We start from the raw sequence: 115,343 nt of genomic DNA, 5'->3' as shown, positions 1-115,343 counted from the left end.
CTGCGGGCGCCGCGGCTGCCTGGAGGCACTCGCCGGGGACCGGGCCGTCCTGCGCCACCTGCACGACGCCGGCGTCCCCTGCCTCACGATCTCCGAAGCGATCGACCTCGCCCGCTCGACGGGCGGCTCAGCCCAGCTGGTCGCCCGCTCAGCGTTCGCCGAGGCGGGTACCGCCCTGGGGCGGGGACTGGCCGGCATGTGCAACCTGCTGAACCTGCAGAAGATCATCGTCGCCGGTGAAGGAGCAGTGGCCTACGACCTCTTCGGCCCGGCGATGAACCAGGCCCTGCAAGATCACGCCTTCTCCACCGCGGCCCGCGACTGCGACGTCCGCGTCGACCCCGTCCGCCACGACCTGTGGGCCCGCGGCGCAGCGTGCCTCGTTATCCGCGACACCGTGGGCGCTGCCCTCTCCTGAACAACCGTCCCACTCCCCCTTCAAGCCTCGGCCCCGCGGGCCGACGCACGCGGCCCACCTTCACCCCAGTAGCCGAGTACACACGATGAGGTTTGACGTGCCCGAACACGTGTCCAGTCCCGCCGGCCCCGCCGACTCCTGGTGGAGCAACGCGGTGGTCTACCAGATCTACCCGCGCTCCTTCGCCGACTCCAACGCGGACGGCATAGGCGACCTGCAAGGCATCACCGAGCGCCTGGACTATCTCAGCGAACTCGGCGTCGACGTGCTCTGGCTCTCCCCGGTCTACCCTTCCCCGCACGACGACAACGGCTACGACATCAGCGACTACCAGAACATCGACCCGCTCTTTGGCACGCTGGCCGACTTCGACCGGCTTCTGGGCGCCGTGCACGAGCGCGGCATGAAACTGGTGATGGACCTGGTCGTCAATCACACCAGCGACGAGCACGCCTGGTTCGCCGCCTCCCGCGACGGCGGCCCGGACGGGCCGCAGCGGGACTGGTACATCTGGCGCCCGCCGCGTCCGGGCATGGAACCCGGCACCCCGGGTGCGGAGCCCAACAACTGGGAGTCATGGTTCTCCGGCCCCGCCTGGACCTTCGATGAGAGTTCCGGCGAGTACTACCTGCACACGTTCTCGCGCAAGCAGCCGGACCTGAACTGGGACAACCCCGAGGTCCGCCAGGCCATCCACCGCATGATGCGCTGGTGGCTTGCGCGCGGTGTGGACGGCTTCCGCATGGACGTCATCAACCTGATCTCCAAGGACCCGGACCTGCCTGACGGCATCGTCCCCGAGGGCGCCCGTTACGGGCTGGGCCACCCGTACTACGTGTGCGGCCCCCGGGTCCACGACTACATCGCCGAGATGCACCGCGAAGTCTTCGCCGGCCACCCGCGCCGCCTGCTGACCGTGGGGGAAATGCCCGGCGTCACCGTGCAGCAGGCGAAGCTCTTCACCGACCCTGCCCGCGGCGAACTGGACATGGTCTTCCAGTTCGAGCACGTCGGCCTCGACCAAGGCCCCGGCGGCAAGTTCGACGTCCGCCCGCTCAAGCTGACCGATCTCAAGGCCAGCCTGGGCCGCTGGCAGACCGGCCTGGGCGAGACCGGCTGGAACAGCCTGTACTTCAACAACCATGACCAGCCCCGGGCCGTCTCCCGTTTCGGCGACGACAGCCCTGCCCACCGGGACCGCTCGGCCAAGCTACTGGCCACCGTCCTGCACCTGCACCGCGGCACACCCTTCGTCTACCAGGGCGAGGAACTGGGCATGGCCAATGCCCCCTTCACCTCGATCGACGGCTTCCGGGACATCGAGTCCCTCAACCACCACCGCGAACAGACCGCGTTGGGCACCGATCCCACGGTGATCCTGCAAGGGCTTCGGCACCGCAGCCGGGACAACGCCCGCACCCCGATGCAGTGGGACACCACCGAGCACGCAGGCTTCACCACCGGCATCCCGTGGATCCCGGTCAACCCCGACCACCAGGATGTCAACGCCAAGGCACAGCTCGCCGAACCCAACTCGGTCTTCCACTACTACCGGCGCCTGATCGCCCTGCGACACACCGAACCGGCCCTGACCCACGGCGACTTCACCCTGCTCCACCCGGATCACGAACAGCTCTACGCCTTCACCCGCCACGACGCGGCCAGCGGCACCGAACTGCTCGTGCTCGCGAACTTCAGCGCAGGCGACCTCGTCGTCGACCTGCCGGTCGGCTGGGAACACAGCGAGACCCTCATCGCCAACATCCCCGCCACCGCCCCGCTCACGACACCGCACACCCTGCGTCCGTGGGAAGCCCGCGTCCACCGCCGCCGCACCTCCTCATGACACCGCCCGCCCCACTCGCAGCGACGCACCCCAAGGAATCCACCATGAACCACCTGCCATTCTCCTTCGCCCTGCGCGGAAGGCCGCTGCTGCTGGCGGCCGCGGCCCTGGCTCTGCTGGCGCCGCTCACCGCCTGCGGCGGTTCCGGCAGCGCCGAGGGCGACGGCAAGACCCTGCGCCTGTGGCACTACGAGCAAGAAGACGGCGCCCTGAGCAAGGCGTGGGACGCGGCCATCGCCGAGTTCAAGAAGACCCATCCCGACGTGTTGGTCACCTTCGAGCGCAAGACCTTCGAGCAGATCCAGCAGAACGCCGGCATGATCCTCAACTCCGACAAGGCGCCTGACGTCATGGAGTACAACAAGGGCAACGCCACCATTGGCCTGCTCGCCAAGCAAGGTTTGCTCACCGACCTCACCGCGGTCGCCAAAGAACGCGGCTGGGACAAGAAGATCAGCAACGGCGCCTCCGTCACGGCCCGCTACGACGCCCAAGGTGAGATGGACGGCGACAAGTGGTACGGCGTACCCAACTACGGCGAGTTCGTCCTCACCTACTACAACGACGACTTGTTCAAGAAGCACCACGTCGCCAAGCCGAGCGACTTCAAGAGCTTCGAGGCCGCGCTCGCCAAGTTCAAAAAGGCAGGCATCACCCCGCTCGCCAATGCCGGCAACGACCACCCGGCCGGCCACTGGCTCTACCTGCTCGCTCTGTCCAAGGCCAGTGACACCTGGGTGGACGACTACCAGCTGTACAAGGGCAAGGTCGACTTCCACGGCCCGGAGATGACCTACGCCGTCAACAAGTACAAGGAGTGGCTCGACAAGGGCTACTTCGACAAGAAGGACGTCGGGCTCAAGGGCAGCGACATGACCGAGCAGTTCGTCTCACAGAAGCGGCCCATCCTGGTCGGCGGCAACTGGTGGTTCGGGAGCCTGACCAACGACATCACGGACTTCGACTGGTCCACCGCCCCCTACCCGGGCAGCGAGAAGACCCTGGGCTCCGGCGGCAACAACTGGGTCATCCCGACCAAGGCGAAGAACAAGAAGCTCGCCCAGGACTTCATCGACATCACCATGTCCGACAAGATCCAGAAGCTGATCGGGGAGAAGGGCAACATCCCCCTCGCGGCGAAGGCGGACAGCGTCAAGAACCCCAAGTCCCGCGAGCTCATCGCCGCCTTCAACACCCACCAGTCCAGCAAGGGGCTGGCCTTCTACCCGGACTGGCCCGTCACCGGGTACTACGACACCTGGGTCGCCGCAACCCAGAACCTGATGAACGGCGGCAAGCCCGACACCGTCCTCAGCGAACTCGCCGCCCCTTACGAAAAGTACGCCGCGTCCAGGCGCTGACTCGACCACTCGCAACCTCCGGCCGGAGGCCACGTCGTTCCGGGGACGGCGCCCTGCCCCTTAGGGGCCGCCGTCCCGCTCACCTAGGAGCAACCGTGAAAACCACACGTCACCCGCGGGGCAAGGGGTACGCCCTCTTCCTCGCACCGGGCCTGCTGCTGAGCCTGCTCTTCCTCGTCGTCCCGCTGGTGATGACCGCCTACTACAGCCTCACCACCTGGCAGGGCATCGGCGACCCCGTCTTCACCGGCCTGGACAACTACACCCGCCTCTTGCAAGACGCCGACTTCTGGGCGTCCTTCCGCAACATCGCCTTCGTCATCGTCGGCATCGCCGTCGTCCCCACCCTGCTGGGCCTGTTCCTCGCCGCCCTGCTGTTCGACTACATCGGCAAGAAGCACGGCGACGGGATCGTCAGCGTCTTCCGCTCCGGTCTCTACCTGCCGCAGGTGATCCCCGTCGCCGTCACCGGCCTGATGTGGGGGTGGATCCTCGCCCCCGAAGGCGCCGTCAACAGCATCCTCGACACCGTCGGCCTGCCGTCGCTCGCCCAGAACTGGCTCGGCGACCCCGACCTCGCCCTCTGGGTCGTCCTCGGTGTCCTGGTCTGGATGCAGCTCGGCTATCCCCTGGTCCTGTTCATGTCCGGCCTGCAGCGCATCGATCCGGAACTGTACGAAGCCGCCGCCCTCGACGGCGCAACCTGGTGGCAGCGCTTCACCCGGATCACCGTGCCGATCCTGCGGCCCGAGGTCTACGTCGTCCTCGTCACCACCACCATCGCCGGCCTGAAAGTCTTCGCCCAGATCTTCGTCCTCACCGGCGGAGGCCCCGGCAACTCCACCCTCGTCCCCGCCTACTTCGCCTACCAGAACTTCTTCGAACGCGCCGACGTCGGCTACGGATCGGCCATCTCCACCACGATCACCCTGCTCGTGCTGGCCATCGCCGGAACGATGCTCGCCCGCCAGGCCCGCGAGGACGGATGACCATGACCACCGACACCACCCCCGCACCTGCCGTCAGCAAAAGCGCACCACCCGGCCACGCCGCCCCGAAAAGCCGAGGGAAGAGAACACCCGGCGGCCGAGGTCCAGGCTCCTACGCCGTCGTGGCCGCCGTCACCGTCTTCGTCCTGGCCTTCCTTGCTCCCTTCGGGATCATTCTCCTCAACTCCTTCAAGACCAGTGCCGACTACCGGGCCAACGGCTCACTGTCCTGGCCCGAGCACTGGAACTGGGACATCATCAGCGATGTCTGGGAACGCGTCGACTTCACCCAGAAGCTCATCAACAGCGTCCAGATCAGCCTCGGCGTCGTCCTCATCGCCGTCGTCCTGGCACTCTTCAACGCCTACGCCATCGGTATCGGCCGCGTCCGCTGGCGCACCGCATTCCTCGTCTTCTTCCTCGGCGTCAACGTCCTGCCGCAGGAAGGCCTCGTCTACCCCATCTATTACCTGTTCAAGGAGATGGGCCTGTACGACGGGAAGCTCGGCTACACCATCCTGGTCGGCATCACTTACAGCGCCTTCGGCACCTACCTGCTCTCCTCCGTCTTCGCCAGCTTCCCCAAGGAACTCATCGAAGCCGCCTCCCTCGACGGCGCGGGCCGCTGGACCATCCTCTGGCGCATCGTCCTGCCGATGAGCTGGCCCACCCTGTCGGTGATGTGCGTGTTCTTCTTCGTCTGGAGCTGGAACGAGTTCCTCTACCCACTCGTCCTGCTCATCTCCAACGACAACCAGACCGTCCCACTCGGCCTGTCCGTCATGCAGGGCCAGTACACCAGCGACCCCACCGCCCTGAGCGCGGCCGCACTCCTCGGCGTCATCCCCATGATCGTCTTCTTCGTCCTCTTCCAGCGCTCCCTCACCCGCGGCCTGACCGCGGGAGCCGTGAAGTAGCCGCGTACAAAGGACGCAAAAGCCGCCCCGGATCCGGAACATCAGCCGCCCCGCGACCGGATCCGGGGCACACCCTTCAGCGCGAACCGCGGAGAGGCGCTTCCGCTTCAGCGCAACAGACCCTCGCAGTGGCGGAGCGCCCCTCAACGATGGACGGCACTGCGACTCCTTCGTGGATGGGCTGGCCTGACCAGCGGAACGGGTGGTGCGTGGGGGTCAGGATCACCGGGCTTGGGTGTTCCGCCGACCGTAGGAGTACTCAGAAAGACAGCAGCCGTGCAGGACTCGCGCGCTGTCAGTCGGTGGTCAGGCCGGTACGCAGCTTGGCGATGATCCGGGTGATGAGCCGGGAGACGTGCATCTGCGAGCAGCCGAGGATCTCGCCGATCTGCGCCTGCGTCCTCTCCTCGACGAAGCGCATGTGGATGACCTGGCGGTCGCGTTCGTCCAGCTCGGCGATGAGCGGTGCCAGGGTGTGGAAGTTGTCGACCAGCTCGAAGCGCTCTTCCTCCACGCCGACGAAGTCGGCCAGGGCCGTGTCGGACTCGTCGTCCTTGCCGATGGCCGCGTCCAGCGAGACGGACGTGTAGCCGTTGGAGGCCCGCTGCGCCTCGGCGACCTCGGCGCGGGTGAGCTGCATCAGCTCGGCCAGCTCCGCCGTGGAAGGAGTGCGGCCCAGGCGGGTGCGCAGCTCCTCGGTCGCCTTGGACAGCTCGATGCGCGCTTCCTGGAGGCGGCGCGGCACGTGCACGGCCCAGCTCGTGTCGCGGAAGAACCGCTTGATCTCACCGGTGATGTACGGCACGGCGAAGGAGGTGAACTCGACCTCGCGGGTCAGCTCGAACCGGTCGATCGCCTTGATCAGGCCGATGGTGCCGACCTGGACGATGTCCTCCATCTCCTGCGGGCCGCGGTGCTTGAAACGCGAGGCCGCGTACTGCACCAGGGAGAGGTTCATCTCGATCAGGCAGTTGCGCACGTACTGGTACTCGTGCGTGCCCTCCTCCAGCTCACCCAGCCGGTCGAAGAAGCGCCGGGAGATCGCCCGCGCGTCCTTCGGCGCCACCGACGACGGATCCGCGTACGCACGCTCGGCGGCCTTCTCCGCTCGGTGCGCCAGCGTCTGCTCTCCGACCGCCACAGTGACCATGCGTCCCGTCCCCTTTGTGCTGGCTACTACCGTGCTTCCGGGGCATCATCTGCCCGGCATTCCGCGCTTCACACGAAAGATGTACGCAATTTCTTCACTTCTTCTGCATCGGGCTCGAAGCTCTCGTCGGACGACGGCGGACGCACGCTGTCGGGGAACCAGTGGTGGGGCCGCCGGACAGTCGTGGCTGGCAGTGCGAGGTCGAGGAGCTGGCCGCATAGGAGGGCCGAGCAGGGAGGTAAGGGCGCGGTCGCGGATGCCTGCGCTGGTCGGCGCGGGGGGCCAGGCGGGAGAACGCCTCCCCGGATGTCGTCATCGCCAGAGGAGGAAGGCGTGCACGGTCTTGCCCACGTCTTCGGGCAGGGTGATGGTCTGCTCGGCGATGGCGTTGATCAGGTGCCATCCAATGCCGCCCCGACCGGTGAGATCGGACGGCCGGGGCTCGGGCTTTGCGGGGCTGGTATCCGTCAGAGCGACCTCGAGGGTGTCGGCCACTGCGCAAAGACGGAGGCTGAAGGGGCCTGGCGCATACGTGAAGGCATTGGAGGCCAGCTCGGTGACCACCAAAAGTACATCATCGTAGGCCTCCGGTGAGGCCGGTGGCTTCACCAGCACCAGAGCGCGAAGAAAGACCGCTGCCCTCTGGCGTGCCTGGGTCACATCGCTCAGTTCTCCCGCGAAATTCCAGGTCCGTTCGATGGCCAAGGCGTTCAGGTCGGCTTCGTCTTGCAGGTGTTTGCGTTCGGCGTCCATGGCACTCCGTCTCGCTCTCGGGGCTCCGAAGGGCTGTTCCTACGGGTCTCCGATCTTCGGGCGGGCATGTCTGTCTTCTGGATGTTCATGCGCACAGACGGCCTGCCGAGGCCCGCCGGCAAGACCTGAGCAGAGCGAGTTGCAGCGACAGGCACAGGCACGGAAAGGGCTTGACCTGTGCCCGTACGGCAGCCGGCGAAGCCGTCCCGATCAGGGCACCAGGGCTTCTCGTGCTGCGGGGAGCCAGGTCAGGCATGCCCTGGCTGCGCAAGGCTGAAAAGCGCCGGGCTCGCTGTTCGATAGGGTTCCAGGGTTGCTGACCGTCTGGTCGGCGCCTCCCGGGGGATGACGAAACGAGGAACATGCCGGAACAAGCGAGTCCGTCTGCCATAACACCGAACGCTCCTCTGGCCGTGTCGGCCGTGTCGGCCGAGGCGGCGCGGATGGCGGCGGTGCGCCGGTACGACATTCTCGACACTCCTCCAGACGGCGCCTATGACCGGGTCGCGGCGCTGGCCGCGCGGCTGTTCCAGGTGCCGGTGGCGACGGTGACGATCGTGGACGAGGACCGGATCTGGTTCAAAGCCACACACGGCTTGGAAGGCGTCACCGAGATCGGCCGCGATCCGGGCCTGTGTGCATCAGCCGTACTCACCGATGACACCACCGTCATCCCCGACACCCTGCTCGACCCGGTCGCCTGTTCCAACCCGCTGGTGGCCGGCCCCATGGGGGTGCGGTTCTACGCCGCCGCTCCGATCATCACCGCCGACGGGTACCGGCTGGGCACGGTCAACGTCCTGGACACCAGCCCCCGCGAGATCAGCGAGGCGGATTCGGCCACGCTCGCGGACCTGGCGGCGGTGGTGCGTGACCAGCTTGAGCTGCGGCTGTCGGCGCTGCACGTGGTGCGCGCCGAGCAGGAGCGCCGCAAGGTCGAGCAGGACAAACGCCAGGCGGAGGAAGAGGCCCGGCAGCGCGCGGAGCGGGACAAGGCGGCCATCGCCGCGTTCGCCTCCACTTTGCAGCGCACCTTGGTGCCTCCCGCGTTGCCCGCGGTACCGGGACTGGAGCTGGCCTGCCACTACAAGACCGCCTCCCCCCAGGAAGTGGGCGGCGACTTCTACGACGTCTTCCCCGTCGGCGGAGGCCGGTGGGCGTTCTTCCTGGGCGATGTGTGCGGCAAGGGCGCCGAAGCCGCCTCTGTCACCTCATTGACCCGCTACACGCTGCGGGCCGCAGCTCTCGTCGACGCGGACCCCACGGCCGCGCTGAAGGCGTTGAACACCGCGCTGCTGCTGGACGCGGCGGTCGGCACCCGCTTTTGCACCGCCGTCTTCGGCCTGCTTGATCCTGACCAAGACGGCGGTTTCACGGTCACGCTGGCCACCGGTGGCCACCCGCCCGCCTACCATCTCAGCCCCGCCGAGAGCGGCGGCGTACAGGTGAAGGCGGTCCGCGCCAAGGGCGGCATGCTGGTCGGCGCGTTCGCCGAAGCCGCCTTCGCCTCACGCACCCTGCACCTGGTACCCGGCGAGGGACTACTGCTGTACACCGACGGGCTGACCGAGGCCCGCACCGCCGACGGCCACATGCTCGCCGACACGGGCCTGACCGACTTCCTCGCTCAGCGGCCGGCGCCGGTCAGCGCCGGCACCCTGATCGAGGACACCGTCGCTCTCCTGGACACCCTCCCCGACACCGAACGCGACGACATCGCCCTGCTGGCCCTCTCCGTACCCACCGCAGATGCCGCTCCGGCGGGCATCACCACCACCGCTCACAGCGCCGCCGCCCCGATCGCCGACGTCTTTGTCGGACAGGAGAACCGACGCCCATGACCGCTCCCTTCCACATTGATGTTCCGCACTCCGACGGCGCCCTGGCCGTGATCGCGCTGTCAGGCGAATTCGACATCGCCGCCGCACCCGCCGTACGGACCCGCGCCCTAGAACTCATCGCCGACGGACACCCCCACCTGATTGCCGACCTGGCAGGCGTCACCTTCTGCGACTCCTCCGGCCTCGGCGCCCTCATCGGCATCTGGCGCTGCGCCAAAGACGCCGACGGCTCCCTCACCCTGGCAGCCATCCCCGACCGATTGAGCCGCCTGCTCAACGTCACCGGCATGGACACCATCCTGCCGGCCCACCCCAGCACCGAAGCCGCGCTCAGCACACGTCAGGACAACCGCACCACCGCCTGAACCAGCCGCCAACCGCTGCCGGAGACGAGCAGGCCGAAGAACTGTCCCTCACGCCCCACTTCCCCGCCCGACGATGGACGCGGATACGTTCCGGCCGCCAGCCCGTGATGTCGAGCAGCAGGCCGTCCAGCGGGCCGCCGATCAGCGCGGCGTACATCTGGTGCGGCAGCGGGCCGGGGTGGGGGTCGTCGTGGTCGCAGCCGCTCACACCCGGTCGCGCAGCAGCTGCCCGTCATCGGTGCTCATCCGGCCAAGCCTCGCACCCGCCACCGACAGCGCGGGTGGGACGGCGACGGGCTACGGCCGCCAGCTCGCCTCGGTGATGGCGTGACGCTGCCGGCCTGTGGGCACGGATGATTCCTCTCTGTCCGACCACGTCGAAACGTGCGATGCCCGGGTCAACGGTCCCGACGATCCGGAGTTCTGCACCACACCAGCAGAGTTCGAGATCCTCCGGCTTCTCGACACGTGCTGATCTCGTGCCCCGGTCACCTCGGGCTGCTGCTCCTGGGCGCTCACAACGTCCTGTGGCCACCGCAGGTCCAGCTGCTGGATGCCACGCGGCATCCTGAGAAGCAGCAACCGGGGCTTGCGCAGCAGGGCGCGGGCGATCGCGACGCGCTGGCGCTCGCCGCCGGACAGCTTCGAGCCGCGGTGCCCGACCAGGGTGTCCAGGCCGTGCGGGAGACGCTCGACGAGGGTGTCGAGCCTGGTCCGGGCGAGGACGGCACTGATCTCGTCGTCCGGCGCACCGGGCGCGCTGAAGACCAGGTTCTCCCGCAGCGTGCCGGCCAGAACCGGAGCGTCCTGCTCGACGTATCCGATGGCGGACCGCAGTTCGGACAGCGGCCACTGCCCTATGTCCCGGCCGTCGACCAGGATGCGTCCGCCGGTCGTCTCGTAGAACCGCTCGATGAGCGAGAAGACCGTCGACTTGCCCGCGCCCGAAGGGCCGACGAAGGCCGTCACCCCGGCGCCCGGCACCTCGAAGTTCGCCCGCTGGTGGATGTACGGCAGCCCGGGACCGTAGCGGAAGGACACGTCCGGGGATGTCCGCGGACGCCACCCGCGCCCCGCCGACCGCGAGCACCGCGAGGAACGCCAGCTCGACGGCGAGGTTGTCCGCCGTTCCCAGCAGGGCCTCCCACTTCGCGTCGCGCACGCCATGCCGCCACGCCCGTCGGGCCGACGCCTCGACGCGGGCGGTCTCCCGCTCCTCGGCGCCGGACGCCCTCACCGTGCGGAACGCGCCGAAGACCCGTTCCAGGCCGGTGGACATCTCCCCGACCGCGGCCTGGGAGCGCTCGGCGGCCTGCCCGATCTTCGGCAGCACCAGGGCAGCGCCCCCGCCGACGACCGCGACCACACCGAGCGTGACGCCGAGCAGGACGGCGTCCAGGAAGGCCATCACCACGACCGCCGCGACCAGCGTCAGCGCCCCGGTCGCCGCGTTGACCACCGCCTGCGTACTCACGGCCCGCAGCAGCGTGGTGTCGGAAGTGACCCGCGACATCAGGTCGCCCGGCTGCGTCCGGTCCACCGCCGTCAGCCGCAGCCGCAGCAGCCGGCCGATCAGGCTGCGGCGCGCGGCCAGCACGACCGACTCGGCGGTCCGCTCCAGTGCATAGGCGCCGAACGCCTCGGCCACCGTGCTCAGCAGCACCAGCACGGTCAGCGCCAGCAGGACGGTGGCGAGCGTGCCACCGGACGAGAGCCGGTCGACGAGCGCCTTCGTGGCCAGCGGCTGCAGCAGCTCGCCGACCGCCCCCACCAGCGCCAACAGCAGACCGAGTGCGACGGTCCACCGGTGCGGGCGGACGTACCCGTACAGCGCCTTGAGCGTCTCGCTGACGCGCAGGGACTCGGCACCCGTCGTCTCCAGAGCGGATGCGGTATTCACAAAGATTCCTTTCGTACGTGGTCTCCCGCGCAGTGCGTCAGCAGCGGCGGGCATCGGTCGAATCGAACTGTGGCGCTCGACTCGGGGCGCCAGCTCGACGGCCGTCACGGCGATCGTGTGCACAAGGGCAGCGCGCAGGTGTTTCTCGGCATGGCGCTCGCGGCGAGTGGTCTCCGCCTGGCTGCCCTCGGCCCTGGTGCCACCAGCCTGGAAGCCCATGCCTTCCGTCGGCCATCCGACGATCGGCGGATGCACCCCCGCCAAGTGGCTGGAACCCCCAGCGCACGCTGTCATCGCTGGTGTCCCAAGCTCGCAGCGTCCACGGCGTGCGACACCGTGTCCCGGTCCGTTTATGAGCCGGGCGAAATCCTCGCCGCGCGGGGTACTAGGAAAAGCCACCCAGGAAGATTGGAACCGCGTCATCGGCGGCATCCTCGGCCTCGACCCCACCGACCTGATGCGGCGCGCCCTGGCCAACCTGCGCCCCGAGCCCCTGATCGTCGAGGCGGCGAAGCGAGCACGCGCAGCCGGCATCAAGGTGGCCATGCTCAGCAACTCGTTCGGGATCGAGCCCTACAACCCGTACGAGGACAAGGGCATGTGGACGGACTCCTTCGACGCGGTGATCCTGTCCGAGCTGGAGGGCGTACGGAAGCCGTCCTCACTCATTTACCAACGGGCACTCGACGCCCTGGGGCTGACCGGCCCCGAGTGCGTGTTCGTTGACGACCACGCGGAAAACCTGCCCCCCGCCGAAGCCCTCGGCATTCGCACCGTGCACCACACCACGGACCCCGCCGCCACCGCGGCCATCCTGGACTCGCTCCTCCTCGACCCGGCATCAGCCTGACGCGGACAACATCCGAGGGGTGCGCCCCCCGGGACGCTGCTACCTCCGTACTCGTCGGGCGGACCCGGTTGCACGGTCTCTCCGCGCGGGCCTGCGCGACCGCTGCCCGGGCGGGCCCGCCGTGCCGCGAAATACGGACGAACGGGAGCGCCGGCACCCTGACGGGAGTCGTGGATATAAGTCTGCGAAGTCCTCGCAGTGGGCGGGGCACCCGCTACAGTTGGTGGCCTGATCGGGAGGGTCCGTCATGGAGATGCCGCATACCGAGCCCGAGGCCATCAAGCCCCGGCCGGACTATCCCCCCAAGACACCGCCGCCGCCGAAGCGGCCATCGAGCCCTCCGCCGCCGGACGCTCTCCGCAGTGACCTCCTTCGAGGCCTGCCCGTTCCACAGCGCTCCGGCCGTGCGGGTGTCCCGGTCATGAAGAACCGGCGTGGCTCCTCGTGGACTCTGGACGCTGAACCATGGATCCCCGCGAAGGCGGCTGCGCATGTCGCCGAGAAGCTCACAGCGTGGGGTTGCAAAACCCCCGCGCCGCTCGAAGACGTGGTGTCCTTCCTGGTGACCGCCGTCATCACCGACGGCAGTCGCCGCATCAGCGTGCACGTGTCCGAGCAGAACCACCACGTACTCATCCTCGCGCTCAGCCACCAGGCACCGGACGCGGCTGTGGACGAGGACGTGCTGCCCACGCTCCGCGACTTGGGCGCCGTGAGCTGCGGCACCGAGAACTCCAGCGAGGGACGACAGGTCTGGGCACTGCTCGGCCTCACCTCCTAGTTTCCTGCTGATCACCAGCCCGTCCCGCTGACTGCTCAGGTACTCGTACGCGCGGGGCCGACGACAAGCGCAAGGGGGATTGTCGTTCGCTCGTGGCGGCGTGACCGACAGGCGAAAAGTGCCCTTCCTTCCACGCCAGTTGGGCTGCACGAAATCGGGACAGGGCTGGCGCCATCCCAGAGGGGTGCAAATGGGGAGCTGCTCTCTCCCAGCGAACTAGGCTGTTGACGTGCACGAACGCCCCGTCGCCTCTCCGCCCCCGAACTGCCGAACGTGCCGCTGAAACCGCGGGGACGGGTGCGCTGAACTGGGGTCGCGTATCCGGGGCGGGCGAGCGGGAGGCCTCTCGGGAGAGGTCGTGGTCGCTCGCGGCGGCGTACCGGAAGGGCCGGGGCGGAGGCGTCCGTCCTCCAAACCCACGGCAACAGCGAGAACAGCGACACTGCCGACGTCCACGGCGCCCATCGGACGGCGAACGCCACCACCGGCAGCGGTGTCCTGTCCGGCCCGCGCTCATACTTCCCCGTAGCACCATCCGGGCCGCAGTCCGGCAGACGTGCCCGCCGTATCGTTGTCTGTTCGCTGTCATTTCCCCGTCAACGTCCAGCGCCACGATGTGCCGGTGTCACCGTTACCCCCCTGTCCCTCCGGTCGTTTCCTTCTCAAGGGCGGATGCGGGACGCGGAAAGGGGTGCGAGGTGGCGGTCGGTATCTCGCCTGTACGGGCATGGTGTGCGGTGGTGCTTTCAGCGTGGCTGTGCGCTACAGCGGCCGTTCCCGCGGGCGCCACAGAGGGGACGACACGAGGGGAACTCGGCTGCCACGGACCGGTGGTGGGCTGTGTGGCCGAGGCACAGGAGACGCTGCGGCAGGTGCGGGACGAACTGGGGTGCGACCACCGGGCGCCGTTCCCGGCGATCTACGTCCACCTTGAGCAGTCCCTCAAGGACGCGGTACGCAACCCGCACGCGTTCGACGAACCGTCCTGGCTGGCAGGCGACCTCAACACCGGGTTCGTCAACCTCTACCTGTCCGCCCGGCAGGCCGACCAGAACGGCCGCACCGTTCCCGCCGCCTGGCGCATCGCCTTCGCGGCGGCCCGCGCCGACGGCGTCAACGCCGGACAGGACGTACTGCTCGGTGCCAACGCCCACATCCAGCGCGACATGCCCTACGTGCTCGCCCGCCTCGGACTGCGCCGCCCCGACGGCTCCTCACGCAAGGCGGACTACGACCGCTTCCAGACCGTTCTCGACCGCGCCTATGGCCCCGCGGTACGCGACGTCGCCGCCCGCTACGACCAGATCGTGGCACTCGGCGACGACCGGTGGAACCCCATCGCCGGCCTCACCGCCTCCCAGCTCTTCCGCTCCTGGCGCGAGACCGCCTGGACCCACGCCCGGCAACTGCGCGACGCCCCTGACGAGAGTGCCCGCCGCTCCGTGGTGCGCTCCATCGAGGCGAACGCCGAACGCTGGGCCGCCCGGTTGGCCGCACCCCGCATCCCCGACTACCGCCGCATCCGCGACCGTTACTGCGCCGCTCACAATCCCTCGTGATCGCTGGGGCCCGCCACCGGGTCACCCGGCCTCGGCGGGCCGCCGGAGTCGCACCACAAATGTTGGTCTAATGCTGTGAACTGCTGAATGGCAAACGGTATTCGGCGCAAGAAGCCGGAAGGCGTAGACCTGACAGACGCAATTGGGTCACCCGTGTGTGGAAGGCCGCGGCACTCATCAAATGGTCCGCGATGGAGACGACCTCGCGGTTCTCGGGACGGGCGAGGTCGGTGCCCGCGGTCCAGCCGTTGAAAGCACCCATCGCAGGTCCGCACCAGATCTGCCAGTCGCCCCGACGCTCCTCGGCGCCGGAGATCGCCCAGCGACTGGCCATGGCGAGGTACCAACGGAAAACCATGGCCATGCGGAACTTGGGATCCTGCTCCGCCCGGCGGTGCCATTCTGGGTGATGGGCGAGCAGGTAGTCGGCGGTTTCCTGCCAGGCTGCGGTCAGCGTGCGTTTCAAAATCCGTTCCTCTACGTCACGACGTTCTCCGGCTGGGAGTTCCTCCAAGGACGTATGTTCCCGGTAGAGGCGATACAACCGCGCGGCGGCCCCGGCGAACAGCGTTCCCCGGCTGAGGACCTGCACGGTGCCGCCCTGTTCGAACAGGTCGGCGGCTGGAGCCATGGTGTAGTCGGTGAGCCCCGCCTGGGCCAACAGTTGCTTGGCGCCGCTTGAAGTGCCCGCCTCCTTGGCGCTTTGGTTGACCGAACCGGTGACGACGTAGCAGGCGCCCAGGGCGAAGGCGGCGGTGATCGCTTCGGGAGTCGCGATGCCGCCTGCCGCGCCGATCCCGACCCGCCCGGCCGGGGGGTGCTCCTGAGCGATACGGTTACGGAGCCGCAGGATGGCGGGGAGGGTGACGACCAGTGGACGGCGGTCGGTATGGCCGCCGGAGTCGGCCTCGACGGTGATGTCGTCCGCCATCGGGAAACGACGTGCGAGTTCGGCCTGCGCCCGCGTCACCTGCCCCCGGGCCACCAAGTCCGCCACAAGCTCTTCCGGAGCCGGTCGCATGAACATTTCCGCGATCTCCTGACGGGAGATCTTCGCGACGACCCGGTGTGTGGCGCGCACTTCACCGGCGGAGCCGCTCTGCAGACCCGTCACCCGGTAGCGGACCAGGTCGGTGGTGAGCCGGACGAACGCAGAAGCCTCCACACAGGGAACGCGGTGGCGTAGGCACGCGTCGACACAGGCGCGTTCCTGCTCCGGAGCGACGGGGTTGTGGATCAGGTTGCACGCATACGCCGTTCCGCTGGCACCGAGTGAGCGTGCCAGCCGTGTCAGCGCCTGGTCCACGCGTTGCTCCGGCAGACCGGCGGCGCCGAAGGATGCGAGGTAGCCGGCTTTGGCCAGGCTCAGCACCAGTTCCTCGGAGGAGATACCCCCGGCCATCGCGCCGGCCATGTAGGCGTACCGCACTCCGTGCCGACGCCTGAAGTGCGATGAACCCAGACGCTCGGTCGGCTGCGCGGGCACAGCTGTCAGGAGAGTATTCCCGCTGTCCGGTCCTGGTGGGCGGGACATCACACCGACACGGCCTCCACCCCCGACGACGTAGCACGGGTGGTCGAGATCAGCCAGGACGCGGTACACGTCGTCGGGCGCGTAACGGGCTTCGGAGGAGCCGTCTTTCTGCCGCACTGTCTCCGACGCGGTCATCGGGTCTCCTTGGTCGGCTGCGTTGATCCGGCCGACGGGATGTCGACTTCGGTGGGTCCGAGCACGGGTGAGGCAGCGGCCGTCAAGGGCGGCACCACCGCGCCCGCAGCGGCAGGGGGACCACTCGGTGGTGTGCCGGGGCCCTGGCTTCGCCGTGTGCCGCACTTGGGGAGGGGAGTACTGGCTCTTTCGATCAGCCAAGCGTCAATGGCCCGGTGGGCAGTAAGGACTTCCCCGTGCGCGCGCTGCGTCTGATCGGCCAGGCGCATGGCAAGGGCGGCTGTTTCGCAGTAACGGCCGACGGTGGTTCGCAGCGCCCTCGATGCGTCCAACTCGTGGGCGGACGTCCCGGACACGACCGTTGCTCCCGTGCTTGCCGCGGAGGGCCGCGGTGCTCGTCCCGGTTCCGCGGAGGGGGCTGGGATTACGGACAGGGGAGTTCCGTTTCCGGGCCCTTGCGGCGGAACCGGGCGGACGGGCACGGCGACCGGCAGGGGAAGCGGCAGACCTTCGAAGTCCAGCTCTTCCATCATCCCTGCCCGCGTCGTTCATGGATGGGGGACGGGGGATCACGCTTTTCTCCACATTCTTGACAATGGCCTCGGGAGCTGCCCAGAGCAGCTTCACGCGCGTCCAGCGTTGGTGGACGCGGCCGTCGGGAGCTGCCGCGACGAGTGTGCACTCACCGAACAGGGGATGGGTTTGGTCATCGTGTACTTCGACCACGATGGCGAAGGGCTCATCGTCCGGCAGGGGGGTGAAAAGCTCCAGACGCTCGAATGCGACCGGTACCGGAATACGGGCGCTGTCGGGCTGCGGCACAAGGGTCACCAAGGCGGCCTGAAGCAGCAGGTCAACGCGGGACGGTAGAGCTGCCCCGCATAGGCGCCGTTGGCCAGGGCGGGCTCACGCATGCGCGCGGCCAGCACCGCATGTCCGGGTCCCTGCGTCAGCACGTTTCTCAGACCCCTCAACGTCGGGCCGTGGAAGAGTCGGCCGTCATCGTATGCGGGGTGCGGGGTAACGCCGATCTCGTACGGGGGCAGCGGAACGCGGGGTGCGACGGCCGGCTCGGCGGCCTGCCGGAAGACGCCTTCGTACCGAAGTTTTCCGTCCGGCTCAGGGTCGTGCACCGATGCGGCGATGGTGGTGGGGTCCTCCTGGGGCACCAGTGTGACACGGAAGCGCTCCTGGTGGCCCGGAGGGAGGAGGACGCCCTTGGCGATGTTGAAGTTCTCGCAGATGACCACCGGATGCGCGCCGCCCAGCGCCCGCTCGACACTGTGCACGCCCCACCCGACGGCGGCTGTCATGGGCAGGACCGGGACTCGGGCGAAGCGGTGGTCATGAAGGACTGGCTCCCGACCGAGGCCCGCCACCGGACGGTGAGCGGTCCGCCCCGCTGCTGGCAGCCGCTCGAGCCTGCGGTAGAACGGGGCGGTCGGCCCGACGACGGTGACGCCGCTCCACCTGGTACCGGAGGCCAAACGGCCAAGGAAGTGGGTGGTCCCCTGTTCCCGGGTGAGTACCGGAACTCCGGCGTCGGCGAACACCTCGTGGATACGGCCCGCCATCCCGCCTTCCCAGGGCCCCCATGCGATCGGCACCACTCGGCACTGAGGGTGTGCGGCCTGGAAGGCGCAACCGACCCTGTTCACCGCCTCGTTGGCCAGTGCGTAGTCACTCTGTCGCAGGTTGCCCCAGACCCCCACCACAGAGCTGAACAACACCAGGTGTCGCAGACGGTCGGGTTCGAGCGCGTCGAGGATGTGACACAGGCCACTGACCTTGGTCTCCACCACCGAGGCGACGGAGGAGGCGGCGGCGTCCCGCAGGGGCCGGTCGCCGAGCACTCCCGCTCCGTGGACGACGCCGGTGATCCGTGCCGCGTACGGCGCGAGGACCGATGTCACCTGGGCGCTGTCACGGACGTCTGCCGAAACGTAGTGGGCTTCGGCCCCATGGGTCCGCAGGGCCGCGAGTGCGGAGCGGATCTCCCGCTGGGTGAGCAGCAGCCGAGCGTGCCGTGTGATCTCGGCGGCGGTCGCCGGGACGGATGGATCCTCTCCCGCCGCCCGGGCGCGTTCCCCCAGCGCCTCACGGAGGTGTTCCTCGGTGTGCAGCTCAACGGCCCAGCCGGGCTCTTCCTCCAGGGGAGTACGGCCGAGGAGGAGATACCCACAGGCATGCCGGGCGGCGAGTGCCTGCACGCTCCAGGATGTGATTCCTCGTGCGCCGCCGGTGACGAGCAGGAAGTCGTCCGCGGTGAGTTCGACGTCGACGTCGCGGGCCGGCAGGACGGGATCAGGCGACCGGGACAAGCTCGGTGTCCGCCGTCCGCCGTCGGTGTCGAGTCCGACTTCGCACACGTCCGTCGCCAGGTCAGCGATCTCGGCCGCGAATGCCGTGCCGATCTGCTCGGTGGTCGACCCTGGGGCCAAGTCCACAGCCCGGCAGAAGAGGGTGGGTGCCTCGAGGGCGGCGACCTTGACCAGTCCACCGATGCCACCGGCCAGTGCCTGGAGCGCGTCACCGCCCGTGCCGGCGTGACCGAGGGCGCCGTCCAACTGGGTCACGGAGACCAGGGCGGCGCGGGTGCCGCTTTCGGCCGCCGACTGCAGACGGGGCAGCACGTGCTTGGTCATGAGGACGGCGTGACAGAGCCGTTGCGTCATCCGGCACCTGTCGTCGTCCGCGTCGCGGCTGAACGGCAGGACTCACAGATCCACGCGCGGGTCGTCGGCGAGGAGCTCTGTGAGACACGAGACAGTGCTTGCCTCGTCCCAATCGGGGAGCACGGCGTGGTCCGCGGTTGCCGGGCCGTCGTACGTCGTGACACCGGGGAGGTACAGCAGACGTGTACGCCAGCCGAGAGCCGTCAGCGTCTCTGACAACACGGTCGCCAGTTCGCCGCCGTCATCGAGCAGCAGGGCGGACGGCCGGTCCGGGTAGAGACCGACGCAGACGTCCACAGGAGGAAGAGGACGGAGCGTGACGAAAGTGGGGCCGGTGTCAGAGCTCAGTGGCGTGATGACCAGTTCCGACCGGGATTCCGTCCGGGTCAGGACGCTGCGTAGCATGTCCGTCAGTTCCCCGACCGTCCTGGCCTCGGTGAAGCGGTACAGATCATCGCGGCCGATGGCGGGATAGCGGCGCCAGATCTCCGCGCCGATCTCGACCTGCTTCAGCGAGTCGATGCCCAGCTCCTCCTGGATGTGCATCCCGGGCTCGATCATGTCGATGACGTAGCCCGTCTTCTCGGCGACGACGGCGCGGCAGACGTCCTCGAGTTCCGCCAGGTCCACTTCCTCGGTCGCCACCGCGAGCTTCGTGAGCCCGGCCCCGTCCTGGTCGGCCGCCCAGAGTTCAGCGAGAGCCGTTTTCGTGGGCGGTGGTGTCCGGTCTTCGCCGGTCCTGGGGTGTGCGGCAGGTGCGCTCGGCTGCGTGGGCAGCGCCGGCGTTGCGCCTCCCTCGACGGCGAGGGGCGCCAGGCTGTCGCCGTTGGAGCGGGGCGAGACGAGCGCTGGATTCTCACCCCCTGACTGATCCGGGACGTCTCCCGCAGAGGGAATGCGCAGCAGACGTGACACGACCTCGCTCGCCCGCTCGTGCGTGCGACACACCGCCATGCTGTGCTCGGCGACGGTGTGCACGGCTGTGGCCAGCGTCGTGTCGAGCCCTTCGCCCTGGCTGCCCCGCTGGAGCAGGTCCGTCAGCTGCTCCGCCGTCCGCAACTGGGCGTCCAGGTAACGGGTGTGCACCGCCAGATGTTCTGCTGCCGCACGAGCCAGGGGATCGTCCTGAGCCGCTGTGGCGACCACCGCAGGGTTCCCTGACGAGTTCCCTTCGCCCCACTCGGAGGGCGCGGCCACCCGTGCGGTGTCCTCGGCGAGCCGCTGCTCATGGGCCGGCCGCAGATCTTGCATCGCGAACATCGGTCCCTCCAAAGTGCGTGCGACCTTGGAGGGTTGCGCCTTGTCTTTTCGCGCGACCTGAGCACACGGGTCGACCACCGATGCCATGACTCCCAGAACGGCCAGCCTTACCGCTGCTTCCTTCAGCACGGCGGCACCGTTCGTGCCGGGACCGTGGTCGCAGGCGATCGTCTCCACCTCGCGGTCGCCCAACGTCCGCTCCACCAGCTGTGTCAGCATGCGCCGCGGCCCGAACTCGACGAAGACACGCACTCCGTCCGCGTACATTTCCTCCAGACGCGCGGCGAAGTCGACGGGTTCGAGTAGCTGTTCGACCAGCGTGCGACGGTCGGCGTTCTCATCCCCGGTGTACGCGGCGCCCCTGGTGGCGCTGTAGACCTGTAGGGACGGCGCGGTGAAGGCGGTCGCGGAACAGGATGCCGCGAACGCCTCGGCTGCGTGGCCCACGAGCGGCGTATGGAACGCAGCCGCCACATCCAGCCGCTTCGCCCGCACACCGCGGGTGGCACACAGCTCGGCGAACCGGAGGGCGGCCGCGGTCGGGCCCGCGACTGTGTACTGCCCCGGAGCGTTGTACCCGCTGACCGTCAGTCCGGGGATCTCGCCGAGCAGAGTCTCGAGTTCGGCGCAGGACGCCTGGACCGAGATCATCGTTCCCGGGTCGGTGTCCGCACCGGCCGGCAGCTCCATGGCCCGCCCGCGGGCGCGGGCCAGTTCTGTGAAGGCGCCGTCGTCCAGCACCCCGGCTGCCCACAGTGCGGTCAGCTCACCGAAGCTGTACCCGAGTACGCCCTGGGGTGTGAAACCCATCGTCCGCAAGTACCGGTACTGCCCCATGGACAGAGCTCCGATGGCTGACTGGGCATGTCCGGTCCGACGCAGCCTCTCGTGCCCGGTGTCCGGCTCCTCCGCCATTGGAGGGGGGAAGACCGCTTCGGCGAGGCTGTCGTTCGAGGGGAAGTGGACGTTGGCGTCGTCGAAGGCGGCGCGGACGGGGGGGACCGCCAGAGCCGTGCTCAGTCCCATGTTCACGTACTGGCTGCCCTGACCGGCGAACAGAGCGCCGACGCCCGTCTCGGGCGGCAGTGCCGAGGAGCGGTAGTGGATTCCGCGGGAGTGCCGCCATTGGGGCAGGCCGGTGTCGTGTCGCAACCGGTCAGCAGCGAGAGCGAGCAGCTCGTCGTACTCCTCCACGCCAGTCGCCACGAAGCCGATGCGGGCGTGCTGGGGCGGAGGCGGTTCGGTGGCCGGGGGGTTCCCCCGCTCAAGACACCGCAACAGCATCCGGTGCGTGCCACAGGGCCAGGCGAGGGACGTCGTGCAGGGGGTGCTCACGGTGGTCGCCCGAGCCTGGATACTCCTCCAGAACGGCGTGGTAGTTCACCCCGCCGAAACCGAACGACGAGACCCCGGCCCGACGTACTGGTCGGGACGGGTCGAGCACCCACGGGCGGGCATACGTATTCAGGTAAAGGGCGCTGTCCCCGCCCACCGTCTGGGCATGGGGCTGTCGCACGTTGATGGTGGGCGGCAGCAGCCGGTGGTGCAGTGCCAGCGCCGCCTTGATCATTCCTGCGGCACCCGCCGCGGCCTTGGTGTGTCCGATCTGGGACTTCACACTGCCGACCGCCGCGAAGTGATGTTCTTTCGACCCGGACAGCACCTCGCTGAGCGCCTTCAGCTCGACATCGTCACCCGCCCGGGTACCAGTGCCATGGGCCTCGATCAACTGGACCGCCTGGGGAGGGCAGTCCGCGTCGCGGTAAGCCCGTCGCAGCGCCGTGACCTGCCCGTCGATGTGCGGGGCGTAGATGCTGTCCGTTCTGCCGTCGCTGGAACTGCCCAAGCCCCGCAGAACCGCGTAGACGCGATCACCGTCACGCTCAGCATCCGCGAGGCGCTTGAGCACCAGGATGCCGATGCCCTCGCCCACCAGGGTGCCGTCGGACTTGGCATCGAACGGACGGATCTGTTCGCTCGGGGACAAGGCGGGAGTTTTGCTGAAGCACATGAACGACACGATCGCGTTGTCCGCGTCGCAGCCACCGGTGAGCATCAGGTCCGCCCGTCGGCTCTGCAGCTCATCCACGGCTGAACGCAGCGCGGCCAGGGAGCTGGCACAAGCGGCATCCACTGTGTGGTTGGCCGCTCCCAGGCCCAGCCGATTGGCGATTCGTCCAGAGACGACATTGCCGAGGACGCCGGGGAAACTGTCCTCCGTCCACTTCGGAAAGGCCGCCAGTTGGCTGCGCACGACGGCGTCGACCGTGTCCTCCGGCACGCCCTGGGCGCGCATGACCTCGGCCACTTGGGGCACGAACAGCCGGGCGGCCAGCGGCAGGAGAGTGGAGTTGGTGCCGCACACTCCGAGCACCACGCCGGTGCGTGCCGCCTCGTACCAGTCCGCTCTGCCCTGCCCCGCGTCTTCGAGGGCCTCCTTGGCCACGACAAGACTCAGAAGTTGCACCAGCCCTGTCGAGTCAAGGGTGTTCGGCGGCATTCCGAACTCCTTGGGATCGAACACCTCCGGGGTCAGGAAACCGCCGCGTCGGCAGTAGGTCTTGTCCTGGGCGAACGGGTCCGGATCGTAGTACTCGTCCGTGCGCCACCAACTGGACGGCACGACGTCGGAACAGTCGCGCGCGGACACGACATTGTTCCAAAACTCCCGAACGTCGCCTGCTTTGGGGAAGCGTCCCGCGAGCCCGACGATGGCGACGGGGTCTTTGGCAAGCCGTCGGTCAATAGTGGATGGTTCAGGGCAGTGTGTTGCACCAGGACCTCATGGTGTGGGCGTAGGAGTGGGATGACGTCAGCCGCTGCTTACTTGTTCGGAGGTCTGCACATGCAGCAATGGAGGTATTGCAGAGCCGTCGCGCGCCTGTGGAAGGATGCCATCCGCGTTATGTCAAGGGGTTTCCGCGTGGCAGAAAGTCGTGTCGAGGGGTGGACCATTCCGGGTGTCTCCCGCACGCGGGAACGTGATGCGCACAGTCGCGGGAATGCACCCGCGTACGAGGGGGACACGGTGGCCGAGGCGGTGGAACAGCCGAAAAGGACCAGAACTGTGCTGGGCTGGGACATGTGTCACGGATGTTCCTGCGGGCAACTGGGACCGCAAGTGTCCCAGGCTGCGCGGTGACAGGCTGCTGGACATGGCGGGGACACGGAATTCCCCGCACCGCAGCTTCTTGAGCCGGGACAAACCGACGAACCACCAGGGCGCGGTGTCAAAAATGGCGGTGTGGCCGGGATACCTCTGCCCGAGTGCGCGGAGCAGGCCAATGACCTGCCCGGGTTTGAAGTACATGAACAGACCCTGGGCGGTGATCAACAACGGAGCACCGCTCGGCACTTGTTCCGTCCAGTCGAGGGCGAGCACTGAACAGGGAATGTGGGTAACGCGGTCCGATGGCGGCATCAGCTCCTGTCGCAACCGAATGACATCAGGCATGTCGACACCGATCCAGCGCAGTTGACCGTTATCCACTCGCCAGAACTGTGTGTCGAGACCCTCGCCCAGATTCACGACTACGGCGTCGGAATGGCGAGACAGGAACAGCCGGATCTCGGCATCGAAGACCCTGGCACGTTGTGCGAAGTAGTGCGCCATGAGCGAAGTGCGACGTCCCATGACGGGGCCCAGCGTCTGTCGCCTGCGCTGAATCTTGAGGAGAACCTCCTGGGCCACGGTGTCGTGCAGGTGCATGGTGCGGTGATGCAACGCCCACACGGCCGTCAGAGCAACTCCGCTCAAGGGGGCGATGCGAGGTGGCTCCTGACCCATAAAAGTCTCCTTGTGACGCGCTGCGGATCGGGCTACAGCCGATATGCAAACTGTCCTCTCGGTACAGCAACACCAGTCGAGGGAGGGTACCGGTAGGAAAGGACTCGGCCCGGGCCAACTCTTTGCAACCGGCGGGAACCGGCGAGCCGTTACTGGCGTCGCCCAGAGCTTTCGTGCCAGGTGAGAGGCGGTCGTGCGGGAGGCGGTGCGCTCCTGTGAAGCGGCAGTCTTAATACCCGGACGGGTGAGGAACGTGGCATGTGAGCGACGCTGTAAAAGGGATTATGAATACGATCGACAAATTCCGGACGCCCGCTCATGCCCGGCTCCGAGCCAGCTCGCTCGCCATGGCAGGTCCGGCCACGCGGGGCGCGAAGCGCATGACCGGACCCGTGGCGCAGGACGAGGGCGTGAGGGCCGCCGAGTTGCTCTGGCTGCACGTACAAGGCGATTGCCACACGGCAACGCGCGCTCGTCCAGCACGCTCCGGGCCATCGCGCAGTCCTTGGTAGCCGCAGGAAGGCTGAGCGCGGGGACGGCGCGAAGACAGTGTCGACGGCGAAGAGGGCGTCATACGTCCCCTGGGACCGGACCCGCGCCGTCCGGGGCGGCGTCCCCGCAGACGCCGCTGCCCGGGCCGATCGTCACCGCCGTGCCCGCAGCCTCACCGGCCTTCGCCCACAGCCCGTGCGCGACCACCGCGTCCAGCCGCAGGAACGGGACGGGCACGGGCGGCAGTGCCCGGGTGGAGACGGTCAGGGGCAGGACGCCCAGGAGCCTCCCGCGCAAGATCGCCGCACGGAAGAGGACAGTGCCGGTCAGGGAGAACTCCTCGGCGACCAGGCACGAAGCTGCCTCACCGCGCCCGTGACGGATGCGGGCCCTGGACAGGTGGATCGAAGAGGCCCGGCACAGGTCCGCGGCGGGCGGACAGTAGAGGCCCGTGACGGACAGGGTGGCCGCCCGCAGCGTCGTCCCGCCGGACTCTGCGGTCCGTCTGCCCGGTGCGGCTGAGGTCAGGCAGTCGGCCAGTGCTCGCGCCGCCGTCTCACGCTGCCCTCGCCGGGGTTGAGCGGAGGGCAGGGTGCCGGGAGCACAGCCGCGGTCAGGCCCCGCTCCGTCAGGGGAAGCGGCGCCCCTCGGCCCGCCGGAGGGCGCGGCACTCTCCGGGGCGGGAGCGAAGACCTCACCGGAGGGGCCGGCCCGCCCCGCCTCGTCGGCAGTACCTACCCAGGCCGGCGTGAGGGAGGCGGTCAGGCCCGCGCCCACAGCGAGCCACAGCCGCGCACGGCCAGGGCTCACCCGCCGTCCCCCGCGGCCTGGAGGGACGCGGGTCGCCAGGCCACTGCCAGGGCTCCGCCGACCAGCGCGAGCAGCATGCCCAGGAGGAAGCCGCCCAGGTTGGCGAACGGATAGGAAAGGACACCCAGGGCGATGGCGGCAGCTCCGCTGAAGCGGGCGCGTGCCGGCGCGGTCCACAGGTGCACCGCGCAGCCGACCAGCGCGAGCGCGAGCATGACGGTGGCCGCCCCGCTCACTCCCTGCACCGGCAGCAGGCCGACCTGGGCCAGTGGAAAGTAGCCGATCTCCGCCCCGGCGGCGGCGACGCACACGATGGCCCCCCGCGGGCGGTGTCCCCGCCTCACGCGCACGGGTGCTCCCCCGCGCGGACGTCCATGGTGGCGTCGCCCAGCGTGAACAGCCCGGCGGTCAGCGACCAGGCGTCCATCCTCATGTGCCGGATCGTCAGTGAGTCCGCGTACTGACCGTACGTTCCCGGCGCTCCTCGGGCGCCGCGCAGCGTGGCGGCGTCACGCCCCATCTCCACCGCGTGGAACCGCATGTCGCCCCGGATGGACGACAGGTCCAGCGCCAGCGACGAAGCCTTCACCGCCCGGTGGTCACCGGAACGGATCCGCAGCGTCGCCGTGCCCAGCGGGGTCCGTGCCACCGCGGACTGGCACAGCCCGTACAACGCGGCCTCCTCCAGCCCGACCGCGGCGACCGCGTGCCGCCTCCCCGACGTCTGCTGACGGAACGAGGCGAACTGCGTCACCCCTTCGGCCTCCAGCCTGTGCGCCGTGACGGTGAACGGGCTGCCCGCCACGGCGAACGACACCGGGATCGCCGCCGCCGTCGTGGCCGCGACCATCGCACCGGCCAGCACCAGCGCGCCGGTCACGGCGAGCGCGAAACGCCGCCAGTCCGTCCGTCCGCCGGCGCTCCGGTGACGGCTTCCGGTGACACCTGGTACGCGTACGCCACAGCGCCTCATGAGGTTGCCTCCCGGAAGACGGTCTCTCGCCGGTTAACGAGCCGTGTCCGGCGCAGGTGTGCCGCCCATCCGGGTGATCGACGACACGGCCTACGGGCAATACCGGTGATCTGACCGTGCGCCAGGGGCCCTTGGCGCCCATGGCGCGATCCACGTGCAGGGGAACAACCGCGTGGGGGAAACTGCGCACCCGTCCATCACCTGATGCCGGCCTTTTGCTGCCCTCCCCCAGCGAACTAGGCTGTTGACGTGCACGAACGCCCCGTCGGTATGAGATGTCGTGGAACTTCATCGGCCGCAGCCGTGACGACATCGTCGAGGCCGGGCGGGCATGGCAGGACGCCTTCGACCGCTTCGGCACCGTCCCGGGCTGCGCGGGCGGACGACTGCCCGGCCCCGCCCTGATCCGTGTACGCCTCACGCCGCGCGCCGACCCACGTCCCTGAAAGGCCACCCCCATGACACGACCCGTCCCCGCCCCCGTCGTCCGCCGCGTGGACGCCCGGCACCGTTACGAGATCCTCGTCGGCGACACCACCGCCGGATTCACCGCCTACCGCGACCAGGAGGGCCGACGCGTCTTTCACCACACCGAGATCGACGAGGCCTTCGCGGGACAGGGCCTGGCCGCGACCCTCGTACGAGAGGCGCTGACTGACGTGCGCGCCGCGGGCAAGCGGATCGTGCCGGTCTGCCCCTACGTGGCGAAGTACCTCCACAAGCACGGCGACTTCGCCGACATCACCGACCCGGTGACTCCCGAGGTGCTCACCTGGCTGAGGGACAGGGCGTGGCAGCGGACCTCATGAACGACGGCGGCGGTGAGCGGACCGCCGAGGTGCTCGCCGGGCGGGACGCGCACCTCGCCGTCATCGAAGCGGCCCTGGCCGGTATCGCCGACGCGGGGGCGTCCGTACTGCTGCGGGGCGACCCCGGCATGGGCAAGACCGCGCTTCTGGCGGCCGCGGAGGCGATGGCGCGTGACGCCGGATTCCGGGTGCTGCGGATGACCGGCGCCGAGGCGGAGACGGGCCTTCCCTTCGCCGCCCTGCACCAGGTGCTCTGGCCGCTGCTCGACGGCACCCGGGCGCTCCCCGGCGAGCAGCGCGACGCCCTGGAGAGCGCGTTGGGCGTGCGCGAGGGCATGCCGCCCGAAGGGTTCACCGTGGCGGGAGCCGCGCTCGCGCTGCTCGCCCACGCCGCCGCCCGGCGCCCCGTCGTCGTACTCCTGGACGACCTCCAGTGGGCCGACCCCTCCAGTGTCGCCGTCTTCGGGTACCTGCGACGGCACCTGACGCCCCTGCCCCTCGTCCTCGTCGGTGCCACCCGGCGCGAGGGTGACGCGGGCGGCGGGGCCGGGGGTGCGCAGGAGAGCGGGGACACCGAGAGCCTGCCGGGCCGGGTCATGGACCTGGAGCCCTTGGACGCGGAGCAGTCCGAACGGCTGCTGCGCACGCTCCACCCGTGGCTGCCCGCCCCCGCGCACCGCCGCGTGCTGCGGGCGGCCGCGGGCAACCCCCTCGCCCTGCACGAACTCCCCGCGCAGGTGCGGAGGTTGGCGCCCGACCACCCCGCCCTCCTCGCGGACCCCCGCGCCGAGGACGGTGACGAGCCCTTCGACGAACTGCCGCTCGGCGCCCGGCTGGGGCGGCTCTACGAGGACGGGTTGCGCGCCCTGCCGGACGACGCCCGCCAACTGCTGCTGGTCGCGGCCGTCGGCGGCTCCTTCGCCCAACGCGTCGGCGCCCTGCGCGCCATGGCGCGCGAGGTCACGACCACGCCATGGGACCGCACGCAGCGCCACATCGAGGCGTCCGGCCTCGCCCGCGTCGACCTCATGCGCGACCGCGTACTGTTCCACCACCCCCTGGTGCGCGCCTGCCTGGCGCACATCGCCTCCCCGGCGGAGCGCCGCGCCGCACACCGGCTGCTGGCCCGGCACCTGCCCGCGAAGAGCCCGCAACGCGTCACCCACCTCGCGGCCGCCGCCGTCGGCACCGACGACGGCCTCGCGGAGCTGCTGCACGCCGAGGCCGACAACATGGCCGCGCAGGGCGGGGACGCCGAGGCCGCCGGGATGATGGCGCGCGCGGCGGGCCTGACCCCCGACCCCGCGCGGCGGGTGGCGCGCCTGGTCGCCGCCTCGGTCATGGCCGCCCGCGGCGGGCGGCTGCGCCTGGCGGCGGAACTCGTCGCCCAAGCGGAGTCCGAGGCCCGCCCGGAACGTCCCCGGCCCGCCGCCCCGCACGCCTTCGCCGTCGCCTGCACCCGGCTCCAGCTGGCGGGCGACCCCGCACCCGCCGTCGAACTGCTGCCCGGCGCACTGGACCTGCTGGCAGCACCCGAGGGCCGGGACCAACGCGCCGGGCTGCTCGAACCGATGCTGTTCCTGCTCATCGTCGTCGCCGTCCACACGGGGGACGAACGCGCGTGGGTCGCCGCCGAACGCCACGCACCTGGCGCCTCGCGAGCGGCGGCGCTGTGCCGGCGTGCCTGGGCGGGGCCACCCCCGCACACCGCGACCGGCACGCCTCGCGACACCGGACGCGCCGTCGCCGGCACCGACGACCTGGCGGGGCACCTGCGCGAGGCCGTCGCCGCGCTGCCCGAGGACCGGGAGACTCCCGCCGCCTGGCTGCTGCTGTGGGCGGCCGCCGCGCTCGACGCCGTCGGCGAGTACGAGGCGCTGTCCCGCCCCTTCGCGCGCGGCCACGCCGTCGCCATCCAGGCCTTCCTCGACGGCCTGCGCGCCCACGACGACTTCCTGCACGGCCGCTGGGACGCGGCCCTCGCGCTCGCCCGCGACGGCGCGACGACGTCCCGCTCCCACGGACACGTCTTCAACGAGCTGCTGTTCCTGCAACAAGCCGGTCAAGTCCTCGCGGCCCGGGGCGAGTGCGAGGCCCTCGCCGCCCTGGAAGCCCCGCTCGTGGGCGCGGCACGCGGGCAGCACGCGCACCGCGTCGCCGAGCGGCTGCACGGCCTGAAAGCGCTGTGCGCGCTCGGCCACGGCCGGGCCGACGAGGCATGGGACCACGCGCGCTCGCTCACCGCACCCGGCGTGCTCCCGCCGCGCTCCCCGTGGTTCCACCTCGGCCTCCTCGACTGGATCCAGGCCGCGGTCGACAGCGGCCACCGGGCGGACGCCCTGCGTCACCTGCGGGCGATCAGGGATGCCGGCACCGCGCCCACCTGTGCCCACCACGCCTTCCTGGCGGCCATCGCCGAAGCCGTCGCGGCCGACGACGACGCGGCGGACACGCGCTTCGAGGCCGTCTACGCCTTCCCGGGCGCGGCACAGTGGCCCTTCCCGCTCGCCAGGGCCCAACTGGCCCACGGCGCGGGGTTGCTGCGGCGCGGACAACACGTCACGGCGGTCACTCTGTGCCGCGCCGCACGCGACACCTTCACCCGGCTCGGCGCCACGTCCTGGGCGGCACGAGCGACGCGCGAACTCGACACGGCGGCCGCGCGCCCAAGCGGCCATCCCCTGCTCTCCGCACAGGAGTTCCGCATCGCCGAACTCGCCGCCCAAGGACTGACGAACCGGCAGATCGGGGACCGGCTCGGCCTGTCGCCGCGCACCATCGGCGCACACCTCTACAAGGTCTTCCCCAAGCTGGGCATCACGACCCGGGCCGGAGTGGCCCGCGCCCTGGCCCTGACCCCGGCCGAGCGGCCGGGCGGTCCCGCATAGGGGCGCCGGGACGGCTCAACCGCCCGGCAGCGCCCTGGCCAGTGCCGCCCGTGAGGAGATGCCCAGCTTCGGGAAGATCCGGTAGAGATGGGCCCCCACCGTGCGCGGGGACAGCCGCAACGCGGCACCGACCTCCTTGTTCGTCAACCCGGTCGCCACCAGGCGGGCGATGCGCAGCTCCTGCGCCGTGAGCCCACCGCCATCCGCCGAACCACCGCCCAAGGGGGCCTCGACGGCGCGCAGTTCGGACCGGCACCGCGCCACCCACGGCTCGGCCCCCAGGGCGCGGAAAGTACGGCAGGCGGCCCGCAGTACGCCGCTCGCCTCGGCGCCCCGCCCCCGTCGCCGCAGCCAGGAGCCGTGCGCCAGCCGCAGCCGCGCCCTCTCGAACACCCACTGACAAGAACCCCGCACGGCGTACGCGGCCGCATAGGCCGTATCGGCATCGCCGTCGTCGGCCGTCATCGCGGTCGCCGCCGCCAGCAGGAAGGCGTGGTGCGCCGAGATGCCGTCCATCCGCGCCGCCCGGCCCGCCGCCACGTGCGCCAGCGCCTCGGCGCGGCGCCCGGACCCCAGACAGGCGTCCACCAGGTCGAAGAAGGGCAGATGGAACCACGCCAGACCGCACGGCAGCTCACCGGGTGCCATCAGGCGGCGCAGCCGCGCGTACGCCTCCTCGTGCCGGCCGTTTGCCAGCAGGACCAGCGCCTCCAGCCGCTCCAAGTGGTCGGTGACCAGCCGCATCCGCGCCCTGGCGGCGGCCGGCCCGATCCGCTCGCGCACCTCGCGCAGCGCCGGCGCGTCCCCGCGACCGGCAAGGAAATGGGCGTAGTAGAACCGGAACAGCAGCGCGTTGCAGTGATACCCGGCCTCGTCCGCACGCTCGGCCGCGGCCACGGACTCCTCGGCCGCCTCCCACTCGCCCCGCAGGAACGCCTGGTGGTACCGCGCCTTGGCCACCGAGCCCTGCGTGGCGTAGGCGTGCTCCCCGCCGAAGAGCCGCCACAGGTCGGCGTCCGCCGCGTCGACGGCCGCCGCCGCCCACAGCACCAGCCAGGAGTTCCCGGCCTCCCGTCCGGCCGTCATACGTGCCGTCAGCACCCGCAGATCGGCCTGCGCGCCATGCGCCGTGCGCGGCGGGTCCGCCCAGGCGCGGTGGCACAGCCGGGCGGCGGGGGAGACATGCGCCGTGTACCGCTCCAGGGCCCGCCGGCCCCGGGCGTCGCCCGTGTACGACACGGCCAGCAGCAGCTTGAAGAACATCTGCTCCACGAGGTCGCCGCTGTCGGGAGCGCCCGGCGCGGTCAGCGCGGCCAGCGCCCCGGGCAGCAGCTCGATCGACGACGCGAAGTCGACGTGGTGGCTCTGATCGACGTACACGACCGCGTAGGCGAACAGCGGGGCCACGTCCTCGGGCACCGGCCCGCGCCGCACCTCCTCGACCAGGTTCGCCGCGTGCGCGAGCCGCCCGCCCCGCGCCGACATCACGGCCGCCCAGGTCAGCCGGCGCGCCCGGTCGCCGGGGTCGGGGCCGAGCGCCGCCGCGCGTTCGAGGAGCAGGGCGGCCTCCGCGTCGCCGCCGCGCAACGCGATGCGCTCTCCCGCCCGGTGCAGCCGCGCGGCGAGCCGCTCGTCGGGACCGTCGGCGGCCAGCGCCTCGTGCGTCAGCCGGCGCGGATCGTCCTCGCGCAACCGTGCGGCCAGCGTCCGGTGCGCGGCCTGCCGCTCGGCCCATTCCGAGGAGGCGATGACGGCGCTGCGCACCAGCGGGTGCCGGAAGACCAGCCGTCCCGTGGCGTCGAGCCGGGCAAGACCGCTCGCCTCGACGCGCTCGACAAGTTGCTCCGTGCGGCCGAGGCCGGGCTCGCGGAGCGCGCCGCCGCCCGTGGCGTCGATCCCGTCCAGCGCCGTGAGCAGCAGCAGCCTCCTCGCGTCGGCGGGCAGGGCGCGCAGGCGCCGGGCGAAGAGCGACTCGAGGCGCCGCCCCAGCGGCAGCCGGTCCGGCAGCGGCACCACGCCCCTGCGGTGCCCGTACGCCAACTGGCCGGGCAGTTCGGCCAGCGCCAGCGGATTGCCGACGGCCTCGTCCATCACCCGCTGCGCGGTGGAGGGCGCCAGGCCCGGATGCCAGTGCCGCAACAGCGCCCGCGCGTCCTCCCGGGACAGCACCCCCAAGTCCACCGTGTGCTCGTCCCGCCCCGGAGCCGCCCCGTCCTCGGCACGGCTCGCGCCGACCATGACCACGCGCAGCCCGGTGATCCGGCGGTGCAGGAAGACGAAGACGGCGACGCTGGAGGAGTCCACCCAGTGCAGGTCGTCGACGAGGATCAGCACCGGACGCCGGCGCGCCTCCTCGGCGAGCAGCGCCAGGACCGCCGCGCCGACCATGAAGCCGCTCGGCGGCAGGCCCTCCCGTAGCCCGAGGACCCTTTCCAGCGCGGCCAGTTGGGGCCCGGGCAAGGCGCGTGCGTTCGCCCACAGCGGCCGCAGCACCTGGTGCAGCGCCCCGAAGGCGACCCCGGTCTCCGGCTCGTGTCCCGCCGCGCGCAGCACGGTGAAGCCGTCGCCGTCGGCACGCGTGGCGGTCCAGTCCAGCAGCGCGCTCTTGCCGATGCCGGGATCGCCCCGCAGCACGGTCGCCGAGCCGCCCGCGCCGGTTCGCGCGTCGTCCAGCGCCCGGCCCAGCAGCGCGCGTTCGCGCCGTCGGCCGACGAACACCGTCCCGTCGCCCATCGCCGCCCCCTGTCCTCGGTCAGCCCAGGAACACCGTGACACCGCGGCGTTGCCCCAGTGTGCACGGCTCCTGCCCCTGCCCGCAGAGAGCCCCCCACGGCCCCCCACCTGGGACGGAGCGACCACAGGATGGATCCGCGCGGACCCGCGCCGAGCACCGGCGACCGCGCGCAGCACCGGACCGACGCCCAGATCAGGGGGACTGATGAACCCGATGCCCGCGCCCGCAGGCGCCGACGAGCACGCACTCGGCTTCCTGGGGGTGAGCACGCTCCGCGGCACAGCGCCCAGCGTCGTCCGCGTGCCCACCGCGGAACAGGGCGGGCCGTACCTCCTGCTGGGCTTCCACACGAGCGGCGAGGCGACGCTCGTCCGCCGGGGGAGCGCCGTGCCGTGCCGCCCCGGGGACCTCTTCGTCGTCGACGGGACGCAGCCCGCCGTCCTGCGCGAGTCCACGGCGTACGAACTGCACCTGGTCCGGATCGCGCGCCGCGCCCTGACCCTGACCGACCAGCAGGCCACCGACCTGAGCGGCCGGGCCCCGGCCGCCGACGGACCGGTGGCCTCGCTGCTCGGCACGCTCCTGCGGGAACTGGTCGCGGTGCCCGCCCAGGACGCGCCCCGGACCGCCCTGCGGCTGGCGGGCGTCGTCGCGGAGCTGGTGGACCTGCTGGCCGTGCAGGACGCCGACCCCGGGCCACGGGGCCGCGCGGAGCTGGTGGGGCGGCTGCGCGCGTACGTCGACGCCCATCTCTGGGACCGGAACCTGACGCCCGCCACGGTCGCGGCGGCCCAGCACATCTCGATCCGCTACCTCCACAAGCTCTTCGAGGGCCACGGCAGCACGGTCGGCCGGTGGATCCAGCACCGCAGGCTGGAGGAGGCCCGCCGGGAACTGGCCCGCCCCGGGCGCGACGGCATCACCGTGTCGGCGGTCGCCCGACGCTGGGGTTTCGCCAGCGCCACGCACTTCAGCCGCAGCTTCCGCGCGGCGTACGGCATGTCGCCCAGTGACTGGCGCGACGGCCGGACCGGGCCGTCAGCCGATGCCGGGCCCGCCTCCGGCTGACCGGGGCCCCGGGCCCGCTGCCGTCGCGGTCGGCGCCGCGAGGCCCGACGCCGGGGAGGCGAGCACCAGGCGGCGCCACTGCTGCGGCGGGTGACCGTGCACGGCCTTGAAGGCGCGGCTGAAGTGCGCGGCGCTGCGAAAGCCCCAGCGGGAGGCCACGACGGCGAGTGAGGGGCCGACCCGTGCGCGCCGCGCCAGCTCCCGCGCGCACTCCTCCACCCGGCGGCGCTGGACGAGCCTGCTCACCGTGGTGTCCTCACCCTCGAAGAGGCGGTGCAGATAGCGGACGGAGATGAAGTGCGCCGCGGCGATGCGCTCGGCGGACAGCTCGGGGTCGCCGAGGTTCCGGTCGATGAACCGGCGGACGGACAGGACGAGGTGGCGCGGCCCGTTCTCCGCCGCCTGCCCCGCTTCCCCGGCCGGCTCACCGACGAGGGCGGCGACCGCGTCGGTCACCACGCCCCCGAGTCGTTCCGCCACCGCTGCGGGGATCGGGGCCGCGGACTCGTCCAGATGCCTGAGTACGGGGGTCAGCAGCGCGGCCACGGCCGGCGACGGGTCGAGGACACGGGCGGTGGCGCCCCGCAGGACCGCCGCCGGAACGTGCAACGCGTGCACGGGCAATCGGAACAGAAGCGTCCGGGAGCACTCGGCCCGGCCGCCGTACCCCACCGGCCCGGCATCAAGGGCGGGCCCGCCCCCGTCGACCTGCCCACCCGTCAGGGCGACCGAGAAGGGGCGGCTCAGGTCGAGCAGCGCCAGGCGGCCGCTTTCGACGTGGGTGCCCCGGCCGTCCTGGGCTATCAGTGCGGTGCCGGTCCGGGGCACCAGCAGCGCCACCGCCTCCGGGCCCGGGGCCGGGCTCGGGCGCCGGGTGAGAGTGAGCGGCCCGGTGACGCAGGTGATCATGTCCACGTATCCGAAGTGACGCAGTGTCACGGAGCCGGCCGTCGCGGCGCCCCGGGGGACGTCTTCCTCGACGGGCGCCAGCCATCGCGACAGCGCGGCCACGACGTCGGTGGACGCGCCGCCGCCCGGTGAGATCGCCGTACCGGCTCGAGTGCTCACGTGGGTTCCCTTCAGCCGTCCCGGAAGGCCTGTGCCGGTGCGAGGGGAGGGACGGCCGCCCCCTCGCACCGGCACGAGTCTTCCGAAGGTGCCCGGGAGGGGAGTAGGTCATATGACTGCACTTCGACCGACCCGGTCCCGCCACGGGCGTCTCGCGCCGGCGCCCCGCGAACTGTGCACGCAGCGGCACGGACGCGTACCGAGACCCCGCCCGGTTCCCGGCGCCGACCGCCTAGGGTGGGTGCCGCGTGCCGGCAGAGCCGCTGTGCGGCACGGAGCGCCCGCTCGTCCGGCCGTCAGTGCGCGGCGGCGCCTTCGAACGGCCCGTGCCCCGTCCCCGCGCAGGAGTTCCCGTGCAAGAAGACGCCCCAGCCCTGGGGGAGAGACCTGCCCTCGAACGACGGACACGCGCCTTCCTGCGGGAGCACGCCTGGCCCGCCGCCCCGGACACGGACGCGGACGCGGGGGAGTCCAGGGCGCGCATGGCCGCCCTGTGGGACGGGGAGGGCCGCGACGACCCGGACGTCGACGAGGAGTGGCTGGCACTGCCGGGAGACGACGGCCACCGGATCAGGGTGCGCATCCTGCGCCCGGCCGGCAGCGACGACGCCCTGCCGGTGGTGCTGTACCTGCACGGGCTCGGCTGGATGACGACCGACGCCTACGCCCATCGACGGCTGGTGGCCGACCTCGTGCTGGGAGCGGACGCCGCGGTGGTCGTCCCGGAGTACGAGGGCCCGAACGACGCACGGCATCCCGGCGCCGTGGAGCGGGCGCACACCGTCGCCCGCTGGATCGCCCGGCACGGCGGGGAGTGGCGGCTGGACGGGGCCCGGATGGCGGTCGTCGGAGCCAGCGCGGGAGCCCAGCACGCGGCCGCCCTCACGCTCCTCGCGCAGGAGCGCGGTGGGCCGCGCCTGCGCCACCAGGTGCTGATGTGTCCGGTGACCGACGCGGCGATGGACACACCGTCCTACCGTCAGTTCGCGGACGGCTACTTCCTGAGCCGGGCCACGATGCGGCGCTACTGGCAGCAGTACGCCCCGGATCCGGCGAGCCGGACACACGGCACGGTCTCGCCGCTGCGCGCGCCCGTCCACAGCCTGCGCGGCCTGCCGCCGGCGCTCGTCCTCACGGCCGAGGCCGACGTCCTGCGCGACGAGGGGGAGGCGTACGCGGCCCGCCTGAGGGAGGCGGACGTGCCGGTGGTGTCGGTCCGCTACCACGGGACGATCCACGGCTTCGTGCTGTTCGACCCGCTGCGCGGCACGGACGCCTCCCGGGCGGCACGCATCCAGGTGACGGACACCCTGCACGCCGCCCTGCACGCGGCCTGACCGTGCCCTGGGCTCAGGCGCGCCGGCGCCGCCATTCGCCCGGCGTCATGCCGTACTCCGCCCGGAAGCGGCGGCTGAAGTGGCTCGGGCTGCTGAACCCGCATCGGGCGGCGACGGCGGCGACGGTGAGCCGGTCGTAGCGCGCGGCGGCCAGCATCTGGCGTGCCTTCGCGAGGCGTTCGCCGATCAGCCACTGCTCCAGGCTGATGCCCGCCTCGCCCAGCAGGACGTACAGGCCGCGCACCGAGATGGCGTGCTCCGCCGCGATCCGCTCCGGCGTCAGGTCCCGGTCCGCGAGGTGCCGGCGCACATACGCCCTGACCCGGGTCAACAGCGTCTCGTCCAGCACCGACCTGACCGCCGGGGCGTCCTCGGCGTGCGCGGCCGACAGGAGCAGCGCGCGGACCAGCTCCGTGGTGGCGCTCGCCAGCGCCGGCGCGCCCGCGTCGCCCTCCAGGCGCGCCGGATCACGCCACACCTCGCGCAGATGGTTCAGGACCAGGCCGTACAGCGGGCTGGCGGGCAGCCGCAGGGACGCCCTCTCGACGACGTCCGGCGGCACGCCGAGGCGGTTCGCGTCGAACATCATGGCCCGGGAGGCGCCGTCCCCGGACCAGCCGTACACGCGGGACGACAGTTCGTGGAAGACGCAGATGTCGTCCCGGCCCAGCGTCCTGCGCGTACCCCCGACCTCGGCGCGGTGCGTCCCCTCGGTCTGCAGCGAGACGGAGACGACGGGGTTGCTCCGGTGGTGACGCACGTGCCGTTCCGTGCGCCGCACCTCGAACCCGGAATTGCGGGTGGCGAAGAGGTCCAGTCCGCCCACCCGCCACGCCTCCATGCGCGCGTGGATGCCGGCCTCGGGCTCCTCGTGGACGACGTCGTTGGGCACCGACGAGTCGGTCAGGGCGTGATGGAACGCCTCCGCCCGCTCACGCGGCGCGACCTCGTTCAGATCGACGAGAAGCACACATACCCCCACACACAACCGGCCCCCGAGGGGAGCATTCTGCCTCATCAGCGCCGTGTGCCCCGGCCGGTATCGGGCACCTCCCGCGCTGGTACCGGGTCCGGGAGGGCCAGGCACAGGGCCTCCAGAGCGGCGTCGAAGGCGTGGTCGGGCGGGGTGCCGTAGCCGATGACGAGGCCGTCGCGGGGCGGCATGGCGCTGTCGGGGTGGCGGTAGGCGGCCAGGCCTTCGAGGGCGAGGCCCCGGCGGGACGCGGCGCGCACCGCCGCCGCTTCGCTGCCCGGCGGAAGGTCGAGTACGGCGTGCAGTCCCGCGGCGATACCGCCGACCCCGATGTGCGGGGCCCGCGCCCCGAGGGTGGCGAGCAGCCGGTCGCGGCGGCGCCGGTAGTTCAGTCGCATCCGGCGCACGTGCCGGTCGTAGGCACCGCAGACGATGAAGTCGGCCAGCGTGAGCTGCTCCAGGGCACCGGTCCACAGCTCGCGGGCGCCCTTGACGGCGAGGATGTCGTCGACGAGGTGGTCAGGCACCGCCATCCAGCCGATGCGCAGGGCGGGCGAGAGGCTCTTGCTGGTCGAGCCGATGTAGACGACGCGGTCGGGGTCCAGGCCCTGGACGGCGCCGACCGGCTGGCGGTCGTAGCGGAACTCCCCGTCGTAGTCGTCCTCCACCACGAGCCCGCCGCCGGCCCGCGCCCAGTCGATCACGGCGGCCCTGCGCGCGGGATGCAGCGGCCCCCCGGTCGGGAACTGGTGGGCGGGGGTGAGCAGAACCGTGCGGGCCCCCGTCCCCGGCAGCTCGTCGATCACGGCTCCCCGGGCGTCGACGGCCAGCGGGACGGTGCGCCGCCCGGCCGCCGTGAGCAGCGAGCGGTGGAAGTCCAGGCCGTACGACTCGACGGCCACGTCACCCGTCAGGACCCGCCCGAGCATCTCCAGGGCGTGGGCGAATCCGGCGCAGACGATGATCCGGTGGGGCGCGGTACGCACGCCACGGGCCCGGGCGAGGTACTCGGTGAGCGCGGTGCGCAGCTCGACGCGGCCCCGCGGATCGCCCACGCCGAAAGCGTCGTTGGGCGCCGCGTTGAGCGCGCGGCGCGAGGAGGTCAGCCAGGCCGCGCGGGGAAACATGGCGGCGTCCGGCGAGGTCGGCATCAGGTCGTGGGCGGGGCGGCGCACCGGTGGCGCCGAGCGGCGCGAGCGGTCCGGCGGCAGGGGGGTGCTGCGCCGGGCGACCCGGGTCCCCGAGCCCTGCCGCGCCGTGAGCCAGCCCTCGGCGACCAGTTCGCCGTAGGCGTCGCCGACGGTGTTGAGGGCGATCCCGAGATCCCTGGCCAGACTCCGGTACGGGGGCAGCCGGGTGCCCGGGGCCAGCCGGCCGGCGCCGATCGCCTCACGCAGGGCCCGCATCACCTGGTCGCGCAGCGCGCCCGTACCGCTGAGCTCCAGGTGGAAGTCGGTTCCGGCACTCGCGTCCGGCGGCGGGGACCCGCGCCCGCCCGAGGAATTGCCCCATTGATTCGCCACGGTAATGCACCATACCCGGGGGCTAATCGGCTCCTAGAGTTGCGGTCATGACAGCGATTCAGATTCCGCAGCGCATGAACTTCGCCACCGTCGCCCCCAAGGTCTTCAAGGCCGTCCTCGCCCTGGACGCCGCGGCCCGCGAGGGCCTGGACCCGGTGCTCCTCGAACTCGTCCAGATCCGCGCGTCGCAGATCAACCGGTGCGCGTACTGCATCGACTACCACACGGGCGACGCCCGCAGGGCGGGGGAGACCGAGGCCCGCATCCATCAGCTCAGCGGCTGGCACGAGTCCAGCCTCTACACGGCCGAGGAGCGTGCCGCGCTCGCCCTGACCGAGGCGGTCACCCTGCTGCCCGACGGGGTGCCGGACTCCGTGTACGACGAGGCGGCCCGGCACTTCGACGAGGAGCAACTGGCGCACCTCATCGCGCTCATCTTCACCGTGAACACCTGGAACCGGATGAACGTCACCACCCGCAAGACCCCCGGAACCGAGTAACCTCCGCCTCCACCCCGCGGGAGCTCTGGCGACACCTCGGTGGGTGAGAGCCACGTTGGGCTCAGCCCCAGGTCCTGCCGGCCGGTTCCTTGATGGTGCGGTTGATCCGGTTGAAGAAGTTGGTCAGCGCGATCTCCAGGTTGATCGCGCCGATCTGCTTCTCGGTGAAATGGGCGTTGACCTCTTCCCAGATCTCGTCGGTGACGCCCGGCGCACCGTCCTGGAGACGGGTGGCGGCCTCGGCAAGCGCCAGTGCCGCGCGTTCCGCGTCGGTGTAGAAGGGCGCCTCGCGCCACGCCGCGATGTTGTGCAACCGCTCGTCGGTGTCACCGGCCTTCTTCCCGCCGGCGACACCGGCGTAGACGCATGCCGAGCAGCTGTTGATCTGGCTGGCACGCAGGTGGACCAGCGCGAGCAGCTTCGGGTCGACGCCCCCGGCGGCGATCGCCTTCTGGAGGTGCTGGATCGCGGTCCACACATCGGGGTTGTTCGCGTTCTTGTTCTTGAGTCGGTTTTCCATCTGTGAGTGGTCTCCTTCACCGGGTTACGTTGCGGCGCCTGTGCGCGTCATCCCTGTGACGGAGCAGCTTCCACGGAGGTAACAACATGGCCGGCACCCATCCCACGGACCTGATCGCCGACGCCTTCGAGTCCCACCGTGACCGGCTGCGCGCCGTCGCCTACCGCCTGCTCGGATCACATGCCGACGCGGAAGACGTGGTCCAAGAGGCGTGGCTGCGTCTGTCCCGCCAGGACACCGACACCATCGACAACCTCGCCGGCTGGCTGACCACCGTGGTCGGCCGCATCAGCCTCGATGTCCTGAGGTCGGGCCGGACGCGCCCGGAAGTCTCCTTCGACGACCAGCTACCCGAATTCGCCGTGACGCTCGACGACGCTCCCGCTCCGGAAGACCTTGTGGCGCTCGGGGACTCCGTCGGCCTCGCACTGCTCACGGTCCTCGATTCGCTGCGTCCCGACGAACGACTGGCGTTCGTGCTGCACGACGTATTCGCCGTGCCCTTCGCAGTGATCGGCACCATTGTCGGCAGATCCGCTGACGCGACCAAATTGCTCGCCAGCCGCGCCCGCAGGAAAGTACAGGCCGCCCAGCAGCCGGCAAGCGCCGGACGGCGACAACGCGAGGTGGTCCAGGCCTTCCTGGCCGCGGCCCGCGACGGTCAGTTCGAGCAGTTGTTGCAGGTCCTCCACCCCGAAGTGAAGTTCACCGTCCACGCCCCGAACGGCACGTTCGTCACGCTCGGAGCCACCGAAGTCGCCACCCGCGCGCGAGTGGCCGGCAGCGCGGCACGGGGACATGCGGCGACCGTCAACGGCCGCCCCGGTGTCATCTCCTGGAGCATGGACGGAACGCCACTTTCCCTCCTCAGCTTTACCGTCGCCGTCGGCCACATCACCGAGATCACCGCCGTGGTCGACCCGGCCAAGCTTGCGCTCATGAATCTGCCGGACGCGGTGTGACTTCCTACCGGCGACGGCCGCGCGTGCTCGAAGCGGTCCACGCCCGATGTCGCGGAGACGCCGCGGTCGGCCTCTGAGAAGACCTCAGTGGGCGGAAAGATCAGGAATGGAGAAGCGCCGCGCTCGCGTCACCGCTAGCGTGACCGAGCCGCGCAGGCGGCGCGCCGCACGACACAGGGAGACACGACCGATGAGCAAGGCCCCGAGAACGGCCCCGCGGGCGTCCGCGCCGCACGCCGCCGACAGCCACGACCTGATCCGTGTGCACGGCGCGCGCGAGAACAATCTCAAGGACATCAGCATCGAGATCCCCAAGCGCCGGCTGACGGTGTTCACGGGCGTCTCCGGCTCGGGCAAGAGCTCACTGGTGTTCAACACGATCGCCGCCGAGTCGCAGCGGTTGATCAACGAGACGTACAGCGCCTTCGTGCAGGGCTTCATGCCGACCATGGCGCGGCCCGACGTCGACGTCCTCGGCGGGCTCACCACCGTCATCAGCGTCGACCAGAGCCGGATGGGCGCCGACCCGCGCTCCACGGTCGGCACCGCCACCGACGCCCACGCCATGCTGCGCATCCTCTTCAGCCGGCTCGCCGAACCGCACATCGGCCCGCCCAGCGCGTACTCCTTCAACACCGCCTCCGTCCGGGCCAGCGGCGGAATCACCGTCGAACGCGGCGCGGCGAGGACGAAGACCGTCAAGGCCACCTACCAGCGCACCGGCGGCATGTGCACGCGCTGCGAGGGCCGGGGCAAGGTCTCCGACATCGACCTCACACAGCTCTACGACGACTCCAAGTCGCTCGCCGAGGGCGCGTTCACCATCCCCGGCTGGAAGTCGGACAGCCAGTGGACCGTGCAGGTCTACGCCCAGTCCGGCTTCGTCGACCCCGACAAGCCGATCCGCCGCTACACCAAGAAGGAGCTGCAGGCCTTCCTCTACGGCGAACCGGTCAAGGTCAAGGTCAACGGCATCAACCTCACCTACGAGGGCCTGATCCCGAAGATCCAGAAGTCGTTCCTGTCCAAGGACAAGGAAGCGCTCCAGCCGCACATCCGGGCGTTCGTGGAGCGGGCGGTCACCTTCACCACCTGCCCCGAGTGCGAGGGCACCCGGCTCAGCGAAGGAGCCAGATCCTCCAGGATCAAGGGCAGGAGCATCGCCGACCTGTGCGCGATGGAGATCCGGGACCTCGCGGCCTGGGTGCGCGACCTCGACGAGCCGTCGGTGGCCCCGCTGCTCGCCTCGCTGCGCCAGACCCTCGACTCGTTCGTGGAGATCGGCCTCGGCTACCTCGCCCTCGACCGGCCCGCGGGGACCCTCTCCGGCGGCGAGGCCCAGCGCGTCAAGATGATCCGCCACCTCGGCTCCTCGCTCACCGACGTCACCTACGTCTTCGACGAGCCCACCGCGGGCCTGCACCCCCACGACATCCAGCGCATGAACGACCTGCTCCTGCGCCTGCGGGACAAGGGCAACACGGTGCTCGTCGTGGAGCACAAGCCGGAGATGATCGCGATCGCGGACCACGTCGTGGACCTCGGCCCCGGCGCCGGCCAGGCGGGCGGCACCGTCTGCTTCGAAGGCACCCTGGAGGGGCTGCGGGCCTCCGACACGATCACCGGCCGCCACCTGGACGACCGATCGGCGGTCAAGAAGAGCGTGCGCGCGGCCACGGGCGCCCTGGAGATCCGCGACGCGACGGCGAACAACCTGCGGAAGGTCGACGTCGACATCCCGCTCGGCGTCCTCACCGTCGTCACCGGCGTCGCAGGATCGGGGAAGAGCTCCCTCGTGCACGGGTCCCTGCCCGCCGACGCGGGCGTGATCTCGGTCGACCAGAGCCCGATCAAGGGCTCCCGGCGCAGCAACCCCGCCACGTACACGGGGCTGCTCGACCCGATCCGCAAGGCGTTCGCCAAGGCCAACGGCGTGAAACCGGCGCTGTTCAGCGCCAACTCCGAGGGCGCCTGCCCCACCTGCAACGGCGCGGGCGTCGTCTTCACCGACCTCGGCATGATGGCCGGCACCGCCACGACCTGCGAGGACTGCGAGGGCAGGCGGTTCGAGGCGTCGGTCCTGGAGTACCGCCTCGGCGGCCGCGACATCAGCGAGGTGCTCGCGATGTCCGTGAGCGAGGCCGAGGAGTTCTTCGACGCGGACGAGGCGCGCACCCCGGCCGCCCACAAGGTCCTGCGGCGGCTCGCCGACGTCGGGCTCGGCTACCTCACCCTCGGCCAGCCGCTCACCACCCTGTCCGGCGGCGAGCGGCAGCGCCTCAAGCTCGCCACGCACATGGGCGACAAGGGCGGCGTCTACATCCTCGACGAGCCGACCACCGGCCTTCACCTCGCCGACGTCGAACAGCTGCTCGGCCTGCTGGACCGGCTCGTGGACTCCGGCAAGTCCGTCATCGTCGTCGAGCACCACCAGGCGGTCATGGCGCACGCCGACTGGATCATCGACCTCGGCCCCGGCGCCGGCCACGACGGCGGCACCGTCGTCTTCGAGGGCACCCCCGCCGACCTCGTCGCCGCCCGCTCCACCCTCACCGGCGAGCACCTCGCGGCGTACGTCGGCGCGGCGGAGCGGCCACGGCAGTGATCGGCTTCACACGGTGAGGGGGCGGGGGAGCGCCGATTACCGGTGGGGCGCCTCCCTTGGGCAGGATGGGCTCCATGACCGAGATCCGCACCCCCCGCCTCCTCCTGCGCCCCTGGCACGACAGCGACCTCGCGCCGATGGCGGAGATCAACGCGGACCCGCGGGTCATGCGCCTGGTCGACGACGGTCGCGTGCGTGACCTGGAACAGACGGCGCAGGACATCGAGCGCTGGGAGGAGGAGTGGGACGACGAGGGCTTCGGCCTCTTCGCCGTCGAACTCCTCGCCTCGGGCGAGCTGGCCGGCTTCACCGGCCTGTTCGTGCCCGAGTTCCTGCCGGAGGCCGCGGCCGACGCGGCCATCGCCTGGCGGCTCGGCACCCAGTTCTGGGGTCAGGGGTACGCCTCCGAGGCGGCCCAGGCCACCTTGGAGTTCGCCCTCCAGGACCGCGGACTCGAAAGGGTCGTGTGCATCCACCGGGCGCAGGACCAGGCCTCGGAGAACGTGGCCCGCAAGCTCGGCATGGTCCTGGAGCGCGAGACGACGCACCCGCGGTCCGGCCATGCGCTGCGCGTCCACGGCATCGATCTGACCGAGTACCAGGCCTGAGACCGTGGCCGGAGTGCCGGCCGGGGGCGCCGCCTGCCGGGCCACCCGGGCGGCCACGACCGGCCCCGTGGCAGACCTGGTGACCCCGTGACGGCCACCGCCGCCCCTGACGCCCCGAGGCGCCCATGGACCCCCGTACCGCACCGGCACCCTGGCTGGTCCGCCGCCGCGAGCGTCCCGGGGCGCCGCTGAACCTCTACGTGTTCGCGTACGCGGGCGGCTCCAGCGACGAATACCTGCCGTGGGCCGACGAACTGACGGACGTTCAGCTGTGGGGCGTACGCCTCCCCGGGCGCTCCGCGCGCCTCGCGGAACCCGCGCACACCGCGCCGCGCCCCCTCGTCACCGCCCTGGTCCGCGAGGCGGTGTTCACCGCGCCCTACGTCCTGTTCGGCCACAGCTTCGGCGGCCTCCTGGCGTACGAGACGGCGAGGGCGCTGCGCCGCAGCCACGCGGCGTGGGCTGAAGGTTATCGACGCTGCGGCGTGCGGCGCCGTTGAGCTGCCCGCCGACATCTGCTTCTGTTGACTTCGGGCGCGCCGAACTCCCCACGCAGAACGAGTACGTCGCCGCCCTCCGGGCGCAGGCCTAGGGAGTTGGCACCAGCACCGTGTCCAGCAGCCGACTGACCGTCCTCTTCGTCGACCTCGCGCTGATCGTCGCCCTGGCCCGGCTGGCCGGCGCCGTCGCCCGGCGCTTCGGTCAGCCGGCCGTCATCGGTGAGATCGTCGCCGGCATCCTGCTCGGGCCGACCGTGCTGGACGGCGGGCTGTCCCAGTACGTCTTCCCGCTGGAGATCCGCAGCGAGCTGAGCGCCTTCGCCGACCTCGGGCTCGCCCTGTTCATGTTCAAGCTCGGCACCGAGTCCGACTGGGTCGCGGGGCGTCCGACGCGGCGGACCGCCGCGGGCATCGCGACGGCCGCGATGGTGTTCCCCTTCGCGGCGGGCACCGGGCTCGGCCTCTGGTGGAGCCCCGGCGGCCCTCCGGCACAGGGCGTCGCGCACGTGCTGTTCATGGGGGTCGCCCTGTCGGTGACCGCGTTCCCCGTCCTGGCCCGGATCGTCGAGGACCAGGGCCTCGCCCGGATGCCGCTCGGCCGGCTGGCCGTGGCCAGTGCCGCGCTCTGCGACGTCCTCGCCTGGGCCATGCTGGGCGTCGTCATGGTGCTGTGCGGCAGTGACACCCCCTGGCGCCTGCTGTGGTTCGTCCCCTATCTGCTCGTACTGACCGCTGTGGCACGACCGGTGCTGCGCACCCTCGCACGCTCCGGGCGCACATCACTCGACCTCTCCCTCACCTGCGCCGGAGTCCTCGCCTCCGCGGCCGCCACCGAGTGGATGGGGCTGCACTTCATCGTCGGTGCCTTCGTCTTCGGCGTCATCCGCACGCATGCCCTGCGCGGGCTGGACCACGAGCCGGGCGGGCCGGACGGCGAGCGGGAGAGGGCACCGGGAGCGCGGGCCGACGCCGACCTGCGCCGAAGTTTCGGCTCCCTCGACAGCCGGGTCCTGATGCCGGTGTTCTTCGTCGTCGCCGGCTGGCAGGTGGACCTGTCGGAACTGGATCCGGCCCAGCTGGTCGACCTCGTGATCCTGCTGGTCGCGGCCGGCGGCAGCAAGTTCCTCGCCGTCGCGGGCGCCGCCCGTCTGTCGAGGCTGACGCCGCGCGACTCGGCGGCGCTGGGCGCCTTGATGAACACCCGCGGACTCACCGAACTCATCGTGCTCACCACGGGCCGGGAGCTGGGGCTCCTCGACGACGTCGGCTACACGCTCCTGGTGACCATGGCGGTGCTGACCACGCTGTCCACGGGGCCGATCCTGCGGCTCCTCCTCAAGGACGGACCCCCGACCACCCCCGGACCCGCGAACGCCCCCTCTCCCCAGCACCCGTCCGACATCGCCCCTGACCGGACCGGCACCGGAGCCTGAACACCAGCCCCGTGTCCTTGGGGCAAGGGCTCAGTGCTGGACCAGGTCACCGACCGGTACGGGAGGCACATGGCCGGTCGCCGGAAGGCCCTCGGCGAGAGCGAGGCCGGCATCGACCAGCGAGTCCACGCCCAGCAACCGCTCGACCACCCCCACGCAGCCCGCCTCCTCGGCCACCTCGCGGACCACCGCGTTGAAGGGATCCTCCCCGTGCTCGAACCTGCCACCCGGCAGCGTCCAGTTCCCCGACACGTGATGGGCGAGCAACACCCGCCCGTCCTCGATACACACGGCGTACGCCGCCAGCCGAAAACTCGTCCGCGCACCCTATCCACGCGGGCAAGTCCGCCCCGCCCCGCACCGTTTCGAGCAAAAGGTCCAACCATTGCAAAGGGCAAGAAAAATAAGTTCTGGATACACCAAACTGGCCGAAAAGAAGTGCCTCCGGCGGGCCGGCCAGGAGGAGTGTGGCCCTCGTTCGTCGACAGGCGCGCGTCCGGGGTGACTGCTCGGGCGCGCCGATCCCCGAGGGGAGCCCGAGGGCGTGGGACGTGGCAGGGCGAAGGTGGATCAGGTCGCGGCCGACGCGGCCGAGCGGCTCTTCGCGGTGGGACAGATGTTGCGGCGGGCTCCGGCCACGCCCGACGACCGGGCCGTATTCAAATCGGATCAACGGGTCAACGACCAACCGTACAGGGAGCGTTGGGCACACGACAAAGTGGTGCGCTCCACGCACGGGGTGAACTGCACGGGGTCCTGCTCCTGGCAGGTGTACGTCAAGGACGGTCTGATCACCTGGGAGACCCAGGCGACCGACTACCCCTCCGCGGGACCGGACAGGCCGGACTACGAACCGCGGGGCTGTCCGCGGGGCGCGTCGTTCTCCTGGTACACGTACTCGCCGACCCGGGTGAAGTACCCGCACGCCCGAGGCGTCCTCGTGGAGATGTTCAGGGATGCAAAGCACCGCCTCGGCGGTGACCCGGTGGCGGCATGGGCCGAGATCACCGGCGATCCCGATCTGCGCCGCCGCTACCAGTCGGCCCGGGGCAAGGGCGGCCTGGTGCGCATCGGCTGGGACGAGGCACTGGAGATCGCGGCGGCCGCCCATGTGCACACCCTCAAGGAGTTCGGGCCGGACCGGATCGCGGGCTTCTCCCCGATCCCCGCTATGTCGATGGCCTCGCACGCGGCCGGCGCCCGCTTCCACGCGCTGATCGGTGCGCCGATGCTGTCGTTCTACGACTGGTACGCCGACCTGCCGATCGCCTCGCCGCAGGTCTTCGGCGACCAGACGGACGTACCCGAGTCCGGGGACTGGTGGGATGCCGCCTATCTGATGCTCTGGGGCTCCAACGTGCCGGTCACCCGCACCCCGGACGCGCACTGGATGGCCGAGGCCCGCTACCGGGGGCAGAAGGTCGTGGTGGTCTCCCCGGACTACGCCGACGCGACGAAGTTCGCCGACGAGTGGCTGCACCCCCACCCCGGCACCGACGGGGCGCTGGCCATGGCCATGGGGCACGTCATCCTGCGGGAGTGCTTCGTCGAACGGCAGGTGCCGTACTTCACCGACTACGTCAAGCGCTTCACCGACCTGCCGTTCCTCGTCGCCCTCGACGAGCACGGCACGGACGAGCACGGCACGGACGCGCACACGCCCGGCGCGTTCGTCACCGCCCGCGACCTGGATCTGGCACCGGACGCCGAAGCCGGCGCGCGGCGCTGGATGCCCGTCCTGTTCGACGCGGCCACCGGCCGGCCCCACGTCCCGAACGGCACCCTGGGGGACCGCTGGGCCAAGGAGGGCGAGGGCCGCTGGAACCTCGACCTCGGTGACATCGATCCGCTGCTCAGCTTCCACGGCCGCCCCGGCGCGACGCCGGCCACCGTCGCCCTGCCGCGCTTCGACACGCCGGGCGCCACGCTGCGGCGCGCGGTGCCGGCCCTGCGCGTCGGCGGGCGGCTGGTCACCACCGTCTTCGACCTGATGCTGGCCCAGTACGGCGTGGGCCGCGAGGACCTGCCCGGCCAGTGGCCCACCTCGTACGAGGACGCGTCCTGCCCCTGCACACCCGCCTGGCAGGAGGCCATCACCTCCGTGTCCGCAAGCGCCGTGGTGCGGGCGGCGCGCGAGTTCGCCCGCACCGCCGAGCGCACCCGGGGCCGCTGCATGATCGTGATGGGGGCAGGGACCAACCACTGGTTCCACTCCGACACGATCTACCGCTCGTTCCTGTCGCTGCTGCTGCTCACCGGCTGCCAGGGCGTGAACGGCGGCGGCTGGGCGCACTACGTGGGCCAGGAGAAGGTGCGCCCGTACGCGGGCTGGCAGCAGCTGGCCACGGCCGCCGACTGGACCCGCCCCGCACGGCAGATGGCCGGCACGCCGTACTGGTATCTGCACACCGACCAGTGGCGCTACGAGAAGTTCACCGCGGACGCCCTCGCCTCGCCCACCGCCCCCGGCGGCCTCACGGGCCTGCACACCGCGGACCTCGTCGCCCACGCCACCCGCCGCGGCTGGATGCCCTCGTACCCCACCTTCGGCGCCAACCCCCTGGAGCTGGGCGAGCGCGTCCGCGCGGCCGGCGCGGACCCGGCGCGGTGGGTGGCCGCCGAACGCGACGCGGGGCGGCTGTCCTACGCGTGCGAGGACCCCGACGACCCCGCCAACTGGCCCCGCGTGCTCACCGTGTGGCGGGCCAACCTCATCGGCTCGTCGGCCAAGGGCAACGAGTTCTTCCTGCGCCACCTGCTCGGCGCCAGTGACAACGCGAGCGCCGAGCAGGCCCTGCCCGGGTCCCGGCCCCGCGACGTGGCCTGGCGGGACGAGGCACCGCGCGGCAAGCTCGACCTGCTGCTCGCCCTCGACTTCCGGATGACGTCCACCACCCTCTTCGCCGACCTGGTGCTGCCCGCGGCGACCTGGTACGAGAAGCACGACCTGTCGAGCACCGACATGCACCCCTACGTGCACGCGTTCTCACCCGCGATCAGCCCGCCGTGGCAGGCACGCACCGACTTCGAGATCTTCCACGGCCTCGCCGCGGAGGTCTCCCGGCTCGCCCGGGGCCGCCTCGACACCGCCCACGACCTCGTCGCCACCGCCCTCCAGCACGACACCCCCGGCGAGGCCCCGCCGGAAGGGCCGACCGGGCCGCACTTCACCGTCGTGGAACGGGACTACACCACCATCGGCGACCGCATCGCCGCCCTGGGGCCGCTCGCCGAGGAACAGGGCATGACGGTCAAGGGAGTCACCGTGCGCCCCGGCCCCGAGGCCCGGTGGCTGGCCGCCCGGTGCGGGACGGCCGGCCACGGCCCGGCGCGGGGGCGGCCCCTCCTCGACACTGACGTGAAACTGTGCGAGGCCATCCTCGCCTTGTCCGGGACCACCAACGGCCGCCTCGCCGCCGAGGGGTTCGAGCGGCTCGCCGAGCGGTGCGGCGCGGACACCGGCCTGGCGGAACTGGGCGCCTCGGTGGCCGAGCGCCGGGTGGAGTTCTCCGACACCCAGGCGCGCCCCGTACAGGTGGGCGCGAGCTTCGAGTGGTCGGGCAAGGAAGGCCCCGACCGCCGCTACGCGCCGTTCACGATCAACACCGAGCACTGCAAGCCCTGGCACACCCTCACCGGACGCCAGCACTTCTACCTCGACCACGCGTGGATCGCCGAGTACGGCGAACAACTGCCCGTCTACCGGCCCCCGCTGGACCTCGCGGCGCTCGGGGAGCAGCCGGGGCAGGGCGACGGCGGCCGGTCGGTGACGGTGCGCTACCTGACCCCGCACTCGAAGTGGTCGATCCACTCCGAGTACCAGGAGAACCTGCTGATGCAGACCCTGGCCCGCGGCGGCCCCGTGATCTGGATCAGCGTGCCCGACGCCGAGGAGATCGGCGTCGCGGACAACGACTGGATCGAGGCGCACAACGCCAACGGCGTGGTCGTGGCCCGCGCCGTCGTCTCGCACCGGATGCCGCCGGGCACCGTGTTCATGTACCACGTCCAGGAGCGACTGGTGAACGTCCCGAAGTCCGAGGCCACCGGGCGGCGCGGCGGCGTCCACAACGCCCTCACCCGGCTGCTGATCAAGCCGACCCACCTCATCGGCGGCCACGCCCAGCTCTCCTTCGCCCCCAACTACTACGGCCCCACGGGCAACCAGCGCGACGCGCTCACCGTGATCCGGCGCCGTTCGCAGAACGTGGAGTACTGACATGCGCGTGATGGCACAGGTCGCGATGGTGATGAACCTCGACAAGTGCATCGGCTGCCACACCTGTTCGGTCACCTGCAAGCAGACCTGGACCAACCGGTCCGGCACCGAATACGTGTGGTTCAACAACGTCGAGACCCGCCCGGGCCAGGGCTACCCCCGCGCCTACGAGGACCAGGACAAGTGGCGGGGCGGCTGGCGGCTCAAACACGGCCGCCTGGTGCCGCGCAGCGGCGGCCGCGCCCGGCGCCTGGCCCGCCTGTTCGCCAACCCCGAACTGCCGGCCCTCGCGGACTACTACGAGCCGTGGACGTACGACTACGACAACCTCATCTCCGCGCCGCTCGGCGACGACGTGCCCACCGCGCCGCCCCGGTCCCTGATCGACGGCGAACCCACCGCGGTGACCTGGGGTCCCAACTGGGACGACGACCTCGGCGGCGGGCCCGGGCACCTCGCCGGCGACCCGATCCTCCAGCAGATGAACGAGCAGGTGCGGCTCGAGTACGAGCAGGCGTTCATGTTCTACCTGCCGCGGATCTGCGAGCACTGCCTGAACCCGTCCTGCGTCGCCGTGTGCCCCTCCGGCGCCCTGTACAAGCGCGTCGAGGACGGCATCGTCCTCGTCGACCAGGACCGCTGCCGCGGCTGGCGGATGTGCGTGACCGGCTGCCCGTACAAGAAGGTCTACTTCAATCACCAGAGCGGCAAGGCCGAGAAGTGCACGCTGTGCTACCCGCGCATCGAGGCGGGCCAGCCCACCGTCTGCTCCGAGACGTGCGTGGGGCGGCTGCGCTACCTCGGCGTCATCCTCTACGACGCGGACAAAGTGGGCGAGGCGGCGGCCACGCCCGAGGAGAAGGACCTCTACCAGGCCCAGCTCGACTGCTTCCTCGACCCCGAGGACCCCGCCGTGCGCCGCGCGGCCGAACAGGCCGGCATCCCGCACGACTGGGTGAGCGCCGCCCGGCGCTCCCCGGTGCACGCCCTGATCAGCCGCTACAAGGTGGCCCTGCCGCTGCATCCCGAGTACCGCACCATGCCCATGGTCTGGTACGTCCCGCCGCTGTCCCCGGTCGTGGAGTCCCTGACCGCCACCGGGCACGACGGGGAGGACCCGGCGAAACTCTTCGCGGCGATCGACTCCCTGCGCATCCCCGTGGAGTACCTCGCCGGGCTCTTCACCGCGGGCGACCCGGCCCCGGTGGAGGCCGCGCTGTGCCGCCTCGCCGCGATGCGCTCCCACATGCGGCGCGTCAACCTCGGCGAGGCGCAGGACCCGGCCATCGCCCGCGCCGTCGGCATGGACGCCGAGGGCATCCTCGGCATGTACCGGCTCCTCGCCCTCGCCAAGTACGACGAGCGGTACGTCATCCCCACCAGCTACACCGCCCCCCTGCCGGGCGACATCGACGCCGACGCGCCGGACGCGGGATGCGGCCTCGACGGCCCCGGCGGCCCCGGGATGTACGACGCGGACGCCTTCCACGGACCCTTCGCGGGGGACGGCGGGGGAGCGGCCGACGAGGACGGCGACCGGGCACCCGAACACGCCGGCGCCTCACTGCGCGGCCGCGTCAACCTCCTGAACTGGAACGGCAGAGGGCGCCCCGAGGGCCTCTTCCCGCACGACGAGGGCACGGCACGGTGAGCGGCCCCGCCGTCCACCAGGCCGCCGCACTGCTCCTCGGCTACCCCGACACGCGCTGGCCCGAGCGGCTGGACGCCGTGACCGCGGCCCTGGAGCCACTGCCCGGCCCCGACGTCGCCCTCCTGCTGCGGTTCTGCGCCACGGTCCGCGACACGGCGCCGCTCACGCTCGCCGCCCGGTACGTCACGACGTTCGACCGCAGCCGGCGCCGCTGCCTCTACCTGACGTACTACACCGACGGCGACACCCGCAGACGCGGCACGAACCTCGCCCGCCTGAAGAGGCTCTACCGCGACCACGGCTGGCAGCCGCCCGAGGACGAACTGCCCGACTTCCTGCCCCTGATGCTGGAGTTCGCCGCCCGCGCCCCGCAGCCCGGCACCCGCCTGCTCGCCGAACACCGGCCCGGCCTGGAACTGCTGCGCCTCGCCCTGACCGACCACCACAGCCCGTACGCCGACATCGTCGAAGCCGTCTGCCACGCACTGCCCGGCCCCGGCCCGGCCACCCGGGAGGCGGCCCTGCGCCTGGCCCGCGGCGGCCCTCCCACCGAGGCGGTCGGCCTCCTTCCCTTCCCCCAACGACCAACGGACGCCCCGCACGCGGAGGAGACCTCCCGGTGAGCCATCTGCAGACCACCCTGTGGGGCGTCCTGCCCTACCTCGCCCTCGCGGTCCTCGTCACCGGCACCGCCTGGCGCCACCACTACGACCGGTTCGGCTTCACCACCCGCTCCAGCCAGCTGCACGAGAGCCGGCTGCTGCGCGTCGGCGGGCCGCTCTTCCACTACGGAATCCTCTTCGTCGCCGCCGGGCACGCCATCGGTCTGCTCGTCCCCGAATCGCTCACCGAGCGGGTGCGCGTCCACGAGTGGCTCTACCACGCCAACGCCCTCCTCGTCGGCGGCACCGCCGGCCTCGCCACCCTCGCCGGCCTCGCGATCCTCCTCTTCCGGCGGCTGCGGGTACCCGCCGTCCGGGCCGCGACCAGCCGCAGCGACCGGGCCGTCTACCCGATCCTGATCTGTGTCGTCCTGGCCGGCCTGACGGCCACCGCCACCACGCTGCGGCCCCACCCCTACGACTACCGCCTAGGCGTCTCGGTGTGGTTCCGCTCCCTGTTCACCCTCGACCCGGACGTGCCCGCCATGGCACACGCCCCCCTCACCTACCAGGTCCACGCGCTCCTCGGCATGGCCCTGTTCGCCCTGTGGCCCTTCAGTCGCCTGGTCCACGCCTTCACCGTGCCGTTGGGTTACCTGGTGCGCCCCTACGTCGTCTACCGCTCGCGCGGAGCCCGTCACGTGCCGGCCGCCCACGGCCACGAACCCCGACCCCCGCGGCGCCAGACCGGGCGAAAGCCCCTCGTCCGCCGCTGATGCGGGAAGAACTGCTCGACCGGTGCCGGCGCCTGCCGCCCGCGTGCTTCGCCCCGGTGATGGCCACCGGCATCGTCTCCCGGGCCATGGCGCAAGCGGGAGCCCCCACCGTGTCCCGCGCGCTGTTCGGCATCGCGGTGGCGTCGTACCTGGTGCTCCTGACCGGCACCGCGCTCAAGGCCCGGTACCACCGCGCGACTCTGCGGGCCGAACTCCGCGACCCCGCGCGGCTGTTCGGGCACTTCACCCTGGTCGCGGCCAGTGGCGTCCTCGCCACGCGGTTCGACGCCGGCCCGCTCCGGTACGCGGCCCACGTTCTCCTGTTCCTCGCGGCACTGGTGTGGCTGCTGCTGGCCCGGGCCGTCGGGCGGAGCGTCGTCCGGGCCGCCCCCGGAGCCGAGGAGCGCGCCATCGCCGGGAGTGGGAGCGGGGTCGGTCCGGAGACGCCCGGCCCGCGCACGGCGGTGCGGCGGGCCGACGGCAGCTGGTTCCTGGCCACCGTGGGGCTGCAAGCGCTGGGCCTCGCCCTGACCGGCCCGCACCCCGATCGCGCCGTCCTCACCCTCGCGCTCGTGCTCTGGAGCGCCGGCTCACTTCTGTACGCGGCCACCCTCGCGCTGGTCGTCCGGCGCCTGCGCCACCAGCCGCCCCCGGCCGCGGAGTTGACCCCCGCCTACTGGGTCACCATGGGCGCCGCCGCCATCAGCACCCTGGCCGGCGCCCGACTCCTCGCGCACGGCGACCTGTTGCCCGGCGCCGCCCGTGCCTTCCTGGCCGTCGCGGTCCTCGCCCTGTGGGCCTGGGCCACCCTCCTGATCCCCCTGCTCCTGGCCGCGGGCAACTGGCGTCACCTGCGCCACCGCATCCCCCTCACCTACGAGCCCGCGCTGTGGACCATCGTCTTCCCCCTGGGCATGTACGCCACGGCGACCACCGAGATCACCGCCGTCGAAGGCGGCAAGGCCTTCCCTCTCTCACCCCACCCCCTGGCCTGGCTCGCCCTGACGGCCTGGACGGCGGTCACCGCACGCTGCCTGGGGAACCGGCTTCCCGCGCAGGGACGGAGAGTCGACGATCCAGACCCTCGTACGGGAGGAAATCTGTTCTCACGGGAGTAGACATCGTGCTGCACGCAGGTTAGTGTCTTCTTCGTAGCCAGGAAGTCGAAGAGGGCCCGGCAGGGACGAACTGCCGGGCGAGCAGGTCAAGGAAGGTCCGGTGCCTCGCCTACCCCCCAGGCGCAGGGCAGCGGAAAACGAAGGCCGGCTGAGGCAAGCCGGTGGATGATGAGGAAACTCGGGGCCCGGGTGCCAGTACGGCGCCCGGGCCCCTCGGCACGTCCCTGAAACGTCTCCCGAATGTCCTTCGAAACGTCTCCCGAAAGTTGTCCCGAAAGAAGAAGGTTCTATGGACCCAGCCAGTCTCCGTCCCGTCGACCATCTCGATGACGACGACTATCCGGCGTACACCATGGGCCGGGCCGCCGACATGCTCGGCGTCAAGCCCGCCTTCCTCCGCGCCCTCGGCGAGCACCGCCTGATCACCCCGCTGCGCTCCAAAGGCGGCCACCGCCGCTACTCCCGCTACCAGCTGCGCATCGCCGCCCGGGCCCGGGAGTTCGTCGATCAGGGCACCCCCATAGAAGCGGCCTGCCGCATCATCGTCCTCGAGGACCAGCTGGAGGAGGCCCGCCGCATCAACGAACAGCGCCACCAGCGGCACGACAGCACCGCCTGAACATGTCGGCAATCCTGGAGGCCGGTGCGGGCGTACAGGGACGGGGCGAGAATGAGACGTTGAGGAGAGTGCCCAGGAGAGGAACAGCGTGCGGGATCTGCCTGATGCGACGACGGAGCGAGACGGAAGCGCGGTCGTGCGCGTGCTCAGCTACAACGTCCGTTCCATGCGTGACGACGTCACCGCCCTCGCCCGGGTGATCCGGGCCTGCCGGCCCGACGTCGTCTGCGTCCAAGAGGCGCCACGGTTCTTCCGTTGGCGCAAGGCCGCCACCCGTCTCGCGCGAACCAGCGGGCTCGTGTACGTGGCGGGCGGTGCCACCGCCTCCGGGCCGATGATCCTCTCCTCGCTCCGTGCCCACGTGGAGCGCGCCGAAGATGTGCTGCTGCCCCGCACCCCGGGTCTGCACCAGCGTGGCTTCTCGACCGCCGTGCTGCGGTTCGGCCGGGCCCGCCTCGGCGTCCTGAGCTGCCACCTGAGCATCGACGACGACGAGCGCTACGCGCAGGGGCAGATGCTCCTGGAGCAGTTGTCCGCCCTGAAGGAGCCCCACGCCGTCGTCGGCGGCGACTTCAACGACCGGCCCGACGGCCGCACCTTCGGCCTGCTCAGTCACGCCCTCCAGGACGGCTGGGCGACGCAGCCGTGGGGGCGCGAGCACACCACCCGGCTGGGCGACCCGTTGCAGCGCATCGACGCCGTCTTCGCCACACCGGGGGTACGGGTGCTGGGGTGCGGAGTGCCGATGGGCCTTACCGGGGTCCGCGAACAGGACCTGCGCGCGGCCACGGACCACCTGCCCGTGCTGGCGGCTGTGCGCGTCCCGGTCGCATACTGATCGCTGTCCATTCCGATCATGTATTCCGATCATGTTCGGCAGAGCCACCAACCGACCAGAAGGGAAGTCATGAGTACCGAGACGCTGGAGTTTCAGGCCGAGGCGCGGCAGTTGTTGGAACTGATGGTCCACTCGATCTACTCGAACAAGGACATCTTCCTGCGCGAACTCATCTCCAACGCCTCTGACGCCCTGGACAAGCGGCGCCTGGCCGGCCTGAAGGACGACAGCCTCAAGGCGGACGACCCGCACATCGAGATCGAGGCCGACAAGGAGGCCCGCACGCTGACCGTGCGGGACAACGGCATCGGCATGACGCGCGACGAGGTCGTGGGACTGATCGGCACCATCGCCAGGTCCGGCACGGCGGAGACGCTCCGCCGGCTCCGGGAGAACAAGGAGAACAAGCAGTCGGCCGAGCTGATCGGCCAGTTCGGCGTCGGTTTCTACTCCGTGTTCATGGTCGCCGACAAGGTCACCCTGCTCACCCGCAAGGCCGGTGAACAGACGGGCGTGCGCTGGGAGTCGGACGGCGACGGCACGTACACGATCGAGACCGTCGAGGACGCCCCCGAGGGCACCTCGGTCCGCGTGCACCTGCGCCCCGCCGACGAGGAGGACGCGCTCTACGACTACACCGACGAGGCGAAGATCCGGGAGATCGTCAAGCGGTACTCGGACTTCATCTCCTTCCCCGTCCGGATGGGGGAGAGCACCCTCAATTCGATGAAGGCGCTCTGGGCCCGCCCGCGCTCCGAGGTGAGCGAGGACGAGTACCGGGAGTTCTACCGGCACATCAGCCATGACTGGACGGACCCGCTCGACATCATCCAGATGCGGGCCGAGGGCACCTTCGAGTACGAGGCCCTGCTGTTCCTGCCGTCGCGGGCCCCGCACGACCTCTACCAGCGGGACGCCCGCCACGGCCTCCAGCTGTACGTCAAGCGCGTGTTCATCCTGGACGACAGCCGCGAACTCCTGCCCGATCACCTGCGCTTCGTCAAGGGCGTCGTGGACGCCGCCGACCTGTCGCTGAACATCTCCCGCGAGATCCTCCAGCAGGACCGGCACATCCAGCTCATCCGCCGCCGCCTGGCCAAGAAGATCCTGGCGTCCATCAAGGACCTGCTGGGCAAGGACGCCGACAAGTACCGCACCTTCTGGCGCGAGTTCGGGCCCGCCGTCAAGGAGGGACTCCTGGACCGGGCGGAGGACCACAAGGCGATCCTCGACATCGCCTCCTTCGCCTCCACCGCCGGCGAGGAGCCCACCACCCTGGCCGACTACCTCGCCCGGATGCCCGAGGGCCAGGACAAGATCTACTTCATGACCGGCGAGAGCCGCGCCCAGGTCGAGAACTCCCCGCACATGGAGGCGTTCCGGGCCAAGGGGTACGAGGTCCTGCTGCTCACCGACCGGGTGGACGAGATCTGGGTCGAGGCCGTCCACGACTACGAGGGCAAGGAGTTCCAGTCCATCACCCGCGGCGAGGTGGACCTGCCCTCCGAGGAGGAGCCGTCGCCGGAGGAGGCGGGGCAGTACGAGTCCGTGCTGGCCTGGCTCAACGAGACGCTCGACGACGTCAAGCAGGTGCGCCTGACGACCCGGCTCACCAGCTCACCGGCGTGCCTGGTCAGCGACACCGACGGCCTCACGCCGGCCCTGGAGAAGATGTACAAGGCGATGGGGCAGGACCTTCCGTCCGTCAAGCGCATCCTTGAGCTGAACCCGAAGCACCCGCTGGTCAGCGCGGTCAAGGCAGCACATGACAAGCGGCCCGACGACCCGGAGCTGAAGGGGACGGCCGAGCTGCTGTACGGCACCGCGCTGCTCGCCGAGGGCGGTGACTTGGCCGACCCGGCCCGTTTCGCGGCCCTGCTGGCCGACCGCCTCAGCAAGACGGTCTGAGCGGGGTGAGCCGCGACGCCTGAGGCCGGCGGCCCGGCGCGTCAGGACGCCGATCGCCGCGAGCACGGACGTGCCCGCGGCGATCGGCCGGCCTTGCCCCCGGCCGGACCGTGGCCCCGCCTGTCAGGCGGCTCTTCCCGCCGAAACCCGCGCGACATCAGGGACCGGGACGGCGCCCGGGTCCTCGGGGGCCGCGGCCGTCGCCGGTGACCCGATCCCGAGCTTCCCGAGGAGCTTCTTCTCGATCTCGTCGGCGAGGTCGGGGTTGTCCTTCAGGAAGGTGCGGGCGTTCTCCTTGCCCTGGCCGAGCTGGTCGCCCTCGTACGTGTACCAGGCGCCGGCCTTGCGGACGAAGCCGTGCTCCACGCCCATGTCGATCAGACCGCCCTCGCGGCTGATGCCCTGGCCGTAGAGGATGTCGAACTCGGCCTGCTTGAAGGGCGGCGCGACCTTGTTCTTGACGACCTTGACGCGGGTGCGGTTGCCGATCGCGTCCGTGCCGTCCTTCAGCGTCTCGATGCGGCGGATGTCCAGACGCACGGAGGCGTAGAACTTCAGCGCCCGGCCGCCGGTCGTGGTCTCCGGGGAGCCGAACATCACGCCGATCTTCTCGCGGAGCTGGTTGATGAAGATCGCCGTCGTCCTCGTCTGGCTGAGCGCGCCGGCGATCTTCCGGAGCGCCTGGCTCATCAGACGGGCCTGCAGGCCCATGTGGGAATCGCCCATCTCGCCCTCGATCTCCGCGCGCGGCACCAGGGCCGCGACGGAGTCGATCACGATCAGCTCGATCGCGCCGGAACGGATCAGGACGTCGACGATCTCCAGCGCCTGTTCACCGTTGTCCGGCTGGGCCAGGATGAGGTTGTCGGTGTCGACGCCGAGCTTTTTGGCGTACTCCGGGTCCAGAGCGTGCTCGGCGTCGATGAAGGCCACCGTGCCGCCGGCCTTCTGCGCGTTCGCCACCGCGTGCAGTGTGAGGGTCGTCTTGCCGGAGGACTCCGGTCCGTACACCTCCACCACACGGCCCCGGGGCAGACCGCCCACACCGAGCGCCACGTCCAGCGCGGTCGATCCGGTGGGGATGACCTCGATGGCCTCGTGGGGCCGCTCGCCGAGGCGCATCACCGCGCCCCTGCCGAATTTCCGCTCGATCTGCGCGAGCGCGGTGTCCAGCGCCTTTTCGTGATCGGTTCCTGCCATGAGCTGTCACCCGGTCCGATGGTGTGGCGCGCCGCACGTCGGAGGACGTGAGCGTCTGCTGCCGACAACGGACGTCTCGAAGATCCCAGAAAGCGAACATCCGATCGATTTACGTGTCCAGTGAAAGGTACCAAACCCAGGCGGAGCGGGACGGGACGCGGCCGTCGACGGGGCGCCGCCGAGGACGTTTCGGCGGCGCCGGGCTCATGGCTTCTCCAGGGTGGTGGGGGACGAGGTGGGGGCGCTGAGGATGCCATCGAACGCGTCGATGACCGGGGTGCGCTGGTAGACGCTCTGCATCCGGATGTGGTCGGGGCCGGTCAGTTCCGCTGCCCGGGCGGGACGGAGATCGGCGACGGAGAGTCCGAGGCCGGTGTCGGCGAAGGCCGCTTCGATGCTTCCGGGCACGGCCGGCTCCAGCGGGGTGTCGTGGATGCTGAACCCGAAGGAAGCCTCTTCGTCGCGGCGCATCTCGGCCGTTCGCCCCGTGACGCTGGTCAGGCCGAGGGCGAAGTAGCTGTCCCCGAGGGCGTCGTGCAGGTGCTGCCCCATGGGGAAACCCGTGAGGTGGCCGTCGAAGACGATCGGGGTCTTCTGGATGTGGGCGTTGTGGGCCACCAGGACGACGCGGGCCGCGCGGGGGGGCCGGTCCAGGTGCCACAGGAGTGATTCGGCCATGTAAGAGTCACGGGCGGAGGTGTCGGCGGTGAGACCCTCTCCGGCGAAGAGGGCGGCCATGGCACGGAATGTGTAGTCGCCGTGGCAGGCGGCTTCCAGGCATCGCAGGGCGGTGTCGTAGCCGTGCTGGTCTCCACGGGAGAGGTACAGCGGTCTCAGGGCACGGAACCGGACGTGCAGCCGTGCGAGGAGTGCGGTGAGGGTGTCCTGCTCGGCGGTGGTCAGGCGCGCCCACGCGGGTGCTGCCGCGGCTGCGGAGTCACCGGCGAAGGAGGAGGCGATCGTGATCGCGCCCTGCACCGCGGGCAGGCTCTCCGGGTCGATCCGGCGGAGGTAGTCGGCCACGGGGTCCAGGGCGGGGAGCAACGACCCGCCGGCGGCCGGGATGTCGATCCCCGCGAAGCGGACCGGTGTCGCGGCGGAGCGGTTGTGCCGGCGGAGGAAGCGCAGGGGCTCCGGGAGCCCGATGGGGACCGACGATGCCAGCAGCGCGGAGAGGGCGTCGTCGGCTCCGTGACCTTGGACCCAGGCGTCGAGGCGGATGGCTTCGCTGAATCCGTACTCGAAGGCCAGGACGGTGAAGCCGCAGCGTTCGACGAGGAAGCGCAGGATGCGCCCGCGCAGCGCGGCGAACTCGTCGATGAAGTGGGAGTGCTCGCCCAGGGCGACCACGCGGACACCGTCGAGGACTGCCCGCAGCGGTTCCAGGTCGTCCAGGGGTGCGGCCGGGTCGAGGTGGCTGAGCGGGATGGCATGGCGGTGGAGCCAGTCGGTGAAGGGAGTTCGGTCGGTCGCAGTGGGCATGCTGGTGGCTCTTCCCGGAGAGGGGGTGGTCGGGACTGTCGGCGTACGGGTGGGTTGCCGCCGACGATGCCGTGGTCGGGGACCGCCTCGGCGCCGTCGGCCGTACCCCCCCGCATGTCGATACGGCGCGGCACGTGCCGTATCGACAGCATGCCCGAATCGGGGGAACGCCGTGCCCTGGTCGGCGAGGCCCAGACCCCCCCCCGGCGTCGCCGCCGCGCTCAAGGGGCGCTTCAACCCCTCAGCACGGCTTCTCGGCCAAAGTGGCCTCAAGCAGTTCACCGCGCACGGGAGTTGTGCGTATGTTCAGGCGGAGTGTGATCGACAAGCGGGCGAGCGGGAAGAGGCTGCATGGCAACGGCACCGGCGGCGCGTCGGCACAGGCTGGCCGTGCTCGCGGCCCTGATGCTGGCCGCGTTCACCTTCAACACCACGGAGAACCTGCCGATCGGGCTGCTCAAGCTCATCTCGGACGACGTGCAGGTGTCCCTCTCGGCCGTGGGCTACCTGGTCACCGCCTATGGACTGACCGTCGCCCTGGTCTCCCTGCCCCTCGCGCACGTCACCCGCTCCATGCCGCGCCGCCATGTGCTCACCGTGCTGCTGGCCGCGCTCGTCCTGTCCAGCCTGGTCTCGGCCCTGGGCTCCAGCTACTGGCTGCTGATGGCCGCCCGGCTGGTGACCGCGCTCGCCCAGGCGCTGTTCTGGGCGGTGATGGGGCCGGTGGCGGTCGGCCTGTTCGCCCCGGCGGTGCGGGGGCGGGTGATCGGGGTGCTGTCGGTGGCCGGTTCGCTGGCCCTGGTGCTGGGCGTCCCGCTCGGCACCTGGCTGGGCCAGCAGAGCGCCTGGCAGGTCCCGCTGGTCGTGCTGGCCGGGCTGGGGCTCGTCTCGCTCGTCACGATTGCCGTTCTCCTCCCGACGTCCCGTCCGGAGGAGGGCCACGCCGCCTACGGTTCGGCCCCCGACAAGCGGCGGTTCAAACTCGTGCTCGCGACCACCGCCCTCTCCGTCACGGGCGCCTTCGCCGGCTACACGTACCTCGTGAAGTTCCTGGGTGACGTGAGCGACTTCTCCGACACCTCCGTCAGCGCCCTGCTCATGGTCTCCGGTATCTCGGGCGTGGTCGGTGTGACGGTCGCGGGGCCGCTCCTGGACCGGTACCCGCGCGGCACGCTGGCCCTGCCGGTGGTCACCCAGGCGACCGGCATGCTGGGCCTGTACGCGGTCGGCGGCGCCCAGGCCGGAGCCGTCGCGTCCCTGGTGCTGCTGGGCGGCTCACTGGGCCCGGTGTTCATGGCCACGCAGAACCAGATGCTGCGCTTCGCGCCCGGCCGTACCGAGATCGCCCTGGCGGCCAACTCCGGTGCCTACAACCTCGGGATCGCGGGCGGGGCACTGCTCGGCGGGCTCGTCCTGCCCGCCTGGGGCGTGCGGGCCACGTTCCTGGTGGGCGGGCTGCTGACCGTCGCCTCGTTCGCGCTCCTGCTCGCCGAGCGGATGCTGCCGCCCGCGCAGGAGGGCCGTCCGACCGAATCCGGCCGGACGGTGGACAGCAGCCCCGCCGAGCACCGCTGACAGCGCGGGGCGGCGCCCCGCGTCGGGCCCACGCCCCCGCCACGGGCACACTCACCAGGCGTACGCCTCAGGGGCGGGTCCGCCGGGCCCGGGGAAAAGCGCGTCGAGTTCCTTGAGCTGGCTCTTCTCCAGGGAGATCTTCAGTGCCGCGAGGCCCTGGTCGAGCTGCTCGGCCACGCGCGGGCCAAGGATCGGCGCGGTGACGCCCGGCTGGTGCAACAGCCAGGCCAGGGCCACTTGGGCGGGTGGCAGCCCTTGGTCGGCGCACCACTTCTCGTACGCCGAGATCCGCTCGTGGTGCTGCTTGAGCCGCTTGCCCGACGCGGGCTCCGCCGCGCGACCACCGCCGGCGCCGCGGCGGACCGCCCCGCCCAGCAGACCGCCCTGCAGCGGGCTGTACGGGAGCAGGCCGATGCCGTACCCGCGGCAGGCGGGCAGCACTTCCAGCTCGACGGTGCGTTCCAGGAGGTTGTAGACGGACTGCTCGCTGACCGGGCCGGGCGTGTGGTGCTGCCGGGCGTGCTCCTGGGCCCTGGTCAGGTGCCAGCCGGCGAAGTTGGAGGTGCCGATGTAGGTGACCTTGCCCTGGGTCCTCAGCAGGTCCAGTGCCTGCCAGGTCTCCTCCCACGGTGTGGTCCGGTCGACGTGGTGCACCTGGAACAGGTCGATGTGGTCGGTCCGGAGCCGGCGCAGCGAGTCCTCGCACGCCTTCCTGACGTGGAAGGCGGACAGCCGGCCGGAGTTGGGCCTGCGGCCCATCATCCCGTAGACCTTGGTGGCCAGCACGATCCGGTCGCGGCGGGCGGGGTCCTCGGCGAGCCAGTTGCCGATGATCTGCTCCGTGATCCCCTCGCCCAGTCGCGCGCCGTAGGTGTTGGCGGTGTCGAAGAGGTTCACGCCCTTGTCGAGCGCCAGGTTCATGATGGCGTGCGCCTCGGGCTCCGGGGTGTGGGTACCGAAGTTCATGGTGCCGAGGCCCAGGCGCCCGACGACCAGCCCCGAGCGTCCCAAGTTGGCGTGCTTCATGTTGCGGGTGCCTCCACGTCGTGACGGAAGCCCGGGGACCGGGCGGATCGGGTGTGTTCTCGGTGTGTATGCGTGTATGTGCGTCTATGCCTCTGTGCGCAGGCGCGTGGCGAGCGCGGCCACGGTGGACGCTTCGAAGAGCGTCCGGACGCGGATGCCCGCGTCGAGGTCCGCCCGGATGCGCGCGATCAGCCGGGTGGCGAGCAGGGAGTGTCCGCCGAGGTCGAAGAAGCTGTCGTCGATGCTGACCCGGGACACCCCGAGCACCTGCTCGAACAGGTCGCACAGGGCCTTCTCGTCCGGCGTGCGCGGGGCCCGCCCCGCCCCGGTTCCCGCGGTGTCCGGCGCGGGCAGGGCACGGCGGTCGAGTTTGCCGTTCGCGTTCAGGGGGAGCCGGTCCAGCTCCACGAACGCGGCGGGGAGCATGTACGCGGGCAGGGTCCGTTCCAGGTGCGCGCGCAGTTCCGCCGGCGAGGGCGCGTCCCGCGTGCCGCGGCCGGGCACGTAGTACGCGACCAGCGTCTTGTCGCCCGGCCGGTCCTCCCGTACGACCACGGCCGCGTGGCCGACGCCGGGATGGCCGGTCAGCGCCGCCGCCACCTCGTCCGGTTCGACGCGGAAGCCACGGATCTTGACCTGGTCGTCCGTCCGCCCGATGAACTCCAGGCAGCCGTCCCGGTGCCGACGTACCAGATCACCGGTGCGGTACATCCGCTCGCCCGGGCCGCCGAAGGGATCGGCGACGAAGCGCTCCGCGGTCAGCACGGGGCGGCCGAGGTAGCCACGCGCCAGCCCGGCGCCCGCGATGTACAGCTCACCCACCACCCCGGGCGGGACGGGCTTGAGGTGCCCGTTCAGCACATGGAGGCGGGTGTTGTCGAGGGGGCGGCCGATGGGCGGAGCGCGGTGGCCGCAGTCCTCGCCCAGCCAGGCCGTGGCGTAGACGGTCGTCTCCGTCGGCCCGTAGACATTGGCGATCCGGGCCCCGGGAACGGCGGCCCGCACCTCCGCCACGACATGGGCGGGCAGCGCCTCGCCGCCCAGGACGACCGTCTCCGCCCGGAGGTCGACGTCGTGTTGGCCGAGGAGATGGGACACGGCCGAGGGCACACCGCTGAGCAGACTGCCCGTCCAGCGTCCCGCCGGGCGCTCCGCCACCGCGAGCACGTCGCGGACGACCTCGACGGTGCCGCCGCACAGCAGGGGGCACAGGATCTCGAAGACGGAGACGTCGAAGGTCAGCGAAGTGGCGGCCAGGACGTGGGAGAGCCCCTGGCGCCCGAAGGTGCGCCGGGCCCAGAGCGCGAGGTTCACGGCGGCGGAGTGCGGGACCGCCACGCCCTTGGGGCGGCCGGTCGTCCCGGACGTGTAGAGCACGTACGCGGTGTTGCCGGGGAGCGGCGCTCGCAGCGGCCTGTCGTGGGGGAGAGGGCCGTCGGTGAGGGCGTCGTCGGCACGCAGCACCGGAACGCCGCCGGGAAGCAGTGCCGAGGTCTCGTCGGTGGCGACCGCGCAGACGGGGGCCGCGTCGGCCATGACCAGGGCGATGCGCCCGGCCGGGTGGCGCGGGTCCAGGGGAAGGTATCCGGCGCCGGTCTTCAGGACGGCCAGTACGGCCACCACCATGTCCGCCGACCGGGGCAGGGCCAGGGCCACCAGCCGGTCGGGCCCCGCTCCGGCCGCGCTCAGCCGCCTGGCGAGCCGGTCGGCACGGGCGTCGAGCCGGGCGTAGGTGAGACGGTCGCCGCCGCAGATCACGGCCGTCGCCTCCGGGGTGCGGGCCACCTGGTCCCGGAAGAGGGCGGGCAGGGTGGTGGCGGGCCTGGGACGGTCGGTCCGGGCGTGTTCCGCCAGCAGCCTGCGGTGCTCCTCGGGGGTCAGCACGTCCAGGGCCTCGACGGGCGTGTCCGGGGCGCTCACCGCCCGGGTCAGCAGGAGGGTCAGCCGGGTGAGCAGGCCGAGGGCGGTCTCCCGGTCGAACAGGTCGGTGCTGTATTCGAGGAAGCCGGTCAACCCGTCCGGCGCGCCGTCCGCCGTCCGCCGCTCGGTGACGTTGAGCAGCAGGTCGAAGCGGGCCGCCCCCGGGTGCAGGAGTTCGCTGTCGATCTCCAGCCCGGGGGTGGTCCAGCGGGGTTCGGGGGCGTTCTGCAGCGCCAGGGAGACCTGGAAGAGCGGATGGCGGCCGATGGCACGGGCCGGGTTGAGGTCCTCGACGAGGTACTCGAAGGGCACGTCCTGGTGCGCGTAGGCGCCCAGCGCGGTGTCGCGGGTGCGGTGGAGCAGCTCCCGGAAGCTCGGGGAGCCGGAGGTGTCCGTGCGCAGCACGAGGGTGTTGACGAAGAATCCGACGGACCGGTCCAGGGCCTGGTCGGTGCGCCCGGCGACGGGGGAGCCGATGGGGATGTCGTGTCCCGCGCCCAGCCGGGTCAGCAGGGCGGCCAGGGCGGCCTGCAGCGCCATGAAGAGGCTGGTGCCGCTGCGGTGGGCCTGCTCGGCCAGCGCACGGTGCAGTTCCGCGCCCCAGGCGAGGGACACCGTCGCGCCCCGGTACGTGGGGTCCGCGGGGCGCGGGCGGTCCGTGGGGAGGTCCAGCTCCGCGGGCAGCGCGCTCAGCTCCCGCCGCCAGTAGGCGAGTTGGCGCGCCAGCCGGCCGGCCGGGTCACCGGGGTCGCCGAGCAGGTCGCGCTGCCACAGCGTGTAGTCGGCGTACTGCACGGGCGGCCCGGAACAACCGTCGGACCGGATGCCGGCCGCATGGGCGTCCTCGGTCCGCACGCCGGCGGCGCGCGCCTCGTAGGCCGCCATCAGATCCTCGGCCAAGGGCGCGAAGGACCAGCCGTCGCAGGCGATGTGGTGGATCACGAGCAGCAGCGCGTGCCGGCCCCGGCCGAGGGTGAAGAGGTGGGCGCGCAGCGGAATGTCACCCGCGAGGTCGAAGGGCCGCTCGATCGCCTCGTCGAGGGCGGCGGTCAGCGCGTCGTCGGTGACGCGCCGCACGGGCAGGGCCGCGCGGATGTCCGCCGGGTCGAGGATCCGCTGGCAGGGCTCCTCGTCCTGGTCGGGGAAGACCGTGCGCAGGACTTCGTGGCGGGCGAGCAGGTCCTGGAGGGCCGCGTGGAGCGCGCCGGTGTCCAGTTCGCCGGTCAGCCGGACCAGCCAGGGCACGTGGTAGGCGCGGCTGGGTCCTTCCAGGTGGTGCAGGAACCACAGGCGGCGCTGGGCGAAGGACAGCGGCAGCGTGCCGGGCCGGTCGGCCGGCCGCAGCGCGGGACGGGTGTCGGTGTCGAACCCGCGGTCCTGGATCCGGTCGGCCAGCTGGGCGACGGTGGGGCTGTCGAAGAGGGCGCGGACGGGCAGTTCGGTGCCCCGCGCGGCCCGTACCCGGGCCGCGAGGCGGGTGGCCAGCAGGGAGTGGCCGCCGAGCGCGAAGAAGTCGTCGTCGATGCCGATGTCCGCGACGCCGAGGATCTCGCCGAACAGGTCGCACAGCTCGCGTTCCAGCTCCGTGCGCGCGGGACGGCCGGAGCCGGCCTCGACGGCGGGGGCGGGCAGCGCCGCCCGGTCGAGCTTGCCGTTGACCGTCAGGGGCAGCCGCTCCAGGAGCACGATCGCCGCCGGCACCATGTAGTCGGGCAGCTTGTCGCGCAGGTACGCGCGCAGCTCGGCGGTCAGCCGTGTGCCGTGGCGGGCCGCCGCCGGGCGGGTGGCGTAGGCGGCCGGAGCACCCGGCTCCGCGGTGGGCTCGTACGCCTGCAACGTGCTGTCGGCGCGGGAGAAGAGGACGTCGACGGCGTCCACGTCCGTCGGCGACGGCGCGACCGCCACCCGGTAGCCGAGCCGCGCACCGAGTGCGTACAGCTCGTCGGGCTCGATTCCGTGCGGTGCGGCCGACAGGAGGTCCAGCGCCTCGGCCGGGGTCGCTCCCTCGTCCAGGGCCCGGACGGCGGCGGCCTCCCGGGTCGTCCGCCGGTTGGGGATCGCGGACATCCGCAACTGCGCGGGACGGTGCTCGCCCAGGTACGCGGTGAGGGTGGCGAGGGGGTCCTCCACGCCGGTCCAGAGCAACCGGTGGGGCGCCTCGTGCGGGTCGGGTGCGTGCGGTGCCGTCGTCTTGTGCAGCACGGCGTCATAGCGGAAGCGGGTCATCTCGTTGTGGTGGCGGCCGCGGCGCACCTGGATGTCGACCGCGCCGACCGACGGCTGGCGCCGGGCGAAGGCGTGGAAGTAGTCGGGCGCCAGGAGCAGTTCCTCCTCCAGCGCCAGGGCCCGTTCCACGGCCCGGCGCAGCCCGGCCGCGTCGCCGCCCGCGGCAAAGCGGCGCAGTTCCACGGCGGTGGTGAAGCAGCGCAGGGAGCGCGCGTCGCGGACGTCGCCGACGAACAGGGCCCCGCCCGGCGCGAGCAGCGCAAGGGCCCGCGTCAGTACGGCGTGGAGGTAGCCGGGGTCCGGGAAGTACTGCAGGACGGAGTTGAGGACGACGACGTCGAAGTGGCCGGCGGGCAGCTCGCCGATGGTGTCGGCCGCCCGGCAGCTCAGCCGGACCCGCGGGGCCAGCGCGGGCCGGGCCGCCACCTCGCGGCGCAGCAGGTCCACGGCCTGCCGGGAGACGTCCGTGCCCCAGTACTCCTGGCAGTCGGGAGCCAGTCGCGACAGGAGCAGGCCGGTGCCGACGCCTATCTCCAGGACGCGGCCGGGGCGCAGGGCGCGGATGCGGCGGACGGTCTCCTCGCGCCATTCCCGCATGTGCGGGACGGGCAGGGGCGCGCCGTCGAGGTAGCTGTCGTGCCAGCCGGAGAAGTCCTCGCCGAAGGCGGGGGCGGGGGTGTCGGCGCGGGGCGTGCGCGCGTACTGGGAGTCGAACACCTTCGCCCAGTCACCGACCTGCTCGGCGGCGGTGTCGTCGGCCGCCTCGCCGGCCCCGGGGGCGGTGACGGCGTAGGCGGTCAGGCGTGGGTCGCCGGGGCGGTCCTCGCGGACGACGACGGCCGCCTGGCTCACGGCGGGGTGGGTGGTGAGGACCGACTCGATCTCACCCGGCTCGATGCGGAAGCCGCGGATCTTGACCTGCTGGTCCGCGCGGCCGAGGAACTCCAGCGCGCCCTCGGCGTTCCGGCGCGCCAGGTCGCCGCTGCGGTACATGCGGCTGCCCGGCGGCCCGAACGGGTCGGCGACGAAGCGTCCCGCGGTGAGCCCCGGCCGGTTCAGATAGCAGCGGGCGAGGCCCGGCCCGGAGATGTACAGCTCGCCGGTGACCCCGGCCGGCACGGGGCGCAGGGCCTCGTCGAGGACGTGGGCCGACAGGTCCGCGAGCGGAGCGCCGATCCGGCCGGCGGGCCGGCCGAGGGTGTCCTCCCGGGTGAGCGCCGTGTAGGTGACGTGGACGGTCGTCTCGGTGATCCCGTACATGTTGACCAGGACCGGCGCGTCGTCGGTGTGGCGCTCGTACCAGGGGCCCAGCTTCGCGAAGTCGAGCGGCTCGCCGGCGAAGACGACCGCGCGCAGGGCGAGCCGGTCGCCTTGCGCGGGCCGGTCCCGGTCGGCCTGGATCAGGGGGTAGAAGGCAGACGGGGTCTGGCTGAGGATCGTGACGCGTTCCTCGGCGAGCAGGGTGAGGAAGCGCTCGGGCGTGCGGCTGACGTCGTACGGGACGACGACCAGCCGTCCGCCGTGCAGGAGGGCGCCCCACATCTCCCAGACCGACACGTCGAAGGCGTAGGAGTGGAAGAGGCTCCACACGTCCTGTTCGGTGAAGTGGAAGTGGGGCGCGCTGTGGGTGAAGAGGCGGACCACGTTCCGGTGGGTGACCACGACACCCTTGGGCCGGCCGGTGGACCCCGAGGTGTAGATGACGTACGCGGCCGTGTCTGGGTCCAAGGGCGCGGTGCGGTCGGCGTCCGTCGGGGGCCTCGGGTCCTGTTCCGCCAGCTCCGCGGTGGTTTCCGGGGCGGACAGCACCAGCCGGGGCGTCTCGGTGCGCAGGTCTAGGGGGTCCTGGCTGAGCAGGAGCAGCGGGAGGGCGTCCGCCAGGACGCCCTCCAGCCGTTCCGCGGGGTGGTGCAGGTCCAGCGGGAGGTAGGCGGCGCCGGACTTGAGGACCGCGAGAACGGCCACGACGAGGTCGATCGAGCGCGGCAGGGCCAGGGCGACGAGCTGTTCGGGTCCCGCGCCGCGCCGGATCAGGACGCGCGCCAGCCGGTTGGCGCGCGCGTCGAGCGCGGCGTAGTCGAGACGGTCGCCGCCGTGGCTGACGGCCGTGCGCCGGGGATGGCGCAGCGCCCGGGCCTCGAAGAGATCTGTCAGGGCCGTGCCGCCGGCCGCGGGCCGGTGGCACGCCGGTGCGCTTTCCGATCCGGTGAATGCCATTGCTCAGTACCTCACTTGTTCGGCCGGCGGATCCCGCCGCAGGGCTGTTCCGGGTCTTGGGTCCGGGGCTGTGGACCGGGTACGGCGGCCGGTGCGGTCCGGAGCGCGCGGCGGGCGGGGCCGTCGGGTCGTCAGCCGGTGACGCCGCCGGCCCCGTTGCGCGGTGCGGCCGCCGGGTGCCCGGCGGGGCGGCTGCCGGGCGCGAGGACGCGCAGCAGGTTCTCGGACAGGAGGAGTCGTCGGTCGGTGCGGGAGACCCCGGAGAAGACGGTCGGCCCGTGCAGGATCTCGTCGGTCAGGCGCTTCAGCCCGCCGCCCATGCGACCGAGCGGCCAGTCCGTACCGAAGATGATCTTGTGGTTGATGCCCGCCCGGAAGAGCCGGTTGAGATGCTCCGGCCAGTCCGGGAGGTTCGGGGAACTGGCGAACCCGCCGATGTCCAGGTACACGTTGGGCCGGTACGCCGCGAGGTAGCCGCCGGTGTCCACATGGGTCAGCCCCGCGTGCCCCAACACGAAGTCGACCCGGGGGAAGTCGCGGGCCGCCGCGTCGATTCTGATGGGGTCGGCGGGCTCGTAGTCCAGGCTCGCCGCCGTGGGCCCGGTGTGCACGAACACGGGCAGCGACAGGGCCGCGCAGATCTCGTAGTACGGATAGAGACCCGGGTCGGAGGGCGAGTAACCGCAGGGCGGATACAGCTTCACCCCGTCCAGGGCGTACTCGTCCACCATCCGCGCGAAGGCCCGCACCCCCTCGGGGCCGCGCCGCGGATCGACCCCGATGTAGACCCAGAAGCGATCCGGGTGGCGCAGCCGGATCTCGTGGTGGAGCCGGGCCGCCTCGGCGGGCGGCACGGTTCCGGGCATGCGCAGGCTGAAGTCCGGTACGAGCAGCACCGCCCGGTCGATCCCGGCGGCGTCCATCTCGGCGACGAGGCCGTCGGCCAGGTGGTCCTGATGCTGGTCGGCGTAGCCGCGGGCGATGCGGGCGACCGAGGGGGCCGGGCCCCTCGCGGCGAGCTTGCTGCGGACGTTGCCCGCGACGTCCTCGACGAACGCCCGGGGGATGAAGCGCGTGGACGCCACATGGCAGTGGCCGTCGTAGACGGTGGTCATCCGACGCAGTGCCGGACGATGCCCCGGATGGTGACGCCGTCGCTGTGGTCGAAGGTGGCGAAGTCGAAGGTCGTGTCGGTCTGCTCCTCCAGGTGGGCGATCAGACCGACCACCGCCATGGAGTCGAGCAGACCGGTGTGGCTGAGGTTGGTGTCCGCGTCGACGACGGTCTGCGTCTCCCCGGCGTTCCACTCCTCCACCCATGTGATCAGCGACTTCTCCAGTTCCGCGCTGTCTGGCTTCATGTCTGGCCACTCCTGTGCGTCGTCGCGCCGTCGTCGGGTCGTGGTGGTGTGCGGTGCGGCTCTCCGGACGTGCTTCCCGCGGGCTTCCTGCGGCCGGTCAGGCGCAGGCTGTTGCCGCCCATCAGCAGCCGCCGTTCGGCCTCCCGCAGTCCGGCGACGGCGGGGGAGCCCGGGGCGAACGCGCCGACCAGGCCGCTGAGCGACTCGGAAAGGCGGTACGAGGGCCAGCAGGTACCGAAGAGGATCTTGTGGCAGATGCCCGTGCGGAACAGCCGGTTCAGGTGCGCCTGCCAGCCGTCCGCGGCCAGGACCGAGTGGAACTGGCTGATGTCCAGGTGCACGTTGGGCCGGTGGGCGCACAGATAGGTCGCCTCGTCGACGTGGGTGACCCCGCCGTGCCCCAGGATGAAGTCGACCTGGGGGAAGTCGCGGGCCGCCCGGTCCACCAGGAGGGGACTGCCGTACGAGAAGTCCAGGGGCCCCCAGCCCGGACCCGTGTGGGTGAGGACCGGCAGGCCGTGGTGTGCGCAGATCTCGAAGTACGGATCCAGCCGCGGATCACTGGGCGAGTAGCCGCACAGCGGATACAGCTTCAGCCCGGCGAAGCCGTACTCCGTGACGCACCGTTCGAAGAGATCGACGCCGTCCTGCCCCGCTCGCGGGTCCACGCCCCAGAAGACGTGGAAGCGGCCCGGGTGGCGGCGGGCGACCCGGTCGTGCCAGGCCGCCAGTTCGGGGCGGGACAGGCGGCACCGCGCCACCTCGGAGAAGTCCGGGACGACCAGGAACGCCTGGTCGACGTCCGCCTCGTCCATCTCGGCGACCAGCTTGTCGGCCTCGTCGTCCTGGTGGAGGGCGAGTATGTGCTCCAGGGTGCGCGAGGGCCGCGTCCGATGGCCGTACGAGGTGAGCCGGTGGTGGACGTTGGCGGCCTGGTACTCCAAGAAGGCGCGCGGGATGGCCAGTTCGCTGCCGAGCTGCACCTGCGCGTCGACGACGAGGAGTCGGCCCGAGCCGCCGGCCCGCGGACCGGCGCCGACGGCCGCCACGGGCCCGCCCGGCTCGTTCACCGGCCCCCCTCGTCCACTGCCGGGTCCGCCGCCGGCGCGGCGGAGACCGTGGCGGCGAAGTGTTCCGCCGCACGCGCCCTGCTCAGCTTGAGGTTGCCGGTCATGAAGGCGGGGTCGGACCGCAGCGGCCGCTCGGAGAAGATCATCGACATCACGCGCTGGTGGGGCGGGAGCGAGCCGTTGACCTCCTCGACCCGCTTGCGGAGCTGTACGCGCAGGTCGGCGTCCGCGGGGTCGGCCGGGGTGATGATCGCGCCGAGCCTGGCCGACTGCGAGGTCGGCACCACGATGATCTCGCTGAGGCCCTCGACGGCGGCGAACGCGCCCTCGATCTCGGCGGGGTGCACCTTGCGCCCGCTGCCGAGCACGATGACGTCCTTCTTGCGGCCGATCAGGGTGAGGTACCCGTCCTCGTCCAGCCGCCCGTAGTCACCGGTCAGGATGGAGCCGTCGGGGCGGAAGCAGTCCTCGGGCGCGCCGTCCTCGGTCTCGAAGTAGCCCTGGCTCAGCGGCGCCGGACGCTTGATGACCACCTCGCCGTCCTCCAGGAAGATCACCGCTTCCGGGTCGATCAGCTTGCCGACGGAGCCGAGGCGGTAGGCGTCCTGGGTGTTCCAGGCGACCATGCCGGTCTCCGTCAGCCCGTACGCCTCCAGGAGGCACACCCCCTGCTTCCAGTACCCTTCGAGGGTTTCGCGCCGGATCGGCGCCATTCCCGTGATCAGGAAGCGGATGCGCCCGCCGAGGAAGTCGCCCAGGCCGGTGCCCGCGCCGCTCGACGCGCTGAGCTGCAGCGCGGTGTCGTAGAAGACGGGCGGGCCGATCAGGAAGGTCGGCTGCTCCTTGCGCAGGGCCTGGAAGACGCGCTGGTAGGGGGCGAGCACCAGGTCCGCCCCGAGCCACAGGCAGCAGTAGACCGACAACCGCTGCTGGTAGTTGGAGAGCGGCAGGAAGATCAGGTGCCGGTCGGCGGCGGTCATCCGGTAGCTGTCGATGAAGCGGTTGATGACGTACTCGGTGCCGCTCGCCGTGATGCGAAGTCCCTTGAGCCGGCCCGATGTGCCCGAGGAGTAGACCAGGCTGTGCACGTCCGCGTGGTCGTACACCTCGGCGCTCGGCGGCACCACGCTCTCCCCGGGGACGCCGTCCGGCCGGATCACGGTGGGTGCCGTGAGCGGTACGGAGTCGTCCGCGATGAGCAGGGCCAGGCGGTGCCGGGCGGTGAACTCCGCGGGGTCGGTCACCTCCGTGGAGTCCGGGAACGCCTTGAGCAGGGCGCCGGTGGCCAGTGCCGCGAGGTCCCAGGCCAGCCAGTCGATGCTGTTGCCCGCCTTGATCCCGATGAGGTGGCCCCGGCGTACGCCCGCGGCGGTCAACTGCCCGGCGCGCTCGGCCGCCAGGGCGTGCAGATCGCTCTGCGTCATCTCCCGGCGGGTGCCGGAGACGTCGATCTCCACCACGCGGGCGTCCTCGTGGCCTCCGTACCGGTCGGTGAGGCCGTTCAGGGTCATGCTCACTTCGGGTTCGCCTTTCGTTGCCGCTGTTGCCTTCTCGTCGTGCGGGGCGTCGGCGGGGCGGCCCGCACGGGGCCGCGCGCGGGTCACACGGTCTCCCGCACGGGACCGAGCGCGGACCGCAGCGCCGCGACGCACTCGGTCAGCGCCCGGCCGGCCAGGAAGCCGATGCGGCCGCCGAGCAGTTCCTCGTACGAGCCGCTGTCGGTGTCCCAGGTGACGCGCAGGTGCAGGACGCTGCCGCCGTCGGTGGCGGGCGTGACCCTCGCCTCACGGCAGAGGGTGCGCCACAGCCAGCCGGCCTCGGCGCTCAGCCGGACCCCCTGGGCGGTGGTCTCCGCGCGGTCGGCCCAGACCACGGTGTCCGCCCCGAGCCGTCCGGCGAACTCCGCCTCGTGCCCCGTCGACCCCGCGCCGGTGGCGGCGAAGGGATCCAGGATGCGGGGCCGGGCGTGCAGGAGCTCCAGCACCTCGTGGGCCGGGTGCGGCAGCGACACGGTGCGGGTGAGCGGGGACAGTTCGGTGCCGGAGCCGTCGGCACGCCCCTCGTCGACCGCGCGCAGATGCGCGTCGGCCTCCGCGAGCAGGGTGTCGAGGACCGTCAGGCAGTGATCGAGCTCGTCAAGGCCGATGACCATGGGGGGCTGGACCCGCAGCACCTTCGCGTTGTACAGCGAGTACGTGGACGTGATGCCCTCTTCCAGCAGTCGCCCGAGGACGAGACCGGCCAGGGCCTGGTCGTGGAATTCCAGGCCGTGCATCATGCCCACCCCGCGGTGTGCGGCGAGCACGCCGGGATGCCGCTCGGCGGCAGCGGCCAGCCGGTGTCCGATCGTCAGCGCCCTCTCCCGCACCCCGTCGAGGAAGAGGGGGTCCGAGGCGATGGCGACGCTCTCCAGGCCGACCCGGCACGACAGCGGGTTGCCGCCCAGACTCGATCCGAACGTCGAGGGCAGTTCCCGCAGGACCTTCCACACCTCCTCGGTGCCCAGCACCGCCGAGACGGGCAGCACACCGCCACCGAACGCCTTGCCCACGCACACCAGGTCGGGGACGATGCCGGACTGCTCGTAGGCGAAGAAGGTCCCGCACCGTCCGAAGGCCGTCTGCATCTCGTCCAGGACGAGGAGGGCCCCCGCCTCGGTGCACAGCCTGCGCACCTCCTGCAGGTAGCCGGGCGGCGGCACGATCACCCCGGCCTCCGCCTGCACGGGTTCGAGCAGGACCGCGCCGACCGAGTCGTCGAGCGCGGCGGCCAGCTCGGCCGTGTCACCGAAGTCCACCTGCCGGAAGTGCTCCATGAACGGGGCCAGGTGCGCGCGGTGTTCGGGGCGGTTGGAGGCGCTGAGGGTGGCGAAGGTCTTGCCGTGGAAGCAGCCGCGGGCACTGATGACACCGGGGCGGCCGGTCGCGGCCCGGGCCAGTTTCAGCGCGTTGTCGATCGTCTCCCCGCCGCCGTTGGCCAGGTACGAGTACGGCAGCCGCTGCCCGGTGAGCTGCGCGAGCCGCTCGGAGAGCCGTATCTGCACGTCCTCGAACATGATTTTGGTGCTGTTGAGCACCCCGGTGTCGAGCTGCTCCCGCACGGCCGCGACGATCCGCGGATGGGAGTAGCCGAAGGACTGGTTGCCGTACTGGTCGAACATCGCGAGGAACGACCGTCCCTCGTCGTCGCTGACGCGGCTCCCCTCGCCCCGGTCCTGGACCTTGCAGCCCATGACGAACGCCATCTTGGCGTAGGTGGGGTGGTTGTGCGCCGCCTTCAGTTCAGCCAGCCGCTGGCGTCGAGTGCGCATACACGGCCCCCTTCGGATCGGCGGGCGCGTAGCTGTCGTAGTCGCCGAAGAAGTACTGCAGCACGCGGTTGCCGCGCTGTACGTCGTCGCGCGCGGCCTGCGCGGCGGCGGCCACGTCCAGGGCCGCCACCAGGCTGAGCGGCGCGCCCTGGAAGCGTTCGTCCGTGTACGGCTCGCCGAGCGCCACGAAGCCGATGTCCCGGTAGAAGCTGCGCAGGCCGCCCGTGTCGTCGACGAAGAAGTCACCGATGATGTGCGTCGCCTCGTGCGTGCGGACGGCGTGGACCAGCGCCTGGCGCATGAGCGCCATGCCGATCTCCCGGTGCCGGAGCTCCGGCAGGGTCATCAGGTGGCCGAACTCCACCAGCCGGTTTCCCGGCCGCAGCGAGGCCAGGTCGACGGTGTCGTCGCAGGGCAGCCCCGAGGGTGTGTCCGGGACGACCTTGACGGTGCCCACCGGCGCGCCGTCGAGGTAGCCGACGATGTATTCGGCCGTCCCGTCGAAGCGGTCGAAGGTGGCCGCCGTGTCGGCCGTGTCGGCGAGCCGGCCCTGGTCCTGCACGTAAACGGCGTCACGCAGCAGGATCACATCGGCTCGTTCGGCCTCTGTCCGGGCTATTCGATAAGTGACGTCCACGACCCTCACCCCTTTTGAGATCACTTGCGGAGCAGCTTCACGAAGAAGTCGAGATATCCGGTGTGGAAGTACCGGATGCGGTCCCGGACCTCGGTGTGGAGAGCGGGCAGCCGCTCGATCGGAAGATTCGGCATCAAATGGTGTTCGACGTGGTAGTTGTTGCCGTTCGTGAACCACATGGCGAGCTGATTGGAACGTATGGTCCGGGTATTGGCGAAGGGATCCCGATTGAGGGTCTCGCACTGGTAGTGCTCGGGCAGTTCGATCACCGCGTGCACCGGAGCGGCGACGAGCAGGAGCGGCAGCAGCCACACCCAGAGGATCACGGCCTGGCCCGTCCACCAGGTCAGTGCGCCCAAGGCGGCGACGCCGGCCGCCGCGAGGAAGTGGTCCCGTCGGATCCTGCGGGACACCACGGCGTTCTCGCCGGGAATGTCCCTGCCCAGGAGCGAGCGGCCGAGATTCACGACGAAGAACACGTAGTGGTGGGCCATGGAGAAGCGAACGACCTGGTCGAGAGCGACGGCGAGTCGCGAGCGGTCCCCCCGCGCGCCGTACTGGTCGCCGTAGTCGAAGAACTCGCGGTTCATCGGGGTGCCCAGATCGCGGTGGTGGCGCATGTGGGTGGCCCGGTAGGCGGCGAAGGAGATGAGCATGGGCAGGCCGAGGACGATGCCGCTGACGGTGTTCGCCCGGCGGCTGCGAAAGGCCAGGTTGTGCAGCGTCTCGTGCTGGAGCTCCGCGGCGTGCGCGAACATGGCACCGGTCAGGATGACGCCGAGGATCCGGCACCAGAGGATCGGTTGCAGCGCCAGCGCGATGCCCGCCCCGGTGAGGGCGGCGCACAGCGCCAGCTTGAGGGAGAACACCCAGCCCCGGGGCTCGGTGCGCAGGTGTTTCAGCGTTGCCTTGAGATCAGCGGCCTCCTGATGCCGGGACGAACGAGGGACTGCCGTCTCTCCTGCGGACGCGTCCATGCTCCTGCCTCCTTTCCGATCGCGACGCAAGGTGCGCGTGTGCCGAGGGCGCGTACGGGCGGGGTGTGTTCGCGGCACACCGCCCTCGGCTCGGCTCGGCCCGGTCCGGCCCGGTCCGGCCCGGTCCGGGGCCGGCCGCGGCCGGTTCGTGGTTCGGCTCTGCTCGGGTCGCCGCGTGGTCAGCCCGTCGCCGCACCGGGCCGTGTCGCACCGGGTCGTGTCGCATGGGGCCCTGTCGCACCGGCCCCGCTGGCGCCGGGCCGCTCGGGCGCGGGGCACAGGGCGTGGAGGGGCGTGTGCGGACCGGCCTTCTCGATCGCGTCGAACATCGAGAGCAGCCTCGCCAGATGCGCCTCGGTCTCGGCGGCGCTGTACAGGTCGGGGTGGGTGTCGAGGATGAGTTCCATGGTCCCGTCGGACGCGGTCTGGATCAGGTAGAGCGTCATGTCGACGGTGAGGGGGAGCGAAACCGTGTGCTGGATCGCCGGGACTCCCGCGAAGTCCAGCTTGTGGTCGAACAGCATGACGTTGACCATCGCGGCCCACAGCCGTCCGCTGCCGCCCTGTTCGGCGATCTCCCGCGACAACTCGGCCGTGGGATAGCGCGAGTGCGACAGGAGTTCGCGCACTTCCCGCGAGACGCGTCGCGCGTGCTCGGCCAGGGACGATCCGTCGTCGTGGGGGACCCGCAGCGGCAGGATGTTCGTCGTCATGCCGACGGCGTTGCGCACCCGCGGACTCAGCCGGCCGGCTGTCGGGAGCCCGAGGAGCACCTCGGGCAGCCGGATCGTGCTGCCCACGTACGCGGCCATCGTGCTGATGGCCAGATCGGACCAGGTCACGCCCAGGCTCTCCGCGACCTCTCCCAGGCGGGCGACCCGATCGGGCGTCAGCTCGTGGCGGAGCCGTCGGCCCGCGGTGACCTGGGCCCGGCGACGGGAGGGGCCGACGGGCTCCGGGGGGCCCGCCAGTTTGCCGTGCCAGTGCCCTCGATCCGCGAGGAATCGTCTGCCCTCCCGGTAGGCGGCCTCGCTCTCCCGTAGCCGCTCGAAGGGCTGCAGCATCCCCTTCTCGTGACTCCGCCCCTCTGCCAGGGCGCTGTAGACGGCTGCCACGCGGTTGAAGATCAGTGCGAGGCTCCAGCCGTCGACGACGGCGTGGTGGACCTTCCAGTACAGCAGGAAGCGGTCGTCCGCCGTCTTGAGGAGGGCGGCGGCGCACAACCTGACCGGGTCCACCGGACGGTGGAGGTCCTCTTCCATCCAGGCCGCGGCCGCCGCGGCCGGATCGCTCCGTGCGCTCAGGTCGACCCAGCGCAGGGGAGTCGGGTCCGGGTGCACGAACTGGCGGGGCTCACCGTCCACCGTGATGATTCCCAGGCGCAGCGCGTCGGCTTCGCGCTCGACCTGTAAATGTGCCGCGCGCAGGAGATCGGGGTCCACCGCGCCGCGGATCTCCAAGTAGTCACAGATGGAGAAGACGGGATTGGTGAGGTCGCCGATCTGTGCGTTCCAGGTTCTCGACTGTGCGGGGAGCAGCGGAAAGTGCTCCCCGTGAGGTGCGTGCACCGTGCGTCCCTTCTCTGGCGTGGGACAAACCGAAAGTATTCAGGAGGGGGCGAGGCGGAATTGGCTGGATGCACTTGTTTCGGCGGGATGGGCCGAAAATGACCTTCTTCGGTCGACCTCGGCGACGCTACACGCGCAACGAGAGGGCCTCAACCGTGAATGATCAACCTACGTTGTTATCAAGACAGGCTGAGATACGATCAAATTGGATCACTTTGTGTCAGGGGAAAGGGGAGATCCGCAGGTCACGGTAATGCCGTTGTCACATATGCCAGAGGTTGGTGTGGTCCAACGTGCCTCGTGTGACCGGCGGCCGGAACGTCCCGCCTCCGCAGGGGCGGCCGGCGGCCGGGAAGAGACGGCTGGTGGCGGCGGTGGGAGCGGAACCGCCGGCGCCCTCCGGGAGGGCGTCCCCACCAGCTGACCAGTTCCGCCAAGGCCGTCTTGACAGGGGTTCGACGACGCCGTGCGAGCGGGAGTGGGCTGTGGTCAGGGGGGACGAGAAAGCGGCAAGGCGTGCGGCGCGGGCCCGCGCCCGCCGGCGCACATATGTGGTGCGCTTGGCCGGATCATCCCCCCGCCCCCGACCACGTGGTCCCGCGTGCGGGCCGGCCGCCACGCGCGTGCACTCTTCGGCGAACACACGTCCGACCACGGTGAACGCCTCTGTGTGGCGGCAGACAGAGAACCCGGGTCCCGTCGGAACTCACCCCGCGTCCGCCGCAATCCCCGTTGGCCTGAACGTCTCTGCCGAGTCGAGCCACGGCGCGACTAGACTCGGAATGAATGATCACGGGGAGGCCGCAATTGTTGCATGTCGCTTTAGTGAACATGCCATTCGCCGACTGGAATCGTCCCTCATTCGCCCTGGGGCAGTTGTCCACTCTCGTTCAGCGGGAGTTCGAGGACCGGGCGCGAGCGCACGTGTGCTATCTCAACCAGGACATGGCCGAGTTCTTCGGGACACGTCTGTACGAAGACCTCTCCGTGAGCCACGACCACGTGGACACGGGAATCGGGGACTGGCTGTTCCGGCACATCGCCTTTCCCGGCGAGGCCGACACCGCCACCGAATACTTCCAGCGCTATTACCGGGGCGCCCGATGGGCGGACTTCCGTGAGCGGATCCTGTCGGCGCGGGACGGACTGCGGGAGTTCTGCGAGGAACTGATCGACCGCTACCGGCTCGATCAGGCCGACATCGTGGGGTTCAGTTCGATGTTCGCCCAGCATGTGCCGAGTATCGCCCTGGCGCGGCTGATCAAGGAGCGCAGCCCGCGGACGCTCGTCGTGCTGGGTGGGGCGAACTGCGAGGCGCCCATGGGCTCGGTGGTCGCCGAGCAGGTGCCGGCCGTCGACTTCGTCTTCTCCGGGCCCGCGCTGAACACCTTCGGCGAGTTCCTGCGGTGTGTCCTCGATCAGGACCTGGAGCGCGCCGACGCCGTTCCGGGAATCCTCTCCGAGCGGAACTGCCGAGACTCGCGCTACCGCAAGGCCATCGGTGCGGATCGCGATATAGACGACTTCTTCCTGCCCGACTACGACAGTTTCTTCGAGGCGCTGGAAGGCCATCCCGAGCTGCGGCGCTCGGGTACCAGCAAACCCATGCTGTTCTTCGAGACGTCCCGCGGCTGCTGGTGGGGGCAGCGTTCGCACTGCACCTTCTGCGGCCTCAACGGCCAAAGCATGGACTTCCGGGCCATGGCGCCGGACCTGGCGGTCCAGCAGTTCGAGTGGCTGTTCGGCTTCGCGCCCACCTACACCTCGCTCTTCTGCACGGACAATGTCATGCCACGCAATTACCCGCGTGACGTGTTCCCCCGGCTCGACCCGCCGCCGGGGGCCGAGATCTTCTACGAGGTCAAGCTCCCGCTGAGCCGGCAGGACCTGCGCGCCATGACGGACGCGGGCGTCACCGTCGTACAGCCCGGCATCGAGGCGCTGTCGTCCTCGACGCTCAAGCTCATGGGCAAGGGCACGACCGCGTTCCAGAACCTCCAATTCCTCAAGAACTGCGAGGAGTTCGGGATCAAGCCCGAGTGGAACCTGCTGATCGGTTTCCCCGGCGAGGGCCCGGAGGTCTACCGCAAGTACGCCGAGGAGCTGCGCGACTTCGTCCACCTGGTGCCGCCGCACGGCGTGTACATGGTGCGCTTCGACCGCTTCAGCCCCTACTTCAAGCGCAGCGACGAGTACGGGCTCGACCTGAAGCCGGTGGACTACTACTCCCTGACGTATCCCTTCGACGAGTCGGCGCTGGCCGACCTCGCGTACTTCTTCGCCGACCAGAACCTGGCGCCGTACATGCTCGACGCGGTCGAGTGGCACGACGAGCTGAGCGGACTGATCGCCCAGTGGCGCGCGGCCCGGTCCGGGGAGGACGGGGCGGCCCGCCGCGAGCTGCGGCTGGTCGCCGGTGACGACGGCCGGCTCACGGTCCGGGACTCCCGATCCGGAACTCTCCAGGAACGCCCGGTCGACGCGGCCACCGGTCGGCTGCTGCGCCGGCTGTCCTCACCGGCCAAGCCCGAGCAACTGGCCAAGGACTGGCCGGAGGGCCCCGACGACCTGCGGCGGCGCCTGGACGCGCTCACCGAACAGCGGTACCTCTTCACGGAGAACGGCCGGGTGATGAGCCTGGTGCTGACCGGAGCGGACGGAGAGACCGAGGAGCCGCCCCGGCAGGAGCCCGCCGCGGTCGGCGCCCGGCGGCTGCTGCCGTTGCTGTCGGAGGCACCACGATGACGGTCGGGGCCACCCCGATGCTCCCGCTGGTCGTCGAGGGGCACGGCGAACCGGCCGGGCCACGGCTGAGCGCCGGGCGCAGGGACCTGCGGGCCGCGCTCCGCGACCGCGGTGCGCTGCTGCTGCGCGGCTTCGACGTGGGCGGCCCCGACGGCTTCGCGGACATCGTCCGTGCGCTCTCCGGCGAGCCACTGCCCTACACCGAGCGCTCCTCCCCGCGCAGCGTGATCAAGGGGAACGTCTACACGTCCACCGACTACCCGCCCGGCGAAGAGATCTTCCTGCACAACGAGAACTCCTACCAGGCCAGTTGGCCGCTCACGCTGTACTTCCACTGCGTGCGCCCGCCGCTCACCCGGGGCGCCACCCCGCTGGCCGACACCCGCCGGGTGCTGGCGGCCGTCGACGGCGAGGTGCGCCGGGAGTTCGTCCGGCGCGGCTGGACGGTCGTACGCAACTACGGCGACCTGGTCGGCCTGCCGTGGCAGGAGGCGTTCGCCACCGCGGACCGCGCGGAGGTCGAGCGGTACTGCCGGGAGCGGGGCATCGAGGCGACGTGGCTGCCCGGCGGCGGCCTGCGCACCCGGGCGGTCCGCGAGGCCGTGCGCCGGCATCCGGCGACCGGGGAGCCGGTGTGGTTCAACCACGTGACGGTCTTCCACGTCACCACGCTGCCGGAGTCGGTCCGGCGCGGGCTGCTGGAGATGCTGGGCGAGGAGAACCTGCCCAGCCAGACGTACTACGGCGACGGCGAACCGATCCCGGACGACGTCATGGACCATCTCCGGGCCTGCTACCGGGCGGCGTCGACCCGCTTCGACTACCGTGCGGACGACGTCCTGGTGATCGACAACATGCTGGTCTCGCACGGCCGCGAGCCGTTCACGGGGCCCCGCCGGATCGCGGTCGCCATGGCGGAGCCGTACACCCCCGACCGCTAGCCCCAGGACGGAACACCCCCACATGGTCGCGCGTTCGCTCCGGTCCAACCGGGACTTCTCCGTCTTCTGGGCGGTCCAGGCGCTGTCCGAGGTCGGCAACGCCTTCTCCCTGGTGGCGCTTCCGCTGCTGGTGCTGCACACCACCGGCTCGGCGGCGCAGATGGGACTGCTGACCGCCGTCGCGGGCGCCACCTCGCTGCTCACCGGCCTGGTGGGCGGCTCCTGGGCCGACCGCTTCGACCGGCGGCGGCTGCTGATGCTCTGCGACGCCGCCCGGCTGGTGCTGTACGGCGCGATCCCGCTCTGCTGGGCCCTGAGCCCGCAGATCTGGCTGCTGTACGTGGTCATGGCGCTGGCCTCGGTGTTCGAGATGCTGTTCAAGATCACGTACGTGACCGCCGTGGCGAACCTCGTCGACAAGGAGCAGATCGTCGCGGCGAACGGCCGGCTGGAGGCGACGAACGCGATCGCGTACATCGCGGGCCCGGCGCTGGCCGGTGTGGTGGCCGGGTTCTTCGGGCCGACGGCCGCCGTCGCCATCAACGCGGGCAGCTTCGGCATCTCCCTCGTGGGCCTGGTGTTCATCAGGCTCAGGCCCACCGCGCGGCCACCGGCCGACAGGAGCGAGACCGAGAGCGAGGCGGGCCGGGCCCGGAACGGGCTCGCCGGCTTCCGGATCGGCGCCGCGTTCCTGTGGCACACGCCGGTGCTGCGGGCGCTCACCGTGCTGCTGACCGTCACCACCTTCCTCAGCCTGGGCATGACCGACGTGTTCATCTACCACCTGCGCCACGGGCTGGGACAGGACGAACGCACGGTGGGCTACGTCCTCGCGCTGGCCGGAATCGGCACCTGCGTGGCCGCCGCCGCGACCGCCCGGCTGCGCCGCTCCTGGGGGTTCGGCCGCTGCTGGCTCGGCGCGCTGAGCCTGTGCTCGGTGTCCGTACTGGTGCTGGGCCGTACCGGGCGGGTGTCCGTGGCGGCCGTGACGATCTGTCTGTACTCCTTCGGCATGGCGCTCGCGGGGGTCTGCTCGATGTCCCTGCGGCAACAGGTCACGCCGGACCACCTGCTCGGCCGGGTCACCTCGGCGTTCTGGACCATCCACGGCAGCCTCGCGCCCCTCGGCGCCGCCCTGCTCACCGCCCTGGTCGGCATGCTGGGGACCCGCGGGCCGCTCACCGCGGTGGCCGTCGTCTTCCTGGCCGTGGTGGTGGCCGCCGCCTTCACCCCCATCCGCCAGCGCCACCCGGAACAGACCGCCGTACCGCCCCGGCGGACGCGGCCCGCCGACACGTCGCCACCACGAGAGGAGAGCCACGGGGATGACACCGAAGCCCGACGATGACGAGCGGCCGTACAAGGTCGTGGTCAACCACGAGGAGCAGTACTCCATCTGGCCCGCCGACCGGGACAACCCGGCCGGCTGGTCGGACGCGGGCAGGACAGGACCGAAGGCCGACTGCCTCGCACACATCGAGGACGTGTGGACCGACATGCGCCCCTTGAGCCTGCGCCGTCGCCTGCGGGAAGGCGCACAGGGCGGACAGGACGACCACGACGCACCGCCGGCGGAGGGCGCCGACCGGACGGGCTGACTCCCCGGCCCCCTCACCGCACCCGCCGTACCGCGAACCAGGGAAGGCCATCGTGCACGACGACCTGGAAACACGACCGACGGCCGACTCGGCCCAGGCACCCCGGCTGCCGCTCTCCCACGCCCAGGAACGACTCTGGTACCTGGAGCAGATCGCCGCCGGCGCCCCCGTCCACCACGTGTCCGCCGCCACCCTCGTCGAGGGCCCACTCGACGCCGAGCGGATCGCGGCCGCGCTGCGGGACTGCGCCTGCCGCCACGAGCTGCTCCGCAGCACCTTCGACGACCGCGGGGACGGGCCGCGCCGTACCGTCCGCGCCACGGCCGAGGTACCGCTGCGGCGACTGGACATCGGGGGCGCAACAACGCCCGAGGCGCGACTGCGCGGTGTGCTCGCCGAGGAGAGCGCACGGCCCTTCGCCCTCGACCGCGGGCCCGCGCTGCGCGCCACCCTCGTGCGCACCGGCGAGGAGCGGCACGTGCTGCTGCTCACGGCCCACCGCATCGTCGCCGACCGGACCTCGCTCACCGTGCTGGAACGCGAACTGGCGCAGCACTACGCGGCGTTGGGCGAGAAGCGGCAGCAGCTCCCGCCCGAGTCGCCCTCGTACGCGGATCCGACGGCCCTGGAGAGGCAAGCTTCGGACGGAGAAATCTCGTACTGGAAACGGCAGTTGGAGGATTTCGAGCCGCTCGATCTGCCGCTCGACCGGACCCGGCCGAGGACGCCGACCCACCGGGCGACGCTCCGCGCGCTGCTCCTGGACGCCCGGCACACCGAGGCCCTGCGGCGGCTCGCCCACGAGGAGGACATACCCGCGTGGGCGGTCATGGCGGCCGCCTTCGCCGTGCTGCTGGCGCGCTGGACGGGCCGACCCGACGTGGCCTTCGCCACCCCCGTGGACCGGCGCCCACCGCAGGCCGCGCGGACGGCGTTCGGGCCGTACGAGGACCTGCTCCCGCTGCGGGCCGATCTGACGGGCCGCCCCTCCTTACGGGAAGCGGTCCGCCGGGTCGCGCGCACCCGGGACGAGGCGGAGCGGCACGCCGCGGTCCCCTTCGGGCGGCTCGTCCAACTCCACGGCCAGGAGCGGGACCTGAGCCGCCACCCGCTCTGCCAGGCGGTGTTCGCCGTGACGGGCGCACGGCGTACGGGGTTCACCGCGGCGGGGTGCACCACGTCCGCGCTCACCCTGGACGACGCGAGCGTCCCCTACGACCTGCTGTGCACGGTGACCGACGACGAGGAAGGCGCCGACGGACGGGGCGGCCTCGGGGCCGAGCTGCGCCTCGCGTCCGACCTCTGGCTGCCGGAGTCGGCCGACCGCATGGCGAGCGCCCTGCGCGCCCTGCTCACCGCCCTCGCCGAGAACCCCGACCGGCGGATCGGGGACATCCCGGTGCTGTCGCCCGAGGACCGGACCCGGCTCGACGCCTGGAACGCGACCGAACGGCCGCTGCCTGAACCGGCCACCGTGGACGTCCTGTTCCGCGTCTGGGCGGACCGCACCCCGCAGGCCCTCGCCCTCACCGAGCGCACCGGCACCTGGACGTACGCCCAGCTGCGGGAGCGGGCCGGCCGCGTCGGCCGGAGTCTGATCGCCGCCGGCGTCACCCAGGACTCCGTCGTCGCCCTGCACATGCGGCGCTCCGCCGACCTGGTCACCGGCATGCTCGGCGTGCTCCTGGCCGGCGGCGCCCCCCTCGTCCTCGACCCGGCCCACCCCGAGGAACGGCTGCGGGGCATGGCCGCCGACGCCGACGTCTCGGCCGTCCTCAGCCGCGCCGAACCCCCCGCCTGGCTGCACGACTTGGGCGTACCCGTCCTGCGGCTCACCGACGCGGAACAGACCGCAGCGACCGGCCCTGCGCGGCAAGGGCTTCCGGCGGCCGACCCGCTCCCACCCGCCCGCTCCCACCCCCTCGGGCTGGCCGCCGTGGTGCACACCTCCGGCTCGACCGGGCGGCCCAAGGCCGTCGGGATACCCCATCGGGCCGTCGTACGGCTGATCACCGTGACCGACTACGTGTCCATCGGCCCCGGCGACGTCCTGCTGCACCTCGGCGACCCGGCCTTCGACATCACCGCCTTCGAGGTGTGGGGGGCGCTGTGCAACGGCGCACGGGTGGAGGTGCTGCCCGGCGACGAGCCCCTCGGGCCCGACGAGGTGCTGGCCGCACTGCGCGAGCTGCGGCCCACGATCGTCGCCCTCACCGGCACCCTCTTCAACCGGGTGGCCGACATCGACCCGAGGGCCTTCGGCGGACTGCGCCATCTCTTCGTCGTCGGCGAGGTGATGGACCCCCGCCGCACCCGCGCGGTGCTGCGCGGCGGCGCACCCCCAGCCCACCTGCACAACGGCTACGGCCCGAGCGAGAACGCGACGTTCTCCACGACCCACCTGGTGGACCGGCTCCCCGAGGACGCCCCGAGCGTGCCCATCGGCTCCGCCCTCACCAACACCACGCTGCACGTGCTGGACCCGGACCTGCGCCCCGTGCCGATCGGGGTGACCGGCGAGCTGTACGTCGGCGGACCGGGCGTCGCCCGGGGCTACCTGGGCCGCCCGGGCCACACGGCGGAACGCTTCCTGCCGGATCCGTTCGCCGCCCGGCCCGGCGCCCTGATGTACCGCACCGGCGACCTGGTGCGCAGGCTCCCGGACGGGGCGCTGGACTTCCTCGGCCGGGCCGACCAGCAGGTGAAGATCCGCGGCTACCGCATCGAGCCGGGAGAGGTCGAGGCCGCCCTGCTGGTCCGTGACGACGTGCGCGAATGCGTCGTACGGGCGGTCGACGTCGCCGGGGACCGGCGGCTCGTCGCCTACGTCGTCCCCGCGCCGGGGCGGCGGCCCTCCCCGCCGGAACTGCTGGGCGCGCTGCGGGGCCGGCTGCCGTCGCACATGGTGCCCGGCCATGTCGTCCTGCTCGACGCGCTGCCCACGACACCCAGCGGCAAGATCGACGCGCGGGCTCTGCCGGGTCTCACCGAGGGCGCGGCCGGCCCGCCGGACGCCGGCACGGTGGCGCCGAGGACGGCGACGGAACGCGCCCTGTGGGAGATCTGGGCGGACGCCCTGCGGGTGCGGTCCTTCGGGGTGCACGACAGCTTCTTCCTCGTCGGCGGCCACTCGCTGCTCGCCTCGGTGGTGCGGACCTCGGTCCGCGAACGGCTCGGCGTGGCCCTGCCGTTGCGGACCCTGTTCGACGTGCCGACCCTGGCCGGCCTCGCCGTCGAGGTCGAGCGGGCCACCGCCGGGGCGGCGGCCGTACGGCCGAGCGAGGAAGCGGACGACGGCTCGGCACAACTCGACGGCCTGGTGGCCGAACTGGAGCGGCTCGCCGAATCCCGGCGCGCCGAGGGACGAGCGGGGGGAACCGCATGACGCACACGACGAGGACGACCGACGCGACCGAGGCGGAACTGCGGGGCCGGATCGAACGCCTCCCCGCCGGACAGCGGGCCCTGCTGCGCCAACGGCTGTGGCAGAAGGGCGCCCCGACCGGGCTGCCCGCCCTGGACGATGACGGCGAGGCCCCCGCGTCCTTCACCCAGCGCCGGATGGCGTTCCTGTGCGGGCTCGATCCGGACAGCCCGGCCTACCACAGCCCCGTCGTGCACCGCCTCACCGGACCGCTGGACGACACCGCCCTCGAAGCCGCCCTCAACGACCTGCTGCGCCACCACGCGGCCCTGCGCACCGTCCTGCCGGTCCGGGACGGCCGCACCGTGCAGCGGGTCCTGCCGCACCGGCACCGCGCGCTGCCCGTCGTCGACCTGACCGCACTGCCCGCCGCCGAGCGGCAGGCGGAGGCCGAGCGGCTCGCCCGGGTGGACGCCGGGGAGCGGTTCGACCTGGCCGAGGGGCCGCTGGTGCGGTTCCTGCTGCTGCGTGTCGCCGCCGACGACGCGGTCCTTGCGCTCACCTTCCACCACGCGGTCGTCGACGGCTGGTCGCTGGGCGTCCTCCTGAACGACCTCGGCACTGCCTACGGGGCGCGCCTGGAGGGGCGGGAGCCCCGGCTGCCCGTCCACACCGTCCAGTACGCCGAGTACGCCCGCTGGCAGGAGGAGTGGGCCGAGGGCGACGAGGCCGCCGCCCAACTCGACTACTGGGAGCGCCGGCTGACCGGAGCCCCGGACCCGATGCCGCTGCCCGCCGACCGCCCCCGGCCCGAGCGTCCCGAAGGGCGCGCCGCTTCCACGGCGTTCACCGTCCCCGCGCGCGTCACCGATGAGCTGCGCAAACTGTCGGCCCGCACCGACAGCACCCTGTTCATGGTGTTGCTCGCCGCGTTCCAGATCGTGCTCGCCCGGTACGGAGGCCACGACGACGTGGTGGTCGGCACCCCCGTCGCCAACCGGCGGTACCGCGGCTTCCACGATCTGGTCGGCTTCTTCGCCAACTCGGTCCCGCTGCGCTCGCGGGTCGCACCGGAGACGTCCTTCGCGGACTTCCTCACCGAGGTCCGCACCACGTGCCTGGAGGCGTACGAGAACCAGGACGTGCCCCTCGACCTGGTCGCCCGGCGCCTGCACCCGCAGCGCAGCCCCGGCCGGAACCCGGTCTACCAGGTCAACTTCACCCTCCACAACACACCGCTGCGTCCCGTGCGCACCCTGCCGGGCGGGATCGGTCTCACCCCGCTGGACCACCTGGACCACGACGCCGCCCGCTTCGACCTCGACCTGAACATGTGGGAGACCGACGCCGGACTGGAGGGCCGGCTCATCCACGCCACGGACCTGTTCGACACCGCGACCGGCGAGCGGCTCGCCCGGTCGCTGGGCGTCCTGCTCGCCGCCGCGGCCGCCGCCCCCGACACGCCGACCGGTGAACTGCCGCTGCTGACGGCCGAGGAGCACGACCAACTCCTGCGCGAGGGCCGCGGCGCGGCCCCCGCCCGCCCCGAGGACATGCGCGTGGACCGGCTCTTCGCCGCACGGGCGCGCACCGCCCCCGACACGGTGGCCGTGTCCGCGCCGGGCCGCGCCGACCTGACCTTCCGGGACCTCGATCGACACGCCAACGGCCTCGCCCACCGGCTGCGCGGCCTCGGCGCCGGTCCCGGCCGCGCGGTCGCGGTGCTGCTGCCCCGCACACCCGAGGCGGTGGTCGCGCTGCTCGCCGTACTGAAGAGCGGCGCCGCGTACGTGGCGATCGACCCGGCCTACCCGCCGGCCCGGCGCGCGTACATGCTGCGCGACAGCGAGGCCGTCCTGCTGGTCACCGACGAGCCGCCCCAGGACCCCGGCGTCCCGGTCGTCGTGCCCGACCCGGACCGGCTGGCCGAGGAGGCGACCGCGGCACCCCCGGAGGGCGACGGCGGATCCGACGACCTGATGTACCTGATGTACACCTCCGGCTCGACCGGCGGGCCCAAGGGCGCCATGCTCTCCCACCGCCAGGTCGCCAACTACCTGCTGTGGGCGGTGGAGACCTACCTGCCGCCCGAGGCGGACGGCGCCGTCCCCGTGCACTCCTCGCTGGCCTTCGACCTGACCGTCACCAGCCTGTTCGCCCCGCTCCTGGCCGGCCGGCGCCTGCTGCTCGCCGAAGACCGCGGCACACCCGGCGAGGGCCTGCGCGCCTCGGCGGCGGCGGACACCGGCCTCGGCTTCGTCAAGCTCACCCCCTCGCACCTGAACATGCTGGAGGACTCCCCGGCCCCCGCGCGTGCGGGGCAGTGGACCCGCACCCTGGTCGTCGGCGGCGAGGAACTGCACGAGGAGCGGCTCGCGGCCTGGCGCACGGGTGCCGAAGCACCCCGGATCGTCAACGAGTACGGCCCCACCGAGACCGCCGTGGCCTGCGCGGCGTACGACAGCGCGCACCCGGTCGGCGGCTTCGGCCGGGTGCCCATCGGCAGGCCGGTGCACCACGCCCGGCTGTACGTGCTGGACGAGGCGCTGAACCCGGTGCCACCGGGCGCGCCCGGAGAGCTGTACGTCGGCGGGGCGGGCGTCTGCCACGGGTACTGGAACCGCCCCGGCCTGACGGCGGAGCGCTTCGTCCCCGACCCCTTCGGCGACGAGCCGGGCGGACGTCTGTACCGGACCGGTGACCGGGTGCGCCGGACGACCGCCGGGGACCTCGAGTACCTCGGCCGTCTCGACGACCAGGTCAAGATCCGCGGCCACCGGGTCGAGCCGCAGGAGGTCGCCGCCGCGCTGGCCGGGGACCCGGCGGTCCGGGAGGCCGCCGTGATCGCGCACGGCCCCACCCCCGAGTCCCGGCGACTGGTCGCCTTCGTCAGCCCGGACACCGACGCCGGCGCACCGGCGGACACGGCGGCCGAGACGGACTGGGTGAGTCACTGGCGGACGCTGTACGAGGACACCTACGGCAGCGCGGAGCGTCCCGCCGACCCGTCGTTCGACCTGGCCGGCTGGAACAGCAGCTACACCGGCGAGCCGATCGGGACCGACGCGATGCGCGAGTGGCTCGACGCCACCGTCGAGCGCATCCGCGCGCTGCGTCCGCGCCGGGCCCTGGAGATCGGCTGCGGCACCGGCCTGATCCTTGCCCGGATCGCCCCCGACTGCGACTTCTACCAGGGCGTCGACCTGTCCGAGCAGGTCGTCGAACGCCTGCGGCACGGACTTGCCACCGCCGTCGACGCCCCCGGACGGATCGGGCTGCGGGCCGACCCCGCCCATCGCGCGATCCGCCCGGGCGAGACGTACGACACCGTGATCCTCAACTCCGTGGTCCAGTACTTCCCGTCCGTCGACCACCTGACGGCCGTCCTGGAGCAGGCGATCGACGCGCTACCCGCCGGGGGGCACATCTTCCTCGGCGACCTGCGCAACCTCGCCCTCCTGGACGCCTTCCACGCCTCCGTCGCGGCCCACCGGGCGAAACCGGGCACCCCCGACGCCGTCCTGCGCGCCGAGACCGCCTGGGGCGTGGAGACCGAGAACGAACTCTGCCTCGACCCCCGGCTCTTCGGCGCGCTGACCGCGCGGTGGCCGCGGATCACCTCGGTGCGCGTCCTGCCCAAGCGGGGAACGGCCGACAACGAACTGACCCGGTACCGCTACGACGCCATCCTCACCGTCACCGGGGAGGACACGGCGGACGAGGACCCGGCAACCGGCCCCGGAACCGCGACACCGGGGGAGCGGGACTGGCAGGCGGAGGGTCTGGACCCGGACGGGCTGGACGCGCTGCTCGGCGCCGAGCGCCCCGACCAGCTCGTGCTGCGCGCCATCCCCAACGCACGGCTGACGGCCGACCTGCGGCTGCTGGCCCGCCTCTCCGGCACGGCGCCGGACACCGTACGGCCGGGCGCCGACCCGGAGGAGCTGTGCCGCCTGGCCGCGCGGCACGGATACGACGCCGAACCGAGCTGGGCCGAGGGACGGCCCGACGGCTCCTACGACCTGCTGCTGCACCGCCGGGGAACGCCCCCGCCCGTGCTGCCGCCCGTCGTCACCGCCATGGAACCGGACCGGCTCGCGACCGCACCGCTGTGGCGCCCCGCGGCGCTCGCCGCCCTGCCCGGGATCGAGTCCCGGCTCGCCGGACGGCTGCCCGCGCCCCTGCTCCCCACCCGGTACATCGTGCTGCGCCGGATCCCGCTCAACGCCAACGGCAAGATCGACCGCGCCGCGCTCGCCGACCTTTCGCAGATACCCGAGGAAACAGGCGCATCCGGGCGGCCGGAAACCGAACTCACCCCCACCCAACGGCGGATGGCCGCCATCTGGACCGAACTCCTCAACCGCGACGGCATCCGCGCCGAGGACGACTTCTTCGACCTCGGCGGGCACTCCCTGCTCACCTTCCGGCTCGTGTTCCGGCTGCGGGAGGAGTTCGAGGTGGAGGTGCCGATCCGCGGCCCGTTCGACGCGTCCACCCTCGCCGCCCTGTCGGCCCTCGTCGACGGCCTGGTCGCCGAGAAGAACCGGCCCGTGCTCCCCGCGCTGGCCCCCGTCGAACGGGAGGGGCCCGTACCGGCCTCGTTCGCCCAGGAACGCCTGTGGTTCCTCCACCAGATGGACCCGGGCACCGCCCAGTACAACTTCCCGGTCTTCGTCCGGCTGACCGGCGAACTAGACGTCGACCTGCTGCGCCGGGCGCTCGCCGGGGTCGTACGGCGGCACGAGGTGCTCAGGACCGTGATCACCACCCGGGACGGGCAGCCGTTCCAGACCGTGCTGCCCGCCGAGCCGCCCGCCCTTCCGCTGACCGACCTGACGCCGCTCCCGCCGGAGCAGCGGGAACCGCAGGCGCGCCGGCTGGCCAAGGAGCAGTACGCCGAACCCTTCGACCTGGCCACCGGGCCCGTACTGCGGGCCGGGCTGCTCCGCCTCGGCCCGACGGACCACGTCCTGCTGCTGACGGCCCATCATGTGACCGTGGACGGCTGGTCGGCCACCGTCCTGCTGGACGAACTGGCCGAGCTGTACACGGCGGTCCGCGAGCAGCGCCCGCCCCGGCCGGCCGAACTGCCCGTGCAGTACGCGGACTACGCGATCTGGCAGCGCCGGCTCGCCGAGGCCGGGCACTTCGACCACCTGGTGGAGCACTGGACGGCACGCCTGCGAGGCATCCTCGACCTGCCCGGACTGCCCCTGGACCGGCCGCGCCCGGCCCACCCCGAACACCGGGGCGAGAGCCTGCGCTTCCGGATCCCGGCCCCGGCCGCGGACGGGATGCGCGCGCTGTGCCGGGAGGAGGACGCCACCCTGTTCATGGCGCTGCTCGCCGCCCTGTACGCGGTGGTGAACCGGCGGACCGGGGAGACAGATCTGGTGGTCGGCTCGGACGTCGCCGGCCGCTCCGACAGCAGGACCGAACCGCTGATCGGCTTCTTCGTCAACCAGATCGTGCTGCGCGCCGACCTCACCGGCGCCCCGACCTGGCGGCAACTGCTCGGCCGTACCAAGGAGGTGGCCCTGGACGCCTACGCGCACCAGGACCTGCCGTTCGAGGAGGTCGCCAAGGCCCTCAGCCCGCCCCGCACCCGCAACCAGAGCCCGCTGTTCCAGATCAAGCTGGTGCTCAACAGCAACCGGCGGGCGGCCGACACCATGGCCGGGGCGCGGATCAGCCCCTTCACCGTGGACCTCATCGACACCAGCCGCTTCGACATCACCCTCGTCCTGGAGGACGACGACGAGGGGATCGCCGGATTCCTCAACTACGACCCCGACCTCTTCGACGCGTCCACGATGGCGGAACTGCGCGAGCAGTACGTCACGCTGGCCGCGGACATGGCCGCCCGCCCGGACGCCTCGATCGCCGACGCGCCCCTGCCGACGGCGGCCCGCGAAGCGGCCGGCCGCCCGAGGCGACGAGGCCCCGGTGCCCTGCGCGGCATCAAGCCGACCAAGGTCGCCGTGGCCCCGGACGACATGGTCGTACGGGAGCCGCTGCGAGAGGGCGCCGACCTGCCGCTCGTGCTGCGGCCGGCCCGCGCCGACGTCGACCTGGTGGCCTGGGCCCGCACCCACCGCAGCCGGCTCGACACCGACCTGGAACGGCACGGCGCGCTCCTGTTCCGGGGCTTTTCCGTCACCGACCCGGACGCCCTGGAGCGCTTCGCCTCCGTGTTCGTCGACCACCTCTTCGGCGAGAACGGCGAACACCCGCGCGCCGCACTCGGCGGCAACGTCTACACGCCGGTGTTCTTCCCACCGGAGGAGAAGCTCCTGTGGCACAACGAGAACTCCTTCAACGACGAGGGCCCGACCCGCATCTGGTTCTGCTGCGCCCGCCCGGCCGACTCCGGCGGCGAGACACCCGTGGTCGACAGCCGCGCCGTCCACCGGGCGCTTGACCCGGCGCTGCGCGAGGAGTTCACCGCCAAGGGGGTCATGTATCTCCGCACCTACGGCACCGGCCTCGGACTCGACTGGCGGGACGTCTTCAGGACCGGGGACCGGGCCGAGGTCGAGGCCCGCTGCGCCCGGCAGGGCCTGCGCCACGAGTGGCACGGCGACCGCTTGCGCACCACGGCCGTCCGGCCCGCCGTGCTGCGCCATCCGCGCACCGGCGAGTGGTCCTGGTTCAACCAGGCACAGCACTGGCACACCGCCTGTCTCTCCACCGACGTACGGGATTCCCTGCTGGCCACCATGTCCCCCGAGGAACTCCCGCGCAGCTGCCGGTTCGGCGACGGCACCGCGATACCCGACGAAGCCATGCACGAGATCCTGCGGGTCTACCGGGAGCTGGAGGTCTCCTTCCCCTGGGAGCGCGGAGACGTGCTGCTGCTCGACAACATCCTCACCGCCCATGCCCGCAACCCCTTCCGCGGCGAGCGCGAACTCCTCGTCGCCATGGGCGACATGGTGAGCTACCGGTGACGGCGGAGACGGAACAGCCGCGGCAGGTCGAGGGGTACCGGCTGTCGTTCCGGCAACAGCGGCTGTGGGAGCTGGCCCGACTCGGCGTGCCGTCCTGGGCCCAGGTGCTCGTCACCCTCGACGGCGAGCTGGACACGGACCGGCTCACGGCCGCGCTGCGCGACACGGTGGCCCGGCACGAGAACCTCCGCTCGACCCACCGGCCGGTACCGGGCGCCCGCACCGCGCTGCTCGTCGTCCACGACGCGGACCGGCCGGGCCCGCGCTGGACCCACGAGGATCTGACGCACCTGGACGAGACGGCGCGCCCGCACAAGATCGCGGAGGAGGCCTGCGTCCGACGGGAGTTGCCGCACGGCGGGCCGGACGATCCGGTGCTGCGGGCGGCCCTGTTCACCCTCGGCTCCCGTCGGCACGCCCTGCTGCTCACCACCACCGCCCTGGCGGCCGACGGCCGGGCGCTGCGGCTGCTCGTCGACGAGCTGGCCGAGCGGTACGCGGGTACACCGCCCACCGACGAGGTGCTGCAGTACAGCCAGTTCGCCGAGTGGCAGTACCAGGAATTCGGCGAGCAGCCACCGTCCCCGGGCCCCGACGGCCCCGCCGCACGGCTGCCCCTGCCCCTACCGCTGCCGTTGCGTCGGCCGCCCGGCGCCGGCCGATCGGATCGGCGTACCGTCACCGCGCCCCTGCCGGACGGTGTCACGGACGCCGTCCACGCCTACGCGCTGCGCCGCCGTGTGCGTCCGGGAGCTGTGCTGCTCGCCTGCTGGCAGATGCTGCTGGCCAGGGTCGGCGGACAGCCCGACGTCACGGTCGACGCGCTGCTCGACGGCCGGGAGTTCGAGGAGACGGCCACCGTCGTCGGCCCCTTCGCGCAGTGGGCCGAGGTCACCGCGCGGATCGACCCCGGTGTGGTCCTCGACGCCCTCGCCGCCCGCGCGGACCGCGCCCTGACCGACGCCGAGGAAGCCCGGCAGGACGCCCCTTCCTCCGGTGCCGGGGAGCAGGCCGGGCGCGACATCGGCTTCGCCTGGACGGACGTCCCGGCACCGCGGTGTGCCGACGGCGTCACCTTCACCGTGGCCTGGGACGACGTCGAGACCGAGCCCCATGCCCTGCGGCTGGTCTGCGCGCTGGGTGCGAAGGACGGGCGTACGACCTGGCACTACGACGGCCGTCAGTTCGACGACGCCTATGTACGGGTGCTCGCGGACCAGTACGCGACACTGCTCGCCGGGGCGCTGGCCGCGCCCGCCATGCCCGTGCGCCAGGTCCCTCTCCCGCACGGGCTGCCGGCCCGCCGCCCGGAGTCCAGGGCGGGCCGGTGCCTGCACGAGCTGGTCGAACGGCAGGCCCGACGCACCCCGGACGCCCTCGCCGTCGTGGCCGGAACCGATCGGCTGACCTTCGGGGAACTCGACGCGCGGGCGAACCGGTGGAGCGGTGTGCTGCGCGCCCGGGGCGTCGGGGTCGAGACCCCGGTGGGGGTGCTGGCTACCCCCTCGGCCGCGCTGGTCGTGGCGCTGCTGGCCGTGCTCAAGGCCGGCGGGACGTATGTGCCGCTCGATCCGTGGCTGCCGCCCCTGCGCTCACGGGAACTGCTGGAACGGGCCGGATGCCGCCTGCTGCTCACCGACCGGCCGGACGAGGCGGTGACGGCCGAGGGCGTCGCGTGCGTCGACCTGCGTGACCTGCCGCCCGGCGGCACGGACGCGGAGGCGGAACCAGGGCGGCCGTGCGAGGTGGGGCCGGACCATCTCGCGTACATCATGTTCACCTCCGGCTCCTCCGGGACACCGAAGGGGGTGATGCTGCCCCACCGGGCCGTGTGCGACTACCTGCTGTGGAGCGCTCGGACGTACCTCGCTCCAGGCGCCGTGCACGACGACGGGGGAGAGGGGGTGGGCGACCGGAGTGCCGGTGGCGGTACGGGCATTGGGACTGGCGGCCTCGGTGATAGGGGTGGTGGCGGTAGCGGCGGTGATGGCACTGGTGCTGGCGGCGGCAGTGATGGCGAGGGCGGTGGCAACGGTGGTGGCGGGGGCGGCGGCAGCGGTGATGGCGAGGGCGGCGGCAGCAGGGATGGTGAGGGCGGCGCGATGGCGCACTCCTCGATCGGCTTCGACCTCACCGTCACGAGTCTGTTCCTGCCGCTGGTCACCGGTCGTCCCGTCCTCCTCGACCCCGCCTGGCGCGACGCCCTCGCCCTCTCCGTGGACCTGGCGGACCGGACCGGCCTGGACCTGCTCAAGCTGACCCCGTCCCACCTGAAGGTGGTCAACCAGTCCGTGGCACCGGCGGACTTGGCCGGCACCACCGGCTCGCTCGTCCTCGGCGGTGAGGCCCTCGACCGGGACGCGGTCGAGGCCTGGACGGCAAACGCCCCCGGGACGAGGATCTTCAACGAGTACGGGCCGACCGAGACCGCTGTCGGCGTGTGCGTGCACGAGATGGGCGCCCACGAAGGCCCCGGCCCCGTGCCCATCGGCCGGCCCATGGACCACGCCGAGGTCCTCGTCCTGGACGGGGACCTCACCCCGGTGCCGGTGGGCGTGCCGGGGGAGATCTACATCGGCGGCACGAGCCTGGCCCGTGGATACCTGGACGCCCCCGCCGCCACCGCCGAACGGTTCGTACCGCACCCCTTCTCACCGGAACCCGGCAGTCGCCTGTACCGCTCGGGCGACCTGGCCTGCGTCGGCCCGGACGGCCTGATCCGGTATCTGGGGCGGGTGGACGACCAGCTCAAGGTCAACGGGGTACGGGTGGAGCCCGAGGAGATCCGGGCCGCGCTGCTGCGGCACCCCGCGGTGCGGGACGCCGCGGTCGTCCTGGTCGCGGACGAGGAACGCGGCGATCACCTGGCCGCCTGTGTCGTCGCCGACGACGTCCCCGCCGCCACGCCACGGGCCTTGCGCGCCCACTTGGCGGAGCGGCTGCCGGCGCAACTGGTGCCGGCCACGTATGCCAGGACCGGGGCGATACCCCTCACCCCGAACGGCAAGGTGGACCAAGCCGCGGTGCGGTCACTCGTCCGGGCAGACGGGACCGGGTCCCCGATCTCGTCGCCGGGCGGAGTCGGCACGCCGTCGACCGACCCGGTGGAGGCCGCCGTGGCCCGGGTCTTCGAGGACCTGCTCGACGTCGCCCCCGTCGGCGCGGACGACGACTTCTTCGAGCTCGGCGGCCACTCCCTGCTGGCCGTACGGCTGATCGCACGGCTCAACGGGGAGTTCCACACCGCGCTTCCGGTACCCGTCCTGTTCTCGGAACCGCAGCCGGGGCAGGGGAGGGCGGCCACACCGAGGCACCTGGCCCGGCTGCTGAAGGCGGGCGACGCCGTGCCACTCGCCCTCCCGGACGGCATCGTGGCACTGCGGCCCCGAGGCGAGGGCACGCCTCTTTTCTGCGTCCACCCGGCGGGCGGCGAGGCCACCGGCTTCCGCCATCTCGCCGCCTGCCCCGAGCTGCGGGGCCCGCTGTACGCCCTCCAGACGACGCCGGACGGTGCCGACGAGGACCGGAGCGTCGAGGCGCTGGCCGCCCGTTATCTGACGGCGGTACGCGCGGTGGCGCCGACCGGCCCGTATCTGCTGCTGGGCTGGTCGATGGGCGGGCTGGTGGCTTTCGAAATGGCCCGGCTGCTCGAACTGCGGGGCGAACCCGTGGAGATGGTCTTCCTGGTGGAGAGCTACCTCTCCGCACAGCTCCCGGAGTTCGAGGAGGACGACGGGGACGACGGGGGTGACGAGCTGGAGAAGCCGGGCCCTGTGGCGGCGGAGGAATACATGACCGCCGCCGAGGCGCTCCGGCTGGCCCTCCGACGGCGCACCAACCGCGCCCATCTGCGGGCCGCCCGGGCCTACCGCCCGTCGCGGTACGCCGGCCCGGTCGCACTCGTCCAGGCCGACAAACAGGACGCGGACTTCCGGCACACCGCGATCCGCTCCTGGTCCCGCGTCTGCGCCCCTGCCCAACTGACCCCCCACACCCTGGAAGGAGACCACCTGACCCTGTTCGAGCCCCCGTACGTCACCGAACTCGCCCGCCTGATCGACCGGATGACGCGGTAGCCCAGGGATGTAGGGGAGCGGCGCGGCGGCGTGCTGCTCGTGGCGGTGGGAGGCTCCTGGCCGCCCATGCCGTCGGTTCGCTGGTGTGTGTGAGCGGTTCCTGATAGGTGCGGTGCGAGCGGTTCCTGATACGTACGGTGCGAGCGGTTCCTGACACGTACGGTGCGAGCGGAGCGGATACACGTCCGTGCCCGCGTGTCCCCGAGCGGCGGAGGTCTGGCATGGGCAAGCGTTTCACGCGGCGGCACCTCGGCCCGATGGCCCGGATGGCCCCGATGGCGCTGCTCGCGCTGATCGGCCTGATCGCCGCCGCCCTGCTCGGTGCGGGTTCGCCGCCGACCGCTTCGGGGCGAGCGGAGAGTGGGCGCACCGCCCTCATGTCCGGCGCCGTCAGGGGGGCCGTTTCCGGTGGCGGGTCCGCAACCGCCCCCACCGCCGCCGGTATACCCCGCCTCACCGACGCCCGCGGCCGCACACTCACCCTGCGCGGCTGGAACGTCGAGGACAAGATCCATCACGGCCCGGACGCCCTCAGCGCGATCACCGAGCGGCACTTCGCCGACTTGCGGGCCAACGGCTTCAACTTCGCCCGCCTGCTGGTCTTCTGGGACGACCTGGAGCCGCGGCGCGGGCACTACAGCAAGTCCTACCTGCGCAAGATCCGACGCATCCTCGACTGGGCACGCGAGCACGGTGTCCACGTCGTCATCGATGCCCACCAGGACGTGTTCGGGCCCGCGTTCGGCCACCGCGGCATCCCCGCGTGGGCGACGCGGACCGACGGGCTGCCGTTCACCGCGCACCCCGAGGACTGGTTCGCCGAGTACTTCGAACCCGCCGTCCAGCGCGCCTTCACCCACCTCTACCAGGACGCCGACCTGCAACGCGCGCAGGCCCGCATGTGGCGCCTGCTGGCGGACCGCTTCGGCGGACACCCCGCGGTCTTTGGCTACGACCTGATCAACGAGCCGATGGGTGAGCTGCGTGCGGGCGAGGACCTGGCCAGTGCCGCACGCCGCATCGAGGCGACACAGCTCACCCCGATGTACCGCCGCCTCGCCGCCGCCATCCGCACCCGCGACCGCTCGAACCACTTGTTCATCGAGCCGACCCCGATCGTCGGCGAAGGCGTACCCACCGGCTTGGGAAGCGTCCCCGACGAACACCTCGTCTACGCCCCGCACTTCTACAACACCGCCATGGAGGCGGGCGCCGACTACGACCCGGCGGCCGGCTGGATCACGGCATACGAAAACGCCGTCACCACCTACCCGCGCAAGCACTCGATCCCCGTCGTGGTCGGCGAGTGGGGCCCGCTGAACAGCGGCCTGCCGAACATGCGCCGCTTCCACGACGACGCCCTCGCCTCCTTCACCCGCTACTCCTCGGGCTGGGCGGCCTACGTCTGGTGCTACGGCGGCGGCTACTGCGCCCTCGACCACGACGGCCGCTTCCGTACGAACAAGGAACGCACCGCCACGCCGTACGCCCCGGCAGTCGCAGGCACCGTGCGCGCCGACACCCACGACCCGGCCCGCGCGACATACCGCCTCGCCTACCGCTCGACACGCCGCCCCGGCACCACCGTGCTGTCCCTGCCACCGAGCACCACCGGCTGGCACATCAAGGTGTCGGGCCGCACGGCCCACCCCAGCACCCGAAGCGTGCCGCCCGGCCAGGCCCGACAGGTACGCGTACGGGCATCCGAGGCAACAGAGGTGAAGGTGACAGTAAGCCCGGCCTCCCGGACTGAGACCCGGGCCGCCCCAGTTCCCCAGTCCGACTTCGCGTGTCGTCACTGCCCTCGCCAGGACCCTGGCGCGCCGATCAGCTGAGGCACCTGGGGCCTGAGGCACGAGTCGCCCCGCCTCAGTCCGTGGCGGTCCACTGGGGCGCGGGGGAGGGGCCGGGGCGGGCGGTGATCGGCTCGCCCTTGGCCCAGTCGCGGTACTCCACCTGGAAGGACTCGTAACCGGTCGCTGTGTCGGCCGCCGAGGGCACCCGGGTCTTCAGGCTCTTGGGCAGGTCGCGTGCGGTGACGACCAACGTGAAGCGGACGGTGTCGCCGGGGCGGGCAGCCGCGTAAGGGCGGTAGAGGGCGCCGATGGCCGGGTCGGCGGCCAGGGCGCGCAGCGGGGTGCTGCCGGTGAGCGTGCGGGTGCCGCCGTCCTGCTCGGTGCGCACACCGGTGGCGTCGTCGAGGAGCGCCTCGATGTGGGCGGGCTGGGCCAGCCACCGGGTCTCCAGGGCGGCGTGGAGGTCGGCGTCGTCCTCGGCCGCCGCGGTCGCGTCGGGCTCGGTGCGGTATTCGCCGCCCGGGCCGGTCCCGGGCCCGGCCATCGCCTCGTGGGGAGTAATGGTGGCGCGGTCGCCGATCAGCACCACCTCCGGCGGATACCAGGGGTGGCCCTCGCCCCCGTCGTAGGCGACATGGGTCGCCGCCTTCGCGGTGTCGGCGTCGACCAGGTCGAGGCGCGCCTGGCCGTGGAACGAGTCGGACGCACCGAGTTCGCGTGCTTGGACGTCGACACCGACCCGCCGCTGGGCCAACATCGCGGAGCCGACGGTCTCGGCCCGGGAGCCGGCCGGTGCGGCGGCGGACGCCTGGGACCCGCCGTCCTTGCCGGGCCACCACAAGTGGGCGGCCAGGCCGCCCAGGGCGCCGACCACCAGGCCGACGACGACCGCCACCGCCACCGCCATCGCGCGACGGCGCGGCCGCGCGGACCGCCGCGGGGACTCTTCCTCGGACATGACCCAGCCCCCTTCAGCACCGCCCCGGCACGAGAAGCGCCGCGTCCCGTACACGGTAGGGCCGCCGGGGCGCACACCACGGCGCTTCACCGGATTCTTTGCGGGCCGGGCGAACGGACGCGGGAGCCGACCGCCGGACAGAGCGTCTTCGTCGACGACACTGCCGACTACCTCCAGCCGGCTGCCGAACCTACGATCTGCGTCGCACACTGCGGGTGCTGTGCCGCGGCGCCCCGAGCCACTCGGGAGCCCCGAGCGCGAGCGTTGTGACCTTGAGCGTGGCGGGCCCCCGGGGCGCGGATGGTGCGCCACCACGTGCCGTCCGCGTCCGGCCGACACGGTCGCCGTTGTGAGTCCCGTGACACTCTCGGCACAGCGCCTGCACGTTGCGGCCCACGTCTTCACCGCCCATGGCGAGGAGCTGCGGTCAGATCTGGACCGGGACCACCGAACGCCTGCCGGTATGTGCCCGACCGTGTGGTCTCGCTGCCGGACGGGCTCGGGCTGTGTGGGGGTGGGGGTTCGCAGGTGGAGGTGGCCGGAGGGTTCGTCGGGGGCGGAGTTGGTTCGGGGCTGGGTGTGCTGGGGGGTGAGGGCGGTGTGGACGTGGTGGCTGGGGGAGTGGCCGAGGGAGGGGCTGCGGACGGTCGGCCCGGGGCGGTGGCGGTGGCGGTGACGGTGCGTGGTCGGTGGGCGGGGGTGGGCGGCAGGGGGGTGTCGGTGCGGGGCGGAGGGCCGGGGAGGTACACGTCGATGTCGACGGAGCCGGGGGGAGGCGGCGCGGGGGCGGGGGCCGGCGGTGGTGCGCAGCCGGAGGCGACCAGCGCCGCGCCGAAGAGGAGCTTGGAAAGCATGGACGGTACGCGCATGGCGTGACTCCTTCTGTCCCGGTTGAACGGATCACCGCTGGCAGACCGTCGGGAGGGCCGTGGCCTGGAGGGTGTGGATGAACACACTCAGGGAGTTGAAGAAGTGCTCGACGATGTGCCACACGGCCTTGATGGCGTGGGCGAGCTCGGTGGGGGCGGTGGTGATGACGTACAGCAGGATGATCAGCACCAGCCAGAACAGGAGGCTGCGGGGACGGCTCAGCATGAAGGTCCTCCTGCCTTGTGCCGCGCGGTTCTCCTCGGCCCGGTTCCCCTTGGGCCAGGGCCACTGCGGGCAGGGCCTGTGCGTCGCAGGCAACGGGGTGGACCGAGCCGTCCGATGTGACCGTGTGCCTACGGGGCGGCGAGTACGAGGACGGCATTGTGTCCGCCGAAACCGAAGGAGTTGCTCAAGGCTGTCCGTAGCCGGGCGGGCCTGGGCGCGCCGTGGACGATGTCGAGGTCGAAGGCCGGGTCCTGGTTCGCGTGGTTCGCGGTGGGCGGGATGAGCTGGCGTTCGAGGGTGAGAGCGGTGATGGCGGCCTCAATGGCTCCGGCCGCGGCGATGGCGTGCCCCCAAGTGCCCTTGTTGGCGGTGACTGGCGCCGGTGTGCCGAAGACGGTGCGCAGGGACCGGCATTCGGCTGCGTCATTGAGGGGGGTGCTGGTGCCATGTGCGTTGATGTGGTCGATTTCCTCGGGGGCCAGGCCCGCGTCCTTGAGGGCGGTGCGCATCGCCTCGACCGCGCCGCGTCCGTCCTTGGGCGGCGCGGTGGGGTGGTACGCGTCGCAGGTGGCGCCGTATCCGGCGAGCAGGGCGTGGGTCCGCGCGCCGCGGGCCCGGGCGTGCGCCTGTGTTTCCAGGACCAGCAGGGCCGCGCCCTCGGCGAGGACGAATCCGTCGCGTTCGACGTCGAAGGGGCGGGAGGCCCCGGCGGGATCGTGGACGCGTTTGGACAGTGCGCCGAGTTGGGAGAAGCCCGCTGAGGAGATGCGGTTGCAGACCGACTCGGTGCCTCCGGCGACGGCGATGTCACAGGCGCCGGAGCGCAGCAGCATGAGGGCGGTGCCCAGGGCGGTGGCCCCGGACGCGCAGGCGGTGCTGGTGGACAGGCCCGGGCCGCGGGCGTGGAGGTCGATGGCCACTTCGCCTGCCGCCATGTTGGGGATGCTGCGGGGGATCATCAGGGGAGAGACGGCGCGTATCCGGTTCGCGGCGACTTTGACGACCTCGCTCTCCAGACGGTCGAAACTCGCGGTGCCGACGCCGATGACCACGGCGACGCGCGTTCCGTCCCAGGTTTCCGGGTCGAGGCCGGCGTCTGCGGCCGCCTCACGGGCGGCGATGAGCGCCATCTGGGTGAAGCGGTCCAGACGTAACGCAAGACGGGGGGTCAGCCTGCCCGGCGCGTCGAGATCCGTCACGTGGCAGGAGAAATCGACCGGCATTCCCTCCAGAGCGGGATCGGCCGACGCGGAGGGTTTGCCGGACAACAGGCCGTTCCAGGAGCCCTCCGTGCCGACGGCACAGGGGGTGACCATGCCGATACCCGTGATGGCTGCCGCCTGCGTCACGACGTGGTCTCCCTCTCCTGCGCGAGTGCGGTGGTCGTCTGCGGTGCCTGCGCGGCGGGGTGACCGGTGGCGCCGAGCTCCGTGAGGTGGGCACTGGCTTCGGCGAGGGTCGACTGCGGGGTGATGTCGGTGGGTTCGCGGCCGGTCCGCTCCTCGTAGATGACGGTGAGTTCCAACAGGGCCAGCGAATCCAGACCCAGGTCCTCGAAAGTGGCGTCCGGGCTGAGCGTGTCGGCAGGCACGCCCAACCCCTGGACCAGGCATTGCACGAGGGTGTCGCAGAGTTGGGCCATGAGTGCTCCTTCAGCGGTTGGGGCGGTCTTCAGGTGTGGCGGCGGGCACGGCTGTGGGCCCACCACCCCAGGGCGCCGGCTGCGAGGAGCCGGCGCGTCACATAGCGGATCCGCTCGTCCACGTTGTTCTCCACCAGAGAGATCCGGCCCGGCTGGACGGGCGCGGCCTGGAAGGTCAGGTCGCCCTGCGCGAGGGCACGGGTGATGGTGCGCAGTTCCCCGGGCAGGGACGCGGAGGCCGCGAGCAGCTGCACCAGGTGGGTGGCGAGCTGCTCCTCACCGACCGCTTCGCAGGCGTAGGAGAAGAGGATGTCGCGCATGTTCTGGACGAAGACATCGGTGACGGAGAGTTCCGGGGCCAGATAGCGGACCGACCCTTCGGCGTTGGCGAAGGATTTGGCGAGTATCGAGATCATGGGGCTGGTCTGGATGCCGCGCCGCGTGGAGCACTTCAGGACGTGGCCGAGGGCTGCGCCGAAGTTGAGCTGTTCCAGGGAGGCCGCGTGGATCTTGGGCACCAGGGCGGCCAGGTCCTGGCCGAACCCCGCGATGTCCGCCCACTGGGTCGCGCGCCCCATCTCCAGCCAGCCGCCCACCACCGTCGGTCCGTCGTTGCGTGCCAGGCCGAGCAGGATGAGCACCACGCTCATGCTCAGCCGACGGTCGATGTGCCCGACCATGCCCCAGTCGATGAGCGTGGTCGGCCCGCCCGGGCAGACGAAGATGTTCCCGGGGTGCGGGTCGGCATGGAAGCGGCGGTCGGTGAAGTAGCCGTGGTACATGAAGGTGAGCAGGCTGGTGCCGATGGCGGCGCGTTCGTCTTCCTTGAAGGCGGTGGGGTCCGCGTCGCGGATGCTGGTGCCCGGGGCCAGACTCTGGATGAGGACGCGGGGCGTGGCGTGGAGGACGTCGGGCACGCACAGGTTGTCGAAGCCGGCCACCGACCGGCGGGCGTGGTCCATGTTGGCGGCCTCGAGGGTGAAGTCGCACTCGGGGCGCATGGCGTCGAAGACGACGTCCAACATGGCTTCCAGGTCGATGGCCATGTTGAAGTACGGGGCGCGTCCGGCGCCCCACCGAGCGGCCATCTTGATCATGCGCATGTCCTCGCTGACGATCTCCCGGACGCCCGGACGCTGTACCTTCACCACGACCGGTTCGCCGGATGCCAGCCGCGCGCTGTAGGCCTGGGCGAGCGAGGCGGCGCCCAGTGGCCGGGCCACGTCGAAGTCCCGGAACCGACGGGCCCAGCCGGGGCCCAGCTCCGCTTCCAGGACCGGTCGCATGGCAGCGAAGGGCAGGACCGATGCCTGATCGTGGAGGCTCTCCAGTTCGGTGGCCAGCGCCTGGGGGATCAGGTCCTGACGGGTGGAGAGAATCTGCCCGATCTTGATGTACAGCGGGCCGAGCCTTTCGAGGGACCGGCGGATGTCCACGGCGCGCCGCCGGGCGCGGTCCGCCGAAGGGTCGTCGTCGTTCCGGGGCGGTGTGTCGCGCCGCCGCGGCAGCTCGCGCGCGGCGAGTTGTCCCACCACCTTGAGCAGAAGCCGCGCGCGTGCCCGGCTCACGTCCACTGCCCAGGGCGATGCCCGTCAGAAGGGGACCGGGTATCGCTCTGGAGGCAGCAGGGCGGAGCCGTCTGCGGCGTCCGGTGTCGGTCGACGTCGCAGTGCGGCTGGCTGGAGCAGGTGTGGGGTGTGCTCCGGTACGGGGTGGAGCTGCCCTGCGGGTCTGCGCCGAGGAGGCTCCGCTGTATCTGATCCAGCCACGAGCCCAGTCGGCCGGCGCTCAGAGAGACGGCCTGCAGCAGCGTGTCGATCGTCAGATCCTTGCCCGTCGAGGCATCGGTCGCCCGGAACCGCCGGCCGTCGCGCAGATCGGTGATCAGTTCATGAAGACACAGCCGGTGACCGGTTTCGGCGTCGAACAGTTCGCCGTGGGCGCGGTAGACCTCGCGCTGACCGGTGGGCGTGGCCGGCGGGGTGGCGCGGCCCCGGTCTGAATCCTCGTGAAGGTGCACAGGCTCTCCCGGGCATGGCCGAAGGCACCGTGGCCCCGGCGGACGGTGGGGGTCTGTCGGCAACGCTTCCCGGCGGGATGGCCGGGCCGTCAGGCATATGGGTGGCGGCCGTGTACCGGCTCGCGGCCCGGGTGCTCGCAACGGCCGGAGCCGCTGCGAGCACCCAGCCCTACTTCGAGTGCACGCAGCCCTACTTCGAGGTGGTGGAGGACTTGCCCGCCGCCTCGGAGGAGGAGTCCTTCTCCATCAGGTCACCGAGCCGGCGCAGTTCGTCGCGCAGACCCGCGAGCTGGTCCTCCAGGCCTTCGGTGCGCTCGTCGCCGTACCCGTCGGCGTCGCGGCGGCCACGGCGCTCACGGCGGTCATGGTCGTCAGTGTACCGGTCGGGGGCCCGGCGGCCGCGGCGGTCCCGGTCGTCGGGGCGCAGGGCCCGGCTCATGGAGGCGCGGGTGTCACGCTCGACGTCGCCGAGGGAGTCGGTGATGTCGACGAGAAGGTCCTTGGTGTCTTCTATGACGTCGCGGAGGTAGCGTGACATGCCCTTGCGCTGTTGCGTCATGGTGTGCCGTCCTTCTGTTCGGTTGTACGGACCTGGGGAACCGGACTTCGCGGCGATCGGTCGTCCGCGGTTCGAGTGGGTCGCCGGAGCGCTGCAGTCCGGTCGTCGGTGCTGCTATTCGGGCCGCGCGGTGCGCGGTACGGGATCGGGAGCGCCGGGCACGAGGGCGGCGATGTCGGCGTGCACGTCTGCGAAGAGCGGGCGCACCCGTCGGGCCGTGAGGTCTTCCCGCATCAGGGTGCGTTGGGTCTTCCCGCTGGTGGTGCGGGGCACGGTGTTGCGCGGTACGAGGATGAGGCTGACGGGGACGCCGATCGCGTCGCTCACGGCCCGCTTGACGCACCCGGACAGCTCTTCGTGGCCGAGACCGGCGAGCTTGCGGTCGTCGACCTCCTGGACGAGGACGACATGCTCGCGGCCCAGATCAACGCCGAACGCCGCACCCGCTCCCGCGGCTGGGTGCGCGCCCCGCCCGGCCTCCTCGATGTCCTGGGGGTAGAGATTGCGGCCGTTGACGATGATGATCTCCTTCAGACGCCCCGTGACGAAGAGCTCACCCTTCTGAAGGAACCCCAGGTCGCCGGTGCGCAGGAAGGGACCGCCCCCGCCTTCGAGACGGGCCTGGAAGGTGTGGCGGGTCGCTGCCTCGTGGCGCCAGTAGCCCTGGGCCACGCTGGGGCCGGCCAGCCAGATTTCCCCCACCTTTCCATCGCCGAGCTCGCCATGGGTATCGGGGTCCACGATGCGCAGATCCACGCCGGTGGCGCGCCCACTGGAAGCCAGCTCGACTCCGGAGGGCCTGTGCGCGGGGGTCGCTTGATGGCGTTCCAGGCTCACGGGGTCGAAGCGCCGGATACGCGGCCCCCGGCCGCGCTGCGTCCCGGTGACGAGGACGGTCGACTCGGCCAGACCGTACGCCGGGGCCCAGGCCCGCGGGCTGAACCCGATCGGTCCGAGTCGCTCGACGGCCTTGCGGAGAGTGCTGACGCGTACCGGTTCGGCGCCGTTGAGCGCCCACTCCAGACAGGAGAGGTCGAGTCCTTCGATCTGCTCGTCGCGGGTGGCGCGCAGCAGCCATTCGAAGGCGAAGTTGGGGGCCATGGTGAAGGCGGCCCTGTACTGGCTGATCATCTGCAACCAGATCAGGGGCCGCGCGACGAAGGTGAGGGGGGAGGCGATCACCATGTTGCCGCCCCCGTACACGGGTTGCAGGAGCTGACCGACCAGTCCCATGTCGTGGTAGTGCGGCAACCAGCCTGCTCCCGTGCCGTCCTCCGGTGCGCGGATGATGGTGTTGATCTGCGCCGAGTTGTGCAGCAGGTTCCCGTGGGAGATGACGACGCCGTGCGGTTCGCCCGTCGAGCCGGAGGTGTACTGCAGGTAGGCGATGGTGTCCTTGTCCGTGTACGGCGGGGCCCAGTCGTCGCCGGAGGGCAACTGGGCGGCGTCGGTGGCCAGACAGCGCACCTTGTCGTGCAGACCGATGACGCGCAGCCAGGACCGCAGGGCCTCCACGTTGGCGGTGTCGGTGAGGACGAGCCGGGCATCGGTGTCATGGATGATCTTCTCGGCCCGCTCCAGCGCGCGCGGGTCCGTGGCCGGCAGCGGACTGGGGATCGCCATGGAGCGTGCGTAGAGGCAGCCGAAGAAGGCGCCCAGGAACTCCAACCCCGCCGGATAGAGCAGGAGCACGGCCTGGTCGGTCGTCCCGGCCTCCCCCAGGTGGGCCGCGAGGGACCGGGCACGGCGGTCCAGCGCCGCGAACGTCAGGCGCCCGGTTTCCACCGGACCGCTGCTGTGGTGGTCCACGAAGGCGAACCAACGGGCGTCGCCGTGGCGTTCGGCCTGCGCCCGCAGGCACTGCGCGAAGCTCATCACCGCTCCGTTCCCGACGTCTCGAACGTCACGGAGTGGGCCGGGGCCGACGAGGCCGGGGCGTCGGTGCGCCGCAGCGCCGCGGACTCCAGGGCTCGCTCGATGTAGGTGACGGCGTCGCAGACCGTCCGCAACTCCCAGGCGTCCTCGTCACTGATGGTGACACCGAAGGCGTCCTCCGCCCGCACGACGATCTGCACCATGCGCAAGGAGTCGAGTCCGAGATCGGCGACGAACGCCATGTTCTCGTCGAAACGGTCGACAGGCACGTCGGTGACGTCCTGGATGAGGTCGTGCAGGGCCCGCACGATGTCTTCCCTGGTCATGGCCGGTTCCCTTCTCCGCCTTCGTCCCTGCTTGCCGTACTCCTGTGTCGTGCCGTGCCCGGGATCAGTCCGGGCGGACGGCATCCGGGTTCCAGGCGACGGGGAGGGCCTCCATCCCGCGTTCGAACTGGCCGGGCCTCCAGTGCACGTCGCCGGCGAGACGCAGCTCGGGCAGGCGCCGCAGGAGGGTGCTGATGGCGGTCTCGGCCGTCAGCCTGCCGATCTGCGCTCCGAGGCAGTAGTGCACGCCGTGGCCGTAGGCCAAGTGGTGGTTGGGGCTGCGGCGCAGGTCCAGTTCGTCGGGGTCGGTGAAGTGGGCTTCGTCGCGGTTGGCGGAGCCGAGAGAGACGATCAGCGATTCATTGGCGGGGATGGTGACCCCGCTGAACTCGACGGGCTCCAGGGTGCCGCGCCAACTGGTGAAGGTCAGCGGGCTGTTGTAGCGCAGCAGCTCATCCGTCGCGCTGGAGATCAGCTCGGGCTCGGCTCGCAACAACTCCATCTGCTCGGGGTGGGTCAGCAGGGTGTGCATGCTGTTGCCGATGCTGTTGATGCTGGGGTCCTGCCCGGCCACCAGCATGAGCAGGAACATGCCCTGTAGCTCGTCCTCAGTGATCAGGCGCTCCTCGTCACAGGCGCGGACCAGCAGGGACAGCAGATCGTCGCCAGGCCGCCGGCGCTTGTCGGCGAGGATGTCCCCCATCATCTGGTCGGCCTGGTAGGTCAGCGCGCGGAAGTAGGGGACGGTGGTGTTCCAGTCCACCAGCCGCCACGTCAGGGAGCGCAGCAGGGGCAGGTCGGGGACGGGTGCGCCGAGGACGGAGAACAGGACGTGTGCCCCGAGCGGGTAGGCGACCTCGGCCATGAGGTCCCCGTGGCCGCGGGCAGCCATCCTGTCGATGCGTTCGTTGACGATCTCGGAGATCCGGGTGTGCCATTCCTTCTGGCGTTGCGGGGTGAACAGCGGTGCCATCAGCCGCCGCAGTTCCCCGTGGCGCGGGTCGTCGGTGTCCAGGAGGTGGGTGAACAGACGCTCACGCAGCTCCTCGGGCCACTCGCCGCCCCACAGGATGCCGGCCGGAGTGCGTTTGCTGTCACAGCTGATCCGCTTGTCCCGGTGGGCCAGGCGTACGTCGTCGTACCGGGTGAGCAGCCATCCGACGCCGTCCGGGGTCAGGATCCGGCTCACCGGCCGGTTCTGGCGCAACCACCGGAGGGTGGGGTGCGGGTCCTGTTGGAAGCGCGGGGTGAAGGGGGCGGGCAGGCCGCCCGGGAGGTCCGCCGGGGGCCACCCGGCGGGGTGGGTCCCGGCGCCCCGCACGGCGGGCCGGGCCGGCAGGACGAAGCGCGCGCGCTTGTCCGTCCGGTCGAGGCTCTCGGTGAGCGCCGCGGAGGGCGAGACGTCCCGGGCGACCGAGACCGTCTGGAGGTGGCTGGTGCGCAGCATCGGATAGTTGGCCTCGCCGAACGGGCCACCGCTGAGTCCGGTGCCCCCGTGGTTGGACAGGTAGGGCCCCGACGTCAGATGGGAGTCGTTGACACGCAGCTGGCCGTAGCCGGTGGTGCGGCCGAGGAACTCCGTGACGACGCGGTCGTCCTCGGCCCACAAGGAGCAGCGCAACCCGTACGCGTTGGTGCCGGCGAAGTCCAGGACCTCGTCCAGGAGCGGCTCGTCCTCCTCGGGGGCGGGCACCACCACCGTCAGCAGCGGGAAGAAGGTCTCCTGGCACACCGAGCGGAGCTGGCAGGCCCGGGCGAAGCCGTCCACGCGCACCACGGCCGGCTCAAGGAAGATGCCGGTGTCCCGCTCCTCGCCGTGCACATCCAGGTGCCGTCCCCCGATGATGATCCGGGCACCCCGCTGCCGGGCGTCGGCGAGCGCGGCGTCGTACCCCGCTGCGCTGGGGGTGGGCACCAGGACGACCTCGGGGTCGTCGGGGTACCCCGGGCGCAGGGCACGGACAGCCTGCGACAGCCGGTCCAGCAGAGCGTCGGCGATCGCGGGGTGCGCGACGACGATGTTAGGCGCGCAGCAGATCTGTCCGGACGCGTAAAACGATTCTGCAACTGCCTCCGTCGCGTACTCCAGGTCAGCGTCCCGCCAGACGATCACCACGTCGTTGCCGGCCAGTTCGAGTACCGGCTTCTTGCCGCGCTCCAGGCAGTCACGTTGCAGGCGCAGCCCACGAGTGCTGTCACCGAAGTAGAAGATGTCGTCGACCAGCGGGCTGGCCAGCCACGCTGCGAGGGTCGCCCCCGGCTCCGTGCACAGCGCCGAAAGGGTCCCCGGTGGCGCGCCGAGTTGCTCCAGGACCGGTGCGGCCACGCGCTGCACGAGGTACATCGCGGCCAGGGGCGCCTGCCGGGACAGCCGGACGACCACACTGTTGCCCGCGATCAGTGACTGAAGCGCCGCACCGACACTGATCAGAGGAGTGTTCTGGGGTGGCTGGACGCAGACGACGCCGTCGGGTCGGCGGCGTAGGGTGAGGCGTCGGCCGTCCTCACGCACGTCTGTGAGCATCTGCCCGGCACACCATCGCGTGGTCTGGGGTCCGAAGAACGCCAGCAGGTTGGAAACCTCGGAGGTGGCGAGCCGCAGCGGGTGCCCCTCTCCCACCAGCAGTTCGATGAGCTGGGGGACGTGCTCCTGGATGCTTGCCCTGAACCGCTCGGCGAACTCCAGGCGACTGCCGAACGGCACGGCGGCCCAGAGCGGGGCGGCCTCCGACGCGGCCAGCAACGCCGCTTCCATCAACTCCGGCCGGGCCAGCGCACACCGGCCCAGTACTACCTCCGGGCACTCCTCGACCGACATCTTCTGCTGGTCGAGCGACCTCTTGTACGCGGTGGCTCCCAGCGGATCATCGATCAACGCGGTGGCACGGACCGAGTAGGTCCAGGCGCTCTCGCCCTGGACCTCCCGGCCTGCAGCGTAGGAGCCGAAACTGTAGGGGCTCGGGGCCGCCGCTTCGGACGGCGCGGCGGAAGAGGTCGTGCGGTCTGCCGAGATGGTCATGCGGTACCACCTTCATGTTCGGCCAGGCGACATTCCGTCGCGGACACACGCAAGGACTGGAATGGAGAGGGGTGTGCACAGGAAATCCGGCGGCAAGGGGCCTTGGCGGGCAACGCGACGCCCATCGAAAAATTAACGGCCACTGTTGCCTACCGGAAGGCGGTCATCCGCCATTTCGCTTCGGAGGTCACCAACTCAGTGTTGAATCAGAGGTCCTGGCTGGCCCGGGCATGATTCTACTGATAGGTCCATTGATCTATCCGCCCACCACGGGGGAGGCATGTGAAAGTCGCATCCTGAAGTGACGGCCTGAACTTGCTTTTTCCCGGCCCGGTACGGACCAGGCTTCCGGCAGGCGGCATATGCCGATGAGAAGGCGCAGAATTACGTCACGGCCGTAGAAATCCCATCGTCTTCGGCGGTGTTGGCCTGGGCATCTCGGCTGATCCAGCAGGACGGCCGTCTTCGGTGCGTATTCCCGGCGCACTACGGGCGCGCATGGCGACCCCGGGGGGCGCAAGCCGTCCTGGCGTGCGCTGCATGCGCCGGTTATATGCTTCCTCCCGCTTCTTCCCGCTCGCGCAATCCCGGTTATCTTGCCCCGATCCGGTCATAGTTGCGGATGCGGTGAGAAGGCCGGGTGCGCAGAGGGGGAGTTGGTAGAGGGTGAGCCAGTCCCATTCAGCGATGAGATCCCGGCCGTCAGGTGGGTGCCGAGGTTGTCCCTGACCGGCACCATCGGGCCGTCGAAAGACCGTGGCGGCGCTCCAGGTCGGTGTAGGCAGTCGGGCGCGGTAAAGGGATTGACCGGCGTGCGGAACGCGGCACGGTAATGTGGGGATGCTCAATCTGCCGAACGGCGTCTTCACCGCGAGCAAGGAGGGGACGGACGACGGCGCGGTGCACGAGGTGTACTCGCTCAAACGCCTTACGGCTACCGCGACCCGGCCGGTGACTGCCCCGCCGAAGTTCGTGCGCATTGTGCCCCTAGAAACCTGAGCTTCTTCGACGAGTACGAGACGAGGAGATTTTTCGTCTGCTGGTGGTACAGCGCAAGCAGCTCGCTGACCCGCGGATATGGCAGCTGTGGGGACGTTGCCGGGACCGCCGGCCGGGACTGGTCCGGATCTTGACTGATGCCGACCTCGGCGCGGCGGCTCTGTTGCAGTGGCCGCATCCGCCTCCCCGGGGTTGACGGTCCTGCTTGGCGCAGGTTGTAGAGACCGTCCATGGGCGTCCAACCACTCCAGCGCGGGCACGAAACCGCAGATCAGGGCCTCCTGGCCCGGGAGGGTTCGCCAAATTCGTGATACCTGAGTGATAGCGGCTGACGGCGGCCCGCGGTCGCTTCCGACGCGGTCCACTCTCCGTCTGCAGACCATGGTGAGCCGCGGTGATGATGAAGTCGATACTGCCATCGACGTCTTCGGAGCTGTCGACATCCGCATCGGTCTGGTGGAGATCCCACGTCGGGCTGCCGGGCGGAACTCGTATCGCCGGACCGACGGGGACAAGCCGATCTACACAGGGCGTGAACCGGGACAGCGCCCGACAGGCCCTCGGCGGCCTTCCACACCGCGGCGGTGAATCTGCGGCGGCCGTCCATGCCTCAGCCCTCGACGAGGCCACCGTGGGGAAGGATTCCCGGCGTGTAGCCCCGGGCAGGGGACAGATGCCGCCAGTCGAGGTCCCCCTCCTCCACGGACACCACTCGCCAGTCGTCCTCCTCATTCATGCCGCGGAACGCCTCGTGCAGGAAGTCGGGGAGCACCTCGCTGTCCCGACGGCCCGGGCGGCGCCGGTCCTCCGGAGGCGAAGCGGGGCGGATTGCTCCTTTTGGGGTGAGACAGGTTCTGGTGCAGGGTGAACTCGCCGTGATCGAGTGCGCCCTCCACTTCGTCCCAGCGCGGACCCGAGCCGGCTGCTGCCTGCTGTGGGGTTCGTACGCCAGGCGACTCGATGGGGGCAGGAGAAGCTGGTGCTGGACGTCCAGCGGCTACACGCACTGGACGATCAGACGTACCGCGGGGTCGTGGAGTCCAGGCATGATCTGTATGGCTTGAGAGGGCAAGACGGACACCTTGCCCTCTCAAGGAGCGCTCGACCGGGCGCAGTATTCTGTTGCCTCGCTGGACGGGACCGGATGGCTGGGAAGGGGCGAGGTGAGAGCGGCGCGGGCGTTGGCGACATTGGACGAGGTCGAGCTCGGTGACCACGTCTGCTGGCTCATGGATGGGGCGGCCGGATTCCCTGCGAACGCGCGGGCGTATATAGCGGACGGAGCCCTGTACGGGGACAAGATCGTGGTTGTCGGCTCTGGCGGCGTCACTTCCGGCTTTCCGCGTGTCGCCGTGCCCTCCACTTCGGTGATCCTGGATTCTCCGCGTCTTACCGAGCCCGACTTTGTCCTGGACGCGGTTCGCCGCGAGGCCCGGACCGCCGCACGGGAGGGCTACCGGTCAGTACGTGTACTTGCCGAAGGCATCCTGGCGGCGGAGTCTGCCAGCGCAGAGGACTTGCTGTCCCGGGAGCTGAAGCTGGACGAGTTCGCTTCGGAGAGCGGCGCCATCGTGGTATGCGCCTTTCGTCCATTGCAGTGGCAGGCGACTACGCTGGAACACGTGGTATGTGTGCACCCGCACGAGGTGGGCAGACGTGCGGAACGTCCGGCCTTCCGGATGTTCAGCACGGGTGCCGATAGCTGGAGCGTTGACGGAGTGATCGATTCGGAATGTGCGTCAACGTTCAACGCTGCGGTACGTGCAGCTACGCAACGTGCACCCGTGGTAAAACTGCGTTTCGACAACCTTGAGTTGATCGACGCCGCGGGAATGCATGCCCTTGTCGACGCGGCCCGCCACGTTCCGGGCCGCACGATTGTGGTGGAAGGCGCGAGTGCAACAGTCCGCCTGTGCTGGGAGCTCGCAGGCTACGCCACTGACGCCGTGCCGGTGGTGATGGCCGCATGACCACGCACGAGCACCCTGCAGAACCGGACATGACGGGGTTCCGTCACGAGCTCTATCCCTACCGCGGGGAAGCACAGTTCCTGACCGGGACGCTTGGCTTCATCCACGAGGCACTGGAAGCCGAGGAGGCGGTGGTCGTCGCGGTTCCACCGGCCAGGGCCTCCCTGCTGCGGGATGAACTGGCTGACGAGCCGGCCGTCACCTTCGTTGACACGACGACGGCCGGCCCTAATCCGGGCCGCCTCGTCGCCGCCTGGACGGCCTGGATGAGCGAGCGGGGCGAAGGAGACAGGCCCGTACGAGGGATCGGAGAAACCGCCTGGCGTCAGGCACGCAACGCCGCTCATCTGTCCGAGATGCGCTATCACGAATGGCTGTTGAACCGGGCCTTCGCCCAAAGCCCGGCCTGGTCGATGCTGTGCCCCTACGACGCCGCCGACGGAGACCAGGACGCCCTGCGGTCTCTCTCCCGCTGCCACCCGCTGATCCGCCGGGACGACCAGCACGTACGCAACGAGCAGTACCTCACCGCGGACGAATATCCTTTCGAGGCCCTGCCCGACCCTTGCGATCCGTTTCAGGAGCTGAGCTACACGCACGGCGACCTGGCGATAATCCGCTCGAAGGTCTCCCAGTGCGCTTCCGACGCCGGCATCCCAGATGATCGGCTACCGAAGTTGGCCGTGGCCGTCACAGAGATCGCCACGAACAGCATCCGCCACGGCGGGGGACGAGGAACCCTGCGCACCTGGGTGCAGGACTCCACGTTTCTTTCCGAGTTCCGTGACGCCGGCTACATCTCCGACGTGATGGCAGGCCGCACCCGTCCGGACGCGAACCAGATCGGCGGCCGCGGCCTGTGGCTCGCGCACCAGCTCTGCGACCTGGTCGAAATCCGCTCCACCCCCGACCAGGGCACCACCATCCGCCTCCACATGGACGTTCCGCAGTAGGGGCAGGGGCTCGGTAAGCAGCTCGGATGGCAGGACGCAGGCCTCCTCCGAGAGGAAGGCGCTGCCCCGGCCGCTGTCCCCGACTCCCGTGGCCAGGACCCGGCTGCCGTCCCCAATCCGGCCCAAGCCGACCGGCTGCTCGCGACGGTTGCCCAGCAGCGCGGGGCCATGCAGGAGTGGGACCGCGTCAGTCAGGGCGCGGTGCCCGAGGGGCGAGTCGGAGTCTTGGTC

The 115,343-nt window shown here is 71.4% G+C and carries 79 protein-coding genes and 3 pseudogenes (1 of these 82 cut by a window edge); 41 read left to right on the top strand and 41 right to left on the bottom strand.

The genetic code is table 11. The annotated features are described in order from the left end of the window. From ACZ516_RS13540 to ACZ516_RS13520, 5 genes are all read left to right on the top strand, one after another. Positions 1 to 418 carry the 3' portion of an ROK family protein gene (locus tag ACZ516_RS13540; RefSeq protein ID WP_469010166.1) on the top strand. 764 nt of this gene lie to the left of the window's left edge, so only the last 418 of its 1,182 coding nucleotides appear in the window; its start codon lies off the left edge, out of view; its stop codon occupies positions 416 to 418. 97 nt (positions 419 to 515) lie between these two features. Continuing rightward, positions 516 to 2,264: an alpha-glucosidase gene (locus tag ACZ516_RS13535; protein WP_469010165.1), complete on the top strand. Its 1,749-nt coding sequence runs from the start codon at positions 516 to 518 to the stop codon at positions 2,262 to 2,264. A gap of 44 nt (positions 2,265 to 2,308) precedes the next feature. Continuing rightward, a complete protein-coding gene (locus tag ACZ516_RS13530; protein WP_469010163.1) occupies positions 2,309 to 3,625 on the top strand; it encodes an ABC transporter substrate-binding protein in 1,317 nt (438 codons plus the stop codon). Positions 3,626 to 3,720: 95 nt separating this feature from the next. Next, entirely contained in the window at positions 3,721 to 4,614 is an 894-nt protein-coding gene (locus tag ACZ516_RS13525; protein ID WP_361088321.1) for a carbohydrate ABC transporter permease, read from the top strand. A 122-nt stretch (positions 4,615 to 4,736) separates the two neighbouring features. Continuing rightward, positions 4,737 to 5,531: a carbohydrate ABC transporter permease gene (locus ACZ516_RS13520; RefSeq protein WP_469010161.1), complete on the top strand. Its 795-nt coding sequence runs from the start codon at positions 4,737 to 4,739 to the stop codon at positions 5,529 to 5,531. Positions 5,532 to 5,826: 295 nt separating this feature from the next. Here ACZ516_RS13520 and ACZ516_RS13515 read toward each other — a convergent pair whose 3' ends face one another. Both ACZ516_RS13515 and ACZ516_RS13510 read right to left on the bottom strand, forming a co-directional pair. Further along, positions 5,827 to 6,681, bottom strand: coding sequence for an RNA polymerase sigma factor SigF (locus ACZ516_RS13515; RefSeq protein WP_469010160.1), 855 nt, complete (start codon positions 6,679 to 6,681; stop codon positions 5,827 to 5,829). A 312-nt stretch (positions 6,682 to 6,993) separates the two neighbouring features. Beyond that, positions 6,994 to 7,434 (bottom strand): ATP-binding protein, encoded by a 441-nt coding sequence (locus tag ACZ516_RS13510; protein WP_469010158.1) that lies wholly within the window; start codon positions 7,432 to 7,434, stop codon positions 6,994 to 6,996. 362 nt (positions 7,435 to 7,796) lie between these two features. Between ACZ516_RS13510 and ACZ516_RS13505 the strand changes: the two genes are divergently transcribed. Together ACZ516_RS13505 and ACZ516_RS13500 are read left to right on the top strand one after the other, a co-directional pair. Further along, on the top strand, positions 7,797 to 9,275 hold the full coding sequence (locus ACZ516_RS13505; protein WP_469010156.1) for a PP2C family protein-serine/threonine phosphatase: 1,479 nt from the start codon (positions 7,797 to 7,799) through the stop codon (positions 9,273 to 9,275). Further along, a complete protein-coding gene (locus ACZ516_RS13500) occupies positions 9,272 to 9,640 on the top strand; it encodes an STAS domain-containing protein (protein ID WP_469010154.1) in 369 nt (122 codons plus the stop codon). The genes ACZ516_RS13505 and ACZ516_RS13500 overlap by 4 nt, the downstream gene beginning before the upstream one ends. Here the strand turns inward: ACZ516_RS13500 and ACZ516_RS13495 are convergent. Together ACZ516_RS13495 and ACZ516_RS13490 are read right to left on the bottom strand one after the other, a co-directional pair. Further along, positions 9,606 to 9,886, bottom strand: a pseudogene (locus ACZ516_RS13495) (hypothetical protein). The gene ACZ516_RS13500 and the pseudogene ACZ516_RS13495 sit on opposite strands and share 35 nt — an antisense overlap. A gap of 51 nt (positions 9,887 to 9,937) precedes the next feature. Further along, a pseudogene (locus ACZ516_RS13490) lies at positions 9,938 to 11,540 on the bottom strand (ABC transporter transmembrane domain-containing protein). 352 nt (positions 11,541 to 11,892) lie between these two features. Here ACZ516_RS13490 and ACZ516_RS13485 point away from each other — a divergent pair. The 3 genes from ACZ516_RS13485 (at position 11,893) to ACZ516_RS13475 (ending at position 14,730) form a co-directional block, all read left to right on the top strand. Continuing rightward, complete coding sequence (locus ACZ516_RS13485) at positions 11,893 to 12,390, top strand: HAD-IA family hydrolase (protein ID WP_469010152.1); 498 nt, start codon at positions 11,893 to 11,895, stop codon at positions 12,388 to 12,390. A 421-nt stretch (positions 12,391 to 12,811) separates the two neighbouring features. Beyond that, positions 12,812 to 13,171 carry a hypothetical protein gene (locus tag ACZ516_RS13480; protein WP_469010150.1) on the top strand — a complete coding sequence of 120 codons (360 nt, stop codon included), beginning with the start codon at positions 12,812 to 12,814 and terminating at the stop codon, positions 13,169 to 13,171. A gap of 842 nt (positions 13,172 to 14,013) precedes the next feature. Next, positions 14,014 to 14,730 carry a DUF5995 family protein gene (locus ACZ516_RS13475; RefSeq protein WP_469010148.1) on the top strand — a complete coding sequence of 239 codons (717 nt, stop codon included), beginning with the start codon at positions 14,014 to 14,016 and terminating at the stop codon, positions 14,728 to 14,730. 67 nt (positions 14,731 to 14,797) lie between these two features. On the opposite strand, the gene ACZ516_RS13470 is transcribed toward ACZ516_RS13475, so the two are convergent. The 8 genes from ACZ516_RS13470 to ACZ516_RS13435 all read right to left on the bottom strand — a co-directional run bounded on the left by ACZ516_RS13470 (position 14,798) and on the right by ACZ516_RS13435 (position 26,303). Next, a complete protein-coding gene (locus ACZ516_RS13470; RefSeq protein WP_469010146.1) occupies positions 14,798 to 16,399 on the bottom strand; it encodes a PfaD family polyunsaturated fatty acid/polyketide biosynthesis protein in 1,602 nt (533 codons plus the stop codon). Positions 16,400 to 17,226: 827 nt separating this feature from the next. After that, the gene (locus tag ACZ516_RS13465) at positions 17,227 to 19,044 is read right to left on the bottom strand and encodes an SDR family NAD(P)-dependent oxidoreductase (RefSeq protein WP_469010144.1); all 1,818 of its coding nucleotides are present in this window, start codon (positions 19,042 to 19,044) and stop codon (positions 17,227 to 17,229) included. 72 nt (positions 19,045 to 19,116) lie between these two features. After that, entirely contained in the window at positions 19,117 to 21,618 is a 2,502-nt protein-coding gene (locus tag ACZ516_RS13460) for an acyltransferase domain-containing protein (protein ID WP_469010481.1), read from the bottom strand. Then, entirely contained in the window at positions 21,599 to 23,047 is a 1,449-nt protein-coding gene (locus ACZ516_RS13455) for a beta-ketoacyl synthase N-terminal-like domain-containing protein (RefSeq protein ID WP_469010480.1), read from the bottom strand. The genes ACZ516_RS13460 and ACZ516_RS13455 overlap by 20 nt, the downstream gene beginning before the upstream one ends. 195 nt (positions 23,048 to 23,242) lie before the next feature. Further along, positions 23,243 to 24,121, bottom strand: a complete 879-nt coding sequence (locus ACZ516_RS13450) for a class I SAM-dependent methyltransferase (RefSeq protein ID WP_469010142.1) — start codon at positions 24,119 to 24,121, stop codon at positions 23,243 to 23,245. 570 nt (positions 24,122 to 24,691) lie between these two features. Further along, positions 24,692 to 25,423, bottom strand: a complete 732-nt coding sequence (locus tag ACZ516_RS13445) for a hypothetical protein (protein WP_361081911.1) — start codon at positions 25,421 to 25,423, stop codon at positions 24,692 to 24,694. After that, complete coding sequence (locus ACZ516_RS13440; protein WP_467465870.1) at positions 25,420 to 25,767, bottom strand: DUF6114 domain-containing protein; 348 nt, start codon at positions 25,765 to 25,767, stop codon at positions 25,420 to 25,422. The genes ACZ516_RS13445 and ACZ516_RS13440 overlap by 4 nt, the downstream gene beginning before the upstream one ends. Continuing rightward, entirely contained in the window at positions 25,764 to 26,303 is a 540-nt protein-coding gene (locus tag ACZ516_RS13435; protein ID WP_469010141.1) for a DUF6230 family protein, read from the bottom strand. Before ACZ516_RS13435 ends, ACZ516_RS13440 begins: the two co-directional genes overlap by 4 nt. 368 nt (positions 26,304 to 26,671) lie before the next feature. Between ACZ516_RS13435 and ACZ516_RS13430 the strand changes: the two genes are divergently transcribed. Genes ACZ516_RS13430 through ACZ516_RS13420 form a run of 3 tightly spaced genes read left to right on the top strand, consistent with a single transcriptional unit; the run spans position 26,672 to position 30,093 of the window. Then, the gene (locus ACZ516_RS13430) at positions 26,672 to 26,842 is read left to right on the top strand and encodes a hypothetical protein (RefSeq protein ID WP_361081917.1); all 171 of its coding nucleotides are present in this window, start codon (positions 26,672 to 26,674) and stop codon (positions 26,840 to 26,842) included. Positions 26,843 to 26,854: 12 nt separating this feature from the next. After that, positions 26,855 to 27,205, top strand: a complete 351-nt coding sequence (locus ACZ516_RS13425; RefSeq protein ID WP_361081919.1) for a GNAT family N-acetyltransferase — start codon at positions 26,855 to 26,857, stop codon at positions 27,203 to 27,205. Then, entirely contained in the window at positions 27,187 to 30,093 is a 2,907-nt protein-coding gene (locus ACZ516_RS13420; RefSeq protein WP_469010138.1) for an ATP-binding protein, read from the top strand. Before ACZ516_RS13425 ends, ACZ516_RS13420 begins: the two co-directional genes overlap by 19 nt. Positions 30,094 to 30,108: 15 nt before the next feature. On the opposite strand, the gene ACZ516_RS13415 is transcribed toward ACZ516_RS13420, so the two are convergent. Further along, a complete protein-coding gene (locus ACZ516_RS13415; RefSeq protein WP_469010137.1) occupies positions 30,109 to 32,826 on the bottom strand; it encodes an ATP-binding protein in 2,718 nt (905 codons plus the stop codon). A 205-nt stretch (positions 32,827 to 33,031) separates the two neighbouring features. Between ACZ516_RS13415 and ACZ516_RS13410 the strand changes: the two genes are divergently transcribed. Continuing rightward, positions 33,032 to 33,895: a helix-turn-helix domain-containing protein gene (locus tag ACZ516_RS13410; protein WP_469010135.1), complete on the top strand. Its 864-nt coding sequence runs from the start codon at positions 33,032 to 33,034 to the stop codon at positions 33,893 to 33,895. Here the strand turns inward: ACZ516_RS13410 and ACZ516_RS13405 are convergent. Further along, positions 33,866 to 34,963 carry a helix-turn-helix domain-containing protein gene (locus ACZ516_RS13405; RefSeq protein ID WP_469010134.1) on the bottom strand — a complete coding sequence of 366 codons (1,098 nt, stop codon included), beginning with the start codon at positions 34,961 to 34,963 and terminating at the stop codon, positions 33,866 to 33,868. The genes ACZ516_RS13410 and ACZ516_RS13405 overlap by 30 nt on opposite strands. Before the next feature lie 353 nt (positions 34,964 to 35,316). On the opposite strand from ACZ516_RS13405, the gene ACZ516_RS13400 reads away from it, so the two are divergent. Beyond that, positions 35,317 to 36,300, top strand: coding sequence for an alpha/beta hydrolase (locus ACZ516_RS13400; RefSeq protein WP_469010132.1), 984 nt, complete (start codon positions 35,317 to 35,319; stop codon positions 36,298 to 36,300). 13 nt (positions 36,301 to 36,313) lie between these two features. Here the strand turns inward: ACZ516_RS13400 and ACZ516_RS13395 are convergent, their stop codons facing one another. Together ACZ516_RS13395 and pdxR are read right to left on the bottom strand one after the other, a co-directional pair. Then, complete coding sequence (locus ACZ516_RS13395) at positions 36,314 to 37,270, bottom strand: AraC family transcriptional regulator (RefSeq protein WP_361081931.1); 957 nt, start codon at positions 37,268 to 37,270, stop codon at positions 36,314 to 36,316. 47 nt (positions 37,271 to 37,317) lie between these two features. Continuing rightward, positions 37,318 to 38,796: a MocR-like pyridoxine biosynthesis transcription factor PdxR gene (gene pdxR, locus ACZ516_RS13390; protein ID WP_469010131.1), complete on the bottom strand. Its 1,479-nt coding sequence runs from the start codon at positions 38,794 to 38,796 to the stop codon at positions 37,318 to 37,320. A gap of 47 nt (positions 38,797 to 38,843) precedes the next feature. On the opposite strand from pdxR, the gene ACZ516_RS13385 reads away from it, so the two are divergent. After that, entirely contained in the window at positions 38,844 to 39,296 is a 453-nt protein-coding gene (locus ACZ516_RS13385; RefSeq protein ID WP_358698154.1) for a carboxymuconolactone decarboxylase family protein, read from the top strand. 61 nt (positions 39,297 to 39,357) lie between these two features. On the opposite strand, the gene ACZ516_RS13380 is transcribed toward ACZ516_RS13385, so the two are convergent. Beyond that, positions 39,358 to 39,816, bottom strand: a complete 459-nt coding sequence (locus ACZ516_RS13380) for a carboxymuconolactone decarboxylase family protein (RefSeq protein WP_469010129.1) — start codon at positions 39,814 to 39,816, stop codon at positions 39,358 to 39,360. 86 nt (positions 39,817 to 39,902) lie between these two features. Between ACZ516_RS13380 and ACZ516_RS13375 the strand changes: the two genes are divergently transcribed. The 5 genes from ACZ516_RS13375 (at position 39,903) to ACZ516_RS13355 (ending at position 45,924) form a co-directional block, all read left to right on the top strand. Then, positions 39,903 to 40,778: a sigma-70 family RNA polymerase sigma factor gene (locus tag ACZ516_RS13375; RefSeq protein ID WP_469010128.1), complete on the top strand. Its 876-nt coding sequence runs from the start codon at positions 39,903 to 39,905 to the stop codon at positions 40,776 to 40,778. A 190-nt stretch (positions 40,779 to 40,968) separates the two neighbouring features. Next, positions 40,969 to 43,383 carry an ATP-binding cassette domain-containing protein gene (locus tag ACZ516_RS13370; protein ID WP_469010126.1) on the top strand — a complete coding sequence of 805 codons (2,415 nt, stop codon included), beginning with the start codon at positions 40,969 to 40,971 and terminating at the stop codon, positions 43,381 to 43,383. Positions 43,384 to 43,457: 74 nt separating this feature from the next. Next, the gene (locus tag ACZ516_RS13365; RefSeq protein WP_358588528.1) at positions 43,458 to 43,991 is read left to right on the top strand and encodes a GNAT family N-acetyltransferase; all 534 of its coding nucleotides are present in this window, start codon (positions 43,458 to 43,460) and stop codon (positions 43,989 to 43,991) included. Between the two features lie 125 nt (positions 43,992 to 44,116). After that, a complete protein-coding gene (locus ACZ516_RS13360) occupies positions 44,117 to 44,491 on the top strand; it encodes a thioesterase II family protein (protein ID WP_469010124.1) in 375 nt (124 codons plus the stop codon). Positions 44,492 to 44,601: 110 nt separating this feature from the next. Then, complete coding sequence (locus ACZ516_RS13355) at positions 44,602 to 45,924, top strand: cation:proton antiporter (protein ID WP_469010123.1); 1,323 nt, start codon at positions 44,602 to 44,604, stop codon at positions 45,922 to 45,924. Between the two features lie 30 nt (positions 45,925 to 45,954). Here ACZ516_RS13355 and ACZ516_RS13350 read toward each other — a convergent pair whose 3' ends face one another. Then, positions 45,955 to 46,230, bottom strand: a complete 276-nt coding sequence (locus ACZ516_RS13350; RefSeq protein WP_469010478.1) for an NUDIX hydrolase — start codon at positions 46,228 to 46,230, stop codon at positions 45,955 to 45,957. A gap of 310 nt (positions 46,231 to 46,540) precedes the next feature. Between ACZ516_RS13350 and ACZ516_RS13345 the strand changes: the two genes are divergently transcribed. The 8 genes from ACZ516_RS13345 (at position 46,541) to htpG (ending at position 57,655) form a co-directional block, all read left to right on the top strand. Further along, the gene (locus ACZ516_RS13345; RefSeq protein WP_469010476.1) at positions 46,541 to 50,143 is read left to right on the top strand and encodes a nitrate reductase subunit alpha; all 3,603 of its coding nucleotides are present in this window, start codon (positions 46,541 to 46,543) and stop codon (positions 50,141 to 50,143) included. 1 nt (position 50,144) lies between these two features. After that, positions 50,145 to 51,794, top strand: coding sequence for a nitrate reductase subunit beta (gene narH / locus ACZ516_RS13340; RefSeq protein WP_469010121.1), 1,650 nt, complete (start codon positions 50,145 to 50,147; stop codon positions 51,792 to 51,794). Beyond that, entirely contained in the window at positions 51,791 to 52,417 is a 627-nt protein-coding gene (narJ, locus tag ACZ516_RS13335) for a nitrate reductase molybdenum cofactor assembly chaperone (RefSeq protein ID WP_469010120.1), read from the top strand. The genes narH and narJ overlap by 4 nt, the downstream gene beginning before the upstream one ends. Then, positions 52,414 to 53,172, top strand: coding sequence for a respiratory nitrate reductase subunit gamma (gene narI, locus ACZ516_RS13330; protein WP_361081941.1), 759 nt, complete (start codon positions 52,414 to 52,416; stop codon positions 53,170 to 53,172). Before narJ ends, narI begins: the two co-directional genes overlap by 4 nt. After that, positions 53,172 to 54,290, top strand: a complete 1,119-nt coding sequence (locus ACZ516_RS13325; protein ID WP_469010118.1) for a tellurite resistance/C4-dicarboxylate transporter family protein — start codon at positions 53,172 to 53,174, stop codon at positions 54,288 to 54,290. The genes narI and ACZ516_RS13325 overlap by 1 nt, the downstream gene beginning before the upstream one ends. A 289-nt stretch (positions 54,291 to 54,579) precedes the next feature. Further along, a complete protein-coding gene (locus ACZ516_RS13320; RefSeq protein WP_469010117.1) occupies positions 54,580 to 54,909 on the top strand; it encodes a helix-turn-helix domain-containing protein in 330 nt (109 codons plus the stop codon). A gap of 88 nt (positions 54,910 to 54,997) precedes the next feature. After that, positions 54,998 to 55,747, top strand: a complete 750-nt coding sequence (locus tag ACZ516_RS13315; RefSeq protein WP_361081947.1) for an endonuclease/exonuclease/phosphatase family protein — start codon at positions 54,998 to 55,000, stop codon at positions 55,745 to 55,747. A gap of 69 nt (positions 55,748 to 55,816) precedes the next feature. After that, entirely contained in the window at positions 55,817 to 57,655 is a 1,839-nt protein-coding gene (gene htpG / locus ACZ516_RS13310) for a molecular chaperone HtpG (RefSeq protein WP_469010116.1), read from the top strand. Positions 57,656 to 57,778: 123 nt separating this feature from the next. Here htpG and recA read toward each other — a convergent pair whose 3' ends face one another. Both recA and ACZ516_RS13300 read right to left on the bottom strand, forming a co-directional pair. Beyond that, positions 57,779 to 58,855 (bottom strand): recombinase RecA, encoded by a 1,077-nt coding sequence (gene recA, locus ACZ516_RS13305; protein WP_469010115.1) that lies wholly within the window; start codon positions 58,853 to 58,855, stop codon positions 57,779 to 57,781. 204 nt (positions 58,856 to 59,059) lie between these two features. Beyond that, positions 59,060 to 60,337 carry an erythromycin esterase family protein gene (locus ACZ516_RS13300; protein WP_469010113.1) on the bottom strand — a complete coding sequence of 426 codons (1,278 nt, stop codon included), beginning with the start codon at positions 60,335 to 60,337 and terminating at the stop codon, positions 59,060 to 59,062. Between the two features lie 351 nt (positions 60,338 to 60,688). Between ACZ516_RS13300 and ACZ516_RS13295 the strand changes: the two genes are divergently transcribed. After that, positions 60,689 to 61,912, top strand: coding sequence for an MFS transporter (locus ACZ516_RS13295; RefSeq protein WP_469010112.1), 1,224 nt, complete (start codon positions 60,689 to 60,691; stop codon positions 61,910 to 61,912). Between the two features lie 51 nt (positions 61,913 to 61,963). Here the strand turns inward: ACZ516_RS13295 and ACZ516_RS13290 are convergent, their stop codons facing one another. The 10 genes and pseudogenes from ACZ516_RS13290 to ACZ516_RS13245 all read right to left on the bottom strand — a co-directional run bounded on the left by ACZ516_RS13290 (position 61,964) and on the right by ACZ516_RS13245 (position 78,223). After that, positions 61,964 to 62,938: an aldo/keto reductase gene (locus ACZ516_RS13290; protein ID WP_469010111.1), complete on the bottom strand. Its 975-nt coding sequence runs from the start codon at positions 62,936 to 62,938 to the stop codon at positions 61,964 to 61,966. Between the two features lie 84 nt (positions 62,939 to 63,022). Beyond that, positions 63,023 to 69,244, bottom strand: a pseudogene (locus tag ACZ516_RS13285) (amino acid adenylation domain-containing protein); the annotation flags it as partial. 188 nt (positions 69,245 to 69,432) lie between these two features. Beyond that, the gene (locus ACZ516_RS13280) at positions 69,433 to 70,416 is read right to left on the bottom strand and encodes an amidohydrolase family protein (protein WP_361081959.1); all 984 of its coding nucleotides are present in this window, start codon (positions 70,414 to 70,416) and stop codon (positions 69,433 to 69,435) included. Continuing rightward, on the bottom strand, positions 70,413 to 70,661 hold the full coding sequence (locus ACZ516_RS13275) for a phosphopantetheine-binding protein (RefSeq protein WP_358582101.1): 249 nt from the start codon (positions 70,659 to 70,661) through the stop codon (positions 70,413 to 70,415). Before ACZ516_RS13275 ends, ACZ516_RS13280 begins: the two co-directional genes overlap by 4 nt. Then, positions 70,658 to 71,731, bottom strand: a complete 1,074-nt coding sequence (locus ACZ516_RS13270; protein ID WP_361081961.1) for an amidohydrolase family protein — start codon at positions 71,729 to 71,731, stop codon at positions 70,658 to 70,660. The genes ACZ516_RS13275 and ACZ516_RS13270 overlap by 4 nt, the downstream gene beginning before the upstream one ends. Further along, positions 71,728 to 73,242 carry an AMP-binding protein gene (locus ACZ516_RS13265; protein WP_361082262.1) on the bottom strand — a complete coding sequence of 505 codons (1,515 nt, stop codon included), beginning with the start codon at positions 73,240 to 73,242 and terminating at the stop codon, positions 71,728 to 71,730. The genes ACZ516_RS13270 and ACZ516_RS13265 overlap by 4 nt, the downstream gene beginning before the upstream one ends. A gap of 89 nt (positions 73,243 to 73,331) precedes the next feature. Then, entirely contained in the window at positions 73,332 to 75,041 is a 1,710-nt protein-coding gene (locus ACZ516_RS13260) for an aspartate aminotransferase family protein (protein ID WP_469010109.1), read from the bottom strand. Then, positions 75,013 to 75,678, bottom strand: a complete 666-nt coding sequence (locus ACZ516_RS13255; protein ID WP_469010108.1) for a GNAT family N-acetyltransferase — start codon at positions 75,676 to 75,678, stop codon at positions 75,013 to 75,015. The genes ACZ516_RS13260 and ACZ516_RS13255 overlap by 29 nt, the downstream gene beginning before the upstream one ends. 20 nt (positions 75,679 to 75,698) lie before the next feature. Further along, positions 75,699 to 76,655: a fatty acid desaturase family protein gene (locus ACZ516_RS13250; protein WP_469010106.1), complete on the bottom strand. Its 957-nt coding sequence runs from the start codon at positions 76,653 to 76,655 to the stop codon at positions 75,699 to 75,701. Positions 76,656 to 76,834: 179 nt separating this feature from the next. After that, positions 76,835 to 78,223 carry a condensation domain-containing protein gene (locus tag ACZ516_RS13245; RefSeq protein ID WP_469010105.1) on the bottom strand — a complete coding sequence of 463 codons (1,389 nt, stop codon included), beginning with the start codon at positions 78,221 to 78,223 and terminating at the stop codon, positions 76,835 to 76,837. Between the two features lie 786 nt (positions 78,224 to 79,009). Here ACZ516_RS13245 and ACZ516_RS13240 point away from each other — a divergent pair. The 8 genes from ACZ516_RS13240 to ACZ516_RS13205 all read left to right on the top strand — a co-directional run bounded on the left by ACZ516_RS13240 (position 79,010) and on the right by ACZ516_RS13205 (position 99,735). Beyond that, positions 79,010 to 80,968, top strand: a complete 1,959-nt coding sequence (locus tag ACZ516_RS13240; RefSeq protein WP_469010104.1) for a RiPP maturation radical SAM C-methyltransferase — start codon at positions 79,010 to 79,012, stop codon at positions 80,966 to 80,968. Beyond that, positions 80,965 to 81,909, top strand: coding sequence for a TauD/TfdA family dioxygenase (locus ACZ516_RS13235; RefSeq protein WP_469010102.1), 945 nt, complete (start codon positions 80,965 to 80,967; stop codon positions 81,907 to 81,909). Before ACZ516_RS13240 ends, ACZ516_RS13235 begins: the two co-directional genes overlap by 4 nt. Positions 81,910 to 81,931: 22 nt before the next feature. Continuing rightward, positions 81,932 to 83,257: an MFS transporter gene (locus tag ACZ516_RS13230; protein WP_361081974.1), complete on the top strand. Its 1,326-nt coding sequence runs from the start codon at positions 81,932 to 81,934 to the stop codon at positions 83,255 to 83,257. Beyond that, on the top strand, positions 83,235 to 83,507 hold the full coding sequence (locus ACZ516_RS13225; protein ID WP_469010101.1) for an MbtH family protein: 273 nt from the start codon (positions 83,235 to 83,237) through the stop codon (positions 83,505 to 83,507). The genes ACZ516_RS13230 and ACZ516_RS13225 overlap by 23 nt, the downstream gene beginning before the upstream one ends. A 52-nt stretch (positions 83,508 to 83,559) precedes the next feature. Continuing rightward, on the top strand, positions 83,560 to 86,892 hold the full coding sequence (locus tag ACZ516_RS13220) for a non-ribosomal peptide synthetase (protein WP_469010099.1): 3,333 nt from the start codon (positions 83,560 to 83,562) through the stop codon (positions 86,890 to 86,892). Next, positions 86,889 to 93,824 carry an amino acid adenylation domain-containing protein gene (locus ACZ516_RS13215; RefSeq protein ID WP_469010098.1) on the top strand — a complete coding sequence of 2,312 codons (6,936 nt, stop codon included), beginning with the start codon at positions 86,889 to 86,891 and terminating at the stop codon, positions 93,822 to 93,824. The genes ACZ516_RS13220 and ACZ516_RS13215 overlap by 4 nt, the downstream gene beginning before the upstream one ends. Then, on the top strand, positions 93,821 to 97,900 hold the full coding sequence (locus tag ACZ516_RS13210) for a non-ribosomal peptide synthetase (protein ID WP_469010096.1): 4,080 nt from the start codon (positions 93,821 to 93,823) through the stop codon (positions 97,898 to 97,900). Before ACZ516_RS13215 ends, ACZ516_RS13210 begins: the two co-directional genes overlap by 4 nt. Positions 97,901 to 98,277: 377 nt before the next feature. Beyond that, a complete protein-coding gene (locus ACZ516_RS13205; protein WP_469010474.1) occupies positions 98,278 to 99,735 on the top strand; it encodes a glycoside hydrolase family 5 protein in 1,458 nt (485 codons plus the stop codon). Positions 99,736 to 99,769: 34 nt separating this feature from the next. Here ACZ516_RS13205 and ACZ516_RS13200 read toward each other — a convergent pair whose 3' ends face one another. The 10 genes from ACZ516_RS13200 to ACZ516_RS13155 form a co-directional block, all read right to left on the bottom strand. Beyond that, on the bottom strand, positions 99,770 to 100,654 hold the full coding sequence (locus tag ACZ516_RS13200) for a hypothetical protein (RefSeq protein ID WP_469010094.1): 885 nt from the start codon (positions 100,652 to 100,654) through the stop codon (positions 99,770 to 99,772). Positions 100,655 to 101,554: 900 nt separating this feature from the next. Then, positions 101,555 to 101,749, bottom strand: a complete 195-nt coding sequence (locus ACZ516_RS13195) for a hypothetical protein (protein WP_361081988.1) — start codon at positions 101,747 to 101,749, stop codon at positions 101,555 to 101,557. A gap of 128 nt (positions 101,750 to 101,877) precedes the next feature. Further along, positions 101,878 to 103,098, bottom strand: a complete 1,221-nt coding sequence (locus ACZ516_RS13190; protein ID WP_469010092.1) for a beta-ketoacyl-[acyl-carrier-protein] synthase family protein — start codon at positions 103,096 to 103,098, stop codon at positions 101,878 to 101,880. After that, positions 103,095 to 103,391 carry an acyl carrier protein gene (locus ACZ516_RS13185; protein WP_361081992.1) on the bottom strand — a complete coding sequence of 99 codons (297 nt, stop codon included), beginning with the start codon at positions 103,389 to 103,391 and terminating at the stop codon, positions 103,095 to 103,097. Before ACZ516_RS13185 ends, ACZ516_RS13190 begins: the two co-directional genes overlap by 4 nt. 29 nt (positions 103,392 to 103,420) lie before the next feature. Beyond that, positions 103,421 to 104,959, bottom strand: a complete 1,539-nt coding sequence (locus tag ACZ516_RS13180; RefSeq protein ID WP_361081994.1) for an ABC1 kinase family protein — start codon at positions 104,957 to 104,959, stop codon at positions 103,421 to 103,423. Next, positions 104,956 to 105,411: a hypothetical protein gene (locus ACZ516_RS13175; RefSeq protein WP_469010090.1), complete on the bottom strand. Its 456-nt coding sequence runs from the start codon at positions 105,409 to 105,411 to the stop codon at positions 104,956 to 104,958. Before ACZ516_RS13175 ends, ACZ516_RS13180 begins: the two co-directional genes overlap by 4 nt. 190 nt (positions 105,412 to 105,601) lie before the next feature. After that, positions 105,602 to 105,970: a hypothetical protein gene (locus ACZ516_RS13170; protein ID WP_469010088.1), complete on the bottom strand. Its 369-nt coding sequence runs from the start codon at positions 105,968 to 105,970 to the stop codon at positions 105,602 to 105,604. Between the two features lie 114 nt (positions 105,971 to 106,084). Then, positions 106,085 to 107,845, bottom strand: coding sequence for a fatty acyl-AMP ligase (locus tag ACZ516_RS13165; protein ID WP_469010086.1), 1,761 nt, complete (start codon positions 107,843 to 107,845; stop codon positions 106,085 to 106,087). After that, positions 107,845 to 108,171 (bottom strand): acyl carrier protein, encoded by a 327-nt coding sequence (locus ACZ516_RS13160; protein WP_469010084.1) that lies wholly within the window; start codon positions 108,169 to 108,171, stop codon positions 107,845 to 107,847. Before ACZ516_RS13160 ends, ACZ516_RS13165 begins: the two co-directional genes overlap by 1 nt. A 64-nt stretch (positions 108,172 to 108,235) precedes the next feature. Beyond that, the gene (locus ACZ516_RS13155; RefSeq protein WP_469010082.1) at positions 108,236 to 111,190 is read right to left on the bottom strand and encodes an aldehyde dehydrogenase family protein; all 2,955 of its coding nucleotides are present in this window, start codon (positions 111,188 to 111,190) and stop codon (positions 108,236 to 108,238) included. 840 nt (positions 111,191 to 112,030) lie between these two features. Here ACZ516_RS13155 and ACZ516_RS13150 point away from each other — a divergent pair. Beyond that, positions 112,031 to 112,189: a hypothetical protein gene (locus ACZ516_RS13150; RefSeq protein WP_469010080.1), complete on the top strand. Its 159-nt coding sequence runs from the start codon at positions 112,031 to 112,033 to the stop codon at positions 112,187 to 112,189. A gap of 610 nt (positions 112,190 to 112,799) precedes the next feature. On the opposite strand, the gene ACZ516_RS13145 is transcribed toward ACZ516_RS13150, so the two are convergent. Next, complete coding sequence (locus ACZ516_RS13145) at positions 112,800 to 112,961, bottom strand: hypothetical protein (protein WP_469010078.1); 162 nt, start codon at positions 112,959 to 112,961, stop codon at positions 112,800 to 112,802. A gap of 418 nt (positions 112,962 to 113,379) precedes the next feature. On the opposite strand from ACZ516_RS13145, the gene ACZ516_RS13140 reads away from it, so the two are divergent. Both ACZ516_RS13140 and ACZ516_RS13135 read left to right on the top strand, forming a co-directional pair. Continuing rightward, positions 113,380 to 114,159 carry an MEDS domain-containing protein gene (locus ACZ516_RS13140; protein WP_361082007.1) on the top strand — a complete coding sequence of 260 codons (780 nt, stop codon included), beginning with the start codon at positions 113,380 to 113,382 and terminating at the stop codon, positions 114,157 to 114,159. Continuing rightward, on the top strand, positions 114,156 to 115,112 hold the full coding sequence (locus ACZ516_RS13135; RefSeq protein WP_361082009.1) for a sensor histidine kinase: 957 nt from the start codon (positions 114,156 to 114,158) through the stop codon (positions 115,110 to 115,112). Before ACZ516_RS13140 ends, ACZ516_RS13135 begins: the two co-directional genes overlap by 4 nt. Positions 115,113 to 115,343 lie beyond the last annotated feature (231 nt).

The sequence above is a fragment of the Streptomyces sp. NPDC034037 genome, assembly GCF_055575715.1.
Note: the sequence above shows the minus strand (reverse complement) of the source record. Positions and strands in the feature narration are given on the sequence as shown.

Excerpts from the sequence above, each read along its gene's own strand:
- ACZ516_RS13530 (WP_469010163.1), top strand. The coding sequence starts at position 2,309 with ATGAACCACCTGCCATTCTCCTTCGCCCTGCGCGGAAGGCCGCTGCTG.
- ACZ516_RS13515 (WP_469010160.1), bottom strand. The coding sequence starts at position 6,681 with ATGGTCACTGTGGCGGTCGGAGAGCAGACGCTGGCGCACCGAGCGGAG.
- ACZ516_RS13510 (WP_469010158.1), bottom strand. The coding sequence starts at position 7,434 with ATGGACGCCGAACGCAAACACCTGCAAGACGAAGCCGACCTGAACGCC.
- ACZ516_RS13505 (WP_469010156.1), top strand. The coding sequence starts at position 7,797 with ATGCCGGAACAAGCGAGTCCGTCTGCCATAACACCGAACGCTCCTCTG.
- ACZ516_RS13500 (WP_469010154.1), top strand. The coding sequence starts at position 9,272 with ATGACCGCTCCCTTCCACATTGATGTTCCGCACTCCGACGGCGCCCTG.
- ACZ516_RS13485 (WP_469010152.1), top strand. The coding sequence starts at position 11,893 with ATGAGCCGGGCGAAATCCTCGCCGCGCGGGGTACTAGGAAAAGCCACC.
- ACZ516_RS13480 (WP_469010150.1), top strand. The coding sequence starts at position 12,812 with ATGAAGAACCGGCGTGGCTCCTCGTGGACTCTGGACGCTGAACCATGG.
- ACZ516_RS13470 (WP_469010146.1), bottom strand. The coding sequence starts at position 16,399 with ATGACCGCGTCGGAGACAGTGCGGCAGAAAGACGGCTCCTCCGAAGCC.
- ACZ516_RS13465 (WP_469010144.1), bottom strand. The coding sequence starts at position 19,044 with ATGACCAAGCACGTGCTGCCCCGTCTGCAGTCGGCGGCCGAAAGCGGC.
- ACZ516_RS13460 (WP_469010481.1), bottom strand. The coding sequence starts at position 21,618 with ATGCTGTTGCGGTGTCTTGAGCGGGGGAACCCCCCGGCCACCGAACCG.
- ACZ516_RS13450 (WP_469010142.1), bottom strand. The coding sequence starts at position 24,121 with ATGGGTCAGGAGCCACCTCGCATCGCCCCCTTGAGCGGAGTTGCTCTG.
- ACZ516_RS13430 (WP_361081917.1), top strand. The coding sequence starts at position 26,672 with ATGTCGTGGAACTTCATCGGCCGCAGCCGTGACGACATCGTCGAGGCC.
- ACZ516_RS13425 (WP_361081919.1), top strand. The coding sequence starts at position 26,855 with ATGACACGACCCGTCCCCGCCCCCGTCGTCCGCCGCGTGGACGCCCGG.
- ACZ516_RS13415 (WP_469010137.1), bottom strand. The coding sequence starts at position 32,826 with ATGGGCGACGGGACGGTGTTCGTCGGCCGACGGCGCGAACGCGCGCTG.
- ACZ516_RS13410 (WP_469010135.1), top strand. The coding sequence starts at position 33,032 with ATGAACCCGATGCCCGCGCCCGCAGGCGCCGACGAGCACGCACTCGGC.
- ACZ516_RS13385 (WP_358698154.1), top strand. The coding sequence starts at position 38,844 with ATGACAGCGATTCAGATTCCGCAGCGCATGAACTTCGCCACCGTCGCC.
- ACZ516_RS13380 (WP_469010129.1), bottom strand. The coding sequence starts at position 39,816 with ATGGAAAACCGACTCAAGAACAAGAACGCGAACAACCCCGATGTGTGG.
- ACZ516_RS13375 (WP_469010128.1), top strand. The coding sequence starts at position 39,903 with ATGGCCGGCACCCATCCCACGGACCTGATCGCCGACGCCTTCGAGTCC.
- ACZ516_RS13370 (WP_469010126.1), top strand. The coding sequence starts at position 40,969 with ATGAGCAAGGCCCCGAGAACGGCCCCGCGGGCGTCCGCGCCGCACGCC.
- ACZ516_RS13365 (WP_358588528.1), top strand. The coding sequence starts at position 43,458 with ATGACCGAGATCCGCACCCCCCGCCTCCTCCTGCGCCCCTGGCACGAC.
- ACZ516_RS13360 (WP_469010124.1), top strand. The coding sequence starts at position 44,117 with ATGGACCCCCGTACCGCACCGGCACCCTGGCTGGTCCGCCGCCGCGAG.
- ACZ516_RS13345 (WP_469010476.1), top strand. The coding sequence starts at position 46,541 with ATGTTGCGGCGGGCTCCGGCCACGCCCGACGACCGGGCCGTATTCAAA.
- narH (WP_469010121.1), top strand. The coding sequence starts at position 50,145 with ATGCGCGTGATGGCACAGGTCGCGATGGTGATGAACCTCGACAAGTGC.
- ACZ516_RS13325 (WP_469010118.1), top strand. The coding sequence starts at position 53,172 with ATGCGGGAAGAACTGCTCGACCGGTGCCGGCGCCTGCCGCCCGCGTGC.
- ACZ516_RS13320 (WP_469010117.1), top strand. The coding sequence starts at position 54,580 with ATGGACCCAGCCAGTCTCCGTCCCGTCGACCATCTCGATGACGACGAC.
- htpG (WP_469010116.1), top strand. The coding sequence starts at position 55,817 with ATGAGTACCGAGACGCTGGAGTTTCAGGCCGAGGCGCGGCAGTTGTTG.
- recA (WP_469010115.1), bottom strand. The coding sequence starts at position 58,855 with ATGGCAGGAACCGATCACGAAAAGGCGCTGGACACCGCGCTCGCGCAG.
- ACZ516_RS13300 (WP_469010113.1), bottom strand. The coding sequence starts at position 60,337 with ATGCCCACTGCGACCGACCGAACTCCCTTCACCGACTGGCTCCACCGC.
- ACZ516_RS13295 (WP_469010112.1), top strand. The coding sequence starts at position 60,689 with ATGGCAACGGCACCGGCGGCGCGTCGGCACAGGCTGGCCGTGCTCGCG.
- ACZ516_RS13290 (WP_469010111.1), bottom strand. The coding sequence starts at position 62,938 with ATGAAGCACGCCAACTTGGGACGCTCGGGGCTGGTCGTCGGGCGCCTG.
- ACZ516_RS13280 (WP_361081959.1), bottom strand. The coding sequence starts at position 70,416 with ATGACCACCGTCTACGACGGCCACTGCCATGTGGCGTCCACGCGCTTC.
- ACZ516_RS13275 (WP_358582101.1), bottom strand. The coding sequence starts at position 70,661 with ATGAAGCCAGACAGCGCGGAACTGGAGAAGTCGCTGATCACATGGGTG.
- ACZ516_RS13265 (WP_361082262.1), bottom strand. The coding sequence starts at position 73,242 with ATGACCCTGAACGGCCTCACCGACCGGTACGGAGGCCACGAGGACGCC.
- ACZ516_RS13260 (WP_469010109.1), bottom strand. The coding sequence starts at position 75,041 with ATGCGCACTCGACGCCAGCGGCTGGCTGAACTGAAGGCGGCGCACAAC.
- ACZ516_RS13250 (WP_469010106.1), bottom strand. The coding sequence starts at position 76,655 with ATGGACGCGTCCGCAGGAGAGACGGCAGTCCCTCGTTCGTCCCGGCAT.
- ACZ516_RS13240 (WP_469010104.1), top strand. The coding sequence starts at position 79,010 with ATGATCACGGGGAGGCCGCAATTGTTGCATGTCGCTTTAGTGAACATG.
- ACZ516_RS13235 (WP_469010102.1), top strand. The coding sequence starts at position 80,965 with ATGACGGTCGGGGCCACCCCGATGCTCCCGCTGGTCGTCGAGGGGCAC.
- ACZ516_RS13230 (WP_361081974.1), top strand. The coding sequence starts at position 81,932 with ATGGTCGCGCGTTCGCTCCGGTCCAACCGGGACTTCTCCGTCTTCTGG.
- ACZ516_RS13225 (WP_469010101.1), top strand. The coding sequence starts at position 83,235 with ATGACACCGAAGCCCGACGATGACGAGCGGCCGTACAAGGTCGTGGTC.
- ACZ516_RS13215 (WP_469010098.1), top strand. The coding sequence starts at position 86,889 with ATGACGCACACGACGAGGACGACCGACGCGACCGAGGCGGAACTGCGG.
- ACZ516_RS13205 (WP_469010474.1), top strand. The coding sequence starts at position 98,278 with ATGTCCGGCGCCGTCAGGGGGGCCGTTTCCGGTGGCGGGTCCGCAACC.
- ACZ516_RS13200 (WP_469010094.1), bottom strand. The coding sequence starts at position 100,654 with ATGTCCGAGGAAGAGTCCCCGCGGCGGTCCGCGCGGCCGCGCCGTCGC.
- ACZ516_RS13195 (WP_361081988.1), bottom strand. The coding sequence starts at position 101,749 with ATGCTGAGCCGTCCCCGCAGCCTCCTGTTCTGGCTGGTGCTGATCATC.
- ACZ516_RS13185 (WP_361081992.1), bottom strand. The coding sequence starts at position 103,391 with ATGGCCCAACTCTGCGACACCCTCGTGCAATGCCTGGTCCAGGGGTTG.
- ACZ516_RS13170 (WP_469010088.1), bottom strand. The coding sequence starts at position 105,970 with ATGACGCAACAGCGCAAGGGCATGTCACGCTACCTCCGCGACGTCATA.
- ACZ516_RS13165 (WP_469010086.1), bottom strand. The coding sequence starts at position 107,845 with ATGAGCTTCGCGCAGTGCCTGCGGGCGCAGGCCGAACGCCACGGCGAC.
- ACZ516_RS13160 (WP_469010084.1), bottom strand. The coding sequence starts at position 108,171 with ATGACCAGGGAAGACATCGTGCGGGCCCTGCACGACCTCATCCAGGAC.
- ACZ516_RS13155 (WP_469010082.1), bottom strand. The coding sequence starts at position 111,190 with ATGACCATCTCGGCAGACCGCACGACCTCTTCCGCCGCGCCGTCCGAA.
- ACZ516_RS13150 (WP_469010080.1), top strand. The coding sequence starts at position 112,031 with ATGCTCAATCTGCCGAACGGCGTCTTCACCGCGAGCAAGGAGGGGACG.
- ACZ516_RS13135 (WP_361082009.1), top strand. The coding sequence starts at position 114,156 with ATGACCACGCACGAGCACCCTGCAGAACCGGACATGACGGGGTTCCGT.